This window comes from Micromonospora sp. L32 (assembly GCF_052068055.1).
GTDB lineage: Bacteria > Actinomycetota > Actinomycetes > Mycobacteriales > Micromonosporaceae > Micromonospora > Micromonospora purpureochromogenes.
In genome coordinates this window covers 111,401-225,946 of sequence record NZ_JBQHDD010000009.1, presented here as the reverse complement: position 1 = coordinate 225,946, position 114,546 = coordinate 111,401, and the positions used below count along the sequence as shown (strand labels likewise).

The 114,546-nt window shown below is 70.9% G+C and carries 100 protein-coding genes and 3 pseudogenes (1 of these 103 running past the window's edge); 48 read left to right on the top strand and 55 right to left on the bottom strand.

All coding sequences use genetic code 11. From position 1 onward, the window contains the following. The 4 genes from ACTMTB_RS24370 to ACTMTB_RS24355 form a co-directional block, all read left to right on the top strand. Nucleotides 1-1,035: the 3' portion of an ROK family transcriptional regulator gene (locus ACTMTB_RS24370; protein ID WP_441148549.1), read on the top strand. Its footprint begins 183 nt before the window's first position; only the last 1,035 of its 1,218 coding nucleotides appear in the window; the start codon falls outside the window, past its left edge; it ends in the stop codon at nt 1,033-1,035. A gap of 248 nt (nt 1,036-1,283) precedes the next feature. Continuing rightward, entirely contained in the window at nt 1,284-2,297 is a 1,014-nt protein-coding gene (locus ACTMTB_RS24365; protein WP_441148548.1) for an ATP-binding cassette domain-containing protein, read from the top strand. Beyond that, nucleotides 2,294-3,151: an ABC transporter permease gene (locus tag ACTMTB_RS24360; protein WP_154936666.1), complete on the top strand. Its 858-nt coding sequence runs from the start codon at nt 2,294-2,296 to the stop codon at nt 3,149-3,151. Before ACTMTB_RS24365 ends, ACTMTB_RS24360 begins: the two co-directional genes overlap by 4 nt. A gap of 157 nt (nt 3,152-3,308) precedes the next feature. After that, nucleotides 3,309-5,327, top strand: coding sequence for an N-acetylmuramoyl-L-alanine amidase (locus tag ACTMTB_RS24355; protein WP_441148547.1), 2,019 nt, complete (start codon nt 3,309-3,311; stop codon nt 5,325-5,327). A gap of 85 nt (nt 5,328-5,412) precedes the next feature. Here ACTMTB_RS24355 and ACTMTB_RS24350 read toward each other — a convergent pair whose 3' ends face one another. From ACTMTB_RS24350 to ACTMTB_RS24315, 8 genes are all read right to left on the bottom strand, one after another. After that, entirely contained in the window at nt 5,413-5,985 is a 573-nt protein-coding gene (locus tag ACTMTB_RS24350; protein WP_441148546.1) for a gluconokinase, read from the bottom strand. Beyond that, nucleotides 5,975-7,204: a D-mannonate dehydratase ManD gene (gene manD, locus ACTMTB_RS24345; protein WP_441148545.1), complete on the bottom strand. Its 1,230-nt coding sequence runs from the start codon at nt 7,202-7,204 to the stop codon at nt 5,975-5,977. The genes ACTMTB_RS24350 and manD overlap by 11 nt, the downstream gene beginning before the upstream one ends. A gap of 23 nt (nt 7,205-7,227) precedes the next feature. Beyond that, nucleotides 7,228-8,181, bottom strand: a complete 954-nt coding sequence (locus ACTMTB_RS24340; protein WP_441148544.1) for a sugar kinase — start codon at nt 8,179-8,181, stop codon at nt 7,228-7,230. Beyond that, nucleotides 8,178-8,816 (bottom strand): bifunctional 4-hydroxy-2-oxoglutarate aldolase/2-dehydro-3-deoxy-phosphogluconate aldolase, encoded by a 639-nt coding sequence (locus ACTMTB_RS24335; RefSeq protein WP_441148543.1) that lies wholly within the window; start codon nt 8,814-8,816, stop codon nt 8,178-8,180. The genes ACTMTB_RS24340 and ACTMTB_RS24335 overlap by 4 nt, the downstream gene beginning before the upstream one ends. A gap of 2 nt (nt 8,817-8,818) precedes the next feature. Continuing rightward, nucleotides 8,819-9,967 (bottom strand): galactonate dehydratase, encoded by a 1,149-nt coding sequence (dgoD, locus tag ACTMTB_RS24330; protein ID WP_441148542.1) that lies wholly within the window; start codon nt 9,965-9,967, stop codon nt 8,819-8,821. 7 nt (nt 9,968-9,974) lie between these two features. Beyond that, nucleotides 9,975-10,790: a carbohydrate ABC transporter permease gene (locus ACTMTB_RS24325; protein ID WP_441148541.1), complete on the bottom strand. Its 816-nt coding sequence runs from the start codon at nt 10,788-10,790 to the stop codon at nt 9,975-9,977. Beyond that, nucleotides 10,787-11,731: a carbohydrate ABC transporter permease gene (locus ACTMTB_RS24320; RefSeq protein ID WP_441148540.1), complete on the bottom strand. Its 945-nt coding sequence runs from the start codon at nt 11,729-11,731 to the stop codon at nt 10,787-10,789. The genes ACTMTB_RS24325 and ACTMTB_RS24320 overlap by 4 nt, the downstream gene beginning before the upstream one ends. Before the next feature lie 77 nt (nt 11,732-11,808). Further along, a complete protein-coding gene (locus ACTMTB_RS24315; protein ID WP_441148539.1) occupies nt 11,809-13,047 on the bottom strand; it encodes an ABC transporter substrate-binding protein in 1,239 nt (412 codons plus the stop codon). A 185-nt stretch (nt 13,048-13,232) separates the two neighbouring features. Between ACTMTB_RS24315 and ACTMTB_RS24310 the strand changes: the two genes are divergently transcribed. The 7 genes and pseudogenes from ACTMTB_RS24310 (at nt 13,233) to ACTMTB_RS24280 (ending at nt 21,123) form a co-directional block, all read left to right on the top strand. Further along, the gene (locus tag ACTMTB_RS24310; protein WP_441148538.1) at nt 13,233-13,994 is read left to right on the top strand and encodes a FadR/GntR family transcriptional regulator; all 762 of its coding nucleotides are present in this window, start codon (nt 13,233-13,235) and stop codon (nt 13,992-13,994) included. Between the two features lie 144 nt (nt 13,995-14,138). Then, nucleotides 14,139-14,933, top strand: coding sequence for a S1 family peptidase (locus ACTMTB_RS24305; RefSeq protein ID WP_441148537.1), 795 nt, complete (start codon nt 14,139-14,141; stop codon nt 14,931-14,933). Between the two features lie 254 nt (nt 14,934-15,187). Next, nucleotides 15,188-16,024: pseudogene (locus ACTMTB_RS24300) on the top strand (AfsR/SARP family transcriptional regulator); the annotation flags it as partial. 497 nt (nt 16,025-16,521) lie between these two features. Further along, the gene (locus ACTMTB_RS24295) at nt 16,522-18,798 is read left to right on the top strand and encodes an FAD-dependent oxidoreductase (RefSeq protein ID WP_441148536.1); all 2,277 of its coding nucleotides are present in this window, start codon (nt 16,522-16,524) and stop codon (nt 18,796-18,798) included. Next, nucleotides 18,795-19,115: a putative quinol monooxygenase gene (locus tag ACTMTB_RS24290; protein WP_210774658.1), complete on the top strand. Its 321-nt coding sequence runs from the start codon at nt 18,795-18,797 to the stop codon at nt 19,113-19,115. The genes ACTMTB_RS24295 and ACTMTB_RS24290 overlap by 4 nt, the downstream gene beginning before the upstream one ends. Then, nucleotides 19,112-20,449: a cytochrome P450 family protein gene (locus ACTMTB_RS24285; RefSeq protein ID WP_441148535.1), complete on the top strand. Its 1,338-nt coding sequence runs from the start codon at nt 19,112-19,114 to the stop codon at nt 20,447-20,449. The genes ACTMTB_RS24290 and ACTMTB_RS24285 overlap by 4 nt, the downstream gene beginning before the upstream one ends. Further along, on the top strand, nt 20,449-21,123 hold the full coding sequence (locus ACTMTB_RS24280; protein ID WP_441148534.1) for a TcmI family type II polyketide cyclase: 675 nt from the start codon (nt 20,449-20,451) through the stop codon (nt 21,121-21,123). Before ACTMTB_RS24285 ends, ACTMTB_RS24280 begins: the two co-directional genes overlap by 1 nt. Nucleotides 21,124-21,180: 57 nt before the next feature. Here ACTMTB_RS24280 and ACTMTB_RS24275 read toward each other — a convergent pair whose 3' ends face one another. From ACTMTB_RS24275 to ACTMTB_RS24235, 9 genes are all read right to left on the bottom strand, one after another. Beyond that, nucleotides 21,181-21,909 (bottom strand): hypothetical protein, encoded by a 729-nt coding sequence (locus tag ACTMTB_RS24275; RefSeq protein WP_441148533.1) that lies wholly within the window; start codon nt 21,907-21,909, stop codon nt 21,181-21,183. A gap of 7 nt (nt 21,910-21,916) precedes the next feature. Further along, the gene (locus ACTMTB_RS24270) at nt 21,917-22,579 is read right to left on the bottom strand and encodes a hypothetical protein (protein WP_441148532.1); all 663 of its coding nucleotides are present in this window, start codon (nt 22,577-22,579) and stop codon (nt 21,917-21,919) included. A 253-nt stretch (nt 22,580-22,832) separates the two neighbouring features. Next, the gene (locus ACTMTB_RS24265) at nt 22,833-23,162 is read right to left on the bottom strand and encodes a DUF4190 domain-containing protein (protein ID WP_441148531.1); all 330 of its coding nucleotides are present in this window, start codon (nt 23,160-23,162) and stop codon (nt 22,833-22,835) included. A gap of 116 nt (nt 23,163-23,278) precedes the next feature. Next, nucleotides 23,279-23,683 carry a hypothetical protein gene (locus ACTMTB_RS24260; protein WP_441148530.1) on the bottom strand — a complete coding sequence of 135 codons (405 nt, stop codon included), beginning with the start codon at nt 23,681-23,683 and terminating at the stop codon, nt 23,279-23,281. Next, nucleotides 23,680-26,193, bottom strand: a complete 2,514-nt coding sequence (locus ACTMTB_RS24255; RefSeq protein WP_441148529.1) for an AAA family ATPase — start codon at nt 26,191-26,193, stop codon at nt 23,680-23,682. The genes ACTMTB_RS24260 and ACTMTB_RS24255 overlap by 4 nt, the downstream gene beginning before the upstream one ends. A 212-nt stretch (nt 26,194-26,405) precedes the next feature. After that, nucleotides 26,406-27,224, bottom strand: coding sequence for a ribonuclease HI (locus ACTMTB_RS24250; RefSeq protein WP_441148528.1), 819 nt, complete (start codon nt 27,222-27,224; stop codon nt 26,406-26,408). Between the two features lie 44 nt (nt 27,225-27,268). Next, a complete protein-coding gene (locus ACTMTB_RS24245) occupies nt 27,269-27,871 on the bottom strand; it encodes a hypothetical protein (RefSeq protein WP_441148527.1) in 603 nt (200 codons plus the stop codon). A gap of 129 nt (nt 27,872-28,000) precedes the next feature. Then, a complete protein-coding gene (locus ACTMTB_RS24240; RefSeq protein ID WP_441148526.1) occupies nt 28,001-29,761 on the bottom strand; it encodes a DUF6119 family protein in 1,761 nt (586 codons plus the stop codon). A 95-nt stretch (nt 29,762-29,856) separates the two neighbouring features. Next, nucleotides 29,857-30,387 (bottom strand): DUF4352 domain-containing protein, encoded by a 531-nt coding sequence (locus ACTMTB_RS24235; RefSeq protein WP_441148525.1) that lies wholly within the window; start codon nt 30,385-30,387, stop codon nt 29,857-29,859. Between the two features lie 476 nt (nt 30,388-30,863). Here ACTMTB_RS24235 and ACTMTB_RS24230 point away from each other — a divergent pair, with 476 nt between their 5' ends. The 6 genes from ACTMTB_RS24230 (at nt 30,864) to ACTMTB_RS24205 (ending at nt 40,857) form a co-directional block, all read left to right on the top strand. After that, complete coding sequence (locus ACTMTB_RS24230) at nt 30,864-32,714, top strand: hypothetical protein (RefSeq protein WP_441148524.1); 1,851 nt, start codon at nt 30,864-30,866, stop codon at nt 32,712-32,714. 12 nt (nt 32,715-32,726) lie between these two features. Next, a complete protein-coding gene (locus ACTMTB_RS24225; protein ID WP_441148523.1) occupies nt 32,727-34,349 on the top strand; it encodes a type I restriction-modification system subunit M in 1,623 nt (540 codons plus the stop codon). After that, a complete protein-coding gene (locus ACTMTB_RS24220) occupies nt 34,342-35,472 on the top strand; it encodes a restriction endonuclease subunit S (protein ID WP_441148522.1) in 1,131 nt (376 codons plus the stop codon). The genes ACTMTB_RS24225 and ACTMTB_RS24220 overlap by 8 nt, the downstream gene beginning before the upstream one ends. 55 nt (nt 35,473-35,527) lie before the next feature. Beyond that, nucleotides 35,528-38,698 carry a type I restriction endonuclease subunit R gene (locus ACTMTB_RS24215; protein WP_441148521.1) on the top strand — a complete coding sequence of 1,057 codons (3,171 nt, stop codon included), beginning with the start codon at nt 35,528-35,530 and terminating at the stop codon, nt 38,696-38,698. A gap of 254 nt (nt 38,699-38,952) precedes the next feature. Then, complete coding sequence (locus tag ACTMTB_RS24210) at nt 38,953-40,113, top strand: hypothetical protein (protein WP_441148520.1); 1,161 nt, start codon at nt 38,953-38,955, stop codon at nt 40,111-40,113. A gap of 57 nt (nt 40,114-40,170) precedes the next feature. Next, the gene (locus ACTMTB_RS24205; RefSeq protein WP_441148519.1) at nt 40,171-40,857 is read left to right on the top strand and encodes a DUF6308 family protein; all 687 of its coding nucleotides are present in this window, start codon (nt 40,171-40,173) and stop codon (nt 40,855-40,857) included. Between the two features lie 355 nt (nt 40,858-41,212). Here the strand turns inward: ACTMTB_RS24205 and ACTMTB_RS24200 are convergent, their stop codons facing one another. From ACTMTB_RS24200 to ACTMTB_RS24175, 6 genes are all read right to left on the bottom strand, one after another. Next, nucleotides 41,213-41,437: a hypothetical protein gene (locus tag ACTMTB_RS24200; RefSeq protein ID WP_441148573.1), complete on the bottom strand. Its 225-nt coding sequence runs from the start codon at nt 41,435-41,437 to the stop codon at nt 41,213-41,215. A gap of 10 nt (nt 41,438-41,447) precedes the next feature. Beyond that, complete coding sequence (locus ACTMTB_RS24195) at nt 41,448-42,713, bottom strand: WXG100 family type VII secretion target (protein ID WP_441148518.1); 1,266 nt, start codon at nt 42,711-42,713, stop codon at nt 41,448-41,450. A 14-nt stretch (nt 42,714-42,727) separates the two neighbouring features. Beyond that, nucleotides 42,728-43,042, bottom strand: coding sequence for a type VII secretion target (locus tag ACTMTB_RS24190; RefSeq protein WP_441148517.1), 315 nt, complete (start codon nt 43,040-43,042; stop codon nt 42,728-42,730). Then, the gene (locus ACTMTB_RS24185) at nt 43,035-43,430 is read right to left on the bottom strand and encodes a YbaB/EbfC family nucleoid-associated protein (RefSeq protein WP_441148516.1); all 396 of its coding nucleotides are present in this window, start codon (nt 43,428-43,430) and stop codon (nt 43,035-43,037) included. The genes ACTMTB_RS24190 and ACTMTB_RS24185 overlap by 8 nt, the downstream gene beginning before the upstream one ends. A 121-nt stretch (nt 43,431-43,551) precedes the next feature. Continuing rightward, on the bottom strand, nt 43,552-43,773 hold the full coding sequence (locus ACTMTB_RS24180; protein ID WP_441148515.1) for a DUF397 domain-containing protein: 222 nt from the start codon (nt 43,771-43,773) through the stop codon (nt 43,552-43,554). After that, the gene (locus tag ACTMTB_RS24175) at nt 43,766-44,653 is read right to left on the bottom strand and encodes a helix-turn-helix domain-containing protein (RefSeq protein ID WP_441148514.1); all 888 of its coding nucleotides are present in this window, start codon (nt 44,651-44,653) and stop codon (nt 43,766-43,768) included. Before ACTMTB_RS24175 ends, ACTMTB_RS24180 begins: the two co-directional genes overlap by 8 nt. 264 nt (nt 44,654-44,917) lie before the next feature. On the opposite strand from ACTMTB_RS24175, the gene ACTMTB_RS24170 reads away from it, so the two are divergent. Together ACTMTB_RS24170 and ACTMTB_RS24165 are read left to right on the top strand one after the other, a co-directional pair. Continuing rightward, nucleotides 44,918-45,187 (top strand): DivIVA domain-containing protein, encoded by a 270-nt coding sequence (locus ACTMTB_RS24170; RefSeq protein WP_441148513.1) that lies wholly within the window; start codon nt 44,918-44,920, stop codon nt 45,185-45,187. After that, nucleotides 45,184-45,435: a hypothetical protein gene (locus ACTMTB_RS24165; protein WP_441148512.1), complete on the top strand. Its 252-nt coding sequence runs from the start codon at nt 45,184-45,186 to the stop codon at nt 45,433-45,435. Before ACTMTB_RS24170 ends, ACTMTB_RS24165 begins: the two co-directional genes overlap by 4 nt. A gap of 368 nt (nt 45,436-45,803) precedes the next feature. Here ACTMTB_RS24165 and ACTMTB_RS24160 read toward each other — a convergent pair whose 3' ends face one another. Next, a complete protein-coding gene (locus ACTMTB_RS24160) occupies nt 45,804-46,211 on the bottom strand; it encodes a DUF805 domain-containing protein (protein WP_441148511.1) in 408 nt (135 codons plus the stop codon). 672 nt (nt 46,212-46,883) lie between these two features. Next, complete coding sequence (locus ACTMTB_RS24155) at nt 46,884-48,347, bottom strand: PepSY-associated TM helix domain-containing protein (RefSeq protein ID WP_441148510.1); 1,464 nt, start codon at nt 48,345-48,347, stop codon at nt 46,884-46,886. A gap of 357 nt (nt 48,348-48,704) precedes the next feature. On the opposite strand from ACTMTB_RS24155, the gene ACTMTB_RS24150 reads away from it, so the two are divergent. Both ACTMTB_RS24150 and ACTMTB_RS24145 read left to right on the top strand, forming a co-directional pair. Next, nucleotides 48,705-48,917, top strand: coding sequence for a hypothetical protein (locus ACTMTB_RS24150; RefSeq protein ID WP_441148509.1), 213 nt, complete (start codon nt 48,705-48,707; stop codon nt 48,915-48,917). Nucleotides 48,918-49,125: 208 nt separating this feature from the next. Continuing rightward, nucleotides 49,126-49,433 (top strand): annotated as a pseudogene (locus ACTMTB_RS24145) (Bcr/CflA family drug resistance efflux transporter); the annotation flags it as partial. 3 nt (nt 49,434-49,436) lie between these two features. Here the strand turns inward: ACTMTB_RS24145 and ACTMTB_RS24140 are convergent. Then, the gene (locus ACTMTB_RS24140) at nt 49,437-50,612 is read right to left on the bottom strand and encodes a YVTN family beta-propeller repeat protein (RefSeq protein ID WP_441148572.1); all 1,176 of its coding nucleotides are present in this window, start codon (nt 50,610-50,612) and stop codon (nt 49,437-49,439) included. 108 nt (nt 50,613-50,720) lie between these two features. Here ACTMTB_RS24140 and ACTMTB_RS24135 point away from each other — a divergent pair, with 108 nt between their 5' ends. Beyond that, on the top strand, nt 50,721-51,122 hold the full coding sequence (locus ACTMTB_RS24135) for a nuclear transport factor 2 family protein (RefSeq protein WP_441148571.1): 402 nt from the start codon (nt 50,721-50,723) through the stop codon (nt 51,120-51,122). A gap of 221 nt (nt 51,123-51,343) precedes the next feature. Here the strand turns inward: ACTMTB_RS24135 and ACTMTB_RS24130 are convergent, their stop codons facing one another. Next, nucleotides 51,344-52,231: an RNA polymerase sigma-70 factor gene (locus ACTMTB_RS24130; RefSeq protein ID WP_441148508.1), complete on the bottom strand. Its 888-nt coding sequence runs from the start codon at nt 52,229-52,231 to the stop codon at nt 51,344-51,346. Between the two features lie 503 nt (nt 52,232-52,734). Here ACTMTB_RS24130 and aceE point away from each other — a divergent pair. From aceE to ACTMTB_RS24105, 5 genes are all read left to right on the top strand, one after another. After that, nucleotides 52,735-55,416, top strand: a complete 2,682-nt coding sequence (gene aceE, locus ACTMTB_RS24125) for a pyruvate dehydrogenase (acetyl-transferring), homodimeric type (RefSeq protein WP_441148507.1) — start codon at nt 52,735-52,737, stop codon at nt 55,414-55,416. 62 nt (nt 55,417-55,478) lie between these two features. Further along, a complete protein-coding gene (locus ACTMTB_RS24120) occupies nt 55,479-55,829 on the top strand; it encodes a hypothetical protein (protein WP_441148506.1) in 351 nt (116 codons plus the stop codon). 246 nt (nt 55,830-56,075) lie between these two features. Beyond that, the gene (locus ACTMTB_RS24115) at nt 56,076-56,498 is read left to right on the top strand and encodes a DUF2267 domain-containing protein (protein ID WP_441148505.1); all 423 of its coding nucleotides are present in this window, start codon (nt 56,076-56,078) and stop codon (nt 56,496-56,498) included. A gap of 155 nt (nt 56,499-56,653) precedes the next feature. Then, nucleotides 56,654-57,046 (top strand): DUF2267 domain-containing protein, encoded by a 393-nt coding sequence (locus ACTMTB_RS24110; RefSeq protein WP_441148504.1) that lies wholly within the window; start codon nt 56,654-56,656, stop codon nt 57,044-57,046. 40 nt (nt 57,047-57,086) lie between these two features. Then, nucleotides 57,087-57,998: a TIGR03619 family F420-dependent LLM class oxidoreductase gene (locus ACTMTB_RS24105; protein ID WP_441148503.1), complete on the top strand. Its 912-nt coding sequence runs from the start codon at nt 57,087-57,089 to the stop codon at nt 57,996-57,998. Between the two features lie 17 nt (nt 57,999-58,015). Here ACTMTB_RS24105 and ACTMTB_RS24100 read toward each other — a convergent pair whose 3' ends face one another. Beyond that, entirely contained in the window at nt 58,016-58,450 is a 435-nt protein-coding gene (locus ACTMTB_RS24100; RefSeq protein WP_441148502.1) for a TIGR03668 family PPOX class F420-dependent oxidoreductase, read from the bottom strand. Nucleotides 58,451-58,558: 108 nt separating this feature from the next. Between ACTMTB_RS24100 and ACTMTB_RS24095 the strand changes: the two genes are divergently transcribed. From ACTMTB_RS24095 to ACTMTB_RS24075, 5 genes are all read left to right on the top strand, one after another. Further along, a complete protein-coding gene (locus tag ACTMTB_RS24095; RefSeq protein ID WP_441148501.1) occupies nt 58,559-59,008 on the top strand; it encodes a VOC family protein in 450 nt (149 codons plus the stop codon). Nucleotides 59,009-59,131: 123 nt separating this feature from the next. Further along, nucleotides 59,132-61,102 (top strand): beta-propeller domain-containing protein, encoded by a 1,971-nt coding sequence (locus ACTMTB_RS24090; RefSeq protein ID WP_441148500.1) that lies wholly within the window; start codon nt 59,132-59,134, stop codon nt 61,100-61,102. Between the two features lie 133 nt (nt 61,103-61,235). Beyond that, the gene (locus ACTMTB_RS24085) at nt 61,236-62,768 is read left to right on the top strand and encodes an amino acid permease (RefSeq protein ID WP_441148499.1); all 1,533 of its coding nucleotides are present in this window, start codon (nt 61,236-61,238) and stop codon (nt 62,766-62,768) included. A gap of 446 nt (nt 62,769-63,214) precedes the next feature. After that, nucleotides 63,215-63,715, top strand: a complete 501-nt coding sequence (locus tag ACTMTB_RS24080) for a VOC family protein (RefSeq protein WP_441148498.1) — start codon at nt 63,215-63,217, stop codon at nt 63,713-63,715. 468 nt (nt 63,716-64,183) lie between these two features. Continuing rightward, nucleotides 64,184-65,653, top strand: a complete 1,470-nt coding sequence (locus ACTMTB_RS24075; protein ID WP_441148497.1) for a dihydrolipoyl dehydrogenase family protein — start codon at nt 64,184-64,186, stop codon at nt 65,651-65,653. Between the two features lie 117 nt (nt 65,654-65,770). On the opposite strand, the gene ACTMTB_RS24070 is transcribed toward ACTMTB_RS24075, so the two are convergent. The 7 genes and pseudogenes from ACTMTB_RS24070 to ACTMTB_RS24040 form a co-directional block, all read right to left on the bottom strand. Continuing rightward, on the bottom strand, nt 65,771-65,944 hold the full coding sequence (locus ACTMTB_RS24070; RefSeq protein ID WP_441148496.1) for a hypothetical protein: 174 nt from the start codon (nt 65,942-65,944) through the stop codon (nt 65,771-65,773). Next, nucleotides 65,931-66,135 (bottom strand): annotated as a pseudogene (locus tag ACTMTB_RS24065) (NF041680 family putative transposase); the annotation flags it as partial. The gene ACTMTB_RS24070 and the pseudogene ACTMTB_RS24065, both read right to left, overlap by 14 nt. Nucleotides 66,136-66,165: 30 nt before the next feature. Next, nucleotides 66,166-67,158: a TIGR03842 family LLM class F420-dependent oxidoreductase gene (locus tag ACTMTB_RS24060; protein WP_441148495.1), complete on the bottom strand. Its 993-nt coding sequence runs from the start codon at nt 67,156-67,158 to the stop codon at nt 66,166-66,168. A gap of 12 nt (nt 67,159-67,170) precedes the next feature. Then, nucleotides 67,171-68,574 carry a dihydropyrimidinase gene (gene hydA / locus ACTMTB_RS24055; protein ID WP_441148494.1) on the bottom strand — a complete coding sequence of 468 codons (1,404 nt, stop codon included), beginning with the start codon at nt 68,572-68,574 and terminating at the stop codon, nt 67,171-67,173. Beyond that, nucleotides 68,571-69,413 carry a nitrilase-related carbon-nitrogen hydrolase gene (locus tag ACTMTB_RS24050; RefSeq protein ID WP_441148493.1) on the bottom strand — a complete coding sequence of 281 codons (843 nt, stop codon included), beginning with the start codon at nt 69,411-69,413 and terminating at the stop codon, nt 68,571-68,573. The genes hydA and ACTMTB_RS24050 overlap by 4 nt, the downstream gene beginning before the upstream one ends. Beyond that, nucleotides 69,410-70,966: an NCS1 family nucleobase:cation symporter-1 gene (locus ACTMTB_RS24045; protein ID WP_441148492.1), complete on the bottom strand. Its 1,557-nt coding sequence runs from the start codon at nt 70,964-70,966 to the stop codon at nt 69,410-69,412. The genes ACTMTB_RS24050 and ACTMTB_RS24045 overlap by 4 nt, the downstream gene beginning before the upstream one ends. Before the next feature lie 239 nt (nt 70,967-71,205). Beyond that, entirely contained in the window at nt 71,206-72,810 is a 1,605-nt protein-coding gene (locus tag ACTMTB_RS24040) for a PucR family transcriptional regulator (protein ID WP_441148491.1), read from the bottom strand. 125 nt (nt 72,811-72,935) lie between these two features. On the opposite strand from ACTMTB_RS24040, the gene ACTMTB_RS24035 reads away from it, so the two are divergent. After that, nucleotides 72,936-74,225: an aspartate aminotransferase family protein gene (locus ACTMTB_RS24035; protein ID WP_441148490.1), complete on the top strand. Its 1,290-nt coding sequence runs from the start codon at nt 72,936-72,938 to the stop codon at nt 74,223-74,225. Next, nucleotides 74,222-75,712, top strand: a complete 1,491-nt coding sequence (locus ACTMTB_RS24030; RefSeq protein ID WP_441148489.1) for a CoA-acylating methylmalonate-semialdehyde dehydrogenase — start codon at nt 74,222-74,224, stop codon at nt 75,710-75,712. The genes ACTMTB_RS24035 and ACTMTB_RS24030 overlap by 4 nt, the downstream gene beginning before the upstream one ends. Before the next feature lie 25 nt (nt 75,713-75,737). Here the strand turns inward: ACTMTB_RS24030 and ACTMTB_RS24025 are convergent, their stop codons facing one another. Continuing rightward, nucleotides 75,738-76,064, bottom strand: coding sequence for a DUF4326 domain-containing protein (locus ACTMTB_RS24025; protein ID WP_210914706.1), 327 nt, complete (start codon nt 76,062-76,064; stop codon nt 75,738-75,740). 85 nt (nt 76,065-76,149) lie between these two features. Between ACTMTB_RS24025 and ACTMTB_RS24020 the strand changes: the two genes are divergently transcribed. Then, on the top strand, nt 76,150-77,340 hold the full coding sequence (locus ACTMTB_RS24020) for an MFS transporter (protein WP_441148488.1): 1,191 nt from the start codon (nt 76,150-76,152) through the stop codon (nt 77,338-77,340). Nucleotides 77,341-77,352: 12 nt separating this feature from the next. Here the strand turns inward: ACTMTB_RS24020 and ACTMTB_RS24015 are convergent, their stop codons facing one another. Both ACTMTB_RS24015 and ACTMTB_RS24010 read right to left on the bottom strand, forming a co-directional pair. Then, nucleotides 77,353-78,981 carry an isovaleryl-CoA dehydrogenase gene (locus ACTMTB_RS24015; RefSeq protein ID WP_441148487.1) on the bottom strand — a complete coding sequence of 543 codons (1,629 nt, stop codon included), beginning with the start codon at nt 78,979-78,981 and terminating at the stop codon, nt 77,353-77,355. Continuing rightward, the gene (locus ACTMTB_RS24010; RefSeq protein ID WP_441148486.1) at nt 78,978-79,577 is read right to left on the bottom strand and encodes a TetR/AcrR family transcriptional regulator; all 600 of its coding nucleotides are present in this window, start codon (nt 79,575-79,577) and stop codon (nt 78,978-78,980) included. The genes ACTMTB_RS24015 and ACTMTB_RS24010 overlap by 4 nt, the downstream gene beginning before the upstream one ends. A gap of 361 nt (nt 79,578-79,938) precedes the next feature. On the opposite strand from ACTMTB_RS24010, the gene ACTMTB_RS24005 reads away from it, so the two are divergent. Then, the gene (locus tag ACTMTB_RS24005) at nt 79,939-80,337 is read left to right on the top strand and encodes a hypothetical protein (RefSeq protein WP_441148485.1); all 399 of its coding nucleotides are present in this window, start codon (nt 79,939-79,941) and stop codon (nt 80,335-80,337) included. A 95-nt stretch (nt 80,338-80,432) separates the two neighbouring features. Here ACTMTB_RS24005 and ACTMTB_RS24000 read toward each other — a convergent pair whose 3' ends face one another. Beyond that, a complete protein-coding gene (locus tag ACTMTB_RS24000) occupies nt 80,433-81,644 on the bottom strand; it encodes a YncE family protein (RefSeq protein WP_441148484.1) in 1,212 nt (403 codons plus the stop codon). Between the two features lie 241 nt (nt 81,645-81,885). On the opposite strand from ACTMTB_RS24000, the gene ACTMTB_RS23995 reads away from it, so the two are divergent. From ACTMTB_RS23995 to ACTMTB_RS23985, 3 genes are all read left to right on the top strand, one after another. Continuing rightward, complete coding sequence (locus ACTMTB_RS23995; RefSeq protein ID WP_441148483.1) at nt 81,886-82,341, top strand: RNA polymerase sigma factor; 456 nt, start codon at nt 81,886-81,888, stop codon at nt 82,339-82,341. Further along, complete coding sequence (locus ACTMTB_RS23990) at nt 82,334-83,053, top strand: hypothetical protein (protein ID WP_441148482.1); 720 nt, start codon at nt 82,334-82,336, stop codon at nt 83,051-83,053. The genes ACTMTB_RS23995 and ACTMTB_RS23990 overlap by 8 nt, the downstream gene beginning before the upstream one ends. A 118-nt stretch (nt 83,054-83,171) precedes the next feature. Beyond that, nucleotides 83,172-83,696, top strand: a complete 525-nt coding sequence (locus tag ACTMTB_RS23985) for a hypothetical protein (RefSeq protein WP_441148481.1) — start codon at nt 83,172-83,174, stop codon at nt 83,694-83,696. Nucleotides 83,697-83,781: 85 nt separating this feature from the next. On the opposite strand, the gene ACTMTB_RS23980 is transcribed toward ACTMTB_RS23985, so the two are convergent. Further along, a complete protein-coding gene (locus ACTMTB_RS23980) occupies nt 83,782-84,201 on the bottom strand; it encodes an MmcQ/YjbR family DNA-binding protein (protein ID WP_441148480.1) in 420 nt (139 codons plus the stop codon). A 139-nt stretch (nt 84,202-84,340) separates the two neighbouring features. Between ACTMTB_RS23980 and ACTMTB_RS23975 the strand changes: the two genes are divergently transcribed. The 3 genes from ACTMTB_RS23975 (at nt 84,341) to ACTMTB_RS23965 (ending at nt 86,598) form a co-directional block, all read left to right on the top strand. After that, the gene (locus ACTMTB_RS23975; protein WP_441148479.1) at nt 84,341-85,456 is read left to right on the top strand and encodes a WD40/YVTN/BNR-like repeat-containing protein; all 1,116 of its coding nucleotides are present in this window, start codon (nt 84,341-84,343) and stop codon (nt 85,454-85,456) included. Beyond that, complete coding sequence (locus ACTMTB_RS23970) at nt 85,453-85,761, top strand: MoaD/ThiS family protein (protein WP_154936716.1); 309 nt, start codon at nt 85,453-85,455, stop codon at nt 85,759-85,761. The genes ACTMTB_RS23975 and ACTMTB_RS23970 overlap by 4 nt, the downstream gene beginning before the upstream one ends. Before the next feature lie 90 nt (nt 85,762-85,851). Next, nucleotides 85,852-86,598, top strand: a complete 747-nt coding sequence (locus ACTMTB_RS23965; RefSeq protein WP_441148478.1) for a hypothetical protein — start codon at nt 85,852-85,854, stop codon at nt 86,596-86,598. Nucleotides 86,599-86,606: 8 nt separating this feature from the next. Here the strand turns inward: ACTMTB_RS23965 and ACTMTB_RS23960 are convergent, their stop codons facing one another. Beyond that, nucleotides 86,607-87,536 carry a diacylglycerol/lipid kinase family protein gene (locus tag ACTMTB_RS23960; RefSeq protein ID WP_441148477.1) on the bottom strand — a complete coding sequence of 310 codons (930 nt, stop codon included), beginning with the start codon at nt 87,534-87,536 and terminating at the stop codon, nt 86,607-86,609. Between the two features lie 81 nt (nt 87,537-87,617). Beyond that, complete coding sequence (locus tag ACTMTB_RS23955; protein WP_441148476.1) at nt 87,618-89,969, bottom strand: transglycosylase domain-containing protein; 2,352 nt, start codon at nt 89,967-89,969, stop codon at nt 87,618-87,620. 143 nt (nt 89,970-90,112) lie between these two features. On the opposite strand from ACTMTB_RS23955, the gene ACTMTB_RS23950 reads away from it, so the two are divergent. Further along, a complete protein-coding gene (locus ACTMTB_RS23950) occupies nt 90,113-91,945 on the top strand; it encodes an AMP-dependent synthetase/ligase (RefSeq protein ID WP_441148475.1) in 1,833 nt (610 codons plus the stop codon). 31 nt (nt 91,946-91,976) lie between these two features. Here ACTMTB_RS23950 and ACTMTB_RS23945 read toward each other — a convergent pair whose 3' ends face one another. From ACTMTB_RS23945 to ACTMTB_RS23930, 4 genes are all read right to left on the bottom strand, one after another. Further along, nucleotides 91,977-92,750 (bottom strand): SIR2 family NAD-dependent protein deacylase, encoded by a 774-nt coding sequence (locus tag ACTMTB_RS23945; protein WP_441148474.1) that lies wholly within the window; start codon nt 92,748-92,750, stop codon nt 91,977-91,979. 104 nt (nt 92,751-92,854) lie between these two features. After that, nucleotides 92,855-94,066, bottom strand: a complete 1,212-nt coding sequence (locus ACTMTB_RS23940; protein ID WP_441148473.1) for a M23 family metallopeptidase — start codon at nt 94,064-94,066, stop codon at nt 92,855-92,857. Between the two features lie 36 nt (nt 94,067-94,102). Further along, on the bottom strand, nt 94,103-94,771 hold the full coding sequence (locus ACTMTB_RS23935; protein WP_441148472.1) for a hypothetical protein: 669 nt from the start codon (nt 94,769-94,771) through the stop codon (nt 94,103-94,105). Nucleotides 94,772-94,894: 123 nt separating this feature from the next. After that, entirely contained in the window at nt 94,895-96,157 is a 1,263-nt protein-coding gene (locus ACTMTB_RS23930) for a hypothetical protein (protein WP_441148471.1), read from the bottom strand. 261 nt (nt 96,158-96,418) lie between these two features. Between ACTMTB_RS23930 and ACTMTB_RS23925 the strand changes: the two genes are divergently transcribed. Continuing rightward, on the top strand, nt 96,419-98,431 hold the full coding sequence (locus ACTMTB_RS23925) for a GTP-binding protein (protein WP_441148470.1): 2,013 nt from the start codon (nt 96,419-96,421) through the stop codon (nt 98,429-98,431). 44 nt (nt 98,432-98,475) lie between these two features. On the opposite strand, the gene ACTMTB_RS23920 is transcribed toward ACTMTB_RS23925, so the two are convergent. The 9 genes from ACTMTB_RS23920 to ACTMTB_RS23880 form a co-directional block, all read right to left on the bottom strand. After that, nucleotides 98,476-101,226, bottom strand: coding sequence for a hypothetical protein (locus ACTMTB_RS23920; protein WP_441148469.1), 2,751 nt, complete (start codon nt 101,224-101,226; stop codon nt 98,476-98,478). Beyond that, entirely contained in the window at nt 101,223-102,371 is a 1,149-nt protein-coding gene (locus ACTMTB_RS23915; RefSeq protein ID WP_441148468.1) for a Gfo/Idh/MocA family protein, read from the bottom strand. Before ACTMTB_RS23915 ends, ACTMTB_RS23920 begins: the two co-directional genes overlap by 4 nt. Then, nucleotides 102,368-103,279: a sugar phosphate isomerase/epimerase family protein gene (locus tag ACTMTB_RS23910; protein ID WP_441148467.1), complete on the bottom strand. Its 912-nt coding sequence runs from the start codon at nt 103,277-103,279 to the stop codon at nt 102,368-102,370. The genes ACTMTB_RS23915 and ACTMTB_RS23910 overlap by 4 nt, the downstream gene beginning before the upstream one ends. Continuing rightward, the gene (locus tag ACTMTB_RS23905) at nt 103,270-104,478 is read right to left on the bottom strand and encodes a CehA/McbA family metallohydrolase (protein WP_441148466.1); all 1,209 of its coding nucleotides are present in this window, start codon (nt 104,476-104,478) and stop codon (nt 103,270-103,272) included. The genes ACTMTB_RS23910 and ACTMTB_RS23905 overlap by 10 nt, the downstream gene beginning before the upstream one ends. Nucleotides 104,479-104,481: 3 nt before the next feature. Further along, nucleotides 104,482-105,618 (bottom strand): ABC transporter ATP-binding protein, encoded by a 1,137-nt coding sequence (locus ACTMTB_RS23900; RefSeq protein WP_441148465.1) that lies wholly within the window; start codon nt 105,616-105,618, stop codon nt 104,482-104,484. Then, nucleotides 105,618-106,496 (bottom strand): carbohydrate ABC transporter permease, encoded by an 879-nt coding sequence (locus ACTMTB_RS23895; RefSeq protein ID WP_441148464.1) that lies wholly within the window; start codon nt 106,494-106,496, stop codon nt 105,618-105,620. Before ACTMTB_RS23895 ends, ACTMTB_RS23900 begins: the two co-directional genes overlap by 1 nt. Beyond that, complete coding sequence (locus tag ACTMTB_RS23890) at nt 106,493-107,440, bottom strand: carbohydrate ABC transporter permease (protein ID WP_441148463.1); 948 nt, start codon at nt 107,438-107,440, stop codon at nt 106,493-106,495. Before ACTMTB_RS23890 ends, ACTMTB_RS23895 begins: the two co-directional genes overlap by 4 nt. Further along, the gene (locus tag ACTMTB_RS23885; RefSeq protein ID WP_154936727.1) at nt 107,415-108,812 is read right to left on the bottom strand and encodes an extracellular solute-binding protein; all 1,398 of its coding nucleotides are present in this window, start codon (nt 108,810-108,812) and stop codon (nt 107,415-107,417) included. The genes ACTMTB_RS23890 and ACTMTB_RS23885 overlap by 26 nt, the downstream gene beginning before the upstream one ends. Nucleotides 108,813-108,962: 150 nt before the next feature. After that, on the bottom strand, nt 108,963-109,700 hold the full coding sequence (locus ACTMTB_RS23880; RefSeq protein ID WP_441148462.1) for a GntR family transcriptional regulator: 738 nt from the start codon (nt 109,698-109,700) through the stop codon (nt 108,963-108,965). Between the two features lie 184 nt (nt 109,701-109,884). Between ACTMTB_RS23880 and iolC the strand changes: the two genes are divergently transcribed. Genes iolC through iolD form a run of 4 tightly spaced genes read left to right on the top strand, consistent with a single transcriptional unit; the run spans nt 109,885 to nt 114,507 of the window. After that, a complete protein-coding gene (iolC, locus tag ACTMTB_RS23875; RefSeq protein WP_441148461.1) occupies nt 109,885-110,868 on the top strand; it encodes a 5-dehydro-2-deoxygluconokinase in 984 nt (327 codons plus the stop codon). After that, nucleotides 110,865-111,752 carry a Cgl0159 family (beta/alpha)8-fold protein gene (locus tag ACTMTB_RS23870; protein ID WP_441148460.1) on the top strand — a complete coding sequence of 296 codons (888 nt, stop codon included), beginning with the start codon at nt 110,865-110,867 and terminating at the stop codon, nt 111,750-111,752. The genes iolC and ACTMTB_RS23870 overlap by 4 nt, the downstream gene beginning before the upstream one ends. Continuing rightward, nucleotides 111,749-112,651, top strand: coding sequence for a 5-deoxy-glucuronate isomerase (gene iolB / locus ACTMTB_RS23865; RefSeq protein ID WP_441148459.1), 903 nt, complete (start codon nt 111,749-111,751; stop codon nt 112,649-112,651). The genes ACTMTB_RS23870 and iolB overlap by 4 nt, the downstream gene beginning before the upstream one ends. Further along, entirely contained in the window at nt 112,651-114,507 is a 1,857-nt protein-coding gene (iolD, locus tag ACTMTB_RS23860; protein WP_441148458.1) for a 3D-(3,5/4)-trihydroxycyclohexane-1,2-dione acylhydrolase (decyclizing), read from the top strand. The genes iolB and iolD overlap by 1 nt, the downstream gene beginning before the upstream one ends. Nucleotides 114,508-114,546: the final 39 nt, after the last annotated feature.

Genomic DNA, 114,546 nt, shown 5'->3' with positions numbered 1-114,546 from the left:
ACACCCGCGCCGGTACGGGGGCGGGGCCGGCCCACGACCGTCCTGCGACCGCATCCCGAGGGGCCGGTGGTACTCGCCGTCGACCTGCGGCAGGAGGACTGGCGACACGCCGTCGCGACCATCGACGGGCAGCTGCACGAGGTGCGGCACCGTTCCCACCGCACCCGCGAACCGGCCGCCGTGCTGGCCGCCGTACGGCACAGCGTCGAGGCGGCCCGGAAGCGGTACGGCGGGCGGCTTCGCGCGGTATCGCTGGCGGTCGCCGGCACCATCCATGACGGCCACCTCGTACAGGCCGCCACCCTCGGCTGGCGCTCGGTCGATCTCACCACCATCACCGCCGGCACGGACCTGCCGCTGCTGCTCGGCAACGACGCGACCCTCGCCGGCGTCGCCGAGGCCCGCACCGGCGCCGCCGTCGCGGCCGGCACCGCCCTGCACCTGATCGTGGGGGTCGGCATCGGCGGCACGCTCACCATCGCCGGGGTGCCGGTGACGGGCGCGCACGGCGCCGCCGGCGAGTACGGCCACCTGCCCTTCGGCGACCGGGAACAGCGCTGCCCCTGTGGCGCCCGCGGCTGCTGGGACCTCGACGTCGACGGCCGTGGCCTGGCCCGCCACCTCGGCGAATCCCCACCCGCCGACCCGCGGCGCTACGCCGGGCAGGTCCTCGACCGTTGCCCTGTGGACCCCCGCGCCCGGCGGGCGGTCCGGGCCGTCGCGACCTCCCTCGGCAGCGGCATCGCGGGTCTGGCCAACATCCACGACCCCGACCTGATCACGCTCGGCGGACTCGGCGCCGCCCTGCGGCACGCCGCCGCCGAAGCCTTCGACACCGCCTACACCGACGGTCTGATGACGCTGCACCGCGCCCGCCCACCGTCCGTCGTGGACGCCGCACACGGGGACGAGGGTTCGCTGCGCGGCGCCGCCATCGTCGGCCTCGACCACATCACCGGCCAGCGCGCCCTCGCCGAGTGGGTGCGCACCCTCGCGACACCATTTGGGGATTTGGCCCCGACGGTTTCCGGCTGATTCCCCGAGTACCACCACACTCTCCCGGCCTCGTTGAAAAGGCGATCCACCAGGCGTATGACGGAGTGGCCGGCCACGCCGGTCGATTTCGTGTCGTACGGCTGCCGTTCAATCGGCCTGCACGCGGTCGGCCGGTCTTCAGCACGGTGACGGTGCCGCACCGCGTCCCGGCGCGCGGCCCCGCTGGTCAGGTCCGCGCGGTGCGACGGGAGGCGCTGTCCGGAATGGGTGAGAGAAGGGTTGAGATCATGAGTAGACGCACCACCGGCCCAGCCGTCGAGGCCGAGGGCCTGACCAAAGCGTTCGGGGAGACCCGGGCGCTCAACGGCCTCGATCTCCAGGTCCCCGCCGGTACGGTCTACGGCCTGCTCGGCCCGAACGGTGCCGGCAAGACCACGGCGGTACGGGTGCTGGCGACGCTGCTGCGCCCCGATGGCGGCACGGCGAGAGTCTTCGGTCACGACGTGGTCGCCGACGCCGACGCGGTCCGCTCCCGGGTCAGCCTGACCGGCCAGTACGCCTCGGTGGACGAGGATCTGACCGGCACGGAGAACCTCGTGCTGCTCGGCCGCCTGCTGGGCCTGAAGAAGCCGGCGGCCCGCGAACGTGCCGAGAGCCTGCTCGCCGCGTTCGGCCTGACCGAGGCGGGCGACCGTCAGGTGAAGAAGTACTCGGGCGGCATGCGGCGGCGCATTGACATCGCGGCGAGCATCCTGAACACTCCCGACCTGCTGTTCCTGGACGAGCCGACGACCGGGCTGGACCCGCGCAGCCGCAACCAGGTCTGGGAGATCATCCGGGCCGTCGTGGCGCACGGCACGACGGTGCTGCTGACCACCCAGTACCTGGACGAGGCGGACCATCTCGCCGGCCGGATCGCGGTGATCGACCACGGCCGCGTGATCGCGGAGGGCACCCCGGGTGAGCTGAAGTCGTCGGTCGGCTCCGGCACCGTCCACCTGCGGCTGCGCGACCCGGGGCAGCGGCCCGAGGCCGAGAAGGTGCTGCAGGCGGCGCTGGGCGTTCCGGTGCAGCTCGACGCCGACCCGGTCGCGTTGACGGCCCGGGTCGGTGAGGGCGGCAGCGACCTCGACGCGAGCCGGCACGCGGCGCGCGCGCTCGGTGACCTGGCCAGCGCCGGCATCGTCGTGGACGACTTCTCCGTCGGCCAGCCGAGCCTGGACGAGGTCTTCCTGGCCCTGACCGACCATCCCGCCGCCACGGTGGACGAGCAGAACAACGAGCTGGAGGCAGCCCGATGAGCGAGACCGCCACCACCACGACCGGGCCCGCCCCGGCCGTCTACGTACCGTCCGCCGAGGCGCTGGGCACCGTGCTCGCGCCGGGCGCGCGACCGCCCCGGCCAACGGCGCTGTCGGCGTCGCTCACGTTCGGCTGGCGCGCCATGTTGAAGATCAAGCACGTGCCGGAGCAGCTGTTCGACGTGACGGCGTTCCCGATCATCATGGTGCTGATGTTCACCTACCTGTTCGGCGGCGCCCTCGCCGACAGCCCGCGGGACTACCTGCAGTTCTTCCTGCCCGGCATCATGGTGACCAGCGTCGTGATGATCACCATGTACACCGGCGTCGGTCTCAACACCGACATCGAGAAGGGGGTCTTCGACCGCTTCCGTACGCTGCCCGTCTGGCGGCCGGCCGCGCTGGTCGGCATGATCTTCGGCGACGTGCTGCGCTACGTCCTGGCGGCCCTGGTCATCCTCGGTGTGGGGCTGGCGCTGGGGTTCCGGCCCGGCGGCGGGTTGCTCGGGGTGCTGGCCGGGATCGGCCTGCTGGTGGTCTTCTCGTTCGCGTTCTCCTGGGTGTGGACGTTCTTCGGCCTGATCCTGCGCAGCGAGAAGTCCGTGATGGGAGTCAGCATGATGGTGCTGTTCCCGCTGACGTTCCTGAGCAACGTCTTCGTCGAGCCGGCCACGATGCCCGGCTGGCTTCAGGCGTTCGTCAAGGTCAACCCGGTCACGCAGCTGGTGGCATCGGTGCGTGCGGCGATGTCGGGCTCCTCCGACGCGTCGAGCATGATGTGGACGCTGCTGTGGAGCGCCGGGTTCGTCGTGGTGTTCGGCACCCTGACGATGTACCGGTACAACCGCCGCTGATCCTGACGCGACGACCGATCCCGCGCCGACCGGCCGGTGAAGGTTTTTTTCATGCATCGTGATTAACAGGAAGGCTATTGACAACGGCCGTTTCCCGGGGCGAGGGTGGGCGTGCAGTGGCCCCGCCCCACCTGGAGGTTCGATGTGCCCCATCGCCGTGCCACGCAGACGTGTCCTGCTGGCTGCCGCCGTCGCCGCAGCCACCGCCCTGCTCACCACCGGGCCGGTCACCGCCGATCCGCTCCCCGCGGGGACCTCCGCAGCCGATGACCGGCAGCAGCAGTACGCCGCCGCGGCCGCCGAGTACGGCGTGCCGGAGAGCGTGCTGCTCGCCGTGTCGTACCTGGAGTCCCGGTGGGACACCCACGCCGGGCAGCCGAGCACCAGCGGCGGCTACGGGCCGATGCACCTGACCGACGCCGCGCGGGTCGCGTCGACCCCCGCCAGCGGCCACGTCGACGAGGACGAGGACCCCCGCGGCGACGAGTCCCGCCCGCTGGCCGTCGACCCGGCGCTGGGAGCCGCGCCCAGCGGGGACAGCCTGCCGCAGGCGTCCCTGCAGACGCTCGACGCGGCGGCCGCCCTCACCGGCGTACCCGAGGAGGCGCTGCGCACCGACGCCGCCGCCAACATCCGTGGTGGCGCGGCGCTGCTGGCGTCGTACCAGCAGGAGCTCGGCGGGCCCGACGGTGCCGGCAGCGACCCGGCGGCCTGGTACGGCGCGGTGGCCCGGTACTCCGGCGCGGACACCGCGGACGCGGCGGCGGCCTTCGCCGACGAGGTGTACGACCAGCTCGGGCTCGGCGCCAGCCGGACGACCGACGACGGCCACCGGGTGACCCTCGCCGCCCGGGCGGTAACGCCGGACGAATCCGGCCTGCACCGGCTCGGGCTGCGCCGCGCCGAGCGGCCGGACGGCCTGGAGTGCCCGGTCCGCCTCGCCTGCGAGTGGCTCCCCGCCCCCTACGAGAAGTACGGCCCGAACCCGGGCGACTACGGCAACCACGACCTCGGTGACCGGCCGGCTCAACAGAAGATCGAGTACATCGTCATCCACGACACCGAGGGCTACTTCGGCCCGAGCGTGAAGCTGGTCCAGACGAAGACCTACCTGGGCTGGCACTACACGCTGCGTTCGGTGGACGGCTACGTCGCCCAGCACATCAAGGCCGAGAACGTCGGCTGGCACGCGGGCAACTGGTACGTCAACGCCAAGTCCATCGGCGTCGAGCACGAGGGCTTCGCCGGCCACGGCACCTGGTACACCGAGGCGATGTACCGGACCTCGGCCAAGCTGGTCCGGCACCTGGCGCTGCGGTTCGGCATCCCGCTGGACCGCCAGCACATCCTCGGCCACGACAACGTCCCCGGCACCACCGCCGGGAACGTGGCCGGCATGCACTGGGACCCGGGCCCCTACTGGGACTGGTCGCACTACTTCGAGCTGATGAAGGCGCCGTTCCACTCGACCGGCACCCCGCACACCGGCCTGGTCACCATCGATCCGGAATTCGCCACCAACCAGCCGGCCTTCATCGGCTGCAACCGGCAGCCGCCGGGCGTGCCGACGCCGGTGCCGCCGGCCGTGCCCTGCCCGCTGCGCGGCTCGTCCTCGGTCATCCTGCGCACCGCCCCCAGCCTCGACGCGCCGCTGGTCAATGACCGGGGGCTGCGGCCGAACGGCACGCCGGACACCATGTACATCTCCGACCACGGCGCCCGCGCCTCGGCCGGCCAGACCTACGCCCTCGCCGGCGTCCAGGGCGACTGGACCGCCATCTGGTACCTCGGCCAGAAGGCGTGGTTCCTCAACCCGCCGTCGGCCCCCACGGCGAAGTGGGCGGCGGGCTTCGTGGTGACGCCGAAGCCGGGTAAGGCCACCATCCCGGTGTACGGCCGGGCCTACCCCGAGCGGGCCGCCTACCCGGCCACCATCCCGTACCAGCCGATCTCGCCGTTGCAGTACACCTTTGCGGCGGGCCAGCGGTACGCCCTCGGCGGGGTCCTGCCGGGCGAGTACTACCGCGCCGTCTCCTTCGACGGCTCGGCGCCGGGCGACCGGACGGTGGTCCGCGGCGCGAACAGGTACGTGCAGATCCAGTTCGGCCACCGGGTGATGTACGCGAACCTGGACGATGTCCTCGTCCTGCCCGCCGCGGTGGGCGCGTCCGGGTAGCCGTTCCCGGCGCACTTCGCGATCAAGGCCGTTACCCGCGCAGACGCGGGTAACGGCCTTGATCTGGTGCGGTATCCGGACCGACCTACCCGAGCTGCGGGACAGGTGCTCCGGTGCTCGCGAGGCCGAGCCGGGCGACCGCCGCCGTGACGAGCTCGTCCGGAGGCAGCGCGACGTCGAGGACCACCCCGGACTCGTCCGGGCGCAGCGGCTCCAGGATCGCCGTCTGGGAATCCAGCAGGCTCGCCGGCATGTAGTGCCCGGCACGCCGGGACATCCGGTCCCGGATCACCTGCGCCGGCCCGTCCAGGTGGACGAAGTCCAGGTTCGGCGGCCCCTGCCGCAGCAGGTCCCGGTAGGACCGCTTCAGCGCGGAGCAGGCCAGCACCGTCGACACTCCTTCGGCGTGGCGGGCGGCCATCCACGCGGCGAGGTCGCGCAGCCAGGGCCAGCGGGCCGCGTCGTCCAGCGGTACGCCCGAGCGCATCCGCGCCACGTTGGCCTCGGAGTGGAACTCGTCCGCCTCGGCGAACGTCAGCCCGGTCAGCTCGCTGATTCCCCTGGCCACGGTCGTCTTGCCGGCACCGGACACGCCCATCACGACGACGTGCCGGGTCGGCCGCGGGTCGCCGTGGGCGCGACGCCCGTCACCAGTCATGGACGGTGCCGTCCTTGAGCCGGTTGAACGGCAGGTACGCCGCCGTGTACGGGAACCGTGCGGCGGCCTGCTCGTCGAGCTCCACGCCGAGGCCCGGCTGCTCCCCAGGGTGGAGGTAGCCGTCGGCGAAGGTGAACGACTGCCGGAACACCTCGTTGGTCAGGGGCCCGTGCTGCATGTACTCCTGGATGCCGAAGTTGTGGATGGCGAGGTCGAGGTGGAGCGCGGCCGCCATGCCGACCGGTGAGATGTCCGTCGGACCGTGGATACCGGACTTGATCTGGTACTGCGCGGCGAAGTCGAGGAGCTTGCGCATGGCCGTGATGCCCCCGGTGTGGGTGACGGCGGACCGCACGTAGTCGATGAGCTGTTCCCGGATGAGCGTCTGGTAGTCCCAGACCGTGTTGAAGACCTCGCCGATGGCCAGCGGCGTGACGGTGTGCTGGCGGACCAGCCGCAGCGCCTCCTGGTTCTCCGCCGGCGTGCAGTCCTCCAGCCAGAACAGGTCGTACGGTTCGAGGTCCTTGCCGAGCCGGGCGGCCTGGATCGGGGTCATCCGGTGATGGCCGTCGTGCAGCAGCGGCAGTTCGGGGCCGAACTCGTTGCGTACCGCCTCGAAGACGCCGGGGAGGTGGCGCAGGTAGGCCCGGGTGTCCCAGTCCTCCTCGGCCGGCAGCGGGGTGCGCTGCGCCGGTTCGTAGTCGTAGCGCTTGCCGTCGGGGCTGGGCTGCGCGGCGACCCCGTACACGGCGTTGATCCCCGGCACGGAGGTCTGCACCCGGATCGACCGGTAGCCGAGCTCGAGGTGGTTGCGGATCGAGTCGAACAGCTCGGGGATGTCCCGCCCGGAGGCGTGCCCGTACGCCATGACGCCGGTCCGCGACGCACCGCCGAGCAACTGGTAGAGGGGCATTCCGGCGGCCTTCGCCTTGATGTCCCAGAGCGCGACGTCGACGGCCGCGATCGCCGCCATGGTCACCGGTCCGCGCCGCCAGTACGCCGAGCGGTACAGGAACTGCCAGGTGTCCTCGATGCGGTGCGGGTCCCGCCCGATCAGCAGCGGGACGACGTGGTCGGCCAGGTACGAGGCGACCGCCAGTTCCCGCCCGTTGAGGGTGCCGTCGCCCAGGCCGGTGAGCCCGTCGGCTGTGGTGATCTTCAGGGTGACGAAGTTGCGGTCGGGGCTGGTGACGATGACGTCCGCTGCGACAATCTTCACGGGGTGCCTTTCTCAGGTGGTGCTCAGCGAAGGGTGTTTCCGGTCTCGTGACCGTCGAGAAGGGACAGCTCGTCGCGGCGGGGCAGCCCCTCCCAGTCGCCGTGACCGGCGACCGCGAAGGCGCCGAGGGTCACCGCGCGGCGCAGGCGGCCGGCCAGGTCGAGTCCGTCGAGGTGCCCGGAGAGGTAGCCGGCGGTGAACGCGTCGCCCGCGCCGACGGTGTCCACCGCGGTCACGCGCACCGCCGCGACCTGCCGCACGCCGTCGCGGGTGTACGCCCGGGCGCCGTCGGCGCCCAGCTTGACCAGTACGGTCTCCACTCCGCGCGCCAGCAGGCCCGCCACGATCGTGGACTCGTCCGATCCCGGTTCGCCGACGAGGTCCAGCTCGTCGGCGGAGGCGATGACGAGCGACGCGTGGGCGGCCAGCGGGGCCAGCACGGCGCGGGCGGCTTCCCGCGTCCAGAGCCGGCTGCGGTGGTTGACGTCGAGGCTGACGAGCATCCCGGACCGGGACGCCGCCTCGGCCGCCCACCGGGTGGCCTCGCGGGCGCTGTCGGACAGGGCCGGGGTGATCCCGGTCAGGTGCAGCATCCGGGCGCCGTCGGCGATCGGCTTGCGCAGGTCCGCCACGCGCAGGGCCGAGCCGGCCGAGCCCGCCCGGTGGTACCGCACCCGGGTCAGGTCGGCGGTGCGCCGTTCCAGGAACAGCAGACCGGCGGGCCGGTCGGCATCCCTGGTCACGTCGTCCACGCCGACGCCCTCGGCGCGCAACTGCCGCAGCAGGTACTCGCCCAGCTCGTCGTCGCTGACCCGGCCCACCCAGGCGACCCGGTGCCCGAGCCGGGCCAGGCCGATCGCGACGTTGGACTCCGCCCCGGCCAGGTGCATGGTCAGCGCGCCCCCGGCGGCCAGCGGGCCGGACGCCCGCAGCGACACCAGCGCCTCGCCGAAGGTGAGCAGGTCGACCGCGGTCATGAGGCCGGCGGGCGGGCTGCCGCCGCCAGGTAGGCCCGCGCCCGGTGGCGCAGCCCGTCGAGGTCACCGCCGGAGGCGGCGTCCCCGACCAGCGGGCCGCCGAGGCCGACGGCGATCGCCCCGGCGCTCAGATAGGCGGGCATCTCGGCCAGGCCCACCCCGCCGACCGCGACGAACGCAATGTCCGGGAACGGGTCGCGCAGCGCTTTCAGGTACGCCGGGCCGCCGAGGGATGCCGGGAAGAGCTTCACGGCGGACGCCCCCATCCGCACGGCCGTGTACGCCTCCGTCGGGGTGAGCGCCCCGGCGGCGACCGGGAGTCCGCGACGCACCGCCTCGGGGATGGACTCGACGACGGCCGGGGTGACGATGAACTGCGCGCCGGCGGCGAGCACGTCGGCGACGTCGCCGACGGTCAGCACCGTCCCCGCGCCGACCAGCGCTCCGGCGGGCGCGGCCGAGCGGATGGCCTCGATGGCGTGCAGTGCGCCGGGCGTCGTGAGCGCCACCTCGACGACGCGGACGCCCTCTTCCAGCAGGGCGATGCCGGTGGCGACCGCGGCGGCGGTGTCGGTGCCGCGGATGACCGCCAGGACGCGGGCCGCGGCGAGTTCGGTGGTCAGGTCGAGGGTCATGGTCACCATTCCGCGTAGGAGCCGTCGGGGTGCCGCCACATCGGGCTGCGCCAGGCGTGGCCGCGCTTGTCGGCCGCGCGTACCGCCTGCTCGTCGATCTCGATGCCCAGCCCCGGCGCGGTGAGCCGCTCGACGTGCCCGTCGACGAAGGTCAGCGGCGTCTTGTCCAGGCAGTAGTCGAGCACCTCGGCGCCGAGGTTGTAGTGGATGCCGATGCTCTGTTCCTGGATCAGGTAGTTGGGCGTGGCGAAGCCGACCTGCAGGCAGGCGGCCAGGGCGATCGGCCCGAGCGGGCAGTGCGGGGCGAGCTGCACGTCGTAGACCTCGGCGAGCGCGGCGATCTTGCGTACCTCGGTGATGCCGCCGGCGTGCGAGAGGTCCGGTTGGGCGACCGCGATGCCGGCCTGGAGGACGGGCAGGAACTCCTGCCGGCTGTAGAGCCGCTCGCCGGTCGACACCGGGGTGGTGGTGGACCGGACGAACTCGCCGATGAGGTGGGAGTTCTCCGGCACGACCGGCTCCTCGAGGAACAGCGGCCGGTACGGCTCCAGCAGCGGTGCGACGCGGCGGGCGTTGGCGAGGGTGAACCGGCCGTGGAAGTCGACGGCGACGTCACGCTCGTCGCCGAGCACCTCGCGGGCGGCGGCCACCCGCTGGACCACCGCGTCCAGTTCGGCGACCGACGCGATCGGGCTCATCCGCCCGGAGGCGTTCATCTTGACGGCGGTCAGGCCCGCCGCCACCTGCGCGGCGATGTGGTCGCGGACCTCGTTCGGCTCGTCGCCGCCGACCCAGCCGTAGACCCGGATCCGGTCGCGGACGGGCCCGCCGAGCAGTTGGTGCACCGGTGCCCCGTACCGCTTGCCGGCGATGTCCCAGAGCGCCTGGTCGAGGCCGGCCACGGCGCTGGCCAGGATCGGGCCGCCCCGGTAGAACGAGCCCTTGGTCATGACCTGCCAGTGGTCCTCGATCCGCAGCGCGTCCCGGCCGATCAGGAGTTCACCGAGCTGCTCGACGGCGGCCCGGACGGTTTCGGAGCGCCCCTCGCAGGTCGCCTCGCCCCAGCCGACGATCCCGGATTCGGTCTCGACGCGGACGAAGAGCCAGCGGGGGGCGACGAGGAACGTCTCGATGCGGGCGATTGTCGTCATGGTGTCCTCAGCCCTTCGTCGCGCCGGCGGTGAGCCCGGAGACGACGTACTTCTGCACGAACAGGGCGATCAGCATGATCGGCAGGGTGACGACGGTGGCCGCCGCCATCAGGCCGCCCCAGTCGATGCTGGCGTAGCCGACGAAGTCGAAGATCGCGACGGGCAGGGTCTTGGTGTCGGCGCCGGAGAGCACCAGGGCGAACATGAAGTTGTTCCAGGAGAAGATGAAGGACAGGATGCCGGCGGTGGCCACGCCCGGCACCGAGAGCGGCAGCGTGATCCGGCGGAACGCGCCGATGTGGGTCAGCCCGTCCACGAGCGCCGCCTCCTCGAGTTCGAGGGGGAGGCCGTCGAAGTAGCCCATCATGATGTAGACCACCAGCGGCAGCGACACGAACATGTGGCTGAGGACGAGCACGCCGAACCCGCCGACCATCTGCAGGTTGGAGAAGACGTAGTACCAGGGCACCAGGAGCGAGACGCCGGGGATGACCCGCGCCATGAGCACCACCAGCGCCGACTTGCGCATGTTGAAGCGGCTCATCGAGTAGGCCGCCGGCACGCCGAGCAGCAGGGAGAGCGCGGTGGCCGCGAAGGCCACCCAGAGGCTGTTGCCGATGAACTGGACGTAGTTCGCCTGCTTCAGGACGTTGGCGTAGTTGTCCACGGTGGGCGAGAAGACGACCGCCTTGCCCGTGTCGTAGATGTCGACGTTGGTCTTGAACGACGCGGCGATCATCCAGCACAGCGGTGCGAGCAGCGCGATCACCACGACGGCGAGCGCCACGAAGCGGAAGATCCGGTAGGCGGAGCGGGCCTTCATCGCTGCGCCTCCTTCCTGCGGGACGTCAGGGCCCACATCGACCCGATGATGATCAGGAAGAAGATGATGAGGACCGTCGATGAGATGCCGTACTCGTTGTAGTCGAAGCTCAGGCCGTAGGCGTACACGTTGAGCGTCTCGACCTCGTGGAACGAGCCGCCGCCGCGGCCCTTGGTGGCGTAGAGGATGTCGAAGGTCTTCAGCGCGTCGATGCCGCGCAGCAGGATCGCGACGATCACGGTGGGCATCACCAGCGGCAGGGTGACGTGCCGGAACCGCTGCCAGCTGCTCGCGCCGTCGATGCGCGCCGCTTCCTGGGGCTCGTCGGAGAGCGAGGTCAGGCCCGCGAGCAGGATCAGTACGACCATCGGCGTCCACTGCCACACGTCGATGAAGATCGTCGTGGGCAGCGCCGAGTGCTGGCCGGCGAGCCACGGCTGGGGTCCGATGCCGAACCAGCCGAGCAGCTGGTTGGCCATCCCGATGTTCGGGTCGAAGATGAGCCGCCACATCATGCCGACCGCGACCGGGGTGGCGACCAGCGGCATCAGGATGGCCACGCGGACCCACTTCTGGCCCCGGAACGGCCGCCACAGCAGCAGCGCGACGGCCATGCCGAGGACGACCTCGAACAGCAGCGCGACGACGGTGAACGCGGCGGTCCGCCCGACGGCGGGCCAGAACCGCTCGGTGTCCGAGAGCACCTCGACGTAGTTCTGGAAGCCCACGAACTCCGACTCGGCCCGCACCGAACCCTCGGCGTCGGTCAGGCTCAGATAGCCGGTCCAGGCCAGCGGGAAGACGATCAGCGCGGCGACGAACACCATGGCGGGCGCCGCGAAGAGCCACTTGCGATGGTCGTTGGCCCAGCGGGCCCAGCCGGGCGTGTCCGGCGTGGGGGAGGCGTCGTGGGGTCTGGTGCGGGTGGTGACTGTTGCCATGAGATCTCCGGGGTGGGCGGGCCGGACGGGGGAGTGGGGGTGGCGGAGCCGGACGGCGCCGCCACCCCCCGCTCGGCTTACTTGGCCTCGTCGTCCAGGAACTTCTGGAACGCCGTGTTGGCGGTCTCGGCCGCGGCCGCCGCGTCCTTGCCGGCGATGGCGTCGACGATCGGCTGGCCGACGATCTCCCGGGCCTGGGCGACCTTGTTGACCAACGGGCGGTCGTGACCGATGCCGTCCTTGGTGCTGGCCGCGATGGCCTCGACGAGGTCCTTCGGGTAGGACGCGGTGCCCTCCGGGTTGGCCCAGACCGAGGTACGCGCGCTCGGCACGCCGGCCTTCTGCTGCGCGAGCGTCTGCTCCTTGCCGGTCGCCCATTCGACGAACTTCCAGGCGTTGCTCTGGTTCTTCGAGCCGTCGCTGACGCCCAGCGCCCAGGAGGGGATGTTGTAGGGCTTCGAACCGGCCGGGCCGGCCGGGAACGGCGCGAAGCCGACGGTGTCGGCGACCTTCGACTTGGTCGGGTCGGTGGCGTTCTTGTAGAGCGAGTTGGCCTCGGTGTAGAAGGCGGCCTTGCCCTGGGTGAAGATGGCCATCGCCTCCGGCCAGCTCATGTCGGTGCTGACGTTCGCCGGGCCCTGGTCCTTGATGAGCCCGCCGTAGTACGCGTACGCCTGCTTGGCCTGCTCGCTGTTGACGGTGGCCTTGCCGCTGCTGTCGACGAAGTCACCGCCGAAGCTGTAGAGGAAGCTGGAGAACTGGGTGACCGCCGGCGACTTGCCGGTACGGGCGACGAAGCCGGCGACGCTCGGATCGGCCGCCTTGATCTTCGTGGCCGCCGCCTTGAGCTCGTCGAGCGTCTTCGGCGGGGCGGTCAGGCCGGCCTTGGCCAGCAGGTCCTTGCGGTAGTACAGGACCTCCTGCTCGGTGATGATCGGAACGCCGACCGGCTTGCCCTCGTACGAGGTGGCCTGCACCGGGCCGGCCTGGAAGTCGCTGAAGTCCCAGTCCTTGTTGGACTTGACCTCGTCGGACAGGTCGGCGAGGTACTTGTTCTTGGCGAACAGCTTCCCCTCCTGCAGGGGGCGGTACATCATCACGTCGATGTCGCTGGAGCCCGCGTTCAGCTTGACGTTGTACTGGTCGGAGAGCTGGTCCTCGCCGAGCTGGGTGAGCTCGACCTTGAGCCCGGTCTGCTTCTCGAACTCGGGCAGGGCCTTCTTGATGTTCTCCGTCCACACGTGGTTGGCCAGGGTCACGCGCACTGTCTTGGTGGCGCCGCTGTCCTCACCGCCGCCGCACGCGCTGAGGCCCATGGCGGCAACCACGGCCAGAGAAGTTCCGATTATCGATCGACGCCGCACGTCCATCTCTCCTTCTGTGGTGGCCGCCGCCCGGGGGAGGAGCGCCACATCGTTGTAACGTCCGCTTAACGACCGGATGTTAGGCCCAAAAAGCTGACTTATTCAAGAGGTGATCTCTAACTGATATGCTCCGAACCGTGGATCAGTCCTCCCCAGGGGTCGCACCCGTCCAGCACGCCCCTGCCGAGGCCGGGCTGCACGCCCGCGTTCTCGACCACCTCGGCACCGCCATCTGCGGCGGCGAGGTGGCCGCCGGATCCGTCCTCAACATCGACGACCTCGTCGAGCGGTACGCCGTGTCCCGCTCGGTGATCCGCGAGGTCCTGCGGGTGCTCGCGTCCATGGGATTCGTCGAGACCCGGCGCCGGGTCGGGGTCATGATCCGACCGGCCGGGGCGTGGAACGTCTTCGATCCGCAGGTGATCCGCTGGCGGCTCGCCTCGGCCGGCCGCATGGCGCAGATGCGCTCGATCACCGAACTGCGGACCGCCGTCGAGCCGCACGCCGCGTGGCTGGCCGCCGGCCGCGTCGACCACGACGAGGCGAGCGACCTGGTCGGGCTCGCCGCCAAGATGTGGGCCGCCGGGAAGGCCGGTGACGAGGAGCGCTTCCTCAGCCTGGACATCGAGTTCCACCGGCGGGTGCTGGTCGCTTCCGGCAACGAGATGTTCGTGAAACTCCAGGAACTGGTCGCCGAGGTGCTCACCGGCCGACACCACTACCACCTGATGCCGCACTACCCCGACGAGCAGGCGCTGCAACTGCACGCCGACGTCGCCCAGGCGATCCAGCGACGCGACGGCGAACGGGCCCGGGACGCCATGGTGCGGATCATGGAGCAGGCGTTCGACGAGATGAAGTCGATGTGGGAGCAGACCGGCGAGCCCGGTCAGGGCTGACTCCGCTGAGCCCTGGCGTCCATATCGCCGGGGGTATGACCCAGGGGATAGGGCAGGCTGATCGATTCATATCAATATGATGTCCGCATCCCTGAATCAGGTGCGCTCCTCACGAGGCGTGCCGGTCGGAATGCGGAGGACCACATGCTTCGTTGGCGCACCCTCACCGGCCTGCTGGCCGCCGCGTTGGCCGCGGTGACCGCGGGCAGCCTCAGCCTCGCCGCGCCCGCCGCCGCGGCCGAGCCCACGCCCACCCCGTACGTCGTCGGCGGCACCCGCGCCGCCCAGGGGGAGTTCCCGTTCATGGTGCGACTCTCGATGGGCTGCGGCGGAGCCCTGTACAGCCCGCGACTGGTGCTCACGGCCGCGCACTGCGTGGGCCGCACGGGCACCAACACCAGCATCACCGCGACGCTCGGGGTGGTCGACCTGCAGTCGTCCAGCCGGATCACCGTCCGGTCGAACTACGTCTACCGCGCGCCCGGCTACAACGGCAACGGCAAGGACTGGGCGCTGATCAGGCTGGCCACCCCGGTCACCGGGCTGAGCACCCTGCCGATCGCCAGCACCACCGCCTATGACAACGGCACGTTCACCGTCGCCGGCTGGGGCGCGGCGCGTGAGGGCGGCTCCCAGCAGCGATACCTGCTCAAGGCGACCGTGCCGTTCGTGAGCGACTCCACCTGCAACGCCAACTACGGCGGCCAGATCATCGTCGCCGAGGAGATCTGCGCCGGGTACGCCAGCGGCGGCACGGACACCTGCCAGGGCGACTCGGGCGGCCCGATGTTCCGCCGCGACGCCAGCAACGCGTGGATCCAGGTCGGCATCGTCAGCTGGGGCAACGGCTGTGCCCGGCCCAACTACCCGGGCGTCTACACCCAGGTGAGCTACTTCTCCTCGTCGATCGCCTCGGCCGCCGCCAGTCTCGGCGGCTGACCGTACGCCGCCAGTCTCGGCGGCTGACCGTACGACCCTCGCGGCCCGGCTGACGACCAGCCGGGCCGCCGGCGTGCCGGCGCAGGTGTCACCGGACTGTCACAGGAGACGCACAGATTCCGCCGCGCGGTGACGCTGGGGTGACGCGGATTTGGGCAGACTTCCAGCTGAGGCGAGCGATCCACGGGTCACCCGAGGCCCCTTTCACCGGTCCAACCGGCGGTCGGTCGGCTCCGACAAGGCCTTCGCCGCCCATGGTCCCCTGGTGCAGGGAGTCGATCGTGAACTGTGACAAGAGCACACGGTTGTCCACGGCAGGGGGCAGCACACCACAGCCGGTGTCCGACGCCGAGCCGACGGTCCGCCTCCTGCTGCTCGGCGGCTTCCGGCTGCTGCACGGCAGGCGGCCGGTGGTGGTGCCGCGCGGCCTGCAACGCACCATCGCGCTGATCGGGCTGCGCCCGGGCGCGACCCGCGCCCAACTGGCCGGCCTGCTCTGGCCGGGGGTGCCTGAGGAGCGCGCCCTGTCCTCGTTGCGGACCGCGCTGTGGCGGCTGCGCCGGGACCCGGTCTGCCAGGTGATCACCGACGGCGACACGGTCCGGTTGCACCCGACGGTCGACGTGGACGTCGACGAGCTGGCTCGGGCCGACGCCCGGGTGAGCCAGGGTGGCGATCCCCGGCCGGCGGCGGCGGTCCTCGCCGCCGGGCGCCACGACCTGCTGCCCGGCTGGTACGACGACTGGGTCCTGCTGGAGCGGGAACGGCTCAGACAGTTGCGGCTGCACCTGCTCGACGAGATGGCCGGGGCCCACCTGCGCGCCGGCGAGCACGGGGAGGCGTTGCAGGCCGCGCTCGAGGCGATGGCGGCCGAACCGTTGCGGGAGACCCCGCACCGGCTGGTGGTCCAGACGCACCTGGCGGAGGGCAACGCGTACGAGGCGCTGCACGCCTACTTCGTCTACCGCGACCTGCTGCGGCGCGAGTTGCAGCTGGAACCGTCCGCGGCGATGCGCGCGCTGATCAGCGAGGTGCTCGCGTCCCACGACCGGCCGAGGCAAGCCCCGGTCCCAGGGGCGCGCGGTGTCCCGCGACTCGTGCCCGGCCCGGCTGGCGACCGCGCCACCGTGCGCGCCCACCCCGGCCCGCCGAACCTGCTCCCCGCGCCCACGGCGGGCCACCCGCCGGCGCGGGCGCCACTGCTCCGCGGGCCCGTCCCCGCCCCGTCAACGCGGCCGGACCCGGCGCCGGTCGCCGGTGACGGCGGGGTGACGCGAGGTCCGGCAAGGTCGCAGGACGACGGCGTCGCGGTCCGGGCGCCGCTGGCCGGGACCTGTCACCCGGCGCAGCCGGGAGTGCCGCCGTTCGGTCCGGGCGACCGGTCGAGAAAGGACGCGCGCCGGCCGTCGTCCCGACCGTGAGGCCGGCGGACCGGCCGAGGAACCACCTCCGCGGGGCCCAGGAAGGAATCCGTGATGATCCGCAGAACGTTCACCGCTCGCGACTCCCGCTCGGCAACGGTCGACGCGCGCCCTCCCCGAAGGTGCCACCGCCGCACCGTCGCGCGCCGGCCGTCGAAGGAGCATCCATGATCAGAACGATGTGCCGAATACGCGCGCGGCCGGGCTGCGAGGACGCCGTGGCAGCCGCGTGGCGAGCGGTCGCCGGGCAGGTCGGCGAGCTGCCCGGCAACCTCGTGCAGGCCCTGCTCCTCGACCCCGACGACCCACGCTCGTTCGTCGTCGTCACCGAGTGGACCGACGAGTCGGCGCTGCGCGGCTACGAGAACGGCCCCGTCGCCGCGCGCTTCTCCGCCGCCGTCCGCCCGCTGCGGGAGCCGCCCTCGCCCGACAGCTACCGGGTGATGCGCGACCCCGGCGGGCCGGGGCGGAGCATCTTCGTGGACGTCGAGGTCACCGTGCCGGCCGCCCGGCTCGCCGAGTTCACCCGCGGCTACGCCGAGGTGAAGGCACGGATGGCGGAAGTGCCCGGCTACCTGCGCGAGGACCTGCTGCGCGAGCCCGACTCGGACGTCCACCACATCTTCGCCGAATGGCGCAGCGAAGCGGAGTTCTTCCGCTGGATCGGCAACCCCGCACACGCGCAGGAGGAGGCCGGGCCGATCGCGCCGTTCCTCCTCGACTTCCGGCGCCGCCTGTTCCACAGCGCGGCTCATTCCGACACCAGGCGAGAACCGAGTACGGGCAAGGAGATCGACGTGCACACGACAACGGACGTACTCATCGTCGGAGCGGGGCCCACCGGGCTGACCGCCGCCGTCGAGCTGGCCCGCCGCGGCATCGAGTGCCGGGTGGTCGAGAAGCGGGCCACCCCGCCGGGGCAGGCCGACAAGGCGATCGGCGTGCACTGCCGCACGATGGAGATCTGGGAGAGCCAGGGCATCGTGCGCGAGGCGATGGACGCCGGGATCTGGCTGACCGGCAACATGGTGTTCGTCAACGGGGTGCAGACCCACCAGATGAGCTGGGAGCTGCCCGAGTTGCCCTACGCGCACCTCGGCCTGCCCCAGTACGAGACCGAGCGCATCCTCACCGAACGGCTGGCCACCCTCGGCGTACGCCCGCAGCGCGGTGCCGAGCTGGTCGCGTTCACCCAGGACGACGAGGGCGTGCTGGCCACGCTCGCGACCGCCGCCGGCGAGGAGACGGTACGCGCCAAGTACCTCGTCGGCTGCGACGGCGCGCACAGCAAGGTCCGCGAGCTGCTCGGGTTGACGTTCTCCGGCGGGCTGGGCCGGTTCCCGCAGCTGTTCATGCTCTGCGACGTGGACGTGGACTGGGACATGCCGGAGGGCCACCTGCTCCGGTTCATGCACGAGACCGACGGCCAGATGGACGGGATGCTGGTCTGCGTGCCGCTGCGCGGCGAGTCCCGGTACCGGATCGCCACCCTCGCGCCGCCCCGGTTCTTCGCGCAGACCGGCGGGCAGGACGCCCCGCCGGGATTCAGCGAGGAACTCGCCGAACCCACCCTCGCCGACCTCCAGGTCGCGCTGGACCGGCTGGCCCCGCCCGGCACCCGCGCGTCCAACCTGCGCTGGTCGTCGGTGTTCCGGATCAGCCACGGCATCGTGGACCGCTACGGCGACGGCCGGGTGTTCGTGGCCGGCGACGCGGCCCACCTGCACCCGCCCGCCGGCGGCCAGGGCATGAACACCGGCATCCAGGACGCCTGGAACCTGGCCTGGAAACTGGCCCTGGCGGTACGCGGGATCGCCGCCCCCGGGCTGCTGGACAGCTACGAGACCGAACGGCGCCCGGAGGGCGAGGAGATCGTCGGGCGGGCGGTGCGGCTGGCCTTCACCGACGAGCTGGACCGCGACGACCTGAAGCGGCAGTTCCTCCAGGAGATGTCCATGCTGCTCAGCTACGCGGACAGCCCCCTGGTCGGCGAGTCGCTGTCCGCTCCCGACGCCCTGCGCGCCGGCCCCGGGCCCGGCGACCGTGCTCCCGACGTCGGCGGCCTGCACCGGCGGGGCGTCGGGCACCCGCTGCGCCTGCACGAGCTGACCCACGGCACCCGGCACACGCTGCTGCTCTACGCCGACAAATCCGCCGACCTGGCGGCGTCGACCGACCTGGGCAAGCTCTGCGCCGACGTCCGCCGGCAGACGTCCGGGCAGGTCGACATCTACCTGCTGCTCAGCCCGGACGCCCCGGCGCCGTCGCTGCTCGATCCGCCGGTGGTGCACGACGCCGAAGGCGGCTTCCGCGCCACCTACGGCGTCAACGGCAGCGGCCTCTACCTGATCCGCCCGGACGGGCACGTCGGGTTCCGCAGCCAGCCGATCGACGCCGACGCGCTCGGCAAGCACCTGCAACTGGTTTTCGGAGGCGCGCGATGACGACGGTACGCACCGTGCTCGCCATGCGTACCAAGGAGGGCTGCGAGGAACGGTTCGAGGCGGAGTGGCGCTCGGCGGCGGAGGAGATCCGCGCGCTGGACGGGTGCCTGAACCAGGACCTGGTCCGCGACGCCGACGATCCGCGCAGCTATCTGATCATCAGCGACTGGGCGGACCGCGAACGGCTGGACGCCTTCGGCCGCAGCGAGCACCGGGACCGGTTGCTGCAGATGATCCGCGAGCTTCGCGAGTCCGCGCAGCGGCACACCTACCAGGTTCTGCACAGCGTACGCAGCGAGCCCGAGGAGTCGCGATGACCGAGGATGCCGTACCCGCGTCGGAGCTCTACACCCCCGAGTTCGCCGCCAATCCCTATCCCGCCTTCGCCCGGCTGCGGGCGGAGAAACCGGTGTGCCCGATCAGCTCGCCGCGGTTCGACTCGTACCTGATCACCCGGTTCGACGACGCCAAGGCCGCGTTGATCGACCCCCGGCTGTCCAAGGACCTCTACGGCCCGGGCCAGGAGTACCTGCGGATCTTCGGGCCGAACTCCGAGGCGTTGAACAAGAACATGCTCAACGCGGACCCGCCGGAGCACACCAGGCTGCGCCGGATCGTGTCCCAGGCGTTCGCCCCGCGTCGGGTCGAGGCCCTACGGCCCCGGGTGGCGGAGATCGTGGACAACCTGCTCGACAAGATCATCCCGCAGGGCCAGGCCGAGCTGATGCACGACTTCGCGATCCCGCTGCCGATGATGGTGATCAGCCACCTGCTCGGCATCCCGGAGACCGACCACGAGCGGGTCCTCGACTGGACCCAGGTGATCAGGACGTCCGGGTCGTCCGGCCGTAGCCCTGCGGAGGACCGGGCGGCCGTGCAGGAGGCCCAGCTCCGGCTGCACCACTATCTCGTCGACCTGATCCAGGCCAAACGCGCGCACCCCGGCGACGACATGATCAGCGCGCTGATCGACGCCTGCGAACACGGCCGACAGCTGTCCGAACCCGAACTCGTCACCACCACGTTCCTGCTGCTGTTCGCCGGGCACCAGACCACCGCGGACTTCCTCGGCAACGCGACCGTGGCGCTGCTGACCAATCCCGACCAGCTCGACCTGCTGCGCGCCAAGCCGGAACTGCTGCCCTCGGCGATCGAGGAACTGCTGAGGTTCGACGGCCCGCTGCCGGTGGCCAGTCCCCGGATCGCCACCGAGGACGTCGAGTACCAGGGCGTCCGCATCCCGCGCGGGTCGATCGTCGGCGTGGTGATCAACGCGGCGAACCACGACCCGGCGCACTTCGCCGACCCGGACCGGCTGGACCTGCGCCGGGTGCGGGGCCCACACATCGGCTTCGGCCACGGCGTCCACTACTGCCTCGGGGTCTCGCTGGCCCGGATGGAGGCACAGATCGCCATCGAGGCGCTGCTGCACCGGCTACCGGACCTGCGGCTCGGGGTGCCGGTCTCCCAGCTGCGCCGGCTGCCGGCCGGGTCACCGTTCCGTGGCCTGCTGGAGCTTCCGGTCGAGTTCACAGCCGGGGGCGAAGGTGCGCCGTCCCCGGTCGACGGTGGCGCGGGAGCGCCGCCCCCGATCGGCAGTCAGAGATCACCGTCCACGCAAGCACCCGTCCACACACCCGAGGAGCGGTAATGGTCTTCCGAAACGTGATCGTCTGCCACATGGTTCCGGGCAGTGACGACATCGTCGGCGATGTCTTCGGCTACTACGACAAGTCGACCCGACCGCAGGACCTCGGCGTGATCGGGCGCCGGCTGCTGTCGTTCCACGACCTCTACATCCACGTGATCGAACGCAGGGAGGACCCGCGGATCTCCGGCCAGACCCGGGGACTGCCTGCGTTCCAGAAGATCGCCGAGGCCATCGCCCCGTACGTGACGCCGTACCCGAAATACTGGAAGAACCCCTCCGACTCCGTCGCCAAGGAGTTCTACAGCTGGGTTCCCGACGAGGACTCAGTGCCGGAGTCGGCCGGCCGGAACCTCACCGTCATCATCGGACGGATCAAGCCCGGCGCGGAGCCCGACGTCGCGCGCATCTTCGGCGAGTCCGACGCCGGGTCGCTGCCGGTCCAGCTCGGCGTCACCGGCCGCTGGCTGTACTCGATCGACGACGTCTACGTGCACCTGTTGGAACGCACGGACGCGGCGGCCGGCGACGCCGCCGGGCAGGACCACGACCAGCCCGTCTTCGCCAAGATCATGGCGGAGCTGAGCCCGTACATCAGCCCGTACAACCCGGAGACGTGGCGTGGGCCGGAGGACTCGGTGGCCAAGGAGTTCTACCGCTGGCAGGCCGAGGACTGACCCTTCGGTGGCGGTCGCCGTGGCGTCACGGCGACCGCCACCGGGCCTGTGGCTTGCTCAGTCCCGGGGCGGATTGACCCAACTGTCCAGGTCGTAGACGAGCGTGCAGTACTCGTCGGCGTCATCGACGACCGGCTCGAACAGTCGGCCATCGCAGCCGAGCTTCATGGCAAGCTCCTGCCCGAAGCTCGCACCGATCCCGAAGATCGGATCGCCGCCGCTCGTCCGGAGCGGGATCTCAAGCCCGTACGACGTCCTGGTGTCGGTCATCCGGACGTATATCCGGCAGCGCTGGTCGGCCCTGAGCATGAACCCGGTGAACGTGTAGACGTCCTGCACCGACATCTGCATAGGGCCGTGATGCAGCAGGTTGAAGAGACGGAACAGGTCCTGCTCGGGAAGGACCGCGGTGTACGCCTGCGCAAGCTCGGCGTCCGACAGGGCGATCAGCGCGTTCGCATGGCTGTCTCTGCGCAGGGCGGTGTCCTGTGCGGCTGGGGCAAGACGGGCTGCCATGGTGGTGCGGACGTAGGCGAGCACCGCGTCAACATCATGCAGGCTTCCGTCCCGGTACAGGTTGGGGAGCGAGAGTTCGACGGCCACACCGGTCGCCATGGACGGGTCATGCGACAGCGCTAGGCGGGAATGCTGGTCATCTACTCGGACGACTCCCCGCAGCCGTGGGCGCGGAGGAAGGCCCGAACCCGGAGGGGTCAGCACCAGAGGCAGCGCGGCGCCGAGAAGGAATCCGTGCGCGTGGTCCCAGTCCTCCAGGTTCGTTGCCATGTCGTCCTCAGCTGACCTTGACTCGGTTAACGGCGTCAGGGCACTTGTTCTTGCCCTTACAGTATCCGGTGATCACGCCGATGTACGCCCCGTCGGGGCTGGTGTACCTGCCGTCCTGGGTGCGCGTGGAGAGCTGCACTCCGAAAATGACGGTCTCGCGGACGCCAAGGTTGCGATCCACCAGCAGGGCTACGTAGTTGCCCTGGGCATTCGGCCCGTGAGAATTGAGGGCCGCCTTCCACGGCTCGAGCGAGACGAGGTTGTGCCGCACGTTGTAGTGCAGGTATCCGAGGTCGGAGTTGCCGAGCCGTAGGGGAACATAGGTGCCGTTCCGGTCCCTGCCGCTCCACACGACGCTCCACCACTTGCCGTCGTTTCCGCCGCCAGGGTCCAGGCGAGGGCGAAGGCTGGCAGGGGTGCCGTCCGGAGCGACGCCCTCCTCGGGCAGCGGCTTGCTGACCGCTCCGTTGTCGAGCTTGCCACGGTCCGGGGAGGCCCCGGTCATGGCGAGATAGTCCTCTGCGGAGACCCACTGCAGGGTCTCTTCCTGCGGCGTTGCTGGTGCGGCCATGGCGTTCGGTGCTGCCGCCAGCGTCAGCGTCAGTGCCGCGACGGTCGCGCTGACCAGTCGGCGTAAGCCCGGTACCCGCTGTCGATGCTTCATCGTCATCGAGAATGCATCCTTCCTCAATTCCAAGGCCGCCCGGTTTGGTGCCCGGATCAATGTATGAGCTGCTTTCGCCTCTCTCCAGATCGATGCGTAATGGGCAGTGTCACAAACCATTCGCGTCCCTTGATATCCCTGGTCAATCTGCCGTCGGCAGCAGGTGCCGTTCATGAAATACATGAATGCAACAGTCCTGCTGGTTGTCGTCGGGATCGTGTGTTAGGCCGCGATCGACAGAAGCTCTCGTCGGCTCAGCTCACGGGGTGGAGGTGGGGGTCGGGGTGGCCGCGCCAATCACACCGCCGAAGAAGACCATGACGGTGAGCGCGACCGCCGGGGCGACGAAGACGTAGCCGAGTACCAGCCCGGCGACGGCCATGCCGCGCCCGGACTTCCGACCGTCGCGGGTCTCGTGCAGGCCGACGTGCCCCAGGATGACGGCGAGCAGGCAGGGCAGGCCGAACACACACCATCCGCCGAGCACGCCGACGATGCCGAGCACCATCGCGGCGGTGGCGCTACCGGACGTGGGCAGCGCCGCGACCAGCAGGGGCGCCGGATACGGCACGGCCGGCGGATACTGCACGGCGGGCGGGTAGGGCCTTGCCGGCGGGTACGGGCCGGCCGGCGGATAGGGACCGGCAGGCACGGCCGAGATCGGTGGCAGGGGCCGGGTCGGCTCGTGGCCGGGCTGAGGGTAGGTCATCGTCGGGATTCCTGTCCTTGGTCGAGTCGGTGGAGCAGGGCGGCGACCTCGCTGTGCAGGCGGCGCAGCTCCGCGGCCGTCGGGGCCAGCTCGTAGCAGTGGTGGTGGGTGGCGGCCGACAGCGTCGACCAGGCGTAGGTGATCCGGCTGGCCACCTCGGCGCCCGGCCCGAGCCGACCGCGCAGCATCAGCTGCTTGGCCCGGCCCTGCCGGCACGCCGCCACGGCCGGCCGGACCCGCCGCCAGTAGTCGTCGATGCCGCCTTCGAGGGCGAGCCGGATCAGGCAGGCGCAGGCCCGTGGCCACCAGCCGGCGGTCACCGCCGACGTGCCGAGCGGGCCGGCGCCGCGCAGCAGCTGGTCGGCCGCCGCCAGGCAGCGGCGGGGCGTCGGCGCGCTCACGCCAGCACCTTCGCGAGGGCGCGGACGTCCGTGACCAGGCCGGGCAGGTCCGCCAGGTACGCCCCGTGCACGCCCTCCCGGCAGGCCCGGTACGCGCCGACCGCCCAGCCGCCGTGGCGTCCCAGCCAACCGAGCACGTCGCCACCGCGGTCCGCGTCGTCGAAGACGGCCAACGCCACGATCGTGGTGAGCCGACGGGAGGCGTCGACGATCGCCGCCTCGATGTCGTCATGCGGCACTCCACGGGTGACCCGGGTCCGCCACACCCGCAGGTGGCAGGCCGCCTCGACCGCGGACCGGCACAGCTCCGCCACCACCGGCCCACGTACGTCGGCAGGCAGCTCGTCGTTTCGGGCCAGGGCCCACGCGTCGTCCAGGTAGCGGGTGACCGGGTCGGAGCCGGGCCGCAGGGTCACCACGGACCGCTCGGCGCGCTGCACCTCCACGATCCGCGCCCGCCCCAGGTCGAGCCGACGTACCGCGTCGGGCAGCCGGGTGTCGTGGGTGAAGACCACGACCTGCCGGTCCTCGGCCAGCTCGGCGAGTACCCGGGCCAGCCCGTCCACCTTCGACGGGTCCATGCTCTGCACCGGGTCGTCGACGACGATGAACCGGAACGGGCTCTCCGGGGCGCAACTGCGCGGCAGGAACGTGGCCAGCCCGAGGGCCTGCATCTCACCCTGGCTCATCACGCCCAGCGCGGTGCCGTTGTCGGCGCCGTCCACGCTCACCGGGAAGACCACCCGCCGCCGGGTGTTCGTCCCGGCGAGGGTCATCGCGCCCAGTTCGACGTTGCTCTCCTGCCGCAGCTGCTCCCAGATCCGCTGCGAGTGCGCGGCGAACGGCGCGATCCGCTCGTCCCGAACCGCCGCGCCGGTCTCCTTCAACCAGGCGCGCGCGGCCTTCAACCGGGCCAGCGTCGCCTCCCGCGCCGCCAGCCCGCCGGCGGCGGCGACCCATTCGCGCAACTCGGCCGCCGCCGCCCGCCACCCGGTGTCGCGCTGCCGCAGGAACCCCTCGGCGTACGCACGGGCCGCGTCCGCCGCCGCCACCACCGCCGGGTACCGCGCGGCCAGGTGGTCGGCCAGGTCGGCCGGTTCCCCGGGTACGCCCCGCAGCGCGGCCACGGCCTCCCGCAGCGCCCCGAGCAGCGCCTCCGCCCCGTCGCCCTCGCGCGGCACCTCCATGCCGATGCCCCTGAGCAGCGACCCGGTCGGCGTCTGCGACCCGGGTCCGTCCGGCACGGTCAGGTCGTCGATCAGGTGGTGCGCCTGGCGCAGCAGCGCGGTGAGCCGGGTCGCCGAGGTCTGGGCGGCGACGCTGCGCTGCCGCAACTCGGTCAGGGTCACGGCGGCGGAGGCCCGCCACCCACCGTCGAGGGCACCGGTGGCGCAGACGGGACAGGGCCCGTCGCCCCGGTCCTCGTGGTGTTCGATGGCGAGGCGGAGCAGTTCCGCGCTGCGCAGCGCCGCCCGGGACCGACCGCCGTCGTACCGGAGGGTCTCGGCCGCCGCCTCCCGCAGCTGCCGTGCCAGCCGCGTCACCTCGTCCACCGGCGGCGGGTCGAGGGCGGCGAGCTCCCGGCACAGCAGCACTGCCTCGTCGGCGGTCGCCTCGTCCGGCTCGTCGAGGATCGCCGTCAACGCCGGCACGTCGACCGCGCCCCGGCCGCGCAACAGCACGGCGGCCCGCCGTGCCCGGTCGTCGGCGACCCCGGCGAGCAGGTCGGCCAGGGCGGCGCGCTGTGCGCGTACCTCCTTGACGGCCGTGTCGTGCGGCCGTGCGGCGCGCATCAGACGCTGGTCGGCGTCGGTCAGCGCGTCCAGGCCGAGGATGGCGAAGAGCGCGTCGAAGAGCTGGCTCTGCGTGCCGGCGGCGAGCCGGCCCAGCTCGGCGGCGGTGAGAAACGGCCGGTACAGCTCCAGCGGGCGGGCCAGGCCCAGCTCGGTGAGGCCGTCGCGCCGGCCCCGCGCACTGGTCACGGTCACCTCGGCGTCGGCCAGCTCGCTACCGGCGGGCCAGGCCCGCGCCACCCGGGTCGGCGTGGCCTCGCCGTCGACCCGCAGCTCCACACCGATCCGGCACGGGTCCTGGGCGTGCAGGTTGCGCCACCCGGTACGCCACACGCTGGTCTTGTCGGCCCAGCGGGCGCTGTCGCCGGTGAGGGCGAGCTCGACGGCCTCGGCGAAGCTCGACTTGCCGGAGCCGTTGCGGCCGACGACCAGGGTGAGGCCCGGCCCGGGCGCGATGTCGAGAGTGCGCTCCGGGCCGACGCCGCGGAACCCGGCGACGGTCACCGACTTCAGCCAGATCCGCTCCGACGGCTCGTCGTTCGCCGGGGAGCGCGGGTCGAGCCGGGTGGGGCTGCCGGCGAGGGCGGCGGTCAGGTCGTCGTCGCCGGTGAGGGCAGCGAGGACCAGCTCGGCGGTGTCGGTCGGTACGTCGTCGGCGGCCAGCCGGTCGAAGATCAGCTCGATCAGCGGCGCGGTGGGCTGTTCGGGGAGGGTCATGGTGGTCTCCAGGCGCGTGGTGTCCGCAGGCCGACGGGTCGTCGGCCCGCCCGGGGTGAGCGGTGGAAGTGGGGAGGCCGCTGTCGGCCCGGCTGGGGCGAGCAGTGGAGTCGGGAGGCGGTGGTGGCCGTCGGACGCTGTGGAGCTGATGTCGCAGACGAATCAGCGGCTCAACGTCGGCCGCCTCGGCGTCGGGCGCTGTGGATGAGCGGTCAGAGCGTGGCGTTCGCGTGCCAGTCGCGCAGGAACGCGTCGACGAGGGCGTGCGCCCGAGGACGCAGGTCGAAGGGCTCCTCCCGCCGGCGGCGGGCCATGTGCGACAGGCCGTCGGCGGCCTCGTTGAGGGCGTGGCCGCTGTGCCCCTTGACGTGCGCGAACGTCAGGTCGGGGCGGCGGGCCACCTGCTCGGCGAGCCGTACCAGGGTCGGCTGGTCCGACCAGCGGCGCTCCCGCAGGCTGTAGCCGGCTGGCATTGCGCTGGTCTCGCCGGCCTGCCAGCGGTGCAGGTAGCGCAGGGCGGCGAGGCAGTCGAGCAGCACCGTCATGCCCACCGGCGCCTCGTCGTACCCGGTGAGCAGGTAGTCGACCGCGCGCAGCTCGTTGATCAGCACCCGGGAGGCGCCGGTCGGGTCGAGCCGGCCGGTGCCCCGGCCGAGCAGGCCGTAGTGGCCGTCGCTGACGACGTACCCGATGCCGCCGACGCGGCCCTTCCAGCTGGCGTCGGTCGCGGCGACCAGCGGCGCGGACGTCGTGGCCCAGCGGACCACCCGGCCGCGACCGCGCAGCTGGTCGTCGCCGGACCGGCGGTGGATGCCGTGGTCGGCGGCCAGCCGCTCGGCGGTGTCGAGCAGCTCGCCGGCGGAGGTCAGCTCGTCGTAGTGGGCGGCGGTGAGGGCCAGGCGGAGGGCGTCGCCGATGCGCTGGCAGTCGTCGCAGCGGGTGGGGCGGGTGAAGGCGCGCAGGGTGAGGGCGCGGTCGTGCAGGGGAGGGGGGAGCAGGGCCAGGGTGCGGAGGAACTCATCGGGACGCACGACGCCTCCTGACGTCTCGTGATGGGGACACGCTCATTGAGTGCTCACAGCTCCGACACGTCGGTCACGACGGCGGTCAGCTTGTCGCCGGAGCGCTTGGTACTGGCCATCTCCTCCTGCTGAACAGAGGCGGAGTCTCCGGTCACCTCGAACGTGTTGATGATCGGATCCTCGGCGCCCTTGACCTGGTAGGTCACCTCGTACGTCTTGGACGGGTCGAGCCCGGTACCGGTGTAGGTGACGTTGATCCGGTAGGTGATGTTGCAGCCAGCGCTGCCGAAGCACTGCTTGCTCAGGACCTTGACCTTGAGCTTGAAGTCGTTCTTGGTCGGGGTTTCGTAGGTGGGGAGAGGCGGTTCGGTCGTGGCCGGCGCAGCGGCGGCGGTGGTCGGAGCCGAGGTGGTCGCCGACGACGTCGGCGCAGTCGAAGCAGCGGCCTTGCCCTGGTGGGCCTTGTCCCCGCTGTTCGTCGTGGCCAGCAGCGCGCCGCAGCCGCCGAAGCAGAGGAGCAGCACCAGGACCACCCCGCCGACGATCCACCCGATCAGGGCTTTCCTCTTACGAGCGACGGGCTGCGGGCTGTCGGTGTCGGGCGTGCCGGGCTGGGGCTTGGGGTCCGATTCCGGCTGGAACTCGGGCTGAGTCATCGTTCTCTCTCCTCTGTGGTGAGCGGTCAGGGGTGATCGGCCCGGCAACCAGTGGCGCAGCCGGACGGCTTGGGTTCGGACGGCTCTGAATTGGCGGGAATGGGAGGTGGAGCTGCTGTCGCAGACGGGTCAGGTGGACGGGATGCCGATGACCTCGACCTCGACGCCCTCGTTGCGGAGAGACTTCATCGCTCGGTAGAGCGCGACCTGGGCGAAGGTGAAGAGTGAGTCGACGGTGAGCGTCTTGCCGGAGCCGAGGGCAATCGCGTAGATGACCTTGCGGGGACGGAAGTCCAGGTCGATGGCGCGAGCCGACTCCTGCCGGCCGACCATCTTGACGAGGGCGGCCCTGGCGTCAGCCTCGTACCGCAGCGCGTCGACCGACACCTCGCCCTGAGCGAAGAGGTGGCTCAGCGGCGAGCTGCCCTTCGCCCTCTTCACGTGGATCAGCTCGCCGTCCGGCCCGAGTAGGTCGCAGGCCTCGATGCCGCGGTGGTGCTGGCCTGTCCGCAGCAGGCGCCGGTCCAGCAGTGTCAGACCGCAAACCGTGGCGGCGTGGGCGTTGTAGTCCGCTTCTTCCGGCAGGTCGGCGGTCCACGCCGGCAGCGCGATGCTCGCCGGCCCGGCCAGAATCTGCTCCATCTCGTCGCGGAGGAACTCCCGGTGCCTGTCGCCGATCTCGTACCAGCCGCCCTCGTGCAGCAGAAGCTGACTCGTTCCGTGCGCGAGCTGGGCGGTGATCCATCGCGACGCGGCCGTCGAGCCGATCTCCTCCGCTCCGGCCGTGTCGGTGTAGAGGGTGATCCGCCCGTTGCAGAGGGAAGCCCACCGCTCGCCGTCCGGCACGCCACTGGTCTGCGTGAGGATGTCGGCCAGCGTCAGCTCCGACAGGCGTGCCGCGGGAAGGCCGGACTTGGGCACCCGAAGCTTGTACGACTGGATCCGCTCGATTTCGTTGAGAACCCGGCCCGGCACGGCCAAACCGATCTCGTCCGGGTCGGGTACGGCGAGCAGTTGGCCCAGCTGCTCCTCCAACTCCGACAGCCGCGGGTCTCGGGCGGGCACGGGACGGATCTGGGTGATGAACTCCAGGTCCTCGAAGGGAGATTCCTGCTTGCAGACGCGGTTGATCTCCCGCAGGTCGGCGAGCAGATTCTCCGGCTCGACACCGAGGTGGATGCGCAGGGCATCGCTGCCTTCGACCGGGGTGGCCTTGCGGGTGGACCGGCAAACCGTCAGGTTGGGGTTGAACGCTCGACCGCAGACCTGCCCGACGATCTCGCCCCACTTGTCGATCCCGTACATCCGGATGTGCTGACCGCCCGGCACCAGGTTGCGATCGACCCGGCCGGTCGTGCCGAACACCCGCCGGCGTACCTGCTTGATCTCTTCCGGCGCGAGCGAACGCACCGCGAAGCCGATCCCGAAGCCGGCGTTGGCCAGGTCGAGGTCGATCATGTGGCGGCCGACGGTGCCGTAGGCGAGCGCATAGATGTGGTCGTCGACCGCAACAAGCAGGGCTGCGCCCCCACTGCTGAACCCGAGGTCGATCGTCTCCCCGGTCAGCGAAGCCAGCACGTCACACCAGTCGGCGCGCTCGCGCGGCACCGTGCCGTGCACCAGCAGGGCCGGCGCGCCGGCGACCAGACGCTCCTCGACCGTGAAGTCGTGCTTGCGCAGGTAGCGGTGGTCCAGCGCGTCGTGGAGCCCCTCGACCGTCGGCGGCATCCGCTCCAACTGGTAGAGCGAGGTCAGGTAGGTGCCGGACGGTGGCTCGGGCAGGTCCAGGTCGAAGAGGGTCGGCGGATCGTTCGGTGGCCGGGTGGCGTCCTTGCGAGCGGCACGGCGTCTGGTCGGTCTGGTCGCGGTCGGCTGGTTCGCACGGCGCATGTCGATCTCCTCGCGGCGAGAATCGGGATGGCGGTTGTGCGGGGGAGGGGTGCGCCGGGGGCGGGCTTCGCGGGACCCGCCCCTGGCGCGAGAGGTCAGCTGAGGGCGACGTCGACGCCGCCGGAGAAGGCGGAGTCGTGCAGCTCGAGCTTGGTGAGCTTGACGTTCTTCGGGATGTCGAAGACCAGGACGCCGGTCACCTGGTTGCCGGGGTTGATCTCGTTGAAGAAGGTGCTCTGCTCCTGGTTGGCATAGAGGCCCGCCTCGGTGTCGGAGGAGTATTCGGTGCCGTTCGCCGCGTAGGCCTTCTGGCTGCTGCCGTCGAGCAGCTGCGACTCCTTGCCGATGTTCTTGACGTTGACCGTGATCAGGCAGAACTGGCCCTGCGCCTTGTCGCCGAGCATCGAGCTGCCGACCTTGGCCACGCCGCACTTCGACGACTTGACCGTGAACTCGAACTTCCCGTCCCGGGCGGGCTGGCCGACCTTCGCGGTCTTGGCGGGCTTGTCGTCGCCCTTGGCGCCTTCACCGCCGCCGGAGCTGCCGGCGTTGTCGGTGCTGCCGGAGCCGCAACCCAACGCGACGAGGCCGGTGGCGAGCAGGGCGAGGGTGGTGGTCTTGCGCATTCTGGTCTCCTTGACGGGTCTGATGGCCGGGACTGGCGCTGGCGGCCGCCCCGGTGCCGCATCTCATAAGAGCGGCAGGCCGGCAGACAGGCGACAACGCGTCGTGAGAAACCCTGCTATCAAGTCCGCATCGACGAGATCAGATAACCCCCCTTATCACCAAGCCCAGGTTGCTCTAGTTCCTCATCCGTCGGTAGTGTCGCGGCGCGGACAACCGGACGGGTGGGAGGAGGTGGGGACAAATGTCGTCGACCGTCACGCTGGGGCAGATCGCCAGGTTTGCCCAGGTGCGCCGCCCAAGCGTCAGCAACTGGAGGCGCCGGCATCCTGACTTTCCTGACCCGGTAGGCGGTTCGCCTGGGCAGCCACTCTTTGATTCGGATCAAGTGGCCCGGTGGCTGGACCGTCGCCCGGTGCCGGCTCCGCGGGAGGGTGGCTCAGCGGCCAGCACCTACGGAGACAGGTTCCGGGCAAGCATGGACCGTGGTGCCAGCCTCGATGAGGCCCAGCTCGATCCCGACACATTTGCCGATGTCGCGCTCGAGTTGATCGCGCTGCGAGTGGCCCACCAACGCCCACTGCCCGCCGACCTCGCCACCCTCGCGGAGCTGTGCGTCAGCGCCGAGGTTGAGCACCCCGATCTCGTCGGCCTGCTCAGCCATGTCGGCGCTCGCGGCCAAACGGCGTTGTCGATGCTTGATGATGTCGAGCGTCTGGTGTCAGAGCTTGGTGCGGCGGGCGCGGCCGAGGAGGTGCTCTCCGCAGCTGGTCGTCGTGGCTGGTCCGGTGGCCCGGTTGAGACCCCCGCCGAGATCTGCGACCTGATCCTGCGCTTGGCGAACGAGATGCTGGGAGATCTCACCGAGCTTGCCGTAGCTGATCTCGCGGCCGGCCCAGGGAAGATGCTCACCGCCATGATGGGCGCCGCTCGCCCACGCGAGATCCGGTGCGCCGAGGCAGACCCGATGGCGGCAAGGTGGCTGCGTCTGAGGTCCTTCTGCCACGGCCACCAGATGATCACGGTCCTCACCGACGGACAGGACACGGGCAGTCTCTCGGGCTCGGACCTTGTCTTTGTCGACCCGCCATTCCAGCCCGGCGAGCAGGACCACCATGAGGAACACCCGCTGTCCTGGGCCTCTCGGGTGGTGGAGTGCCTCAGCGACGAGGCCGTTGGGTTCGCCGTCGTGCCGGAATGGACGCTGACGCGCACGGGGACGTTGCGCCGTCTTCCGGTGACGTGGGTACGCGAGCAACTCGTGCGTCGAGGTTGCGTCCGCGCGATCATCCAACTGCCCCGTCACATTCACCGCTTCATCGGCGGCACGGACCTTGTGCTGCTGGTGTTGGCACCCGACGAGGGCGACACGGCGCGAGACGTCGTTGTCTGCGACGCCGACCAGATCCGATCCCGGTATGGCGGGTCATGGATCGAACAGACAACGCGGCTTGTGTGCGGGTCGCGGGAGTCGCGCGAAGCTGAGCCATGCACGGCGATTCCCGTGTCCGAGCTGATGGGCAGGCGATCGCTCCTGCCGTCACATCTGTTGGCACCCAAGGCGGCACCTGAGGACCACGTGGTGGAGGTGGTGCGGGCACGTGAGTCCGCGGCGGCAACCTTCAAAATGGGCGCGGATGACGCGATCACCGCGCTGGAACGGATCGGGGTGACCACCCGCGCGCAGGGCATCGCATACCGCACGGTCGGCGAGCTGCTACGCGGCCGGCAGCTCATCCGTCTGCCGGGCCATCGCATACCCGATGCTGATCTGGGTCGCAGCGGACAACGGATTCTGGGTCGCGAAGAGCTGCTCGGAGAGGTGCCCGTCGGCGGGCGTCGCATCGACGTTCTGACGCTCGGGCAGTACGCCGCAGCCGCGATCACCGAACCGGGCGACGTGGTCGTCATGGCGGGCGACCAGCTTCGAGTCATGGTGGACGCTATCGGCGGCAGTGTCCTGCTCACCCCCGTACAGGGCTTGCGCATCCCCGGCTACGTCAAACACTCGTCGGTCTACCGTGACGAGCCCCAGCAGGCATGGATTGGGCCGTACGCGTTGGCGGCCCTGCTCGGCGCGGCGCGCAACGCGGCACGCACCGGTCCACGCGTGCGCAGTGTGACCCTGCACCAGCTGGAGATCCCCGTGCTGACCGCCGCCGATTACGGCCACCTCGATCAGGCGTCCATGATGCTCAACGACCTGGCAGAGCAGGCCCGCAACCAGGCCGCGGCGTTGGATCTGGTCCGTCAGCGGATCGCCGCCGGCGTCGCCGACGGGGCGATGAACCTGCGCTTCAAGCCCAAGACGTCGAACACGAATATCTGAGGAGACGAGATAGTGCCCCCACGCGCGCGCAAGCCGGTAGAGCCGCAATCGGCCGACCTGAAAGACACCCTGTGGAAGTCGGCCGACAAGCTGCGCGGCAGCATGGACGCCGCCGAGTACAAGCACTTCGTGCTCGGTCTCATCTTCCTCAAGTACACCTCGGACGCGTTCGACGAGCGGCGGGCGCAGATCGAAGCTGAGCTGGAGGCAGAGGGCATCCCCGAGGCGAACCGGCCGGCACTGCTGGAGGACCAGGACGAGTACGCCGGCCGCGGCGTCTTCTGGGTGCCGCAAGCCGCGCGCTGGGAGTCTCTCGCGCATCGCGCCAAGACCGCCGCCGGTCAGACCAGCATCGGCCAACTCCTCGACGGCGGGATGAAGGCCGTCGGCGACGCCAACCCAGACCTCAAAGGTGCCCTGCCGCAGGGACTCTACAACGGCCGAGGTGTCGACGAGCGGCGCCTCGGCGAACTCGTCGACCTGATCCACAAGCTCCGTTTCCGCGACCAGTTCGACGCTGACGGCAAGCGCCGCAGCGCCCGCGATGTCCTCGGCGAGGTCTACGAATACTGCCTGGAGAAGTTCGCGCTCGCCGAGGGCCGACGCGGCGGCGAATACTTCACCCCAAAGAGCATCGTCAAGCTCATTGTCGAGATCCTCGAACCGCAACCCGGCGAGCGCGTCTACGACCCTGCGTGCGGGTCCGGCGGCATGTTCGTCCAAGCCGAGAAGTTCATCGAAACTCACGGCGGCGGGGCGTTCGACATCTCGGTCTTCGGTCAGGAGCTCAACCAGAACACCTGGCGGCTGGCGAAGATGAACCTGGCCATCCACGGCATCGAAGCCAATCTCAGCACCAAGTGGGCCGACAGCTTCCACGAGGACCAGCACCCCGACCTGCGCGCTGACGTCGTCATGGCCAATCCACCGTTCAACATCTCGGACTGGGGCGGCGACCGGCTCGTCATGGATCCGCGTTGGGAGTACGGCATCCCCCCGGTTGGCAACGCCAACTATGCGTGGCTCCAGCACATGGCTCACAAACTTTCTCCGAAGGGGCGAGCCGGCATCGTGCTCGCCAACGGTTCGATGTCCAGCAAGCAGTCGGGCGAGGGCGACATCCGCAGAGCGATGGTCGAAGGCGATCTCGTCGCCTGCATGGTGGCGCTCCCCGGTCAACTCTTCCGCTCCACCCAGATCCCGGCGTGCCTGTGGTTCCTATCCCGAGACAAGAGCCCACAGGGCTCGAAGAGGCTCGCCAACCGCACCAACCAAGTCCTCTTTATCGACGCCCGCAATATGGGCGTCATGGTGAGCCGAACGGAGCGCGAATACACCGACGAGGACATCCGCCGCATTGCCGATATTTACCGCACTTGGCGCGGCGCCGACAAGACCATCGAGTACGCGGACGTCCCCGGCTTCTGCAAGTCAGCCACATTGGACGAGATTCGCGAGCATGACTTCATTCTCACCCCCGGCCGCTATGTCGGCGCCGCCGACGTTGACACCAGCGACGACGAGCCGACTGAGGAAAAGATCGCCCGCCTGACGAAGGAACTCTTCGCCCACTTCGTCGAGTCGGCTCGCCTCGAAGCCGTCGTTCGCGAGCAGCTCCGGAGAATCGATGTCTGAGCGGTGTACCTTCAAGATTAGTGACGTGACCGTGTGCCACGACGCCCGCCGCGTACCGGTGCGAGGCGTTGACAGGAGGCCCGGTGAGTTTCCCTACTACGGCGCTTCAGGAATCGTCGACTACATCGATTCATACCTATTTGATGGGGAATTCCTGCTCGTCTCCGAAGACGGCGAGAACCTGCGGACCCGCAAAACGCCTGTGGCCTTTATGGCGTCTGGGAAGTTCTGGGTCAACAATCATGCCCATATCCTCAAGGGGAATCACCTTTGCGACACCCGCTATCTCTGCTATGTCCTGAGTATGACTGATGTCTCCGGTTACCTAAGTGGCTCGACTCAGCCGAAACTGACTCAAGCCGCGCTGAACTCGATCCAGGTGGAGCTCCCGAAACGATCTGAACAGGAGGCGATTGTAAAGCTCCTAGCTTCAATCGACGACAAGATCGGGATCAACGAGCGGATCGCCGAGACGAGTTGCGAGCTGGCGCTTCATTTATTCTCGGAGGAGAGGTGGCCGTCTCGGTCGAGCCTCTCATCGCTGTGCACATTAAGAAAAGTGCAAGTAAGACCGTCTACGCTCGACGTCCGGGCGGTGGCGCATTACAGTCTTCCGGCGTTCGATAATGGCCAAGTGCCGGACGTCTGTTCACCGGACAAGATCTTAAGTGCCAAGTTCCTGGTTGATGAACCAGGTGTCCTGCTGTCAAAGCTCAACCCCGATATCCCGAGAGTCTGGCGGGTTGAGCCAAAGGTGGGTGTGCCGGCGCTCGCGTCAACCGAGTTCCTTGTGCTTGTGCCAAATCCGACAATCACTACTGCAGAGCTCTGGGCCGTTGCTCGCCAGGATCAATTCCTCTCCCGCCTTACCGCACGCGTGACGGGAACCTCGAAGAGTCATCAACGTGTGCGCCCGGACGAAGTGCTCGCGTCTGATGTTGTCGATCCCCGGGCGACTGATGAAGTGACCAGGCAGCAGGTTTCGTCGCTCGTTGAACGGGCGGAGCAGGCTCGTGAGGAGAGCATCGCCCTCGCCCAACTTCGAGACGTGCTGCTGCCAAAGCTCATCTCTGGAGAGCTCAGGGTCAAGGAGGCGGAGCGGCTGGTCTCCGCCGCGGTCTGACAGTCCGCTCGCACATATTTTGCACTCCACGATTCCCGCCCCAGATGGAGAAGCTATGAGTCTGTCGGATGATCCCGTCTTCCCGCACGACGAGTCCGAGGCGGAGTGGGAGCATCACGTCAAGGATCAGCTTGGCGAGTGGTGGCGGCCCATGACCGGCGCCGAACTCGCGCCGTCGCGCAAGGGCGATGGCGCGCGGAAGTCTTGGGGCGATCTCATCCTCTATGGTCGTCTCCGTGAGGCGGTCGCACGGATCAATCCGCAGTTGCCCCAGGACGCTGTGGACGAGGTGGTAGCCGAGTTCGAGAAGCGGACGTCGGCCGACGCGTTTACGGAGCGGTACCGCCTGCACACACTGCTCACGCGTGGGGTTAAGGTCGGCTACGTCGATCCGGCATCGGGGGAGAACCGCACCGACACCGCCTGGGTGATCGACTTTCTCGATCCGTACGGCAACGATCTAATCGCGGCCAACCAGGTCACGATCAAGGATGTTCGCCGCAAGCGCCGGCTGGATGTAGTGGCCTACGTAAACGGTCTGCCGCTGGCAGTGTTCGAACTCAAGAGGGCCGGCGCGACCGACGGGACCCGCGAGGCGTACGACCAGCTCATGACCTATCGGCGTGAGTTTGGTGCGACCGCCCTCGCGGTGCCGGTCTTCGCCGTCGCTAGCGACGGCATCACAGCTCGAATCGGGACGCTGTTCACACCGTGGGAGCACATGGCGCCGTGGGACATCGACGAGCGCGGCGAGGCTGTTGACGTCAGCGATGGCCGTGCACTGGAGACGCTGATCGGCGGGGCGTTCGACCCCAAGCTCTTCTCGGACCTGTTGGTCAACTTCACCGCTTTCTCGCGAGAGCGGGGTGGCGCCATCGACACAGTACGGCTGGCGAAAGCCCACCAGATGTACGCGGTCAACACCGCGGTCGACAAGACAATCACCGCGGTGGGCGGCGACGGCAAGATCGGCGTCGTCTGGCACACGCAGGGCTCAGGCAAGAGCATGGAGATGGCGTACTACACCGCGAAGGTGATGAAAGAGCCGGCGCTGCGTAACCCGACGATCGTGGTGCTCACTGACCGGATCGACCTGGACAGCCAGCTCTTCCTCACCTTCGCCGCCAGTGACCTGCTGCCTGAGACACCTGTGCAGGCGGACACGAAGGAGCAGTTGATGCGCCTGCTGGGTCGGCCATCGGGCGGGATCATCTTCACTACCCTGCAGAAGTTCAACCGCTCCAAGGCGGACAAGGAAGCGAACATCGACTTCCCACTGCTGTCCAAGCGGCGCAACGTGCTCGTGGTCGTGGACGAGGCGCACCGAAGCCACTACGACTTCCTCGACGGCTATGCCAAGAACCTGCACGACGCGCTTCCCAACGCGGCGTTCATCGCCTTCACCGGCACGCCGATCTCCAGGGCCGAGGCGAACACCCGGGCGGTCTTCGGCGACTACATCGACGTGTACGACCTGACCCGGGCCGTCCGCGACGGCGCCACGGTGAGGGTCTACTACGAGAACCGACACATCCCGGTGCACCTCCCTGAGGGCGTGAATCCGGTGGAGTTGGACGAGGAGGCCGAGGACCTGACGGTCGACCTCGACGAGGAGGAGATCAAGCGCGTCCGGCGGGCGTTCGCGCAGTATGAGGATGTCGTGGGCCACGCCGACCGGGTACGGAAGCTCGCCGTGGACATCGTCGAGCACTGGGAACAGCGCCGGACCGAGATGGTCAAGCTGACTGGCAAACCCGGCAAGGGCATGATCGTCTGTTACTCCCGGAAAGTCGCAGCTGACCTCTACAAGGAGATCACCGCGATGCGCCCGGAGTGGCACCACGAAGACGACGACGAGGGCCTGATCAAGGCCGTGTACACCGGCAGCGCCAAGGACCAGGAGCCGATCGCCGGCCACGTCCGATCGACCGGCGCGCTCAAGAAGATTCAGCGTCGAGCCACGGATGCCGACGATCCGCTGGAGCTGGTGGTCGTTCAGTCGCTGTGGCTGACCGGGTTCGACTCGCCGCCGCTGCACACGATGTACCTCGACAGGCCGATGCGCGGGGCGGCGTTGATGCAGGCGCTCGCCCGAGTCAATCGTCGATGGGGCGAGAAGCCCAGCGGTCTGGTGGTGGACTTCCTTGGCATCGCCGACGACCTCACCAAGGCTCTTGCCGAATACACCCGGACCGACATCGATGAGAAGCCGATCGGAAAGGACATCAGCGCGGCCGTCGATATGGTGGTTGAACTGCACGGCGTGATCGGCAGCCAGCTTCACGGCATCAACTGGAAGGCCAAGCGCGACTCGGGCAGACCGCGTGCCTTTTACCAAGCTGCGCTCGACGTCGTGGATTACCTCCGGCGCCCGGAACCAGATCTGGAGGAGGGCAAGCCCACCCTCGCTGATCGCTACGCCGACACCGCCCGCAAGATCGCCCGCGCCTACAGCAACTGCCCGCGTGAGGACAAGCTTCGGCCACTGCGGACGGACTTGGAGTTTTTCGAAGCCGTACGTCTGTATCTGGCCAAGCTGAGGGCCGAGGAGCGGGCGGAGCGGGGGCTCGCCACAGCGGCGGACGTGGAGCTGGCGATCCGGCAGCTAACGGCCAGCGCTATCGCGGTGGACGAGGTGGTGGACATCTACGAAGCGGCTGGCATCCAGCGTCCCGACCTGTCGCACCTGGACGAAGACTTCATGCGCCGCCTGCGCGAGAGTCAGCGCCCCAACCTGGCCATCGAGGCGCTGCGTCGGGCGATCGAGCGTGAGGTCCGATCCGCTCATCCCCACAACGTCGTCGCGCAGGAGGGGTTCACCGCCAAGCTGTTGAAGACGATGCAGCGTTACACCTCCGGCAGCCTCACCGCTGCTGAGATCATCGCGGAGTTGGTTGCCCTGGCCAAGGAGGTCTCCGCAGACCGCGGCAAGGCCGCCGAGATGGGCTTGACCGAGGACGAGTACGCCTTCTACACCGCGGTCGCGCAGAACGAGTCGGCAACGGAACTGCTCGGGGACGTCGTGCTTGGACAGATCGCCAAGGATCTCGTCCGCGAACTTCAGGACCTTCCGGTCGACTGGTGGATCCGGGAGCAGGCTCAAGCCTTGGTGCGCAGCAAGGTCAAGCGACTGCTGGCCCGGTACGGCTACCCACCGGACGCCCGTCCCGAGGCCGTCGAGCTGGTGCTCAAGCAGACCCGCACCTACGTCGAAGACCAGGGGTAGCGCCGCGACGTTTTGGGGCGCATCGGACCGCGGATGTTTTGCGGGGGAGGCAACCGAGGGGCCTCAGCTTATTGTCCACAAACGGTGCTTCAACAGATCTTTAATTAGGCCACGCGTTGTGGTTTTCTCGTCTTGTGCCAGTGGCGGAGAGGTTCCTGCCGGGCGGGCTGGGGCTGACGCGGTCCCGCCGTCGTCGGCACTATGACCTAGCGGACGGTCAGCTGAAGTGAGGCGTTGGTGAGCAGGTTGAACGGGTGATTGAACTACATGACGCAGTCAAGCAGTGCGCCGACCTGTTGGAGCGCCACCGGCGGCGTGCGCAGCGAATTGGTGAGCAGAACACCAAGGCCGGCCTGATTGAGCCCGTCATCGGCGCCTTGGGATGGGACTTGTTCGACCCCGATGAGGTGCACCGTGAGTACCGACGTCGTGGCGCCGACAACCCGGTCGACTACGCCCTCCTATTACTACGCACGCCGCGGCTGTTCATCGAGGCGAAAGGGCTTGGCGAGAACCTTGACGATCCGCGGTGGGCGAACCAGACGATCGCCTACGCCGCCGTCGCTGGCGTCGAGTGGGTCGCGCTCACGGACGGCTCGGAGTGGCGGGTCTACAACGCCCACGCGCCCGTGCCGGTTGAACAGAAGCTCTTCCGCGCCGTCCGGCTTGAGGACGACGTGGACGCGGTCGTCGAGCTGTTGAGCCTGCTCAGTAAGGACAACATGCGGGACAACCGGATCGAGGAGCTGTGGAAGGGCTTTTTCGTCGACCGGCAGGTACACGCCGAGCTCGTCGAGCTGTTCGCCGGCGGGGAGCCTGCGTCCGACCTTGTGGCGCTGCTCGACCGTCGGCTGTCCAAGCTCACTCGGGAGGACATCCGCTCCAGTCTCGTACGAGCGCGGGCGACCTTCGACTTCCCAGCGGCGGCCACGCCGCTGGCCTCCCGACCAGCTCCGGCGGCCCCCGCGCCGCTGATAGCTCAGAGGCAAGAGAGCAGCATTGAAATTCCGCGAGTCGTCCCGGTCGCGGAGGTTCAAGCAAGGTTGAGTTCCACCGCTGGCAAGCGTCGACCCGGTAAGCCGCGGGTCAGTCCAGAAGAGCGAAAACTTCATCTTCCCGACATGATCGACGTAGGTCGGCTGCGGCCGGGCTGCACGCTCGTGGCCAGTTACTTCGGCAAGCAGCACCAGGCCGAACTCTTGGTTGATGGCACTATCCGGTATCGCGGACAGGTCTACAACTCGCCGTCGGGGGCGGGGGAGGCGGTGAAGATCGTCGTGCATGGTCCGAGTGTCTCGGCCACCACCAAGGCGACCGATGGCCTGGACTTCTGGCACACCGAGGACGCACGCACCGGGGAAGTCGTGTCCCTCAAGGAGATCCGCCGCCGGGCCTTGGCGGATCTGTCCGCTTGACGTGTGCTGCCACCCAGGACGACATCTGCGTAGACGCCATAGACCAGCGAAAGGTTGATGATGAGCTGCCGAGGCCTGCACTCTCCAGCACTGCTCCGCGTTTTGGCAGATCCGCGGTCCGTGGCGGACCTACGGCGATACTTCGGCGTTGACCTGCCGAACGGCCTGCCAGCGTTCACCGGTGGCCGGTTTGAGCAGCTTGGGGGCGGCGGTGACCATCCTGCTGTCAGAGACAGGATTACCTCGGACGACTTGATCGCGGTCGAATTGCTCAGCGTGCATGTGCCTGCGCGCGTCGCCCTTGATCTGCTCGAAGGTGCTCTCGGACGGGAAGTCGCGACGGAATTGCGGCGCATCCCAACGGACGTCTCCCTTGCTGACACTGAGGCCCCGCAGTACATCACGGATGGTGGTCCCGCCGACCGAGCCTGGCGTTTGCTGAAGAACAACGGCGGCGTTGGCTGGGTAACTGCAGGGAAGTTGCTTGCACGAAAGCGACCCCGCCTCGTGCCCGTGTATGACGAGGTAGTGCGCTGCGCCTATCGCACCGGCCGCGGCTTCTGGACTTGTTTGCATGAGCGCCTGCGTGAGGACGGGGGTGTTCTTGTGGACCGCCTCACTCGGCTGCAGGCGGAGGCGGAGTTGCCGCCGGAGATCACCACGTTGCGAGTGCTCGACGTGGTGTTTTGGATGCGGCACCGCGACGGCCACACCGGATACCGGTGCCGTGGCCTGGATGGATAGCGGGAAGGAGACTACGAGCCCGACGGGCAGCATCTCCACCGCGCAGCAGGCGAGATCACCTCGGGCTCGGGTCGGCTATTGCAGGCGCTCGCCGACCTGTTCGACCTGCCTGACCTGCCACCGCAGCCCGACTGACCGGACTTTTGGCCCGCACGGCCGCACGCTTGGTCCGCCGCTATGACCGTCGAGGGGGCGGTGTACCGAAGGCCGACCGCGCTCCTGGGCTGCCGCAGGCTGCGCGAATTCGGGGTGGAAGTCGAGGTGGTCGAGGTGCCAGCGGAGATGAGGTCGCAAATCCTCGCTGCCCAGCAGCGTCAGTACCGTTGAGCTCTGGGTATCGGACTTCCTGGGCTGCCTAGCTGGCGAACAACATCCTCGCGGGGAACTCACCGCTGGACCGCCAGGAATCGACGATCTTCGCGGTGATGGCGCTGGCGGCCGAGTTGAAATCGCCGTCCTCGACACTTGCCTCGAGAGTGCTGGGATCGATCGTGAGGATCCGGTCGAACCTGTCCTCGAACCCGAATTCGTATCGGACCTCGTTCGTGGCGGCTTCGATCCGCCGTGCAACCACCATCATTCCCACGGCGTTAACCTCCGAAGTTCGAGTAGTCCTCGTATGTCGGACCGGGGATCGAGTCCTCCCAGTTGGATACGCGGTTGGCCGCGAGGTGTGCCTCCCGGTAGTCCGCCTGTGGATGCGCCCCGTAGTAGCGTGATTCCGCCAGTTCATGCTCCAGTAGCGCGTAGTCCTCAGGCAAAGGGCTGCCCCTCCGTAGACGTAGCCATGCCTCAGCCATCGGCGCGCTCGGATCGTAGCGTTGATGGATGATCCCGCCGGCGTAGTCATCCATCGGGTGTTCCTCGAAGAAGATGTGTCGACGGATCTGCTCGATCTCCGCTGGAGAGAAGCCGCTGGATCCGTCGAGACGAGGGGCATCTGCAACGTGACGGGCAATGGCATCGGTGTCGTCCTGCTGACGAATCACGTCGTATGCCTCCCTCGCCCACCGTTCTTGTCGATCGTAGTCGGCGACGTTGCGGGGGCGGGTGGTGTGCCCCCCGTGCATATCGAGAGCATCGGCTCTTGAGCCATCCGGGCGCCCATGAGTTCCTTCGCGGAGCCGCCCGAGAGCCTGCTTGAGCTTCTCGATGAGGTCGCCGAGTCGGCGGACTTCCGGGATGAGGCGGCGCAGGCTGGCCAGCAGACCGCGCAGGAGCTTCGCGATCCGCGCACCCCAGGAGGCCACCAGCGTGGTGACCTGCTCCACCACCAGCGGCGCGGCGAACCCGCCGGTGACCACGAGTTCGCCCGCGTACACGATGAGGCGGGAGACGCAGGTGGCGATGGCGTCGCGGACCAGCAGCCGGACGGCGGCCACCAGACCCGCCGCCCCCTCGGTGATCGCGGCCAGAGTGTCCGCGCCCTGGGCGAGGCCGGTGATGGCCTGCTGCTGCTCGGCTGCCCAGGCCCGGTAGGCGGGGCCGGCGCTGCCACCCCAGCCTCCGACGTCGTTGGCGATGGCGCGGGCAAGCTCGGCGGCTTCATCGCGGAGTGACCCGGCGACGTTTCGCCAGGTCTGAGCGTGGGCGGTGATCTGTGCGGGGTCGCCGGCGAGCCAGTCGAGGGCTTCGCTGAGGGGCTTGACGTGTTCGATGAGCCAGGCGATGCCGTACTGCAGGAGTGCGCCGACCGGATCGGAGACGAAGGCGAGGGCGTCGAGGCCGGCACTGACCACGCCGAGACTGCCGTCGATCCAACTGCCGGTGCGGATGCCTTGGGCGATGAGCTCGATGTCCTCGCAGATCCAGACTCCCGCCCACGGCGTGGGCGCGGTGTCGGCCGCGGTGGCCACGAGGGGATTGGCCGTCACCCCCGGCCCCCGGCTTGGCGGAGCTGGCGCTCGACGGTTTCGTCGGTGCGCCGGTAGTTGTCTGCGCTGGTGCGCAACCGGCCGGCGGTGTCCCGTATCGACCAGGCGGCGATGCCGATGCCGGCCACGAGGGTCCGCTGGAGGCCGTCGAGCAGCACCGGCACGATGACGCACAACTGCCCGTACGCGCCGTCGCTGAGCTGGATGTGCTGGCCGGCCTGCTTGGCGATGTCGAGACTGTCGGCGCTGCGGTCGAGGCGCGCCGCGTGCCGGGTCAGGTCGTCGGGGTCGACCAGGATGCCGTCAGGCATGGGCCTCGCCCGGGTCGGGCCGCAGGCGACTGCGGTACGACTCGACGATGGCCTGGCCGGTCGGGTCGTCCCGGTCGAGGGTGCCCGCGGTCGCCTCGGTGACCTGCCGGAGCAGGTCGGCCCGCGCGGCGCGGGTGACCTCCAGGATCAGCCGGGCGATGTGCGCGGCGGAGTGCTGCCGGACGCGTTCGTCGAGCCGCAGGTCCAAGAGGCCGCCGGTGGCATCGACGGTGACGGTGACGGCTCGGTCGGCGCTGGTGGCGGTGCCGGTCAGCGCCTGTACCCGCGCCGACAGGCTCTTCGCCTGCTCCGCCCGGTCGGCCAGGTCGGACTGCCACTGGTCGAGCCGGCGTTCCGCCGCGTCCAGCGCAGCTTCGTCCGTCCACATGCGAGCCTCCCGGAACTCCTACCGGCGCGAACCATCGTCACGTTATCAACCGGTGGCGCTCCGTGCGCGTCCGCCCATGCCGGCGGGAGAGGTCCTGCATTTGGCGGCGAATCAAGAGCCGTCAGGTGGTGAGCGTCATCGGCCAGTCGGCGGGATGGGTGCTGGCCGCGGCGACGAACGTTGACCAAGCCGAGGGCGTGAAGGCGAGCGTGGCACCGGCCGGGTCCTTCGAGTCGCGTACGGCAACGATGCCGGGGAGGTTGTCGGCGACCTCGACGCAGGCGCCGCCGTTGTCGCCGCTGCGGGTGCTCTTGCGCCATACGGCGCCGGTCAGATCAGTCATGCCACGTCTCCCCGGTGATCCTCTTGATCATGTCCTTCGATTCTGCCTCGCCGAGGGCGAGCGCATCCAGCCCCTTCCAGACGCGCTCGTATGCGGCTAGCTCGTCGGGCTTGTCGAGATAGAGCGCCCCGGTCAGCGACTCGGAGTAGACAACCGATGGTTCCGGTGCGGCCCGGCCCCCCTTGGTCGGCGGGAAGTCGAGAATCATGAAGGTGCCGGCGACTGCACCGGGCTGAGGCCCTGCTGCGAGCGGTAGCACTTTGACGGAGACATTCGGCAGATCGGACAGCTTGAGAAGGTGGTCGAGCTGGGCGGTCATCACCGCCGGGCTGCCGACGATGCGTCGGAGCACCGCCTCGGACAACACCGACTCCAGCCGGGGCGCTGCCGGCAGCCGTCGCATGAGCAGCGCCTGCCGCTGTAGCCGCACCTGGACAGCCCGCTCGCGTTCCTCGTCACTCAGCGTCCGGCCGAGGCGGTAGAGCGAGTGCGCGTACTCCTTGGTCTGAAGGATGCCGGGGATCAGCGACTCGTCGTAGCCGCGAAGGCGAGACGCGGCGGATTCCAGGCCGACGTACAGCTCGAACCAGCTCGGCACCGCGTCCCCGTACGCGTGCCACCACCCCTTGGACTTCGTCTCCGCCGCCAGCCCCCGCATCGCCTCGGTCATCTCCGGCGACACGTGGTACAGCTCGCACATCGCCTTCACGTCGAGCACCCGCACCGGCCCCAGCCCGCTCTCGATGCGCCAGATCTTCTGCCGGCTGTACTCAAGCGCTTCGGCGGCGGCGTCCAGAGTCACCCCGGCCTCGGTACGGAACTGGCGCAGCAGCCGCCCGAGCTGCCGCCGGGGCACGGTCGATCCGACGTCCTCTGTCACCCGAGCACTCCCTGATTCCATCCCGCAACACTGCGTAACGCGACCACGTAACTCATATCGGTTGCAGTAAAAGAAGTCAATGCTTGAGCCAAGAATTCTGCTGTGGAACGTTGCGCCTCCACTGCGCACTGTCACACGATGACTACAAGGCCCTGGTGCCGTACCGCTGATCGCAAGCTGCGGTGGCAGGGCGGGGTGGGTCCGCGCGTGCGGGGAGGACGGGTGGCCCCACCCCTTCCATCCGACACGAGAGGCAGGCAGCAGATGAGCGTCCGCAATCAACGGTCGAGCTACGGCGCTTTGCCGTACACCCCGCTGCTGCCGTGGCAGGTGCGCGAGCGCCGCTTCAAGCTGGTCGGGCTCGGACGCCGCGGCCTCGAGCCTGACCACGTGTACGCCTTCCTCGACCGGGTCGCCGTGGACCTGGCCGCCGTCTACGCGGCCCTGGCCGCGAGCCGACGGGAAGTCGCCTCCGCCACGGACGCGCTGCGTCGCCAGCAAGGCGGTCACGCCGATCGGGGCTCCGAGGCATGACCCAGCGGTACGTCATCCACCTGCCGGTGGCCGCCGCCGACCTGCCCGCCGCGCAGCGCCTGGCCCGGGTGATCGGCCGGTGGTTGCTGGTGCTGCCGCAGACCGACCCGGGGGAGACCACCGTCTCCGCCGAGGACCACCAGAACGTACGCCATCGGGTCTTCTGTGACCTGCTGATGCCCGGCGGCCGGCGCTGCCTGCTCCGCGCCGACCACGACGGCCCTTGCACCCGTCGCTTGCGCCGCTGACAACGCGAGCGTGTCGGCTATCCGTTACTTCGCTGGCCGCGTCGTGTCGGTCTGCTTCCGTAGCGCGGTGAACCTCATCGACCAGCCGAAGAACGTGGCGAAGCGCTGGTGACCGGTGCTCGGTCCGGCGTGGACGCTCAAACCCGACACTCCTGAGGACACCGGCCGCCAGCCGCTCGCCGTCGAGACTGTGATCGGCACGCAAAGGGCTTGCTGCTCTCTCGCCTCTGCTCCTGGCGTGGCCACGGTTGCTCGCGCTGCCAAAGACCGTTGAGTGGCGCCGGCGGTGACAGTCGTGCGCTGTCAACCGCCGGCATTGGCTTCCTGGGCTGGCTTAGCTCTAGCAAGCAGCCACTCAATGGGCCCTGTCAGGCCATGCTGGGGGCGGCGGCGTGCGGAGCCTCCTTCGGGTCGGCACCGTACCGGTTACTTCCTTGAGTTCCGTCCTTCACGAAGAACACGAGCAGGACGATGGCCCCCACGAGAGGCACGAGTCCGATCAACAGCCACCAGCCCGAGCGATCCGTGTCGTGAAGTCGCCGCACGGCAACGGCCAGGGTCGGCACCAGCAGGGCCAAGCTGACGATGAGACCGATGACGCCGGTAGAGCTCGGCTCCGACCCGATGTCGGTCCCCAGCGCGCCGTCCAGAATTCCGGTGACGATACCGAGGATCAGGGTGAAGAGGACAAACCACCAGTACTCGGACCGGCGAGCTCGACCGCCAAAGCCGGCATACTGGGAGAGGACGGATTTGATGGCATCAATGGGGGACATACATTCTCCAGCGCAGTGAGAGATTGAGACCTGCAAGGTCAACTGCGACGCAGCCAAGCAGACGCCCGGCGGGCGGTCAACGGCCGTTCGGCTGCCCCCCCGCCCGGTTGGAGCCTGGGACTTGAACCCTCAACCCCTCGGGCTAGCTCCTGATCAACTCAAATCGGGCGGAACGGCAGCTGACCTCGGGCGAGCTCTTCTGCTGCCTTACGGCGGTTGACAGCCCTTATCGGCGTCACCTGTGCCTGACGATCTTGCTGAGGCGACTTGAACTGGGCCAACCGACTACCGTCGGCCGTGCTCGATCCCGCAACTGTCTTCGACGCATCCGGCCCGTTGGAGGACCCCCTCACCGACGAGGCTCTGTGGATTGTGGAGGCCCAGCTTGTGCGCCAGCTGCCCGCCACGTACGTCGACCTGTCCCGTCGACACAACGGCGGCTTCCTCGCCCTGACGCCCACTCTGCACCCAGCCGAACCTCCTGGGCCGAGGACCACGTCGGTGTGTACGCACTGGCGGCGATCGGTCGAACTGCACCGCCAGCCACATTAGCGGGCGTCCGTCGTCCGGGGCCCGGTGACGACTGCCGGTCGGGCGGACCAGCGGCGACACGCTCGTGGGCGGAGCCACGTCGGCGCTGCGCGGGTCACGAGGGGCGGACACGCCCGCAGGTCATTTCGGTTCTTGCGCCGTGGCCGGGTGTGATTGTGCGTGACGTGCCAGTGCTAGGGCGGCGTCGAGGATGAGGAAGCCGAGTAGGGTCCAGCCCAGTATGGGGACGGCCCAGCCCACAGCGAGGGCGGCGAGCGCGGTGATGACGAGGGCCGGGATGGGCAGGTGTCGCCAGGTGCCTCGTGGCGGGGGTGTGCCGAGCCGGTAGCGGTGGCTGTGGCGGGTGGGGCGGCGCTGCCACCACATCCGGTAGCCCCACCCGATGGTGACGATCAGTCCGGCGGCGACGAGGGCGAGGGCGATCTGGTTGGCGAATCCGAACAGGACGCCCATGTGCGCTTGAATGCCGAAGGTGGTGAGTTTGGCCAGCGGTGGCTGGTCGGCCCAGCGGACGGTGTCGATGATCTGGCCGGTGTGCGGGTGGACGGCGATCTTGTCGCGGTGTACGGGCCAGGTGTTGTCGGTCTGTGCGACGGTCCAGGCGTGGCCGGGTTCGTCGGCGGGGGTGATGGTGACCGGGCCGCTCAGCCGGGATGTTTCGACGGAAGCGGCGATGGCGTCGAGGTCTGCCTGGGTCCTGGTGGTGCCGCCGCTGCCGTGATGCTTGCTGTCACCGGCCGATGGGCCCGTGGCGCCGAGGCCGGTGGTGAGCGGAATGTTGTCGGAGTTGAGGGTGGCGCTTAGCAGGTCGAAGTTGGCTCCGGCGTGCTGGGACCAGGTCAGTCCGGTGGCCGACAGGAACAGCAGCATGAGCGCGAGCCATATGCCGGCGGTGGCGTGGAGGCTGCGGGTGCGGCGGACCCCTTTGCCCGCGGTGGTTTCTGGCAGGAGGAGTCGGCGGGCGGTGCGTGTGCCGCGCTGCTGGCGCCACCACAGGATCAGTCCGCCGAGGACGAGTACCCACAGCCAGGAGGCGGCTAGCTCGGAGTAGAGCCGGCCGGTGTCGCCAAGGTTGAGGTTGGCGTGCATCTGGTCCAGCCAGGTGGTGATCGGGGTGGCGCCGGACCAGGTCGTCAGCAGCCCGCGGACCTGGCCGGTGTAGGGGTCGAGGTAGACGGTGCGCTGCTTGTCGCCCAGCTCGGGAAGGCTGAACTCGACCTTTGTGGTGGCGTCGGGTGCGGCGGCGGGGTGGATCGCGGCCAGGGTACCTGCGGGTACGACCTGCTGTGCGGCGGCGACCTGCTGCGATAGCGGCAGCCGGGTGGTGCCGACGGTGTTGACGTGGAGTTGGTCGTGGTAGGCGACCTGATCGATCTGCGGGGTGAACGCATACGCCAGCCCGGTGAGCGCCACCAGGATCAGGAACGGGGCGACGAGGATGCCGGCGTAGAAGTGCAGGCGACGCAGCAGCGGCCCGAACCCGCGGTACAGGCTTGCTCTCCCCGCTGATATCTCCTGCGGTACCGGCTGTGGGCCGGGCTGGTCTTCCTCCGGCTGGGTGCTTGGTGGGCTGGTGATGGACATCTTGGGCTCCTGTCAAACCGGGAAAGGTCATGGCTTCCTTTGCCGGGCCGTACCGCCGGGCGTTCCATATGGGACATATATGGCTAGTGACCGTTCGGTAACCTGGCTCCGTCAGGATGGCTGGAGCAGTGACCGATGTCAATGGACGTCAGATGTGATCACGGTTGGGCGAAAGCAACCGACGACTGCCCAGCTCGGACGTCTTGCCCCGACCAGGTGATAGACGACCCACTGGAACCGGATCGGGATGCCTGCCACAACCCAAGCCACACACGCACAAGCGGCTACGGAAGCCATCTTCGGCGAAGCCCGGTGCCACAGGGCAGGAGTGACCATGCAGGTGAACCGAGCGCCGGGGTGGCGATGGATCTGTTCGGCAACGCGCAGCCCAGCCCATCCGGCGATGAAACGGTGGACAGTGTCTACGAGCCGCTGCCGACGTCGCTGAAGGCGATCTGCTGCGACCTGATCTGGACCAGCGACCAGCGCATGAGTTCCGGCAGCGTCTACGCATACAGGCTGCACGCCGAGGTGGTCGCCGAGCGGTACGTCGGGCTGCTACTGCGCTGAGCCACGCACCATCGCCGCCGGGGTGCCGCGCATCGAATACATTCCCACCGCAGGATGCGCAGGCGAGCCGGCCGGGTGGTACGCGAAGCGGAAAGAACTTCTGGAGCGGCACCGGCCACCTCATGCAGTGCGGTGATGGTCTCGTCGGTCTGGTGGGCCCGAAGTCTCCGTCGTGTGCCGCCCATGGCGGCGACGCTCGACCCGTTTATCGACTGGAGTAGCTCGCGGGGCACTGCTCAGCAGCCTGCCGCTGGTCGCGGCGCTGTTCCTCTTCCTCGGGTCGCTCGGCATGGTCATGCCGAACGGCGAGCGCTCGCTTTGGACCGGCACTCCGCCCACGCCGGGACGGCCGCCGCGCTGCTCGCCGCCATCCAGTCCGTCGTCGGGGCCCTCGCAGCGCCGCTGGTCGGACTGGGTGGGGAGGGCAGCGCCGTCCTGATGGCGGTGGTGATCACCGGCTCGGCGGTCGCCTCCCTCGCCGTCGTCCTCACCCTGGCCGCGCGCGAACTTTGGTGAGATCTAGCGGATGTTGGCGGTGTGGCCCAGGGAGTAGCGGCCGGGCTGGGGCCAGATGGTCAATCCGTGTGGACCGGCGCCGACGGGGATGCGAGCGAGGAGTTTCCCGTCGCGGGTACGGATGACGTACACCTCGTCGTGGTAGCGGCCGGACAGCCACAGGGTGGTGCCGTCCGCGGAGAGGGCGCCCATGTCCGGGCTCCCTCCGCCCGGGATCCGCCAGGTGGTGGTCGGCTTCAGGGTGGCCAGGTCGAGCACGGCGATGCTGCCGGCGTCGCGGTTGGTGATGTAGGCGAGCTTGCTGTCGCGGCTGAAGTAGATGCCGTGCGCGCCCCTGCCGGTGGGGATGAAGCCGGTCTGGCGGGTGGCGTGAGCGTCGAAGACGTACACCCCGTGGGCGTGCATGTCGGCGACCAGGAAGTGTTGTCCGTCCGGGGTGAGTCGGGTGTCCTGGGGCATCCCGTCGGGCGTCTCGGTCAGGGTGAACTCGCGCAGCTTGTCGAGGCTGAGGGCGTCCAGCACGAGCATTCGGTTGGCGAACTCGCAGCTGAACAGCATGATCTTGCCGTCGGCGGAGTAGTCCATGTGGTTGATGCCCTCGCACTCGGGAAACCGCACCGACCGCACCCGCTGCCACGTGCCCAGGTCGTAGAAGTCCAGCCGCTGGTACGCCTCGGCCACCACGATGGCCTGCTTGCCGTCCGGCGTGAAGTAGAGGTTGTAGACGTCCTCCAGCAGCCGGAACTTGCCGGGCTTGCCGATGCGGGGGTCGATCGGGACGAGGCCTCCGTCCGGGATCTGGCTGGAGGCCACGTACAGCGTCCGCAGGTCGTACGACGGCACGACGTGCTGCGGCTCGGGTCCACCCGGGAAGGTGTCGATCACTTTGTACGTCTTCGGGTCGATCACCGACACGTCGTTGCTCTTCGTGTTCGGCACGTACACGAGGGCCCGGTCGTTGCGGACCTGCTCGGCCAGCATGTTCGGGCCCGCCGCCGCGTACACGTCTCCCGGTCGTGGATAGGTCGGCATTCCGGCGACCAGTGGGCCGAACGGCGACTCGCCTGGCGGTGGCGGCGGCGACATCGGCTGCTGCTGCTGCCGATCCCCTTCGGCGGCAGTGCATGCGGAAGCGGAAAGGAACAGCACGGCGAGAGCAATGATCCGCTGCGACATCATCACCCCGGCAGGCTACGGGTAAACCGCCCTAACGGGCATCTTTTGCGCGAATTGACTGTGGCTCATGTTGGTGATGCATCGATGTGCCCCACTAGAATGGAGAGAGTGATGTTGACCCATAGAGAGATCTTCGAGCGGTACGTGTACGCCGGCCCCATCAGCCGCAACCCGGACGCGGTCGCTGAGCTGTTCACCGAGGATGGGGTCTTCGAGGCGCCACTGGTACCTGAAGGGCATCCACTGCCACGCCGTCTGGACGGCCGCGAGGCCATCCGGGCCGGTATCGGCGCTTACCACAGGGATCCGGCCTACCAGGGCACGGTGAACACCGAGCGGTCCAGGTACGTGCTGCACGACGCGACGGATCCCGACGTGTTCATCGCCGAGATCGACACGGTTTTCGATGCACCGGAAGGAGGCAGCGCGGCGATGTCACTGGTGCAGGTGTTCCGCCTCCGTAAGGGAAAGATCACTATGCTGCGCGACTATTTTGCGGTTCCATCCACGTAGGCCGACACAGCCGGCAGGCCATGGCGGCGGAACCACCGTCCTCGTTCATCGAAGGAGGGTCTCGGGGACATCGTGCAGTCCGGCAGGTGCGGCCGGTGGGTGAGGAGGAGCGTGTCGGGTGGGCTCGGGAAGTTGATGCCTGCCTACTGGCTGGTGCCGCTGTCGCGTCAGGCTTGGCCCCAGGCGGGTCGCCCGATCAACCCGCGTGGGTCACCGCCCGATCAGCCGGTTTCCCATGGATCGAATCGGGCGAGTTTGGTCGGGTTGAGGGTGATCAGCACTCGGGTGATCCCCTCGGGAGAGGCATCGATCGCGCACAGTGCGACGACGGATCCTGCCCGGCGGACGAGGACGGCTTCCTGCCCGTTGGACTCGACGAAGTCCAGTGAGACGACCGCGCCGAACTTTCTCATGAGGCCGGCGATGTAGCGGGCGACGTCGGCCCGGCCGGTGACCGGTACCCGCGCCGCGCTGACCATGCCGCCGCTGTCGGCGTAGGAGACGACGTCGTTCGCGAGCAGTTTCTCCAGCTGACCGAGATCACCGGAGCGTGCGGCGGCGAGGAAGGCGTGGAGCAGCCGGCCGTGCTCGGCGGGGGCGACCGGCGCGTGCCGTTCTTCGGCGAGGTGCGTGCGCGCCCGGCGCCCGAGCTGCCGCGCGTTCGCCTCGGTGATGTCGAGGACCTCGGCGATCTGCCGGAAGGGGTAGTCGAAGGCCTCGTGCAGCACGTACACGGCGCGCTCGTGCGGAGTCAGTCGTTGCAGGAGGAGGAGCAACGCAAGTCCGAGAGCTTCGCCCTGCTCGGCTCGGGTTGCCGGGTCGACCGACGTCCGGACCGGCTCGGGCAGCCATGGGCCGACGTAGGTCTCTCGCCGGGCGCGTGCCGATGTCGCCGCGTTCAGGGCCAGCCTGGTCGTTGCGGTAACGAGGAATGCTGTCGGGTCCCGTACCGCGCCGCGGTGCGCGCGCTGCCACCGTAGCCACGTGTCCTGGACGATGTCCTCGGCGTCGTGAACGCTGCCCAGCATCCGGTAGGCGATGCCGAACAGCCGGGGCCGGACCGCGTCGAAGGTCCGCACGGCATCCATCGGGACCTCGCGGTGGGACATGCCGTCTCTTTCCTCCCGTTGGTAGCCGCCTGTCGCTGTGTTGCCGAGGTCCTTGTCCCCCTGGTTTCAGCTTGCCGGTTGCCGCGTCCGGTGCCGGCATACCCGTTCCGTGATTCGAATCGCTGACCGTGTCAGCGCGGGCGGCCGGTCGCGCAAGGCCCGGGCAAGGCGTTGTCACGAATCCCTGCCTCACCTGGTCCTTGGTGGTGGATCGGCGAGGCGGCTCGTCGACGAAACCGGAAGGCGCGGGACGAAGCATCGGTTCCGTGCCGATTCCTCGAGGTGTGGTGAAACGGAGGGTGTCGTGAGTTCATCGTTCAGCCGGTTCGCCGTCTCGCGGGCGCCTGACTCGCCGAGCGGGCCTCCGAGGAGATGCTGCCGGCACTGACTGCATTCGCTGGTAGCTGCGGCCGGAGCATCCCCGGCAGGCAGCTTTCCTGTCTCACCGTGTCGACCTCACGCCCTGCGGACGAGAGGTCCGGAACCGTCGGAAGGCGGCCACCATGACTGACATCGGGCGAAACAACCCAAGCGCACTCGATCATATCCCGGACCGCGACCCCGAGGAGACCGCCGAGTGGGCGGCCTCTCTCGACGCCGTCACCGCCGCGGCCGGACCGCAGCGGGCCTCGTACCTCCTGCGCCGCACTCTCGAACACGCTGAGGGCGTCGGCCTTGCGCTGCCGAAGCTGCTCGAGACCGAATACCTCAACACCATCCCGACCGCCGCCGAGCCGGAGTTCCCCGGTGACGAGGAGATGGAACGGCGCATCACCGCGTGGAACCGCTGGAACGCCGCCGCGATGGTGACCCGCGGCAGCCGCTATGGCCTGGGCGGTCACATCGCCACCTACGCCTCCGCCGCCTGGCTCTACGAGACCGGCTTCCAGCACTTTTTCCGCGGTAAGGCCGACGGCTCCGGCGACCAGCTCTACCTCCAGGGCCATGCCGCCCCCGGCATCTACGCCCGCGCCTTCCTCGACGGTCGGCTCACCGAGGGCCATCTCGATCGGTTCCGGCAGGAGGCGGGCGGCGATGGCCTTCCCTCCTACCCGCACCCGCGCCGGCTGCCGTGGCTGTGGGAATTCCCCACCGTGTCGATGGGCCTGGGCCCGCTGTCGGCGATCTACCAGGCGCGGTTCAACCGCTACCTGCAGCACCGTGGCATCAAGGACACCTCAGCCTCGCGGGTGTGGGCGTTCCTCGGCGACGGCGAGATGGACGAGCCCGAGTCGACCGCCGCGCTCGCTCTTGCCGGTCGCGAAGGCCTCGACAATCTCACCTTCGTGGTCAACTGCAACCTGCAGCGGCTCGACGGGCCGGTGCGCTCCAACTTCAAGATCGTCCAGGAGTTGGAGGCGCGGTTCCGCGCGGCGGGCTGGAACGTCGTCAAGTCGCTGTGGGGCTCGGCCTGGGACGACCTGTTCGCGCTCGACATCACGGGCGCGCTCGTCCGCCGGCTGCGCGAGGTCCCCGACGGGCAGTTCCAGACGTACGCGGCCCGGGATGTCGGCTACATCCGCGAGCACTTCTTCGGCGCCGACCCGGCGCTCGTCGAGATGGCGAAGGTGCTGACCGACGCGAAGATCGCCGAGTGCTTCCACACCTCGCGGGCGGGCCACGAACCCCGCAAGGTGTACGCCGCCTATCGGGCCGCCGTCGAGCACCGGGGCGCGCCGACCGTGATCCTCGCCCAGACGGTCAAGGGCTACACGCTCGGCCCCGCCTTCGAGTCGCGCAACGCCAACCACCAGATGAAGAAGCTGACCGGCGACGAGTTCCGCGCGCTGCGCGACCTCCTCGAACTTCCCATCCCCGACAGCAAGCTCACCGGTGAGGTGGTGCCGTACGTTCACCCCGGCGCCGATTCGCCGGAGGTCCGTTACCTCCACGAGCGCAGGGCCGCGCTGGGCGGGCCCGCCCCGGCTCGCCGTGTCCACCCGGTGGTGCTGCCCGCGCCGGCCGCCAAGCCCTTCGACACGTTGGCCAAGGGGTCCGGTAGTCAGGAGATCGCGACGACCATGGCCTTCGTCCGCCTGGTCAAGGACCTGATGCGGGACCCGGAGACCGGCCGGCGTTGGGTGCCGATCGTTCCGGACGAGGCGCGTACCTTCGGCATGGAGTCGCTCTTTCCCACCGCCGGGATCTACTCGCCGCACGGCCAGACCTACGACCCGGTCGACCGCGACACGCTCCTGTACTACAAGGAGGCCACGAGCGGCCAGATCCTCAACGAGGGCATCACCGAGGCCGGTTCGATGGCCGACTTCACGGCCGCCGCAACGTCGTACGCCACGCACGGCGAGCCGATGATCCCCTTCTACATCTTCTACTCGATGTTCGGCTGGCAGCGGACGGCCGACCAGATGTGGGCGCTCGCCGACCAGCTCGGCCGTGGCTTCCTCATCGGTGCCACCGCCGGCCGTACGACGATGACCGGCGAGGGCCTGCAACACGCGGACGGCCACTCCCACCTGATCGCCTCCACCAACCCGGCGGCGATCGCCTACGACCCGGCCTTCGCGTACGAGGTCGCCGTGATCGTCCGCGACGGGCTGCGCCGGATGTACGGCCCGGACGCCGAGGACGTCTTCTACTACCTCACGGTCTACAACGAGGCGAAGGTGCAGCCGCCCATGCCGTCCGGCGCGGACGTCGAGGAGGGCATCCGCAAGGGCCTCTACCGGTACCAGGAAGCCAATGCCACGGAGTTGGCGGCGGATGCCCCGCGCCTGCAGCTTCTCGCCTCCGGCACCGCGATTCACTGGGCCCTGGAGGCCCAGCGGCTCCTAGCCGTCGACTGGGGTGTGGCGGCCGACGTGTGGTCGGCCACCTCCTGGAGCGAGCTGCGCCGCGACGCTCTCGACTGTGACGCGGCGCGGCTCGAGGGTGAGGACCGGATCCCTTACGTGACCCGGGTGCTGAACGGCGCTCCCGGCCCGGTGCTCGCCGTCAGCGACTGGATGCGGGCGGTTCCGGACCAGATCAGCCAGTGGGTGCCGCAGGACTGGCACTCGATCGGCACGGACGGCTTCGGCCTCTCCGACACCCGTGCGGCCGTCCGTCGCCACTTCGGGGTCGACGCGCAGTCGGTCGTGGTCGCGGCGCTGGCAGCCCTGGCCCGGCGCGGCGAGGTCAAGCCCGAGACCGTTCAGGAGGCCCGCAAGCGCTACGGGATCGCCTGAAGGCACTCCTGCCTTGTCGTGATCAGGCCCATGATGATCAGGCGGCGGGTACGGTGAACGTCGTGGAGGATCTCGGCGCGAAGGTCTCGTATCTCGCGCTCCCCGTCGGCATCCGGGTCTACGACGTCGACTCGGCACCCGTCGGCGTGGTCGAGCACGTGCTGACCGACGAACCGAAGGACATCTTCCACGGCATCATCGTGGCACCGCCGGGGCCGGACCAGTCCCACCGCTTCGCCCACCGGGAGCAGATCGCCGACCTGTACGAGCGGGGGGTCGTGCTGTCGGTACCCGGTGCCGAGATGCACGAGCCGGGCGAGGACCCGCCGGCCGGAGTAGTCGAGGAAGCGGCTCACAAACCGGTGCAGGCGGACCTGCGCCGCGCCTGGCAGCGGCTGAGTCGACCCCGCTGAACCCGCCGGCAGGCCCGATGCCAGGGGGCCAGATCGGCGCTGCTCAGCGGCAGTTGATGCCGGCATCCCGTAGCGCGCCCTGGTGATTCGCCCGATGGGGATGAGGCAGGGTCACCCCCCGTCCCAGGAGGCTGTCGAGGTACCAGTTCGCTCGGCATCCGAGATGAAGTGTCCGATCGCGGCGCATTGAGGTCAGGGGCTCGTAACTGGCGGTCCGACGGCGATCGGGCCGGAGAGGAGAACCAGGTGGAATACCAGGATTTCATCAACGCAGTGGCCACGCGGGCAAAGGTGTCGACGGATCAGGCGGCGACACTCACCAGCGCGACGTTGGAGACATTGGCAGATCGGATCAGCGCCGGCCAGGCTGATGACCTTGCCTATCAGCTTCCCGAAGGGCTTGACGATCACCTGCGCAAACCCCCACCGCTTAGCGGGAGAGGGGAACATGCCAAGTCGTTCGGGCTCGAAGAGTTCGTGCGGCGGGTGGCGGACCGCCCGGCCGTCGACCGTGCGCTCGCCGGTGCCGGGGTCAGCGCGGTGCTCACCACGCTACGTGAGGCTGTTTCCCGTGACGAGTTCGACAACGCGGTGGCCCAGCTTCCGAACGAGTTCCGGCAGGTGATCGAACCGGTGGGTGCCCGTGGCGGGCACCGGCCCGGTTCGTAGCACGCACGGTTGAGGCAGGAGCAGGTGCGCCCGCAGCCGGTCGGGGCGCGCGCCGGCGCGGAACGGCGCCCGCAGGTGGAGGCACGAGAGAGAACAACTCTCGACGCCGGTCACGGACGCCGCGACGCACCCCGACTGGTTCGGAAGGAGAACGCGTGAACTACGCCGAGTTTCTCGAAGCGGTGGGGAAGCGGGCCGGAATGCCGGCGGCGGAGGCGGCGAACGTCGTCGGAGCCACCCTGACAACCTTGGCGGAGCGGGTCAGTGGCGGCGAGGCGCGGCACCTGGCCACGCGGCTCCCCGAGGAGTTGCGAGGGTACCTGCACAAGAACGTGGACTTCGCCGAACAGCTCGACCTCGTGGAGTTCCTCAACGAGGTAGGGGTTCGCGCGGGAACGGATGGCGACCGGTCCGCTGAGGTTGCCCGCGCCGTGTTGACGACTCTGCGCGAGGCGGTGAACGCCGAAGACCTCAAGGGCCTGGAATCCGAGCTGCCGAAGGACATCCGGCGGCTGCTTCATCCGTTGGACCGCGGCATCGGGGGCTGAACCGAGCCACGTCCTGGTCCGATCCGGGTACGGTGCGCGGGTGGAGGTTGGATTCGCCCCGCCCGTCTCCGGCTCGTGGGCCACACCGGAGAGCATGATCCACGTCACCCGCCGCGCCGAGCAGCTCGGATACCACTCGCTCTGGACGTTCCAGCGGCTCCTGGTCCCCGCCGACCTCGGCTGGAGCGAGACCTACCACAGCGTCCAGGACCCGGTGACCACGTTGGCGTTCCTGGCGGCCCACACCACGCGGGTCCGGCTCGGCGTGGCGGTGCTCAACATGCCGTTCATCTCTCCGGTGCTGCTGGCCAAGCAGACCGCGACTCTCGACATCCTGGCGGGCGGACGGCTCGACGTGGGACTCGGCCTCGGCTGGGCGGACGAGGAGTATCAGGCGACGGGGGTGAGCAAGCATCGGCGGGGCCACCGGGCCGAGGAGTTCCTCGCCGTTCTTCGCGCTCTCTGGCAGAACGACGTCGCCGAGCATCGCGGCGAGTTCTACCAGGTCCCGCCGACGCGCCTGGAGCCGAAGCCCGTGCAGCGGCCACACCCGCCGATTCTGCTCGGTGGCCAGGCGCCCGCCGCGCTGCGCCGGGCCGGCCGGCTCGCCGACGGCTGGGTCAGTGGCAGCCAGGCGGACCTGCCGGGCATCGGCGAGGCGGTCGCGACCGTCAAGGCCGCCGCTGCGGAGGCCGGCCGCGATCCCCGCTCACTGCGATTCGTCTGCCGCGGCGCCGTCCGCGTACGCCCGGCGGGCCCGCCCGAGCGCGAGCCGCTCACCGGCACGCTCGAGCAGATCCGGTCGGATCTCGGCAGACTCGCCGAAGCCGGCATCACCGAACTGTTCGTCGACCTCAACTTCGATCCGGAGATCGGCTCACCCCGCGCCGACGCGCAGGCGTCGCTGCGCCGGGCCGACGAGGTGCTCGACGCCCTCGCTCCGACCCGCTGACACCCCCGGACCGGCGCTCACCCGGCCGGGTTGGCTGCCGCGTCCGCCGCGGACCACGCCGACCAGCCGGTCACCGCTACCGCGATCACCGGCCCGGCCGGTGGTCGCTGGACGTACTGCGGGTACTTGTCGGCCAGCGCCGCGCGGGCCGCGGCCTCTTCCGCGCGGTCCTCCACCAGCCGGCCGTGCCCGTCCAATCGGACCCACCACAGCCGTGACCAGTCCTCGTCGTACTCGTCGACCAGCAGGCAGGCATGTCCCGTCGCCTGGATGTTCTCCAGCCGGCGCAGCCGCCGGTGACGCTTGGGCTTCTCGTCCACCGCGTGGTAGACGACATCGTCGAGCAGGACGAAGCACACGGGCACCAGGTGTGGACGCCCATCCGCGCCGACGGTGGTCAGCCGGGCCACCCGGGCCGACCCGACCCGGTGCCGGATGTCGTCGGCGGGCACACGCCCGACCGTAACAGCCGACACCTGCCGTGGTGACTCGTTGTGGCCGGCGGGTGTGCCGGCGCCGCACCCGGGTAGGCCCTCCCGATTCAACCCCGGGGAGGCGTGATGGCGAGCGAGGCGCCCGACTACTTCCAGCCCGAGGCTGGTCTGGTGCTCACGCACCTGCTGATCGTTCGGGACGTGGACCGTTCCCGGGAGTTCTACCAGCGGGTGCTGGGCGCGACGGTGGTGCGGGAACGCCAGCCGGCGATCCTGCGGTTCCACAACAGCTACATCGTGATCAACGACGAAGGTGGTCCGACCGACGACAAGCCGGGCGTGCAGGCACAGGCGCCGCCGGATCCGAACACGCTCAGCAGCGCGATGAACGTCCGGGTCACGGACGTCCGAGCCGTCTACGAGCAGTGGCGGTCACGGGGTGGGGAGTTCCTGACCGAGCCCAAGGATCATGGCGTCGAGATCCGGTGCTACCTGCGCGACCCGGACGGCTACCTGATCGAGCTCGGTCAGGGCACCGGGATCCTTGCCGAGATGGGTCGCGCCGCCTCCGACTGAGCGACCGACACCTGCGGGGAACCCAGCCCGGGGCAGCCACGTCGTAGGGGCATGACGGGTAGCAGCGCCTCCGATCCAACGGCCGCCACCGGCGTCCCCCGAGTCATGACGCCAGCTCGGGTCATGGGACTGGCCCTGGTCGCTGGCCTGGCGCTGGTCACCGGCTGTACGGCGGAGCCGGTCCCCGTGCCGCCACGTGACCGGGGAGTGCCGGCCGGCGGGTTCCGCCTCGTCTCGTTCGACTCCTGCCCGGAGGCGCTGCGGCAGCTGAAGACGGCTGCCAAGGCGTACGTCGGGCCCTGGGGGTTCGGGTCGAACGGGGACATCCGTACCTTCGGCCGCGCCGAACAGGCTGAGGCGCCCGCCGCAGCGGGGCGGGCGGACGCGGCGGCCAAGGCTGCCGCCCCCGGCTACTCGGGCACCAACACGCACGAGGCCGGCGCCGATGAACCGGACCTGGTCAAGACCGACGGCAAGCGGATCGTCACCGTGAACCGAGGCAAGCTGTACGTGGTCGACCCGGCCACCCGCCGGCTGACCGGAGAGCTGGAACTGGCACCGGGCGCCGATGGGTACGGCGGGGGCGAAGACGGCCTGCTGCTGCAGGGTGACCGGGCGCTGGTGCTGCGCCGCGACGGGTGGGCCGGGATGGCGAAACCGGCCGTCCCCGGGGGAGGCGCGCCGGCAGACGCCCCGACGCCGGACGGGATCGTCGGGCCCCAGCTGATCATGGTCGACCTGTCCGGCGCGCCGAAGATCATCGGCGAGTACCGGATCGACGGCGGTCTGGTGGACGCCCGCCAGGTGGGCACGACGGTCCGGGTCGTGGTCCGCTCCGCGCCCCGGCTGAACTTCCCGTACCGGGAACGGGCCACCGATGGGCAGCGCACCGCCGCCAACCGCGAGATCATCGACAACGCCACCGCCGACGACTGGCTGCCCCGGTACGAGGTCACCTCCGGCGGGCGAACCAGCGCCGGACGGGTCGGCTGCGAACGGGTGAGCCGGCCGGCCACCTACTCCGGCACGTCGCTGGTGACCGTGCTCAGCTTCGACCTCGGTGCGGCCACGCTCGGCGCCGGCGACCCGGTCACCGTGATCGCCGACGGCGACACCGTCTACAGCAACGGACCCCGGCTGTACGTCGCCAACGACCAGCGCTGGCGGGTGCTGCCGATGCTGACCGAGCGGAACATCGCACCCGATCCCAAAGACGAGACCACCGAGATCTACCAGTTCGACATCTCGGGCGCGGGTGCCCCGCGGTACGTCGCCGCCGCGTCCGTACCGGGCTGGCTCATCAACCAGTACGCCTTGTCCGAGTGGGACGGGCACCTGAGAGTGGCCACCACCAGTGGCCGTACCTGGGGCGACAAGCCGAACTCGACGTCCGGCGTGTACGTCCTGCGCGCCGACGGTACGGCGCTGACCCAGGTCGGCAAGGCCACCGGACTGGGCAAGGGGGAACGGATCTACGCGGTACGGTTCGTCGGCGGCACCGGGTACGTCGTCACCTTCCGGCAGACCGACCCGCTCTACACCGTCGATCTGCGTGATCCGAAGGCGCCGAAGGTGAGCGGCGAACTGAAGATCAACGGGTATTCGGCGTACCTGCACCCGGCCGGCGACGGACGGCTGCTCGGTGTCGGGCAGGAGGCGTCCGACGAGGGCCGTATCCAGGGCACCCAGCTCTCGCTCTTCGACGTCGCCGATCCGGCCGAGCCGAACCGGATCGCCCAGTATCACGTCAAGCAGGGGCACTCCGAGGCGGAGTTCGACCCGCACGCGTTCCTCTACTGGCCGGCCGAACGCCTGGTCGTGGTCCCGTTGACCGTCTATGGCACGAGCGCCGTGAGCAAGCCTGGCAGCCCGGGCCTGCCGAGCAACGTGGCGCTGGCGCTGCGAGTCGGCGACGGCGGGTTCACCGAGGCCGGCACGGTCGACCACACGCTGGGCACGCGCCGCGCCGAGGATCCGGCGCCGATCCGCCGCTCACTGGTCGTCGACGGAGTCCTCTGGACCGTTTCCGACGCCGGCCTCAAGGCGACCAGCCTCGCCACCATGAAGACCCTCGGCTGGCTGCGTACGGCGTGACCCCCATGGCGGGTCCTTTTCCCGCCCGGCCTGCGCAAGAAGGCACGGCAGGCACCACGCGCCAGGTTTGTTCGTCCTGATTCGGGTCATTCGTGGGCAACATCAGGTCGGGGAGACGGTGAGGTGACTGGTTGTGAGCCTCTTGCGCAGGAAGTCCGTCGAGCAGTCGATGCGCGACACGGAGCAGCCGGAGCACCGGCTTCGCAAGGACCTGTCCGGCCTGGATCTCACCGTGTTCGGCATCGGGGTCATCATCGGTACGGGCATCTTCGTGCTGACCGGGGTGGCCGCGAACCAGACTGCCGGGCCGGCGGTCGCGCTGTCCTTCGTCGTGGCCGGTATCGCCTGCGCGCTGGCGGCGCTGTGTTACGCGGAGTTCGCGTCCACCGTGCCGGTCGCCGGCAGCGCCTACACCTATTCGTACGCGGCGCTCGGCGAGCTGATCGCGTGGATCATCGGCTGGGACCTCATCCTGGAGTTCGTCCTCGCCGCTGCGGTGGTGGCGGTGGGCTGGTCACAGTACTTCGCGGTGCTCCTTGAGACGCTCGGGCTGACGCTGCCGTCCGCCATCACCGGGGGCGAGGGCGGCGCGTTCAACCTGCCCGCCGCGTTGATCGTGTTGATCCTCACCGCGGTCCTGGTCGCCGGCATCAAGGTCTCGTCGCGGCTGAACGCCGTGGTGGTCACCATCAAGGTGGCGGTGGTCCTCTTCGTGATCGTCGCCGGACTGTTCTTCGTCAAGCGCGACAACTACACGCCGTTCGTCCCGCCGGCCGAGCCGGCGTCGGGCGGTTCCGGCGCCGATGCGACCCTGCTGGAGGCCGTCTTCGGGCAGGCCCCCGCCAACTTCGGGATCAGCGGCATCTTCGCCGCGGGTGCGCTGGTGTTCTTCGCGTTCATCGGCTTCGACATCGTGGCCACCGCGGCCGAGGAGACCCGGGTGCCGCATCGCGACGTGCCGCGGGGGATCCTCGGTTCGCTGGCTGTCTGCACCACGCTCTACGTCGCCGTCTCACTGGTGGTGGTGGGAATGCAGAACTACGCCGAGCTGGACACGGCGGCACCGCTGGCTGCGGCGTTCCAGGCCGTCGGGCAGCCGTTCATCGCCAACCTGATCACCGTCGGCGCTCTCGCCGGGCTGACCACGGTGGTCATGATCCTGATACTGGGGCAGAGCCGGGTCGCGTTCGCCATGAGTCGTGACGGGTTGCTGCCGCGCTGGTTGGCGCGGGTGCATCCGCGCTTCGGCACCCCGCACCGCATCACCGTCATCGTGGGCGTGGTGGTGGCCGTGCTCGCCGGGTTCATCCCGCTGGAGGAACTCGCGGAACTGGTCAACATCGGCACCCTGTTCGCGTTCGTCCTCGTCGCGGCGGCGGTCATCCTGTTGCGCCGTACCCGGCCGGACCTGCCTCGCGGCTTCCGCGTCCCCTGGGGACCGGTGATTCCGACTCTCGCGATGGTGGCCTGCGCCGTGCTGATGCTGTTCCTCACCGTCGAGACCTGGCTGCGGTTCTTCGCCTGGATGGCGCTGGGGATCGTCGTCTACTTCCTCTACGGCCGTCGTCGCAGTCGCCTCGCCCACGACGGGCAGGAAGGCCCACCGATGCCTGGCCAGCCGGACCTCGACACCGGTTTCGGCTCCTCGTCGCCCCCGCCGCGCTGACCGGCTGATCGTCCCGGCCGAGGACTCCCGGCGCGTACGCCGTCGGTCAAGGTTTCCCTCGCGAGCGGCTTGAGGTCCGAGGCCATCGTCGTGCGGTCCATGGCGATCATGTCAGCGAGGCTGCCGATGTTATGTCTCCGTGAGCACCGAGCTTCTGCCGGGTGCTGAACTGCGTCGCACGAAGACCGGACGAGGCCAGCGCCTTGTCTTGGGTCGCGCCGAGGGGCCGCCTTGCGCAGCGCCAGGTTGTTGCACGGGTCGATGACTCTCGTCACCGCAGTACTCATATCGTGGCCCTCCAAGCTTCCCCAACCCGGAGTAGGAGCAACTGCTCCCATGCGTGAAGGGGGCTCAGTCCGGACCGCCTGACGATTCGCCAATAGGTGTACATCTAGGACGATATGCTTCAACTCCGCGACCGCAGAGGTGCCCTGACGGTCCGCTATGTGACCGAGGCGATGGAAGGACATCCCGTGGATCTGAAGCTCGAACTCATCATGCTGCCGGTATCCGACGTCGATCGGGCCAAGGCTTTCTACGAGGCGGCGGGATTCCGCCTGGATGTCGACAAGGCCGTCAGCGAGGAGTGGCGGGCGGTGCACTTCACGCCGCCCGGTTCCGAGGGCTCGATCATGTTCGGCACTGGGATCACTTCCGCCGCACCCGGCTCGGCCCAGGGCCTGTACCTCGTCGTCTCGGACATCGAGGAGGCCCGCGCGGAGCTCGTGGGTCGCGGCATCGAGGTGAGCGAGGTGTTCCACGATGCCGGCGGACTGATGTACCACGGCCACGACGGCGGAGACATCGTCCACCGCGCCGCCGGCCAGGCGCGGATCGCCGGCCCGCAACCCGCCCGTGCCGACTACGGCTCCTTCGCCACCTTCAGCGACCCGGACGGCAACGGCTGGGTACTCCAGGAGGTCAAGAAGCGGGCCCCCGGTCGCTGACACCACCTCAGTCGCCGAGGGCACGACGGGACGGGACCAGCCTACGTGGCGGCCGGCCCGCTCCGCCCTCGATGCGCATTGGACCTCGTCGGCCGCGTCGCCGCGCAGCTCCCCGATGAAGGACCAGTGCGTCGCAGGGCAGGGCCAGGCACCGAGAGGCGGCTGCCGCCGGGGCGCCCTCCGCGGCCTGAGCGTGACCACAGCCATACGCCGTACGGTGGCGCGGCTGGGCCGACCGGGGACCAGGGCACAACGGCGTTCAGCCGAGATGCAGGCCAGGCTCACGGCCCTCCTCGGCGACCCGAGGCGCGACCTCGGGCACCATCGCCGGCATGCAGCGGCATCAGCGGGCGCTTCGGCGGCGAGCCGGCGTACCGCAGACACGACCAGGACGCCTCGGCCCGGTAGCCCCGCTTCTGCGGAAGCCGCGAGCTTCACGGAGTTTCAGACGCAGTGATGGAGGTGGCAGTGACGAAGGAGGCACCCCGCACCTACGACGTGGTCGTCATCGGCGCTGGCCCGGTCGGTGAGAACGTGGCCGACCAGGCCAGCGCCGCCGGGCTCAGCACCGTGATCGTGGAGCGCGAACTGCTCGGCGGCGAGTGCTCGTACTGGGCCTGCGAGCCCAGCAAGGCGCTGCTGCGGCCGGTGCTGGCACGCGCCGACGCCCGCCGCGTCCCCGGGCTGCGCCAGGCGGTGGCCGGGCCGCTGGACGTCGAGGCGGTCCTCGCGCATCGTGACAAGATGTCCGCGTACTGGAACGACGAGAACCAGGTCGACTGGCTGGACGCGGTTTCCGTCGACCTGATTCGCGGCCACGGCCGGCTCGACGGCCCCCGCCAGGTGGCGGTGCAGACCCCTGACGGCGGCGCTGTCCTGCTGAAGGCACGGCACGCCGTCGCCATCTGCACCGGCACCAGCGCGGCCCTGCCCGACACACCGGGACTCGACACCGTACGCCCCTGGACCAGCCGTGAGGCCACCAGCGCCGACCACGTACCAGGCCGTCTCGCGATCGTCGGCGGCGGCGTCGTGGCCGTCGAGATGGCAACCGCCTGGCAGGCGCTCGGCGCCCAGGTGACCATGCTGGTCCGCGGCGACGCCGGACTGCTGCCGAGGATGGAGCCGTTCGCCGGCGAGCTGGTCGCGGACGGGCTTCGCGAAGCCGGCGTTGACATCCGGTTCGGGGCCTCGTTGACAGCCGTGGCGCGCGAGGACGGCGAGGTGCGGATGACGCTGGCCGACGGCGCAGAACTGGTCGCCGACGAGATCCTGTTCGCCACGGGCCGAGCCCCGCGGACGGCAGACCTCGGCCTGGAGACCGTCGGTCTCACCGCGGGCGACTGGCTGACCGTGGACGACACCGGCCGGGTGACCGCCGTCGCCGACGGCTGGCTCTACGCCGCCGGCGATGTCAACCACCGGGCACTGCTGACCCATCAGGGGAAGTACCAGGCCCGGATCGTCGGTGCCGCCATCGGCGCCCGCGCCAAGGGAGAGCCGGTCGACGACGCCAGGTGGGGCGTGCACGCCACGACCGCCGACGGCGCGGCCGTGCCGCAGGTCGTCTTCACCGATCCGGAGGTCGCGTCCGTCGGCCTGACCACGCGCGAGGCGGATCGGGCCGGACGCCGGGTCGAAGTGGTCGACTACGACATCGCACGCGTCGCGGGCGCGCACCAGTACGGCGAGGGCTATCGCGGCCAGGCCCGCATGCTGGTGGATGTGGACCGCGGCACGGTGGCGGGAGTCACCTTCGTCGGGCCCGGCGTTGGGGAACTGCTGCACTCGGCCACCGTCACGGTTGCAGGCGAAGTGCCGGTGGAACGGCTCTGGCATGCCGTGCCCGCGTTCCCGACGATCAGTGAGGTCTGGCTGAGGCTGCTGGAGACCTACCGGGGCCGGCAGCAGGATCAAATGCTGCCGGCGGAAGCCTGAGTTGTTGCCGGCTCTGTTCGACCGTGAGCATGTGTTGGATGTCGACTTGGTGGCGCCACTGTGACCAGCGCAGACGGTGAGCGAGGTCGCGGATCGGCTGGATGATGAAGGTGTTGATCAGACGGCGGACTTCGTTGACGTCAGCTTGATCAATTTGGTGTCGGTGGGATCGTCGGCTCCGTCGGTGGCGGCGTCAGCGGCGCAGATCGCCAGGACGGCGAGGGCGGCCAGGGCGAGGGTGGCGTGGCGGTGCCAGGAGTCCCAGCGGCGGACCTGGGATGTTCGAATCACCCGCCTGCCACTGGCCAGCCGATCAGCCGCCCCACGATGTCCCGCAGTGCCCGGCTGTGACTGCCGCCGCATCATCACCCGGCGCCAACCGCACAGCCTCCAAACAGCGCGGCCCACGAACCAGGGCCTGACTCCAACGCCACGACCATCGACCACGGCCAGCCAGGGACCATGACGGTCTGGTCCGTGCCGCTGACATGTGCGGCGGCACGGCCGGCGCGTCAGACCTGCGTGATCACGTTCTTGCCGTACGAGGAGAGGGTCTTCTCCTTGTCGTCGTGCATGAGGTAGAGGGCGAAGTTGTGCACCCCGATCTCCTTGAGCTCCTGCAGCCGGTCGACATGGGCTGACTCGGGGCCGACGAGGCAGAACCGGTCGACGATTGCATCGGGCACGAAGTCGGTGGACGGATTGCCGGCGCGGCCGTGGTGTGCGTAGTCGTAGCCCGCGCGGCCCTTGATGTAGTCAGTGAGCGCCTTCGGCACGACCCCGGAGTCGCCGTAGCGGGCGACCAGGTCGGCCACGTGGTTGCCGACCATGCCGCCGAACCAGCGCAGCTGATCCCGTTGGTGCGCGAGGTTCGTGCCCACGTAGGCCGGCGCGGCCACGCACATCGTGATCGAGTCGGGATCTCGACCTGCTGCGGTGGCCGCGTCGCGTACCGAGCCGATCGTCCAGCGGGCGATGTCGGGATCGGCCGTCTGCAGGATGAAGCCGTCGGCCTGCTCGCCAACCAGCCGCAGCGCCTTCGGGCCGTACGCGGCCATCCAGATCTCCAGCCGGCCGTCCCGCACCCACGGGATGCGCACCGGCGTGCCGTGGTGTGCGACCTCGTTGCCTTCGGCCAGCTCTTTGATCACGTGCATCGCTTGCTTCAGCGTGGCCAGGCTCGCCGGCGACTGACCGATGACCCGCCGGGCCGAGTCGCCGCGGCCGATCCCGCACACCGTGCGGTTGCCGAACATGTCGTTGAGCGTGGCGAAGAGCGACGCGGTGACCGACCAGTCGCGGGTGCTCGGGTTGGTCACCATCGGCCCGACGATCAGGTGCTTGGTGGCGGCGAGGACCTGCGAGTAGATGACGAACGGCTCCTGCCACAGCACGCAGGAGTCGAACGTCCACCCGTAGCGGAACCCGTTGTCCTCGGCGGCGGTGAGGCCGGCCACGACGTCGCGAGCCGGCGGGTCGGTCTGCAGTACGACACCGAAGTCCACGGCTTCTCCTTTTCAAACCAGGTACTGACTGAGATCGCGCTTCAGGAACCTGCCGTGCCCGGCCGCGCCGTGGAAGGCGTTGTCGTCGACCACGACCCGACCTCGGGACAGCACGGTGGAGACCTTTCCGGTCAGCTCCATGCCCTCGTACGCGGAATAGTCCACGTTCATGTGGTGCGTGCGGGCCGAGATGGTCTGCCGGGCCGTCGGGTCGTACACCGTGATGTCCGCGTCGGCGCCCGGCGCGATGACGCCCTTGCGCGGGTAGAGGCCGAACATCCTGGCGGGCGTGGTCGAGCTGATCTCCACCCAGCGCGCCAGGGTGATCTCACCTCGCACGACGCCCTGATAGAGCAGGTCCATCCGGTGCTCGACGCCCGGCATCCCGTTCGGGATCTTGGAGAAGTCTCCCCGGCCCAGCTCCTTCTGGTCCTTGAAGCAGAAGGGGCAGTGGTCGGTGGACACCAGCGACAGGTCGTTGGTGCGCAGCCCCCGCCACAGTTCCGCCTGGTGCTCCTTCGGGCGCAGCGGGGGAGAGGCGACGTACTTCGCGCCCTCGAAGTCGGGCCTGGCCAGATCCTCCAGCGACAGGAACAGGTACTGCGGGCAGGTCTCGGCGAACACGTTCTGCCCGGTGTCGCGCGCCTGGGTGACCGCGTCCAGGGCGTGCGCGGCGGACAGGTGCACGATGTACAGCGGCGCGCCGGTGACCTTGGCCAGCGCGATCGCCCGCGAGGTGGCCTCGCCCTCCAGCTCGGGCGGCCGGGTCACGCCGTGCTGCACCGGGTCCGTCTGACCGTTGGCCAGCGCCTGCGCGACGAGCTGGTCGATGGCGATGCCGTTCTCCGCGTGCATCATGATCATCGACCCGGTGTCCCGGGCCTTCTGCATCGCCCGCAGGATCTCCCCGTCCGTGGCGTAGAAGACCCCCGGATAGGCCATGAACATCTTGAACGTGTTGACGCCCGCGTCGATGCAGGCCTCCATCTCCTTCAGCGACGTGTCGTTGACGTCCGAGATGATCATGTGGAACCCGTAGTCGATCGCGCAGCGGCCGTCGGCCTTGCTGTGCCACTTGTCCAGCGCGGACAGCACGGACGTGCCCTTGCCCTGTACGGCGAAGTCGACGATGGTCGTCGTGCCGCCCCAGGCCGCCGCGATCGTCCCGGTCTCGAAGTTGTCCGCCGAGAACGTGCCGCCGAACGGCATCTCCATGTGGGTGTGGCCGTCGATGCCGCCGGGCACCACGTACTTCCCGGCGGCGTCGATCACGCGCTCGGCACCAGCCGCCCACTGCTCGGCCAGACCCGAGTCGGGCGCGGCGAGCGCCGCGATCCGCTCGCCCTCGACCAGCACGTCCGCCGGGTACGCCCCGGTGGCGTTGACCACTGTTCCGTTGCGGATGACGATGCTCACGGCGTCACCAGCGATTCGTACGTGTCGGGACGGCGGTCGCGGTAGAAGGCCCACAGGTCGCGGACCTCGGCCAGCTTGTCCATGTCGAGGTCGCGGACGACGACCTCCTCCTCGGTGTCCGAGGCGGCGTCGCCGACCAACTGGCCGCGCGGGTCGACGAAGTAGGACTGGCCGTAGAAGTCGTTGTCGCCCAGCGGCTCCACCCCGACCCGGTTGATGGCGCCGACGTAGTACTCGTTCGCCACCGCCGCCGCCGGCTGTTCCAGCCGCCACAGGTACTGCGACAGGCCGCGGCTGGTCGCCGACGGGTTGAAAACGATCTTCGCGCCGGCCAGGCCGAGCGCCCGCCAGCCCTCCGGGAAGTGCCGCTCGTAGCAGATGTAGACGCCGATGCGCCCCACGGCGGTGTCGAACACCGGATAGCCGAGGTTTCCCGGCCGGAAGTAGAACTTCTCCCAGAACCCCTTCACCTGCGGAATGTGGTTCTTCCGGTGTTTGCCGAGGTAGGTGCCGTCGGCGTCGATCACCGCGGCGGTGTTGTAGTAGACGCCGGGCTGTTCCTGCTCGTACATCGGCACGATCAGCACCACGCCGTGCTGCTCGGCGACCTCGCGCATCAGCGCGGTCGTCGGCCCGTCCGGGATGGCCTCGGTGTACGAGTAGTAGTCCGCGTCCTGGATCTGGCAGAAGTACGGGCCGTAGAACAACTCCTGCAGGCAGACCACCTGTGCGCCCTGCGAGGCGGCGCTGCGGATGGCCTCGACCGCGTTGGCGATCATCGACTCCTTGTCGCCGGTCCACTTCTGCTGCACCAGCCCGGCTCGGATGATGGTGCTCATTTCTCCCCCTTCGCGTGCGCGGTGTGCGGCATCGACAGCGCCAGGTAGACGAGGAACCCGGCGACCAGCCCGACCACCCAGCTGTAGTCGTAGAGCGGCTTGAGGAACGGGATGAGCCCGTCGGACGGGAACGGCCCCTTGCCGGGTGCGGAGTAGGCGCCACCCACCGCGAGGACCGCGCCGACGACGGTGGCGACGATGGCGGCCCAGTTCCACCCGCCGGAGAACCAGTACCTGCCCTCGGGGCGGTAGAGGGCCGGCAGTTGGAGGCTGGTGCGGTAGCGGACCCAGTACCCGGCGATGAGTACGCCGGCGACCGCGCCGAGCAGGCCGCCGTAGAACCCGAGCCAGACGAAGATGTAGATGTTGGGGTCCTGCACCAGGCGCCACGGCTGGATCAGGATGCCGAGCACGCCGGTGATCAGGCCCCCGGTCCGGAAGCTCACCAGTCGGGGCGCGGCGTTGGAGAAGTCGTACGCCGGGCTGACCGTGTTCGCCGCGACGTTCACCGACAGCGTGGCGACCACGACGGTGAACAGGCCGAGCGCGACGACCAGTGGGTTCTCGAACTTCGCGGCCAGTTGAATGGGGTCCCAGATGGCCTCGCCGTAGATCACGGCCGTGCCCGAGGTGATCAGGATGGACAGGATGGCGAAGAACGACATCGTGGTCGGCAGGCCGAGGATCTGGCCGTACGCCTGCTGCCGCTGACTGCCGCCGAACCGGGTGAAGTCGGGGATGTTCAGCGACAGCGTCGCCCAGAAGGCGATCATCCCCATCAGTGACGGCGCGAACAGCTTCCAGAAGTCGGCGCCCCAGCCCAGCTTCGACGGCTCGGACAGGATCGGGCCGAGCCCGCCCGCCTCGACCAGCACCCAGATCAGCAGGGCGACGGCGACCACGATGACGAACGGTGCGGCCCAGTTCTCGAAGCGCCGCAGGGTGTCCATGCCCCGCCAGATGATCGCCATCTCGATCGCCCAGAACAGGAAGAACGAGGCCCACAGCGTCCACGGGTAGTCCATCACCGTCGCCGCGTCGACCCACCAGGAGCCGAGCAGCTTGCCGGCGATCGCGTAGATCGCCTCGCCGCCGATCCAGGTCTGGATGCCGAACCAGCCGCACGCGATGAAGGCGCGGAGCAGGGCCGGGAAATTCGCGCCGCGGACTCCGTAGAACGCGCGGGCGAAGACCGGGAACGGGATCCCGTACTTCGTGCCCGCGTGGCTGTTCAACAGCATCGGGATCAGGACGAGCAGATTGCCCAGCGTGATCGTGAGAAATGCCTGCAGCCAGTTCATGCCGAGCTGGATGAGCCCGGCGGCGAGCAGATAGGTGGGGATGTTGTGCGCCATGCCGATCCACAGCGCCGCGAAGTTGTACGTGTTCCAGGTGCGCTTCTCGATGGGGACCGGGGCGAGTTCCTCGTTGAAGTAGCGGCTGTCGGCGATCGTCGAGAAGTCACGCAACTCGACTCGGCCATCCGGATGGGTGATCTGTGTGCCCGGCTCGGCCGCGGTGGTTTCGGCGGGGGGCAGGGGTTCAACGGCCATCGGTCACCTCCCTGTCACGCTGCCGCAACGGCGGCCGGCCAACCGGCGCGTGCTGCGGGTGGGGGCGGATCAGCACGATCTTTATCTCGGAATGGTGGGTGTCCCGGACCCGCCACGGGCAGCGGCAAAGTGTCCACGCTTGCCATGAACGGGGCACACTCTGTCCACGGGCATGCCCGCACGGAGCTGTCAATCGCCGCGGTGGCTGGATTCCGGCCTCCTGCCGGACCCTTGACCCGTCACGCCTCGTCGAGTTCGTGCACCAGCAGCGCCACGTACAACGACAACATCGACTCCGGGTCCTCCAGCGACACCCCGAGCACCTGCGCGATCCGCGACAGCTGCTGGTAGTACGCCGTCCGGGACAGGTGCGCGACGCCGGCCGCCGCCGACTTGTTCCCGCCCTGCTCGCAGAAGCAGCGCAGCAGCTCCACCAGCCGGCTGCCCTGGCTGTCATCGCGCGCCAACAGGGGCCCGAGCTCCCGGTGCGCGAAGGCCCGGACGCGCTCGTCCTCGCGCAGCAGGTGCAGCAGGCCGCGCAGTCGCACGTCATCCAAGCGGTGGTAGAGCTGGGTGCCGGGGGAGCGCAGCGCGGCACCGGCGACGTGCGCAGCCTCCCCCAGACTGCGCCGCACGTCCGACACCTGCGTCACCGTCGTCCCGACTGCCACCACCACGGCACTGGCGGCCGAGCGGTGCACCTCTCGGGCGAGGCGGCGCAGGACCGCGTCGACCGCCGCCTGCGCGGGCAACGACAACAACGCGCGCACGCTCGTCTCGTCCACGACGCCCACCAACGCCGGCACGCTCACCCGCCGCGCGGCCAACGCGGTGGCCTCCGCCAGGTCCCGCAACACCTCCTGCGTGGCCAGTGCGGGGGCGCGCGGGGTCATGCTCCCCGGCCGGATCGCCACCCCGACCAGTTGCCGCCGTTCCAGCGCAACGCCCAACGCGGCCGCCCGTGCCGCCAGGTCGGGCGGGGGCAATGCCTGGCCGAGCAACTGCGCGAGCAACATCCGGTGCGTCTGCCGCTCCAGGCTCTCCCGGTCCCGCGCCACGAGCCGGTGCACCGCCAGTGCCGACGCGGCCCGCTCCGCGACCACCACGTGGCGGTGCGGGGGAGGGGCCGGCGAGAGCAGCACCAGTCGTCCCCAGTCGGCGCCCTGCGCGCCGACGGCGGTGATCAGCCAGCCGGCTTCCTCGTCGTAGGCGGTCCGTTGGGACACCGCCACGGACCGGGATCGCTGCCCCCAGTCGGTCAGCAGCTCGATCGGGTCCTGCCCGGCCGCGTCGTACGCGAGCACGTCGTGCCCCAGCGTCTCCAGGACGACCGGCAGCCCGGAGATCCTCGCGACCTCGCGCAACACCTCGGCCGGCTCCGCCCCGGCGACCGTGAGCGCGGTGAACGTCTCGTGCACCTGCTCAGCCGCCCGCAGTTCGGCGAGCTGCGCGTCCACGATCAACGCCACGACCGCCTCCGTGACGGACACGAACTGCGTCTCCCGCCCCAGCGTGATCAACGGCAATCGGTGGCGTTCCGCAGCCGTCACCAGCGCGTCCGGCACGTGGTCGCTCCAGCGCCGGACCAGCTCCACCACGAGCCCCGCCGCGCCGACCGCGGCCAGGTCGTCCACGTACGTCGTCAGCGCCGCTTCCTCGTCCGGCAGCGCGATGCCGGTGGTCAGCACGAGCTCGCCGCCGCGCAGCAGATGGGCGATGTCGGCGACCTCCGCCGCATGGACCCAGCGGACGGGCCCCGGCAAGCCGGCGGACCCGGCGACGACGTGGGGCCTGGCGCGCCGGATCACGGGCAGCGCCAGGGCTTCGGCGACCGTTGGGTACATGCGGCCTCCCGTGCGAGGGATGCACACAACGTAGTGCCCTCGACGCCGACCCGTACAGGTTGTCGGTGGCGGCGAGCACCGAAGTCTCGCGACACTCGGCTCAGTCACGAGATACGGAGGACGCGATGGCGCATCGGGAGCTGCTGCATCGACACCGGTCCGTGCTGCCGAAGTGGCTGGCCCTCTACTACGAGGAGCCCATCGAGATCGCCAGCGCGCACGGCCGCCGGGTGACCGATCGCGAGGGCCGCACGTACCTCGACTTCTTCGGCGGCATACTCACCAACTCGATCGGCTACGACGTGGCCGAGATCAGCGACGCGGTCCGCGCGCAGATCGACACCGGCGTGCTGCACTCCTCGACGCTCTACCTGATCGAGTCGCAGGTCGAGCTCGCCGAGAAGATTGCGCAGCGGTCCGGGATCCCGGACGCGAAGGTGTTCTTCACGAACTCGGGTACGGAGGCCAACGAGACCGCGTTGATGCTCGCCACGCAGTACCGCCGCAGCGGGCAGGTGCTCGCGCTGCGCAACTCGTACCACGGGCGCGCGTTCGCCACCGTCGCGATCACCGGCATCCGCGGCTGGTCGGCCAGTGAGCTCAGCCCGATCAGGGTGAGCTGGGTACACGGTGGCTACCGGTACCGCAGCCCCTTCAAGGACCTGTCGGACGCCGACTACGTCAAGGCGTGCGTCGCCGACCTGCGCGAGGTGATCGAGACCGGGACCGCCGGCGACGTGGCGTGCATGATCGTCGAGCCGATCCAGGGCGTGGGCGGGTTCGCCTCCCCGCCCGACGGCCTGTTCCGCGAGTTCAAGAAGGTGCTCGACGAGTACGGCATCCTGCTCGTCTCCGACGAGGTCCAGACCGGTTGGGGCCGTACCGGCGAGCACTTCTGGGGCATCCAGGCGCACGACGTCGTGCCGGACGCGATGACCTTCGCCAAAGGACTCGGCAATGGTCTGGCGATCGGCGGTGTCGTCGCGCGCGCGGAACTCATGGACTGCCTGCGGGCCAACTCGATCTCCACCTTCGGTGGCAACCCGATCTCCACCGCGGGGGCCCTCGCCACCCTCAACTACCTCCTCGACCACGACCTGCAGGCGAACGCCGCGAAGCTGGGAAACCGTCTGATCCATGGCCTCCGCGCGGTCGCCGCGACGCATCCGGTGGTCGGCGACGTACGCGGCAAGGGTCTGATGCTCGCCCTCGAGCTCGTCGGCCCGGCCGGCGAACCCCACCCCGCGGCCGCAACCGCCCTGTTGGAGGAGGCGCGCCGTCGCGGACTGCTGGTCGGCAAGGGCGGCCTGCACGGCAACGTGATCCGGCTGGCGCCGCCGATGACGCTCACCGAGGACGAGGCCGACGAGGCGCTGGTCATCCTCGCCGAGGCGATCGAGGCGGTGTCGGCATGAGGATCACCCACTGGATCGGCGGCAAGGCATGGACCGGCATCGCCCAGCGCACGGGTGACGTGTACGACCCCGCGACGGGTCAGGTCGGCGGGCAGGTCGACTTCGCCAGCGCCTCGGACGTCGACGAGGCGGTCACCGCCGCCCGCGAAGCCTTCTCCCGGTGGCGCCACGCCTCTCTCGCCCAACGGGCGAACGTGATGTTCGCGTTCCGCGAACTGCTCAACGCCCGCAAGTCCGACCTCGCCGAGATCATCACCGCCGAGCACGGCAAGGTGCTCTCCGACGCGGCGGGCGAGATACAGCGTGCGCTGGAGGCGGTGGAGTTCGCCTGCGGCATCCCGCAGTTGCTCAAGGGCGGGTTCAGCGAGAACGCCTCGACCAAGGTGGACGTGTACTCGATCCAGCAGCCGCTCGGCGTGGTCGGGGTGATCTCCCCGTTCAACTTCCCGGCGATGGTGCCGCTGTGGTTCGTGCCCAACGCCATCGCCTGCGGCAACACCGTGGTGCTGAAGCCGAGCGAGAAGGACCCCTCCGCGGCGAACTTCCTGGCGGAGCTCTTCGCCGAGGCCGGGCTACCGGATGGCGTGTTCAACGTCGTGCACGGCGACAAGGAGGCGGTCGACCGGATCCTCGAGCATCCGGAGGTCAAGGCGGTCTCGTTCGTCGGGTCGACGCCGATCGCCCGGTACGTCTACGAGACCGGAACGCGTAACGGCAAGCGGGTGCAGGCGCTCGGCGGCGCGAAGAACCACATGGTCGTGCTGCCCGACGCCGACCTCGACCTCGCCGCGGACGCCGCCGTCTCGGCCGGTTTCGGCTCGGCCGGTGAGCGGTGCATGGCGATCTCCGTCGTCGTGGCGGTGGATCCGGTCGGCGACGAGCTGGTCGGCAAGATCAGCGAGCGGATCGCCGGACTGCATGTCGGCGACGGTCGCCGCCCGGGCTGCGAGATGGGACCGTTGGTCACCGGGGCGCACCGCGACCGGGTGCGGTCATATCTGGACGCCGGCCGGTCCGCGGGCGCGAAGCTGGTGGTCGACGGACGCGGTCATGCGATCGACGGTGACGACGCCGGCTTCTGGCTGGGGCCGACCCTCTTCGACCACGTCGACGTGGACATGTCCATCTACACGGACGAGATCTTCGGTCCGGTGCTCTCGGTGATACGGGTCCCCAGCTACGACGCGGCGGTCGACGTGGTGAACGCCAACCCGTACGGAAACGGCACCGCCATCTTCACCAACGACGGCGGCGCCGCGCGGCGGTACCAGAACGAGATCGAGGTCGGCATGGTCGGCGTCAACGTGGCGATCCCGGTTCCGGTCTCGTACTACTCGTTCGGGGGTTGGAAGGACTCCCTGTTCGGTGACTCGCACGCGTACGGGCCGCACGGCGTGCACTTCTTCACCAGGGCCAAGGTGGTCACCAGCAGGTGGCTCGATCCGTCCCACGGCGGCGTGAACCTCGGCTTCCCACAGAACACCTGATCAGCTCGACAGCCCCGCCGGGCGCCTACCGGAGGCTCGACGCCGGCGGCGAGTCGGCGAGTTCCGCGATCACCTCGGCGTGACAGCGCTCCGGCACACACCAGCAGCCGAGCCGGCGCCCGCGCAGTTCCGGGAGGAGGGCGAGGAGTTCGGGGCTGTCGAGCAGGTACGCGCGGTACTTCTCGACGACCTCGTCCCGGGTGCCGTCCGGGCCCGGGCGGTACGGGCTGGACAACGGGGAGCGGGGGAGCTGCCAGCCGCCGCGATACATGGCCCGCCCGACGTAGACCACGTCGGCGTACGCCGGGTCGTCGCGGTGGCCCTTCAGGTTGACGACTGTGGTTGCCCGCATGGCTCGGCTCCTCGGTTCTTCCCGGCGAAACGGTAGTCGCTGCGATCCGCGCCCGGCCAGCTTGCCGGTAGGCCAGACTGCACGGGTGAGAGTCACCGCGCTCACCATCAGGTGGACCCCGTGGCGGTTCGTGACCGCATTCGGTGTCGTCAGCCTGCTGTCGGACGTGGTGTACGAGGGCGCCCGGTCGGTCATCGGCCCCTATCTGGCCACCTTCGGCGCGTCCGCGACCGTCGTCGGGCTGGTCACCGGCGCCGGCGAGGCGACCGCCCTGGCCGGGCGGCTGGCCACCGGACCCCTCGCGGACCGGACCCGCGCCTACTGGCCGCTCGTCCTCGTCGGCTATGCCGTGACCATGGTCGCCGTGCCCGCTCTCGGGCTGACCACCGCGCTGTGGCTGGCTGCGGCGCTGTTCGTCGCGGAGCGCGCCGGCAAGGCGATCCGCGGCCCGGCGAGGGATGTCATGCTCTCGAACGCCGCCGCGGCGGTCGGCCGCGGCAAGGGCTTCGCCGTCCATGAGGCGCTCGACCAGGCCGGCGGCGTGGCGGGGCCGCTGCTGGTCGCCGCCGTACTGGCCGCCACCGCCCACAACTACCGGCCCGCGTTCCTCGCCCTGGCCGTACCCGCCGTGGCGGCGATGCTCCTGTTGCTGTGGCTGCGCGCCGGCGTGCCCGACCCGCGCCGCTTCGAGCCGGGCCCTCGACCCGGCGCGGCGCCCGCTCCGCCGGGCGGCCGGCTGCCCCGGGTGTTCTGGATCTATCTGGCGTTCACGGCGGCGACCACGGCCGGCTTCGCGACCTTCGGGGTGCTCAGCTTCCACCTCGCCACGCGGCACGTCGTACCGCTGGCGGTGATCCCGGTCGTGTACGCCGCCGCGATGGGCGTCGACGCGCTCGCCGCGCTGGCCTCCGGGTGGCTGTACGACCGGACCGGCGTCCGGGTACTGGCCGTCGTGCCTGTGCTGACCGCCGTGATCCCGCTGGCTGCCTTCACCACCACCCCGGCGATCGCAGTCGCCGGAGTCCTGGCCTGGGGCGCCGTGCTCGGCATCCAGGAATCCACCATGCGTGCGACCATCGCCGACATCGTCCCCGCCGCGCGGCGGGGCACCGCCTACGGCATCTTCGCCGCCGGGTTGGGCGGGGCGACGCTGGTCGGCGGGCTGCTCACCGGCGCCCTCTACGACTACTCGATCACCGCGGTGATCGTCACCGTGGCCGGCATCCAGGCCGTCGCCCTGGCCCTGTTCCTTGCCATCGTTCGACCGGCGACCTGACGCAACCTCTTGTCAGCTCACCTTCGGGGTGGCGCGGGAGATGATCGCGGCGAAGTCGACGCCGGTCGGTAGGGTGCCGTACGCTTGGCCGTGATCGCCGCCAAGCCGGGACGCGCAGAAGGCGTCGGCGACGGCGGGGTGGCCGTGCCGCACCAGCAGCGAGCCCTGCAGCACCAGGGCGAGCCGCTCGACGACGCGCCGGGCCCGCAGTTCGAGGTCGTCGACATTCGACAGGTCGGCCTGCACCTGGCGGACCGCGGCGTCGAGCCGTGCGTCGGTGCCGGCAGCGGCGCTCACCTCGGCCTGGAACGCCTCCATGACCTGCTGTTCCTTGACGAGAGCGCGCAGTACGTCCAGTGCGGCGACGTTGCCGGAGCCCTCCCAGATCGAGTTCAGCGGCGACTCGCGGAACAGCCGCGGCATGCCCGATTCCTCGACGTAGCCGTTGCCGCCCAGGCACTCGAGGGCCTCGGCGGCGTGTCCCGGCCAGCGCTTGCAGACCCAGTACTTGCCGACCGCGAGGGCGAGCCGCTTGAACGCGGTCTCGCCGGCGTCGCCGCGCGCGGATCGGTCCGTCGCTCCGGCGAGGCGCATCATGAGAACGGTGGCGGCCTCGGACTCGACCGCGAGGTCCGCCAACACGTTGCGCATCAGTGGCTGGTCGACGAGGTACCGGCCGAAGGCCTGCCGGTGGGTGACGTGATGGGCGGCGGTGATCACCCCCTGGCGCATCCCGGCCGCCGCGCCGATGACGCAGTCGAGGCGCGTCAGATTGACCATGTCGATGATCGTGCGGACGCCACGCCCCTCGTCGCCGACGCGCCAGGCGACCGCGTGCTCGTATTCGACCTCGGACGAGGCGTTGGAGCGGTTGCCGAGCTTGTCCTTCAGGCGCATCAGGCGCATCGGGTTGCGGGTGCCGTCGGGAAGGACGCGTGGGACCAGGAAGCAGGTGAGCCCGCCCGGCGCCTGGGCGAGGGTGAGGAAGACATCGCACATCGGTGCGGAGGTGAACCACTTGTGCCCGACGAGCCGGTAGGTGCCGTCCGCCGCCGGGCGGGCGGTGGTGGTGTTGGCGCGCACGTCCGAGCCGCCCTGCTTCTCCGTCATCGACATGCCTGCCAGCAGCCCTCGCTTCGTCAGCGGCGAGCGCAGCCCGAAGTCGTACGTCGTGGCGGTGAGCAGCCGCTCGTACTGCGCGGCCAGCTCCGGGTTGTGCCGCAGCGCCGGCACGGCCGCATAGGTCATCGAGATCGGGCAGCCGTGGCCGGCGTCGGGGCGCCACGTGTAGAACTTGGCGGCCCGGGCCACGTGTGCCCCCGGTCGGTCGTCCGCCCACGGCGCGGCGTGCAGGCCGTGCGTGACCGCGGTGCGCATCAGCTCGTGCCAGGCGGGGTGGAACTCGACCTCGTCGATCCGATGGCCGTTGCGGTCGTGGGTGCGCAGGGTCGGCGGATGCTCGTTGGCCAGCCGCCCGTACTCGATGGCCTGCTCGCTGCCGCCCAGCCGGCCGAGCTCGTGCAGCTCGGCGGCGGCCCAGCCGGCACCCTCCCGCTCGAGCCCGTCGAGCAGTGCCGGGTCGTCCGCCGCATCGTAGCCAGCTAGCGGTCGAACCTGGTTGAACACCTCGTGCGTCGTCACGGCGAGACTCCCAGCGAGCGGTGGATGAAGGCGATCAGGGCAGGGATGGTGTCCGGACCGGCGACCCCGGCAGCCAGCGGACCGACCATGGCTTCGGCCAGGGCACCGACCAGCGCGGTCGCGGTCAGGTCGGGGTTCTGTGGGGGCAGTTCACCGTTCGCCACACCGGCCGCGACGTGGCCGGCGATCAGTTCGGCGTACGCCCGACGGAAGACGAGCCGCTCGGCGTCGACCGCCGGGTCGACCGGCTCGGCGAGCAGGGCGTACGCCAACCGCGGGGACTGCAGCGCGCGCCCGGCGAACGTCTCCACGACGGCCGACATCTGCTCGGCGGCGGTGGCCTCCAGCGCCGCGGCGCGCGCGACCGCGTCGACCTCACGCTGCGAGGCCGTGCGGAACACCTCGGCGAACAGGTCGGCCTTGGTCGGGAAGTGGCGGTAGACGCTGCCCGTCGCCAGGCCCGCCCGCTCGGCGACGGCGGCGACGGAGCAGCCGGCATACCCGTGCTCGGCCATGATTCCCAGGGCCGCGGCGATGATCCGCTCCCGGGACGCGTTCAGCCGAGCCTTCACGCGGTCGGTGCTCCGGTAGGCCACCCAAGGATTGAACCATCATTCAATCCTTGGCGGCAAGGTGGTGTGTCTTCTACATCAAGTGACGGGTATGCATAGTCAGCCGCGAGCGGGGGTAGAAGGACGTCACCGCATTGCAGCGGGTCAGGGGCGGGCCTGCCCCGAGCGGGTTCACGCGTCGATCCGCGCCGGCTGGTACCCCGGCCCTCGGCGATGCCGCTGAGGTGCCGCCTGACCCGTCGGCGGTGCGAGATGACCCCATCATCGCGTTCCAAGGAAGGCGGCCCACCATGTCGTTCCAGAATGGATCCGTTCGTCGATCGCAGTCGCTGGCCGGTTCCCGCACGTGGCGCGGACGTGTCGTCCGCCGGGCCGGGTGATCGCCATGCCCACTGTGTCCGTGCCCCGGCCGGCGCGCACCGCCCTGTCCGTGCCTCGCGGTTACGTGGAGTACCTGCAGGCCAAGCTGCTGGAGGCCGAAGCCAGCCTGACCGCGATGAGCGAGAAGTACGACCGGACGAAGGCCCGCTTCGATCGCTGCTACGCCCGCCACGGCATCACCCCCGAGGAAGACATCGTCAACTACATCAACGCGAAGGGGATGAACCCGGAGCTGAAGTTCTGGTACGCCAAGGTCGAGCACTTCCAGCGGGAGGTGACCGCCTACGGGGCGGCGTTGACCGGACTCGACGCGGCGCGCCGGATGCTCGGCGACGACGGTTACCGCGTCCCCGAGCACGGGCGCGCGCGCAACAACAGGCGTGCCTTGAACCGCGCCGGCTGACGACCGGCGCTCCGCTCTTCGAGGGCGAATGGGCGTGCCCGCACGACGGGCGCTGAGTCGGACCGGACCGGGTGACCACACGTACATCCGCACTGTCAGGCGGGTCCGGCCAGACCGTGCACGCCGACGAGCCGGGGGACAGCGACGCGGCCCAGTTCGGCGCCGGTGCCGGGATCGTGCCAGCTCACGCCATCGTTCTGGCCCACGTAGAGGCGTCTGCCGTCGCGGCTCAGCACGAGGCCGGAAACGGGTTCGCGGACCCGCCAGTCAGCCGCGCGGCCGGGGCGCGTGAGATCCATCGTCCGTACCACCGTGCCTGCGCCGATGAAGAGGCGGTCGCTGTCGGCGGCGGCGTGTGCGGTCCCGACCCCCCTGGGCTGCGTGTCTGTCCGGCGTACGCGCAGCTCCTCGGTGTCGATCTCGGCGACGGTGCCCGACGTGACGTCGGCGACGAAGAGTCGACCGCCGTCGGGGCTGATCGTCATGGCGTGGCCGATCGCGGCCGCCGCACCGAACGGATGTGGCAGGTCGATGCAGTACGCCCATCGCTCGTGGAGGTGCAGCGTGTGGACGAACGCGTGCACGTTGCCCGGCCGCCCGCTGACGAGGTTGCGGGTGTGCTGGTGGTCGGGCTGGTGGGTGTAGAGCGTGTAGAGGGTGGTGCGATCCGGCGAGAGCACGGCCTGGCGTCCGTCGCCGCGCATCTCCTCTTCGGCGCCGGGCGGCACCGGCGCCTTGGCACGGGTGTAAAGCGGACCGGGTGTCCCGGTGGCGAGATCGACGACGCGGACCCGGTAGCGGTCCGGCGCCGTCGCCGGGAGCCACTCGAGGACGAAGAGCCCGGCAAGATCCGCGGTGAACGTCTCCGGTACGAAGTTGCCCCGCAACTCCAGCCGGCGTCGGACGCCGGTGGCGTCGGCGATCAGCACGGGGGTCACGTCCCGCCCCTCCGGGCGCCCCTTGGTGGCACTCACCTCGTTCGACGTGAGCGCCACCATGCCGTTGGCCGAGACGGCCTGCGGCACCCAGCGTCCGGGCAGCTTGACCTGAGTGGAGGTGCCGCCCGTGGCGGTGTCGACCCGCCACAGGGCGGTGTCGGCGCCCTCGGGTGCGGTCGCGTAGATCGCCCGCCCGTCGGCGGTGGCGAGAGAACGCGGGAACGTCCGCCGGTCCGCACCACGCAGTAGGCCGAGCCCGTCGTCGACCTTGACGAGCAGTGGGTCGGGAATCGTGACGGCACGGGCCTGACTCGGGTGCCGAGCTCGATCGCAGCCGACCAACGCCGCGGTGCCCGCACCGGCGAGCACGGTCAGCAGTGTGCGACGCGAGATCCTTGTCGTTGTCAGCATGCTCCGGTGACACCGCCACACCCGCCGAGGTTCCACCTCCGTCCCTGGAACCCATCCGGTGCGGGCGGTGTCATGAGTGTGATCCAACTGGAGGTTTCCACTGGACGACGAGGAGCTCGTCACCGGCGCTCGGGCAGGTGACCTGGGGGCGTACGACCTCCTGGTCGCCCGGCACACCGCGTCCGCCTACCGGACGGCGGTGCTGCTCGGCGCGGGCTCGGACGCGGAGGACGTCATCCAGGAGGCGTTCGTGAAGGCATACCGCAAGCTGTCCCGCTATCGGGGAGAGTCGTCCTTTCGCGCCTGGCTGCTCGCGATCGTCGCCAACGAGACCCGCAACCTGCACCGCTCACGCAGCCGGCGGGACGGACTCGTCCTGCGGGCCGCGGCGGCGAACCCGGAGTCGCAGATCGCCGAGGACGGCGCGGTGGGCGGCGTCCTCGCCGCCGAGCGCCGGGCCACGCTGGTGCGGGCCCTGCGGCTGCTGCCGGTGAAGGACCGTGAGGTGATCGTGTGCCGGTTCCTCCTTGATCTCAGCGAGGAGGAGACCGTGACGATGCTGGGCTGGCCCAGAGGCACGGTGAAGTCGCGGACGTCCCGAGCGCTGGCGAAGCTCCGCGCCCTGCTCGACCGCGAGGAGGTGCGTCATGGATGACCTCGAACACCAGTTGCGTGACCTCGCCGAGTGGCTGGACACACCCGCCGCGCCCGACGTGGCCGACCGCGTACGCGCCCGACTGGCCGCGCCCGCGCGGAGGCGACGCCGGTGGCGCTACTACCTCGCCGTGGCGCTCGTCGCCCTGCTCGTCGCGGTGCTGCCGCCGGGGCGGGCCGCCCTCGCCGACGCCGTGGCGGGGCTGCTGCGCTTCTCCGGAATCATCATCGACACGTCGTCGGCGCCGATCTCGCCCACCGGCAGTCCGTCGCCGCTGCCGTCGCAGCGGCCCGCCTCCCTCCACGAGGCGCAGGGGAAGCTCCGCTTCCCGATCCGCCTGCCGACGAAGCTGGGTCCGCCCGAGCGGGTGCTGGTCGCCGACGCCGACGGCACCGGCTCCTACCGGGTGGTCACCCTGCTCTACCGCGGGGGCGTGCTGCGCGTCGATGCCTTCGACGGTCGCCTCGATCCGGTCTTCCAGAAGCAGGCCGCCGGGCCGGGAGTGGACTGGGTCCAGGTCGACGGGGGCTTCGCGGTCTGGATCGGCGGCCCACACCCGCTGGCCTACGTGGATCGTGCGGGCACGGTCCGCGTGGAGAGCGCGCGGCTCGCCGCCTCGACCCTGATCTGGGAGGAGGCGGGCGTGAGCTACCGGCTCGAAGGCGACCTGACCAAGGGCGAGGCGATCGAGATCGCCAACTCGCTGAACTGAGCGAGGGGCGGCGGTGACAGTCGAGCCGGCTGATCGGGTGGGGAACCCCGAGGGCCCGAGCGGTGTCCTGAATGGTGCCAGGCACGAACGGGTCAGCGGGTACGACGGAGGGCGCGAGATGGGTTCCTGGGGCAGGGTGTTGCTGGGGTCGGCGGTCCTGCTGGCGGCCTGCACGACCACGGGGCGGTCCGCCACGCCGGTCGGCGCTCCGGCCACCACGGCCCCGGCGAATCCTCCAGCGAGCGCCGCGCCGGGCTGCGGCTCACGGGTCGAGACGGGTGTCCTGCCGGACTGGGCGGACGCCGGGTTCAGTGGGGAGGCCCGGATCCCGCACGTCTTCGGCGCGAAGGGCGAAATCGTCGCGGTGCTGTTCGGTCACCCGCTGGCGCTGGGCCGGGACGAGGGGCCCACCAACAAGATTCTCTGGGTCGCCAAGCCTGCGGCGACGTCGCCCGACCCAGCGTCGCCCGCCACCCTGGCGATCACCGCGACGCTGGACGGAACCGACACGCGGGTGACCCGGGAGGTCGCCGGCGGCCCCGGCCCGTCGATCATCGACCTGCCACGGGCCGGTTGCTGGCACCTCGACCTCCACTGGTCGGGACACACCGACACCATGGACCTCGTCTACGCCGAAGGCTAGCGTGATGCCCAGCACCGTTGTCGAGAGCCTACGGCGGTAATCGATGATGCTGGCGATTCGTGGGCCTCGGACGCCCGGAGTTCGGCTACTCGAGGTCGACCGGCCGGTCGACCAGGGCGGCCAGCCGCTTCGGCGCCAGGACGCAGTAGCTTTCCGTGAGCAGTTCGGCGACCTCGTCCCAGTCGACCCGCTCGTCGAGCACCATGCCGACGACGTCGGCGCCCCAGTCCGGCTTGAAGAACGGGTGGCCGACGGCGATCAGCCCGGCGATCTCGTCGCCGGGCGACCGGAACGTCAGCACGCAGATCGGCTGGTCGGTCGCGGCAGCTCGGGCGTAGGCCGCCTGGTGGTCGGGGTCGACCGTGAGCACATGGGCGAACGTGCGCTTGCGGATCCGCCAGCGCGTGCCCACCCACGCCGGCTCCTCGTAGGTCTCCGGCAGCCCCAGGCAGACGGGCCGGAGCCGGTCGAGGATCTCGGGTGGGACGTCCCCAGGGCCAGTCATGTGCGCGACGTTAACCGGCCCCTCCGACAGGCCGGAGACGTCGATTCGTCGTAGCCGGGGAGTACGACTGACGACAGACCGATGAGTTTCGGCTCGGTGGACGGTCTACCCAAGGGACACGAGTGGGAAGGATGAGGATATGAGCGGCGTACGGGTGCTGGTGGGCACGCGCAAGGGCGCGTTCACGTTGACGTCGGACGGCAGGCGCGGCGACTGGACGGTCGACGGACCTCATTTCGGCGGCTGGGAGATCTACCACCTGAACGGCTCGCCGGTCGACCCGAACCGGCTCTACGCGTCCCAGTCCGGCGGCTGGTTCGGGCAGCTGATCCAGCGCTCCGACGACGGCGGCAGGACCTGGAACCCGGTCGGCAACGACTTCGCCTACTCCGGCGAGGTCGGTGAGCACCTGTGGTACGACGGCACCCCGCGCCCGTGGGAGTTCAAGCGCATCTGGCACCTCGAGCCGTCCCGCCACGACCCCGACACCGTGTACGCCGGTGCGGAGGACGCCGCCCTCTACGTCTCCACCGACGGCGGTCTGAAGTGGCAGGAGCTCACCGCCCTCCGTACCCACCCGACCGGGCCGACGTGGCAGCCCGGTGCCGGCGGCATGTGCCTGCACACGATCATCCTGGACCCGGCGAAAAAGGACCGGATCTACGTCGCCATCTCGGCGGCGGGCGCGTTCCGCAGCGACGACGCCGGCGCCAGTTGGCTGCCGATCAACAAGGGTCTGCGTTCCGGGGAGATCCCCGACCAGGACGCCGAGGTCGGCCACTGCGTGCACCACATCACCCAGCACCCGACCCGGCCGGACACCCTGTTCATGCAGAAGCACTGGGACGTCATGCGCAGCGACGACGCAGGTGCGAACTGGCGCGAGGTCAGCGGAAACCTGCCGTCGGACTTCGGCTTCCCGATCGCGGTGCACGCGCACGAGCCGGAGACGATCTACGTCGTGCCGATCAAGAGCGACTCCGAGCACTTCCCGCCGGAGGGCAAGCTGCGCGTCTACCGCAGCCGCACCGGTGGCAACGACTGGGAGCCGTTGACCAGGGGACTGCCGCAGTCCGACTGCTACGTCAACGTGTACCGCGATGCGATGGCGGTCGACACGCTCGACCCGTGCGGGATCTACTTCGGCACCACCGGCGGTCAGGTCTACCACTCGGCGGACGGCGGCGACAGCTGGGCGCCGATCGTACGGGACCTGCCGGCCGTGCTCTCCGTGGAAGCCCAGGTGCTGCCGTGATAAGGGTTGTCCTCCCGGCCCACCTGAAGAACCTGGCTCACGTCACCGGCGAGGTACGTCTCGAGGTGCCCGGTCCGGGCGCCGGCCGGGTCACCCAGCGCCTGGTGTTGGACACCCTCGAGGCGCGATACCCCATGCTCCTCGGCACCATCCGCGACCGCCACAGTGGCAAGCGCCGCGCGTTCGTCCGCTTCTACGCCTGCGAGGAGGACCTCTCCAACGACTCGCCCGACGCGCCACTGCCGGAGCGGGTCGTCGCCGGCGAGGAACCGTTCATCATCCTCGGCGCGATGGCCGGGGGTTAGCCCGCACCGCGGCGACGGCGGGTTCGCGGACATCCGGCTGCCGGGCCGGCTCGCCCGTTCCTCGCCGGTGGTTTCGGGTACCCGGGGCGGATGGCGGAGCTGCTCGAGGACGGCGACATCTACTTCCTCTACCGTCCCCGGGTCGAGGAGGAGCACGTCGACTCCCTGGACGAGGTGCAGCGGCTGCTGGTGGTGATGCACCCGTGGCGGGGGCGGCACCTGCGGCTGCTGGTGGTGGGGCGTAAACGTCTGCCCGATATTGAGAAGCACGACCGCTTCTGGGCGTTCGTCGACGCGGTGGTGGACCGGCCGGAGCAGCTGCACGAGGCGCTGCAGGCGCGCACCTACCGGACGAGGACCCGTGGCGAGCGGGAGCAGCAGCCGGCCCGCCCCGTGGCGGAGGGCGCGTACGTGATCGCCCGGCACGACGACCACACCCATCTCGCGTACGAACTCGAACTTCCGCTGCGGCTCGGCGAGGCGCAGCACGAGCTGAGCATCGAGCCGGAGCCGAGCTACATCGTCACGGTGAAGAACCCGCAGGCACCCTCCCCGCCCGGGGTGGGCCTCCGCGGTTCCCGGAAGGTCACGCTGCCCGCTGCGCTGCAGAAGAAGTTCCACGGTCGCCGCTTCGCCCCGCTCGACCCGCCCGGCTTCCTCGATCACCCCGGGACCGAACTCGTGCTCATCGGCGCCGCCCACGACGCGTCCGAGGAGCTGGAGATCGACCTGGACGCGGAGGTCGAGCGCGCGGCCCGGAGCACCATCTTCGGGGATCTGCGGATCGGCCGCCGGGAGCGTCCGGTCGCTCCGCTGTTCACCGGCGAGTGGGCCTGAGCCCGACGTCAGCGGTCCGGGCTGTCCGCCGGCGCCATCACCCGCAACGCGTTCGCGTCCACCCCGACCCGGATCGGCGTCGTACCGCACAACTCGCCGTCCACCTCGACCCGCGCCGGCCGGTCGGTCTCCAGCCACAGCTCGCGCACCGCGAGGAAGGGCTCCTCGCGCAGCGTCCGCCGGTGCCCGGTGGCGGCGTTGCGGACGGTGGCGCGGATCAGCCCCCGCCGCGTCGCCCCGCCGACCGGGTACGCCACCAGCAGCCGGTCGTCGGCGTCGGCGTCCGCGGTGATCGGCCGGCCGGCGTGGAAGCCGCCGTTGGCCACGTAGAGCTGGTGGGTGACGAGTTCGTGCGTGGTGTCGCCGGCGCGGACGGTGGCGCGCAGTGGCCGGTGCCGGCCGAGCAACGCCAGAGCGGTCAGCGGGTACGCGAGCCGACCGGAGACCCGCTTCAGGCGCGGCGGCGTCCGAAGCATGATGTCGGCGGAGAGGCCCACGCCGACGTGGTTGGTGAACCGCCTTTCGCCGGCGATTCCCAGGTCGACGTCGATGACCTTGCCCTGGGTGAGGACCGCGATGGCGTCGTCCAGGTCCAGCGGAACGCTGACGGTGCGGGCGAAGTTGTTGGTGGTGCCCAGCGGTAGCAGGCCGAGCGCGATGTCCCGGTGGGCGAGCAACCGCCCGGCGGTGCTGAGCGTACCGTCGCCGCCGCCCACGACCAGGACGTCCGGCTTCAGGTCGGCGGCCGCGGCGACGCTCTCCTCCAGTTGCCCGGGCCGGTCGGTCCGGTACGTGCCGAGCAGGTCGAACCCGGCGGCGACCAACCTGGCCCGGGCCCGCTCGCATTGTTCCCGGCCGCGGCGGGAGCCCGCGTTGATGACCAGCGCCGCCCTCCGGTCCCGCCGGATGGCCGCGGTCAGCTCCTGCTTCGTCCGCATGAACCCCGACCCTATATCCCGCCGGACGGTCGTCCGCTCGCATCGGGAGGGAGGCTTCGAGGGTCGCGTCCGCTGAACCCGTCACCTCGGCGGCGGCGGGGTGAGCGACGGCTCGACGCTCCGCGACGGCTTCGGGCTCCGCGACGGGCTCGGCTTGGGCGATCCGGTGGGCGTCGGCGTCGGCTTCCTGGTCGGACTCGCGGTGACGCACGTGCCCGGGTCGCAGGTCGGCCGGGTCGCGGTCGGCGTGGGCTGCGCCGAGGTCGGCTTCGGCGTCGCCGGGGCGGTGGGCGACGGGGTGTCGTCCGGGAACGTCGGCTCCTGGAACCGGTACTTGTCCGGGTCGAGCTTCAATGCGGCCGTGGCCTGTTCCATGAACTGCCGCCAGATCGGCCCCGGGCCGGTGGACCCGTAGACCTCGTAGCTGCCGTCGGAGGTCTTCAGCGGCTTGCCGTCGACCGTGCCGAGCCAGACCGCGGCGGCGAGCGCGCCCGTGTAGCCGACCATCCAGGTGTGCACGTTCTGGGTGGTGCTCGTCCCGGCCTGCCAGGTGCCGGTCTTGCCGGCGGAGTCCCAGCCGTTGTCGAGCTTGGCCGCCTTCACCCGGCTCAGCGTCCAGTTGAGCTGGTTGACCGCCTCCCGGTCGAGCCCGATGTCGGTCTGCACCAGCTGTTCGTCGAGGATCTTCTCGTCGCCCTTGGTGACCGCGCGGACGAAGTGCGCGTCGGCCCGCTTCCCGCCGGCGGCGAAGGTCGCCATCCCGTTGGCGTGGTCCTGCACGGTGATGCCGTACTGGCCGATGCCGACCTCGGTGGAGAAATGCCGCGCCAGCTCCTCACCGGAGTGGCCGCGCAGTTCGATCCGCTTCGGCCGCGGGTTGCCCTTCTCGTTGGCCCACATCGAGTCGACCCCGGCCTTGGTGGCCATGTCGATCACCTTGGCCGTGCCCAGCTGCTCGGTGAGCGCGAAGTAGGTGACGTTGAGCGAGGCGACGGTGGCCTCCCACAGCGCGCAGTCCGGCTGGCACGGTGCCCGCTCGGCGTTGCGGATCGGACCGGCGGGGCTGCCCTTCGTCCGGCCGGAGGCGGGGAACTCCTTGGTCTCCGGCGAGTGGAAGTGCTGCTTCACCGAAATCTTCTCCTGTACGGCCGTGGCCAAGTCGTACACCTTGAACGACGACCCCGGCGGGTGCTGGCCGAAGCCGCGGGCCTCGCCGTTCTCGTCCTGGTACCAGCCGGCGTAGTCGGCGCCGGAGCCGTCGCTGCCGCCGTGGTAGCCGAGCACCCGACCGGTGCCGGGCTCCACCGCCACGAGCGCGGCCTGCCAGTTCTTCGGCTGGCCCCGGACCGCCTCGGGGGCGGTGTCGCGCCGGAGGTCGGCGGCCGCGTCGGCGGCGTCCTGGACCCGCTTGTCGATGGTGGTGACGATTTTGAAGCCGCCGTTGCGGATGTAGTCGGCGGGTTTGCCCTGGAACGGCTCGGTCTGCCGCAGCTCGCTGAGCACGTGGTTGACCACCAGGCCGGTCGGCCGGTCGAGGTTGGACCGGCCGGCGGCGGGATCGAGCGGCTTCACCGTGTCCGGGTACGCCAGGTTGGCCGCCTCGTCCGCCGACAGGTAACCCAGCTTCACCATGCCGTCGCGGATGTAGTTCCACCGGTCGATCGAGTTCTGCCGCGCCAGCGGACTGCGCCGCGGATCGTAGCCGGGGTGACCTTCGGGGTCGTCCGGGTCGGCCTCCGGCTGCTTCACCATGGCGCAGAGCACCATCGCCTCCGCCGTGGTCAGCTGGTTCGCCGCCGGCGCGTCGCGGCGCACCGTCTTGCCGAAGTACGCCTGCGCGGCCGCCTCGATGCCGTACGAGCCCCGCCCGAACGGCACGGTGTTCAGGTAGAAGCCGAGGATCTCCTCCTTGCTGTACTTGTCGTCGAGCTTCCACGCGATGACCGCCTCGCGGAGCTTGCGCGAGTAGGAGACGCCCTTGAGGTCGGCGGCCACCCGGGCGTACTGCTGGGTGATCGTCGACGCGCCCTGGCGCTGGCCGCCGGTGACGTTCGACCAGGCGGCGCGCAGCACCCCGCTGAAATCGATGCCCTCGTTGGTCCAGAACGTCCGATCCTCCGTCGCCACGATCGCCTGCTTGGCGGCGTCGTTCATCTCCCCGTAAGGCACGATCGTGCGGTTCTCCGTGCCGAGCTTCGCCATCGGCGTGCGACCGTCGGCGAAGTAGACCGTGGTCGACTCCGGCAGCTCCAGGTCGCTGGGCGTGGGCACGCTGTCGACGTAGTACGCCCCGGCGGTGAGACCGGTGCCCGCCAGCAGCGCGAGCACGGCCAGGACGATCAGCAGGCGCCGACGCCGCCGTTTCCGCGCCGGCGGAGCGGCGGTCGATCCGGATACGGTGGCGGCGCCGTCGTTGTTACCGGTAGCAGACACCCGCACTCCGTACCCCGCGGCCGGCCTGCCGAATCTTGACCGGTCCGCTGCAGCGAGTTCTCCCGTTCCGGGCCGCTTGATCCGGCGATCAGGTCATGATGACCGGGTGCCGCGCTGGCGGTGCGGTGAACGGGGGAGCGGTCGTGCAGGACGTAACGGTCGAGCCGGTGGTCACCGGCGCACCGGTGCCCAACCTGGCCGAGATGGTGTGGGACAACGCCCGACAGGTGCCCGACGTGGTGCAGTTCGTCCGTCCGGATCCGATTTCCCGGTCCTGGCCGGCGCGCCGGTCCGTGCAGGGCCGGGCGCTGCCGGTGACGTGCGAGCAGTTCCGCGACGACGTGCTCACCCTCGCGCGCGGGTTCATAGCCGCCGGTGTCGCGCACGGCGACCGGGTCGGTCTGATGAGCCGCACCCGCTACGAGTGGAGCCTTGTCGACTACGCGCTGTGGTCCGTCGGCGCGGTCACCGTTCCGATCTACGAGACCTCCAGCGCCGAGCAGTTGGGCTGGATCCTGGCGGACTCGGGTGCGGTGGGGTGTGTGGTGGAGACCGCCGCGCACGACGCGATGCTGGCCGGCCTGCGCGACGACCTGCCGGCGCTGCGCCAGACGTGGCAGATCGACGGCGGTGGGCTGATCGCCCTGGCGGGGCAGGGCCGCACCGTCGACGACGGGCAGGTCGAGGCGCGGCGGCGGGCGGTGTCGGGCTCGGACCTGGCCACGATCGTCTACACCAGCGGCACGACCGGCCGGCCGAAGGGCTGCGCGCTGACCCACCGCAACATCTACTGCGACGTCACCAGCGCGACCTCGGTGCTGCCGGAGCTGTTGCATCCGGGCGCGTCGACGGTGTTGTTCCTGCCGCTGGCGCACGTGTTCGCCCGACTGATCCAGGTGGGGGTGGTACTCACCCGCGCCACGATGGTGCACAGCGCAGACCCGGGCCGAGTCTTCGAGCAGCTGCGCAAGTGCCGCCCGACGTTCATCCTCGCGGTGCCGCGGGTGTTCGAGAAGATGTACGCCAGGGCCCGACGGCAAGCCGAGGACACCCACCGGGGACGGCTGTTCGCCGTCGCGGACGCCGTCGCCGTGCGGTACAGCCGCGCCCTGGACACCGAGCGAGGTCCGAACATCCTGCTGCGGCTGGCGCGCGCCGCGTGCGACGTGCTGGCGTACCGGCGGCTGCGCGCCGCCCTCGGCGGACGGTGCCGGCTGGCGATGTCCGGCGGTGCGCCGCTGGAGCAGCGGCTGGCGCACTTCTTCCGCGGCGCCGGCATCACCGTCCTGGAGGGGTACGGGCTGACCGAGACCTCTCCGGCGGTGACGGCGAACGTGCCCTCGGCGATGCGGATCGGCACCGTCGGCCGCCCGCTGCCCGGCGTGGAGATCCGCATCGCCGACGACGGGGAGGTGCTCGTCCGCGGCGAGATGGTCTTCTCCGGTTACTGGAACAACCCCGACGCCACCCGGGCGACCCTCACCGACGACGGCTGGCTGCGCACCGGTGACCTCGGCAGTCTCGACCCCGACGGCTACCTGCGCATCACCGGCCGCATCAAGGAGATCATCGTGACGGCGGCGGGGAAGAACCTCGCCCCCGCTCCGATCGAGGAGCAGGTCCGCGCGCACCCCCTGGTCGGCCAGTGCATGCTCGTCGGCAACGACCGCCCCTACGTGACCGCCCTGGTCACCATCGATCCACCGGCCTGGCAACGGTGGCGGGTCGCCCACGGCCACCCGGACGCGGACGTGGCCGACCTGCGGGACGACCCCGAGCTGCGCCAGGAGATCCAGGCCGCGGTCGACCACGCCAACCAGACGGTGTCCAAGGCGGAACAGGTCAAGCAGTTCCGGATCCTGCCCCGCGACCTCACCGAAGCCGACGGGGAGCTCACTCCCACCCTCAAGGTCAAACGCGAGGCGGTCCAGGCCCGCTACGCCGCCGACATCGAGGCCCTCTACCGCGGCCACTGACCCGTCCGACCGCCGGTCGCCACCCGGCCGGCTAGGACGACGTCGGTGCGCCGGACGCGGCCCGGGCGAGCGCCGCGCAGATCCGGGGGAGTGCCGTGCCGATCGGTTCGCGGATCACCTCGACGGCGAGGTCGTCGTACGGGGTCGGGTCGCGGTTGACGACGACGAGGCGGTTACCCGCGTTCACCGCCACCGCGCAGAGCGAGGCGACCGGCTCGACCTGGAGTGAGCTGCCGACCGCGAGCATGAGCTGGCTGTGCGCGGCGATCCGCTCGGCGTGGCCGATCGTCGCCGCGTCGAGGTGCTGCCCGAAGAGCACCACGGCCAGCTTGAGGATGGCGCCGCAGTCGAGGCACCGCGGATCCCCGTCGCCGGCGGCCACCCGGGCCAGGGTCTGCTCGCTGGGCGTGCGCGCGCCGCAGCCGGTGCAGACCACCTCGTGCATCGTGCCGTGCAGTTCGAGCACCTTGCGCGGGCTGGAGCCGGCCTTCTGGTGCAGTCCGTCGACGTTCTGGGTGAGGACGCGTACCGCCACCCCGGTCCGCTCCAGCTCGGCGAGCGCGCGGTGCGCCCGGTTGGGCTCGGCCTGCCACGCGGCGTGCCCGAGGTAGGTCTGCCAGAACCTCCCCCGCACGGCCGGGTCGGCCAGGAACGAGCGGTGGGTGAACGCGTCGGCCAGGGCCGGGTCGCGCGTCCAGACGCCGGACGGGCCCCGGTAGTCGGGGATGCCGGAGTCGGTCGAGATGCCCGCCCCGGTGAGCACCGCCACCCGGGTGACGCCGTCCGCCCAGCTCATGTCGTTCATGACCGCCGATGGTAGGGGCGGGGCCCGGTACCGGCGAGCGGGATTCCGAGCCGACCCGCACGGTTGCTTCTGATCGCGCCCGTCCCACCCGGGACGGGCGCGCTTCAGAGCCAGGGCAGCGGGTCGACCGGACGGCCGCCGAGACGAACCTCGAAGTGCAGGTGCGGGCCGGTGGAGGCACCGGTCGACCCGACCAGTCCGATCACCTGGCCGGCGCGGACCCGTTGGCCGGGCGACACCAGCAGCCGGGACTGGTGGCCGTAGCAGGTGGACAGTCGCTGCCCGTCCGCCCGGCCATGCGCGATGCAGGTGTAGTTGCCGTAGCCGCCGTACCAGCCGACCCGCGAGACGCGGCCGTCGGCGGCCGCCAGGATCGGGGTGCCGGTCGGGGCGGCGAGATCCACACCGGCGTGCAACTGCCAGACCTTGTAGTACGGGTCGAACCGGGTGCCGAAGCGGCTGGTGAGTCGGCCCGCCAATGGTCGGCCGAGCCGGCCGCGACCGACCGTGGCGACGGTGCGGGCCGGTGCCGCCACGGCGGGCGCGGCGCGTACCCGACGGTCGATCTCCTGCCGGAGCCGCGTCTCCTCCTGCCGGCGGCGGATGAGTTCGGCCTGGCCGGAGGTGATCGCGCCGGAGAGCGCGACGGCGCGGCCGGTGGGGGTGTCGTCGACGTCCGCGGCGTCCGCCACGGTCAAGGGCGAGGCCGCATCCGCGTCGCCGCCGGCGGTCAGGGTGGTCAGCAGGTGCAGCACCGGATCCGGTACGCGCCGCACCTTGGCGAGGTCGGCGCGGGTCCGGGCGAGGGTGTTCTCCAGGTACTGGATCCGGTGCTGGACGTCGCCGAGCGCGGCGACCTGGCGGGCCTGGGGCGTGCCGGCCGCGTCCACCGGGGGCTGGGGGTAGAGGTCGGCGCCGGGGTCGCCGGCGATGAGCGCGGGCGCCGATCCGGGGTCCACCATCGACCCGCTGCTGCCGGGGCCCGGGACGCCCACCTGTGGTGGCGTGCCGCCGGTCGGCGGGGTGGTCGCGGGCGGCGCCGTCGGCGACGCGGTGGCCGGCGGGGGGGTCGGCGGCTTGACCGGGGGCGGCTTCAGGGGCGGCAGCGTCACCTTCGGCGGTTCTATCGGCGGCGGCGACCCGGGCGGCGACGGGCTCGGCAGGGGCAGCAGGGTCGGCAGGGGCAGGGGCCCCTGCGCCGCGCTCTGCGCCCCGGCGCTCGCCGCTCCGGCATCCAGGCACAGGGCCGTCATCATCAGCGTGGCGGACCCGGCGACGGTCGCCAGCGTGGCCCGCCTCCACCAGTGTTGCTCCATGCCGTACTCCTGCCGCCGGCTCGTGTCGTCCCCTTGCTACATCGGATCGGGGTGCCCGGTTGTTACAGCCGAATCGGCCGGCGACGGACCCGGACGCCGCCGCAGCCGCCGACGGGCCAGCAGCGCCAACGCCGCGACCGCGCCGGCCACCGCCGCCGCGATGGCCGGCACCCGCATCGACCGTCCGGGCGGCGGGACCTCGCTCGCCGTGGCCGTCGATCCCAGCGGCGGATCGGTGGGCGTGGCCGTCGAGCCCGGGAGCAGGTAGGCGTTGCTGGTGGTCCGGGCGCCCGTCGCGGTGGTCTCCACCGAGGTGACACCGACCCGGTTGCGGACCACCGTGCCCGGCGGCGCGCCCGGGCGGACCCGCCCGGAGATCGTGATCCGCGGCGCCGCCCCGCGGGGGCCCAGGCGCAGGTCACCGAGGTCACAGACGACGGTACGCGGGGACGCCGTGCACCGACCCGGCTCGGCCCGGGCGGTGACACCGTCGAGATCGACCGTCGTGGTGAACGTGACCCGCGTGGTCGTGAGGGTGCCGCTGCCGGAGATCGTGACGGTGTGGGTGACCTGTTGCCCGGGCAGCGCGCCGAACGGTGTCGACGTCAACACCGGCGCGGCGTCCACCGACGGCGGCGGCGTCGGAACAGCCGCTGCCATGGCGGCCATCAGGCCCACCGCCGGCGCGGCGATCGATTCCCACATGGGCACACTGTAGGCCGACGCGACTGCGGGCGCTGAGCCGGCGATCAGGGTGGCGTCCGCGCCGGTCGCCGGTGGCGGTTGCCGGTCGACGGGCGGGGCGACGCGGACGCGGTCACCGCCCGCTCAGCGGCTGGTCGGTGGGCACAGCAGCCGCTGCACCAGTGGCAGCTTCAGGGGTTCGAGGCAGAGGTCGAGCATGGGGGCCTCGGGCGCCGGTAGCGCCGTGGTCGGGCTGGGAGCGGTGGTCGGCGGCGGCGTCGTGGTCGGGGGCGGCGTGGTGGTCGAGGGCGGCACGGTGGTCGGGGCCGGCACGGTGGTCGGGGCGGGGCCGGGAACTCGGTCCGTCGGCGCGTCCTCCGCCGCCGCGGCGGCCACGCTCGTCCGGGGCCGGCGCGGCATCGGTCCCACCACCCGAGGGGTGCCGCCGTCGGCGGGCGCCGTTGTCGCCGTGCCGGTCGGCGCGGGGGCCGGACCGCTGTCCGGGGCTTCGGGCGCGGCGGGGGTGTTCGGGGTGGTGCCGTACTCGGCGGCCGGCGCGTCGGTGCCGGCGGTGCCGCCGGCCCCGAGAGTCGCCCGGTAGGGCGGGCCGGCCTGCTCGGTCGCGGACGTGCCGGCGGAGAGCGTCGCGAACGCCAGCGTGACGACGACGGCGGCGGCGGCGACGGCCGGGCGGTCGGGGCGCACCGCGGTCAGCGGGGCCCGGGCCGGGTCGGCCGGTGCCGGTGGTGTCGGCCGCGTGTGCTGGTGCCCGGCCAGCAGGGCGTCGACCTGCGCGGCGACGGCGGCTCGCTGCCCGGTGGCGGCGGCGAAGGCGAGGGTCAGGTAGAAGCGGAAGTTCACCGTGGCGTTGGCCGGTACGCGCAGCCCGGCGAGCGGACCGCCGTCGGCGGTGTGCAGCAGGGTCAGTGGGACGTCGGGGTGGTGTGCCGGCCCCACCATGTCCGCATACGTCCACTCCCGGCAGCTCGCGTCGCCGGAGAAGACGACCCGGTGGTTGGTCACGACGGCCATCCCCGCGTCGACGACCCGCAGGCCCGTCGGCAGCCCGCGCCGGGGCGGGTGGGCGCCCGGCGCCGTGACGGTCAGCTCCGGCACGGGCAGTCCGGCGATGTGCCGCGCCCCGGCCTCGGCCAGCTCCGCGGTCGGCTGCACCCGGTAGACGACCTCGTCACGGCCCAGGTCCATCGGCAAGCTGTCCCGCGGGTGCGCGTACCCGTGGAAGCCGGCGGCCTCGATCCGCAGCCGGACCAGGTGGTCGTTGCGCCGGTGCCAGGCCGCGGTGGCGCTGTCGAACGAGCGCCGCCGGCGCTCGTTCTCGCGCTCCGCCCAGGTGACCCGCCATCGGGGCGCCCGAGCCGGCATGGTGGTGGGTGAGTGTGCCGTCACGTCGAGTACAACCACTCGCGCCGCGCCAGGACACGCGCCGGAGATCGATGCGTACCTTTCGCTCCGAAAGGAGAGATTTGGCTCGCGGTCCACCAGCGCCGGGCCGGGGTCGGGGTCGACGGCGTTATTCGGTTGCCGGCCGACGGACGCGCTGGTCGACTGGGTGGGTCACCGCAACCGACCGCGAAGGATCAAAGATGCGCGCTGCGTTCATGTCCAACCACCTGGGAATGATCATCAACCCGAAGGACATGACGCTCCGTGAAGACCTTGAACATCGGCATCCTCGCGCATGTTGACGCCGGCAAGACCAGCCTGACCGAACGCCTGCTGCACGCCGTCGGCGTCATCGACGACCTGGGCAGCGTGGACGACGGCACCACCCGGACCGACTCGATGGCCCTGGAACGGCAACGCGGCATCACCATCCGATCCGCGGTGGCCTCCTTCGTCGTCGACGGCGTCACGGTCAACCTCATCGACACCCCCGGCCACCCGGACTTCATCGCCGAGGTGGAACGGGTCCTCGACCTGCTCGACGGTGTGGTGCTCGTGGTCTCCGCCGTCGAGGGCGTGCAGGCCCAGACCCGGGTGCTGATGCGCACACTCCAGCGGCTGCGCCTGCCGACCCTGATCTTCATCAACAAGATCGACCGGGCCGGTGCCGATCCCGACCGGGTGCTGCGCGACCTCGCCGCCCGGCTCACCCCCGCCGTGGTGGCGACGGGCGCCGTCCACGGCGCCGGTACGCCGGCGGCCCGCTGCGTACCCCACCCCGACACCGACCCGGGCTTCACCAGGCGGCTGCTCGACCTGCTCACCGCGCACGACGACGCGCTGCTGACCGAGTACGTCGAGGACGAGCGGCGACTGACCGGACGGCGACTGCGCCAGGTCCTCGCGGCGCAGACCCGGCAGGCGCTGGTCCACCCGGTGTTCGCCGGCTCCGCGATCACCGGCGCGGGCGTGGCACCTCTGATCGCCGGCCTCACCGAACTGCTGCCGGTGGCCGAGGACGGCGCCGACGGCCCGACCTCCGGCACCGTCTTCAAGGTGCAGCGGGGCCCCTCGGGCGAGCGGATCGCCTACGTCCGGCTGTTCGGTGGCACCGTACGGGTGCGGGACCGGCTGCCCGTCGGTGCGGGACGGCTCGCCACGGTCACCGGGATCGAGGTCTTCGACCGCGGCTCGACCGTCCGCGACGACGCCGTCGGCGCCGGCCGGATTGCGCTGCTGCGCGGCCTCGGCGACGTCCGGATCGGCGACCCGGTCGGGGCGGCGCGGCGCACCGGAGCCACCGGCGGCCGCCACTTCGCCCTGCCCACCCTGGAGACCGTCGTCGTCCCCGAGCGGGAGGCGGATCGGGGCGCCCTGCACGCCGCGCTCAGCCAGCTCGCCGAACAGGACCCGTTGATCAACGTCCGGGTGGACGAGATCCGGCGGGAGATCACCGTCTCGCTCTACGGCGAGGTCCAGAAGGAGGTCATCCAGGCGACGCTCGCCGAGGAGTACGGCGTGGCGGTCGGTTTCCGGGAGACGACGACGGTCTTCGTGGAACGGCTGGTCGGCACCGGAGCGGCGGTCGAGCTGATCGGGGTGGCGCCCAACCCGTTCCTGGCCACCGTGGGTCTGCGGGTGGCACCCACGGCGACCGGCACCGGGTACCGCTTCCGGCTCGGCGTCGAACTCGGCTCGATGCCGCCCGCCTTCTTCACCGCGGTCGAGGAGACCGTCCGGGCGACGCTGCGCCAGGGACTGCGCGGCTGGCAGGTCCTCGACTGCGAGGTGACGATGACCCACGCCGGCTACTGGGCCCGGCAGAGCCACTCCCACGGCACCTTCGACAAGAGCATGTCCAGCACCGCCGGAGACTTCCGCAACCTCACCCCGCTGGTGCTGGTCGAGGCGCTGCGGCGCGCCGGCACCCGGGTGGAGGAGCCGATGCACCGGTTCCGGCTGGAGATCCCGGGCGACGCGCTCAGCGCCGTCCTGCCCGTGCTGGCCAGGCTGGACGCGGTGCCCCACGCGACGCTGGCGCGAGGCTCGTCGTACGTGGTGGAGGGCGACGTCCCGGCGCGGCGGGTGCACGCCGTGCAGCAGCGGCTGCCGACGCTGACCCGGGGTGAGGGGATCTTCGAGTCCACCTTCGACCACCACCGCCCGGTCCACGGCGAGCCGCCCACCCGCCCCCGCTCCGACCACGACCCGACCGACCGCAAGGAGTACCTGCTGGCCGTCGCCCGCCGGGTGACGGCGCGGCGGGGCGAGCGGTGACGGGTGCCCCCACCCCCGGGGGCACCCGTCAGTCGGCCCGCCGCTCAGGCCAGGTCGAGCTGCACCGTGGCGATCTCCCAGGCGCGCAACGGCAGCCGGACCAGACCGTCGGCGTCGACGCTCAGCCGCTCGCCCGGCCGGCCGAGCAGGTCGGCCCGCCACGCCCCCCGGACACCCCGCCCGGCCCCGATGACCGCGCCGGTGTCGGTCGGGGTCTCGGCCACCACCCGCACCTCGACCCGGCCCTGCCGGTCCCGGACGCTGGTGAGCGCGACCCCCGGGCCGGTCACGGACAGGCCGGTGGCCGGGGCCGGTAGCGGGACGGACGGCTGCGCCGTGCCGGCGAAGGCCAGCGGCTCGTGCCGGTACGCCTCGGCCGCCTCGGTCACCCCCGCGCCGTGCCACTCGCCCCGGAACGGCAGCACCGCCAGCTCGACGGTCCGCTCGCCCCGGCACTGCGCCGACGGGGTGGGCAGCTGCGGGCCGGCCGGCTCGTCCCGCAGCGCGTGCCGGTTGCGCGACAGCATCCCGATCGACCGCAGCACCGTCACGGCCAGCTCGCGCCCGGAGTCGGTCAGCTGGTATTCGGTGGGCTGGGTCAGCAGCACCGCCAGCCTGCCGTCCGCCCCGCCGGCGGCCACGAACCCGGACGCCGGGAACGTCGGCAGTGGCACCTCACCGCCGCCGCCCTCCGCGGTCAGCCCGCGCTCCACCACCGCGAACTGCCCCTCGGCGTACGACGCGCGGGCCGGGGACGGCAGCGGCAGGTGCAGCCGCACCCGGTGGTCGTCGCAGCGGTTGTCGAACTCGATCCGCAGCCGGGCGAACCGCTCGCCGGAGCGCAGCTCGACCCGGGTGGTGACCACCACGGCCTCCCGGTCCACCGCCCGGGAGCCGGCGTCCACGTCGGCCGCCACCGGCCAGCGGTACTCGCGCACCACGTCCACGACGGCCGCCAGCGGACCCGCGTGCCGCACCACCGTGCGTACCGCGCGCGGCTTGTCGACCAGCTCGTCGGCGGTTGGCGGGGCGTAGTTGTAGCTGTCGCCCACGTCGCCGCCGTCGACGATCCGGCCCACCCCGTCCACGGTGACGCCGTCCGGGGTGGACAGCCGCAGCGTGCCGTCCTCGGCAACGTCGACGCGCAGCAGTCCGTTGTCCAGGCTCCGGTCGGCGACGGTGACCGGTCCGGGAACTCCGGCGGCGCCGGCCGGCAACGGCACCGGCCGCACCGCGGCGTGGCCGAGCGCGGGCACGTCGACCAGCGCGGCCACGGTCAGCCGGGGCGCGGCGACGATGCGGACCCGCCAGTGGTCCGGCCGGCCGGCGTCGGCCAGCGCCAGGCGGACGTCCTCCACGTCGAAGGCGGGGTCGCCGTGCCGGGCCACCTCGAAGGTGAGGGTGGCGTCGGCCGGCGACACCGACCACCGGGTGACCTCCTGGCCGTAAAGCTCCCGGCCGTGCACCCGGGTGAGCACCCCGGGCAGATCGACGGCCGGCACCAGGTCGTCGGCGAGCAGCGTCCGGGCCCGGTCGAGGACCTGCGCGGCCACCGTCGTACCGTCCGCGCCGGCCAGCCCCACCGCCGCGCCGCCGGGCGCCTCGACGTCGAGGCGCACCAGCGCGGTCCGGGCGGTCGGGCCGGGGTTGAACACCAGGTACCCGTCGCGCGGCACGGCGGCGGCCAGCCGGGCACCCACCAGGTCGCAGACCGCCCGGCCGAGCTGGTCGGCCTCGGCCAGCCGGGCGGCCACCTGCTCGGCGGTCTCGTCGCAGCCGCACCCGGTCACCGAGTCGTGGCAGCTCGCGTCGATCAACCGGGTCCACGCCATGTCCAGGAAGCGCTGCACCGACGGGTCGTGCCAGAGCGCGGCGAGCGGTTCGGCGTACCGCTCCACCCGACGCTCGGCGCGGCCCATCGCCTGCTTCAGGTGGGCGCGCACGGAGATCACGCCGGGCAGGATGTTCGCCCGGGCGTGCGAGCGCAGCTCCCCGCGTACGGTGGGCAGCCCGTCCACGGTGGTCGGCTGGGCGGCGAAGTACTCGGCGAGCGTGCCGAGCCGGAACCGGATGCCGTCGACGTCGGCGGCGGCGAGCAGGTCGGGGGCGTCCGGGGCCGGCGCGGCGTGGTCGGTGCCGTACATGGCCAGGGTCGGTCCGCCCGCGCCCTCGGGTCGCCAGCCGCCGAGCCGGTCGGCCAGGTCGGTGGCCCGGCGGGTGACCAGGGCGGCGTCGTCCATCAGGCCGGCCGCGTTGCCGTACCCGCCGGGCAGGTACTCGGTGCGCACCGTGGTGCCGTCCGGCGCCTGCCAGGCGAACGCGTGGGTGCGGACCCGGTCGGGTACGCCCCGGAACACGCAGGCGTGGGCCAGCCCGGCCCCGGCCAGCAGCTGCGGCATCTGGGCGATGTGGCCGAACATGTCGGGCAGGTAGCCCACCGGCATGGCCCCGCCCAGCTCGGCGCTGCGGGTCAGCCCGCGCTCCAGATTGCGGACGATGTTCTCCCCGGAGCAGAGGAACTCGTCGAGCAGGATCTGCCACGGCCCGACCGCCAGCCGTCCGGCGCGGACCAGGGCGATCACCTGCTCGCGCCGCTCCGGGCGCACCTCCAGGTAGTCGTCGACCGCGGCGAGCTGACCGTCGAGGGTGAACCGCTGCCGCTCGTCGCGTTCCATCCGGTCGAACACGTCGTCCAGCAGCGCCACCAGCCGCAGCCGGAACCGCTGGAACGGCTCGTACCACTCCCGGTCCCAGTGGGTGTGCGGCACGACGATGATGTCGGTCGGTCGTGTCATGAGCTGGCCGCCTCTCCGCCGATCGCCGCCCCGGTCAGCTCACCGAAGCGGCGTACCACCTGTTGGCTGGTCCGTACGTCGGTCGCGCCCTCGGCGATCCCGGTCAGCGGCGGCGCGCCCGCGGTGACCATCGCGTGGAAGGCGACCAGCTCCTGCTCGAACGCCTCGGTCACCGACCGGAACGCCGCCCGCCGCTCACCGCCGCCGTGCGCCTCCACCAGGGTCAGCGTGGTGGGCGCGTTGAGCAGGTACGGCGACGGGAAGACCAGCTCCAGCGAGCCCCGGGCGTGGTGCAGGGTCACCGTCTCCCGGTAGGCCGGGTAGTCGGGCAGGTTGAGCCAGCGGATGCCGTAGCGGGCCCCGCCCGGCAGCCGCCCGCTGATCTCCACCGACGGCTCCGCCGGCCCGTCCGGCGCCAGCGGCCAGGTCGCGACATGCTCCACGGTGGCCGGCGCGCCGGTGAGGAGCCGCAGCAGGGACAGGTCGTGGGAGATGCTGTTGATCAGGATCTGGTAGAGGGTGCGCGCGCCCGGGTCACCGCCGACCGCGGCGTCGAGCAGCGCGGCGTCGGCGGCGCGCAGCCGGGCCACCTCGGCGGGCGGCACGTCGGCGGGGGCCGGCGGCAGGTTGGCGAAGGCGAGCTGTTGGTCGCCGCCGGCGTGCAGCACGCTCACCTCCACGGCGTGGACCCGCTCGGCCCCGCCCCACTCGTCGAGGAGCCGGGCGGCCTCGGCCACCGCCGGGTCGTACTGCTTCATGTAGCCGACCATCAGCGCCGGCGCGCCGCCGCTCAGCTCGGTCAGCCGGGCCGCCTCCGCCAGGGTGTAGGCCAGCGGCTTCTCGCAGAGCACCGGCAGGCCCGCGCGCAGCGCCGACGCGGCCAGTTCCCCGTGTGAGCCGGACGTCGCCAGCAGCAGTGCGTCGTACCCGCCGTCGGCCAGCATCGCGGCGGCGTCGGTGTACCGGCGGCCCGGCTCGACGCCGTACCGGCCGCCCAGCTCGGCCACCCGGGTGGGGGAGAGGTCGCCGAGCGCGACGATCTCGAACAGGTCGGCGCGGCGTTGCAGCAGCGGCAGGTGCACGGTACGGGCGATGATGCCCAGCCCGACGACGGCGATCCGGATCCGCTTGCCCGGTTCGGTCATCGCAGCGCCTCCTCGAGCCAGCGCCGGTTGGCGTGCTGGTCGGCCAGCGTCCGGTCGAGGTCCCGCCCGTGCGCCGGCGCGTCCTGTTCGATCACCAGCCAGCCGGTGTAGCCGATGGAGTCGAGGCCGGCGAGCACCCCGGCGAAGTCGACGTCGCCGGCTCCCAGGGCGCAGAAGCCACCGGCGGCGACCACGTCGGCCAGGCCACCGCCGGCCGCCCGGACCCGCTCGTGGACGGCCAGGTCGGCGTCCTTGAGGTGCACCTGCCCGATCCGGCCGGCCCACCGGCGGACCGCCGCGACCGGGTCGCCGCCGGCCAGCAGCAGGTGCCCGGTGTCCAGGCAGACCGCGATGTCGGTGAGTTCGAGCAGCCGGTCGGCCTCGGCCTCGGTCTCCACGTCGGTGCCGAGGTGGTAGTGGAACACCGGTTCCAGACCCCGATCCCGGCACCGGTCGGCGGCCTGCTGCACCCGGGCGGCGAACTCCGGCCAGGCGGTGGCCGGCAGCACCGAGGTGAGGTCGGGTGGGGTGCCGGGCCGGGCCATCCGGCCGGGGTTGCCGGGGCAGGCCAGCGTGGGCCGGGGGGCGAACCGAGGGTCGTCGGCCGGTACGGCGGTGAACGCGTCGAGCGCCGCGTCGAGCTGGACCAGGTCCGCGCCGAAGCCGTCCGGGTCGGTGTAGCGCAGGTCGACCCAGCCGCCGGCGAGCCCGATGCCGGTCGCCGCGAGCCGGCCGGCCAGCGCCTCGCCGGTGCCGAGGTAGCCGATCGGCCCGGAGTCCACCCCGTCGTACCCGTCGCGGGACAGGGCCGCCAGCAGGTCGTCCGGGTCGAGGAGCGGGTCGTCGTGCTGGTAGATGCCGTGGTTGACCGGTGCGCCGGCCACCCGGGTGCGTCCGCTCAGCTGCACAGTGCGATCACCTCCATGCGGTGCGATTCCAGGACGTGCAGGCCGTCGCCGGCCGGGAGCCGGCACCGGTCGCCGCGGACGACGCGGTGGCTGCCGTCGGGACAGCCGAGCAGCATGCCGTCCGCGTCGAGGGCGAGCAGTTCGTCGCCGAGGCGCAGCAGCAGCGGCGCGTCGGGGCCGGCGGACACGGCGGTACGACCGGCGGCCAGCGCGTCGAGCACGGCGGCCTGCGGCTCGCGGTCGTCGTCGACCAGCAGCCAGGTGGTGGGGGAGCCGGGCGGCGCGTCGTCGCCGGGGCGGTGGAAGTCGCTGCCCCCGATCGGCACCACGTCCGGGCGCCAGGCCCGCGCCCACGCCAGCGGGGCGCCCCAGGTGCGGTCCCACCAGCCGGAGTGCCACACCTCGGCCAGCCGGGTACGCGTGGCCAGCGGCTGCCGCCAGGCGCAGTCGCCGCCGAGGGGGTGGTTGACCGACATCAGCCCGCCGGCCCGCTCCGCGCCGGCCAGCCACTCGTCGGGCGGCTGCCGGAAGTCGACCCAGCCGACCGGGCCGAACACGTTGGCGTGTCCCCGGTCGGTGGTCACCTCCTGCCCCGGCAGCAGGGTGAGGCCGTACCGGGCCGAGGCGGCGGGCAGCCACGGGTGGTGGCTGACGGTGTTGTGGTCGGTGACGGCGAGGAAGTCCAGGCCCCGGGCGGCGGCGAGGGCGGCCAGCTCGTCGATGGTGGCCGCGCCGTCGCTGTGCACGGTGTGCGCGTGCAGGTCGCCGGCGATCCAGCGCCGGCCGTCCACCCCGGGCAGCGCGCGGCGGGGCGGGCGGTCCGGGCGCGGGGGCGCCGCCGGCGGCGTCGGGGCGTCCGGCCCGGAGGTGCTGGTGGTGGCGGTGACCTCGTAGCTCAGGCCCTCCGGTGGGATGCGGTGCAACCGGAGCAGCACCTGCCATTCGCCGGGTTCCAGCTCACCGGGCAGGTAGCCGGGGGTGGCCCAGTGGGCGGCCACGGTGTAGCCGTCGCGGGCACCGCCGGACCAGCCCCGGAAGCCGGCCGGCCCGAGGCAGCCCAGGTCGAGCACCCCGGCCTGCCGGGGGTAGTCGAGTCGTACGGTGAGCGCGGCGGTGCCCGGCGGCACGGTGACCGGCAGGGTCCGCAGCACGCTCTCGGCGCGGTCCGCCAGCGTCCACCTGCCCCGGTGCACCGCCATGCCTCACCGCTCCGCGCCGGTACGCGCGGCGGGCACGGCCGCCGCCGTCCCGCTCACCAGCTCGCCGTCCCGGTAGAGCAGTGACCGGCCGGGCCGGGGCACCACCCAGCCGGTGTCGCCGGGTTCGGGTTCGCGCCCCTCCGGCACGACGACCTGGACGCTGGTCCCCGCGGCCCCGGCGACGTCCCCGCCGGCCACGTCCAGGGAGACCAGCGAGAAGCTGCCCAGGTTCTCCACCACGACCACCTGCCCGCTCAGCGCCCCCGGCACCGGTTCGGCGGAGTAGTCCAGGTACTCCGGACGTACCCCGTAGACGAGCTTCTCGCCGGCGCTGACCCGGTCCCGGACGTCGTCCGGCATCGGCAGCCGGGTGCCGGCGACGGCCAGTTCGCCGTCCTGCGCCTCGGCGTCGACGAGGTTCATCGGGGTGGAGCCGATGAACCCGGCGACGAAGGTGTTGGCGGGGCGGCGGAACACCTCGGTCGGGGTGCCGACCTGCCGGATCCGGCCGCCCTCCATGACGGCGATCCGGTCGGCGAGGGCGAGCGCCTCGGCCTGGTCGTGGGTGACGAAGACGGTGGTGACGCCCAGTTCGCGTTGCAGCCGCTTGAGGAAGGTGCGCGCCTCCAGCCGCAGCCGGGCGTCGAGGTTGGACAGCGGTTCGTCGAGGAGGAACACCTGCGGGTGGCAGGCCATCGCCCGGGCCAGCGCGACCCGCTGCTGCTGCCCGCCGGAGAGCTGCCCCGGGCGGCGTTGCAGCAACGCGGACAGGCCCAGCTCGTCGGCGGTCTCCGCCGCCTTCTCCGCGCGGCCGCGACGGTCCATCTTCTTGATTCGCAGCGGGTAGGCGATGTTCTCCTGCACCGTCATGTGCGGGAAGAGCGCGTAGTCCTGGAAGACCATCGCCACGTCCCGCTTGCCGGGCGGCAGGTTGGTCACGGCGCGGTCGCCGATGTGCACGTCGCCGCCGGAGGCGACCTCCAGCCCGGCGATGGTGCGCAGCAGGGTGGTCTTGCCGCAGCCGGAAGGCCCGAGCAGGGCGAAGAACTCGCCGTCGGCGATCTCCAGGTCGAGGGCGTCCAGGGCCCGCACCCCGTTGGGGTAGACCTTGGTCAGGTCGCGCATGGTGATGGCGGACATCAGCGCTTGATCCCTCCGTGGAAGCGGAATCCGTACCGGCTGCTGACGAAGACGAACATGAGCGCCACCGGCAGCGAGTAGAGCAGCGAGAACGTGGAGAGCAACCGCAGGTCGGCCTGGCCGCCCTCGGTGTAGAGGGTGTACATGATCACCGCGGCGGGGGCCTTCTCCGGCCCGCGCAGCAGCAGGAACGGCACCAGGAAGTTGCCCCAGACGTTGGCGACCGCCCACACCCCGACGGTGGCCAGGCCGGGGCGGACCAGCGGCACCACGATGTGCCGCATGATCTGCAACGGGCTGGCGCCGAAGACCCGGGCGGACTCCTCGTAGGACGTCGGGGTGGCGTCCATGAAGTCCTTGAGGATGAAGATCGCCGCGGGCAGCAGCCCGCCGGTGAGGATCAGGATGACGCCGAGCCGGGAGTCGATCAGGTTGAGCCGGAACGCCAACTCGAACAGCGGCACCATGGTGGCCGTGCCGGTGACGATCGACGAGAGCAGCAGCAGCCCGTAGAGCAGCGCGTCGCGGCCGGGCACCCGGACCCGGCTCAGCGCGTACGCGGCCAGCGCCCCGAACGTCACCACCAGCGCCGCGGTGCCGCCGGCCAGGTAGACGGAGTTGAGCAGCGAGCTGAGCGCGTACGGGTTGTCCAGCAGAGCCCGGAAGTTGTCCAGGGTGAATCGCGGCAGCGAGGCGGTGATCGTCGGAGTGTCGTCGAACGGGGCGGTGGCCAGCCAGAGCAGCGGCAGCGCGAAGAACCCGAGGACGGCGCAGAGGAAGGTGTAGCGGGCGACCCGGCCGAGCAGGTGCCGGACGGCTTCCGTGCCGCCCTTCGGGTCGGTGGTAGGCGCGGGCGCCGTGCTGGTCGCGCTGCTCACGCCGTCTCCTTCCGCCGGCCCAGCATGCGCAGGTAGACCAGCGCGATGACCAGGTTGATCAGCAGCATGACGAACGAGATCGCGGCGCCGAAGCCGAGTTCACCGCCGGAGAGCGCCACCTTGTAGACGTAGACCGGGAGGATCTCCGAGCGCTGCTCGGGGCCGCCGGCGGTGATGAGGAACGGCGCGAAGTCGTTGAACGTCCAGAGGCTGATCAGCAGCAGATTGGTCAGCACGTGCCCGCGGATGCGGGGGAAGACCACGTCGCGCAGTTGCTGCCAGGTGGACGCGCCGGCCAGCCGGGCGGTCTCCAGGTGGGAGCGGGGCACGTTCTCCAGGGCGGCGGCGTAGAGCATCATCGAGAACGCGGTGCCGCGCCAGGTGTTGAACACGATGATCGACAGCATCGGGTGGTCGAGCAGCCAGGCCGTGCCCGGGATGCCGAGCAGCGTGTTCAGGGTGCCGCCGTCCCGGTCGAGCAGGGCGATCCAGAGGAAGGCCACCACCGAGCTGGGCAGGATCCAGGAGAGCAGGACGAACGCCTCGACCACCCGGCGCAGCGGGCCGCGCCGGTCGCGCAGCGCGAAGGCGATGGCGAAGCCGAGCCCGGCCTGGCCGATGACCGCCGAGCCGAGCACGAACTGCAGGGTCAGCACCAGTGAGGAGCGGAACCGTTCGTCGCTCAGGGCCCGGGTGTAGTTGTCCAGGCCGACGATCTGCGGGTTGGCGGCGGCCAGGCCGGTCAGCCGGTAGTTGGTGACGCCCAGGTAGATCGTCCAGGCGGCCGGCACCACGAGGAAGAGCAGGATCAGCACCATGCTGGGCACGAGGAACCCGGTGGCCCGGGCCCGGCCCAGGCCGGCGGCGTCGGGGGCCGGGGAGGCGCCCGTCTCCGGGCGCCTCCCCTCCACCACCTGGTCAGGAGGTGACGTTACCTGCGCCACCGACGATCCCTTCCAGCTTCTTCTGGTACGCCCCGGCGGCCTCGTCGGCGCTCCGGCCCGACGCGGCGGCGGCGGTCGCCTCCTGCAGCGCCACCGACACCTGCGGGTACACCGCCAGCGGCGGCCGGTACGCGGTGACCGGCAGCACCTTCTCGGTGACGAAGCTCAGCATCGGGTCGCCCGCGAGGACCTCCTTGTTGACGTCCATCCGCGCGGTGATCCGTGCCTCGCCGGCGAGTTCGGCCTTGACCGCCTCCGCCGAGTGCATGAAGGACAGCAGTTCCCAGGCCTGGGACGGGAACTTGGAGTTCGGGTTCAGCACCCGTACGCCGCCGCCGGACATGCTGACGAAGTCCTGCCCGCGGATGCCCGCGCCGGGCTGCTTGGCGGGGATCATCGCGAACCCGACGGTGGTGTTCCGGTCGGCCATCTTGGCGATGCCGGTGCTCGGGTTGATGACGCTGCGCCAGAAGTAGTCGCCCTCGGCCAGGATGCCGATCTTGCCGGCGGCGAACTCCGCGAAGGACTTGTCGCGCCCCTTCGCCTCCTGTTGCAGCTTGGGATCGCCCAGGCCGCCGCCGTAGATCTTGGTGTAGAAGTCGAGCATGTCCTTGACCGGCTGGCTGGCCCCGGCCCACTTGCCGTCCTTGTAGATCTCGCCGCCGGCGCCGACGAGCAGCGGCAGCGCGCCCTGCATGGAGGTCGCCTCGCCCATCGCGGTGCCGGCGTTGATCTGGATCGGGGTCACCCCGGGCAGTGCCTTCAGCTTGGCGCCGGCGTCGAGGATCTCCTGCCAGCTCTTCGGCTGCCAGTCGGCGGGCAGGCCGGCCTGGGCGAAGAGCTTCTTGTTGTAGTAGAGGACCCGGCCGTCGGTGCCGAGCGGGATGCCGTAGCGCTTGTCCTCGAAGCTGCCGAGGCCCTGCACGGTCTCCGGGATCTGCGACCAGCCCTCCCAGGAGTTGGCCTGGTCGCCGGCCACCTCGGACAGCGGCTTGAGGTAGCCGGCCTGGACGAACTCGCCCACCCAGATGCCGTCCACCGCGATGACGTCGGCGCCGCCCTTGGAGCGCAGGTCCAGGGCCAGCTTGGTCTTGTACTGCTCGTCGTCGACGCCGCTGGGCACGAACGTCACCTTGGCGGTGACGCCCTTGGCCTTCTGCGCCTCGACGAACCGGGGGATGACCCACTTCTCGATCCACTCCGCGCCGGCGGAGTTCTTGCCGCCCACAATGGAGTTGGCGGAGATCGTGAGGGTGATGTTCTTGGCGTCCTTGCCGGCCGGCTCGGACGAGTCGCCGCAGGCCGTGAGGCCCAGGGCAAGGGTGGTGAACGCGGCGAGCACGCCCGCTGCGCGTCTCGGCTTGGATGTCATGGGCTGCTTCCCTTCGCAAGGAGACTTCGAAGAGACTCGCGGGTCGCCCGCCGGCCGCACGTCCGCCGCCGGCGGTGTTTGCGGCCACAATGTCATGACAGCCTGACGACGTAAATACCTGTCACTGAAATGAGCCCGAAACATCCACCGTCACCGCTCGGCGACGGTCACCTCGAGGGAGTAGCGGCTGGCCCGGTAGAGGTGCGCGCCGTGTTCCACGTACCGGCCCTGGTCGTCGTAGGCGGTGCGGGTCATGGTGAGCAGGGGCGCGCCGCGCCGCTCGCCGAGCATCTGTGCCTCGGCGGCGGTCGCCGCCCGCGCGCCGATCCGCTGGTGGGCGCCGCGGATGCGCATGCCGCCGGCGCGCAGGATCGCGTACAGGCCCTTGGCCTGCAACGCGTCCATGCTCAGCCGCACCAGGTCGGGCGGCAGCCAGTTCTCCATCACCGCGAGGGGTTCGGAATCGGAGAACCGCAGCCGGCGCAGGTGCTGCACCTCGCTGCCGACCGGTACGCCGAGCGCGGCGGCGACTTCGGCCGGGCAGGCCACGGTGGCGAGTTCGAGCACCGAGGTGGACGGCTGCTGGCCGGCGCGCAGCAGGTCGTCGTGGAGGCTGGTCAGCTCCACCGCCCGGCGCACCTCGCCGCGTACCACCTGGGTGCCGACTCCGCGGCGGCGCACGATCAGTCCCTTGTCGACCAGGTGCTGGATCGCCTGTCGCACCGTCGGGCGGGACAACCCGAGCCGGTCGGCGAGCTGCAACTCGCTGTCCAGCCGGTCGCCGGGCGCGAGTTCGCCGCGCTGGATCGCCGCGGCGAACTGCTCCGCGACCTGGAAGTAGAGCGGGACCGGGCTGCTCCGGTCGACCGCGATCTCGGGGCCGGTCACGGCACCTCCTCGCTGGGCACGCGCGGGATCTCGGGGCACGATGATGGGCGCCACTGTACCGAAGCGATCACCGAACGCAGAGGGCGGATGTCATGACAACACATTGACAGAACTCGTAGAGCGCTGTTACCAATCAGGGGCAGGGCCGGCGGGCACGGCATCGCCGGCCGGGGAAGGACGCCGCATGCTCGATGTGCTCACCATCGGCCGGGTCGGGGTGGACATCTATCCGTTGCAGATCGGCACGCCGCTGGCCGAGGTCGAGACGTTCGGCAAGTTCCTCGGCGGCAGTCCCACCAATGTGGCCGTGGCGGCGAGCCGGCAGGGGCTGCGCGCCGGCGTGATCACCCGCACCGGCGCCGACGCGTTCGGCGACTACGTGCACCGGGCGCTGCGCGACTTCGGCGTCGACGACAGTCAGGTCCACCCGGTCGACGGGCTGCCCACCCCGGTGACCTTCTGCGAGATCTTCCCGCCGGACGACTTCCCGCTCTGGTTCTACCGCACCCCGACCGCCCCCGACCTGCAGATCCGCCCCGAGGAACTCGACCTCGACGCGATCGCCGCGGCCCGGGTCTTCTGGCTCACCGGCACCGGCCTGTGCCAGCAGCCGAGCCGGGACGCGCACGCGGCCGCGCTGGTCGCCCGCGACGGGCGCCCGCACACCGTGCTCGACCTGGACTACCGGCCGATGTTCTGGTCCGACCCGGCGGCGGCCACCGCCGCGGTCGCCGAGCTGCTGCCGCGGGTCACCGTGGCCGTCGGCAACCTCGACGAGGTGGAGATCGCCGTCGGCACCCGCGACCCCGAGCGGGCCGCCGGGCTGCTGCTCGACCGCGGGCCCCGGCTGGCGGTGGTGAAGCTCGGGCCGGCCGGGGTGCTGGCCCGCACCCGCACCGAGACCGTCCGGGTACCGCCGGTGCCGGTGACGGTGGTCAACGGGCTCGGCGCCGGCGACGCGTTCGGCGGCGCGCTCTGTCTGGGCCTGCTGCGCGACTGGCCGCTGGAGCGGACGCTGCGCTTCGCCAACGCCGCCGGCGCCATCGTCGCCTCCCGCCTGGCCTGCTCCGCCGCCATGCCCGATCACGCCGAGACCGCGGCGCTGGCCCGTGCCGTCCAGTCGGAACCGGCGTCGTCGACCGCCGCCGGGGGAGGAGAAGACCGGTGAGCACCGAGTACGACGCGCTGACCCTCACCCGCGCCCACCGGCCACAGGCGATCGCCGAGGCCGCCGCCCGCCGGACCCGCCGACCGTGGCCGGACCACGGCCGGCCGCTGTTCATCATCGCCGCCGACCACCCCGCCCGCGGCGCCCTCGGCGTGCGGGACCGGCCGATGGCGATGGCCGGGCGCGCCGACCTGCTCGACCGGCTGCGCCTGGCGCTGTCCCGGCCGGGCGTCGACGGCGTGCTCGGCACCCCGGACGTCCTGGAGGACCTGCTGCTGCTCGGCGCGCTGGAGGACCGCCTGGCCATCGGCTCGATGAACCGCGGCGGCCTCTCCGGCGCCACCTTCGAGCTCGACGACCGGTTCACCGCGTACGACGCCGACAGCATCGCCGCGATGCGCTACGACGGCGGCAAGATGCTCTGCCGCATCGACCCGGACGACCCGGGCACCGCCCCGACCCTGCAGGCCTGCGCCCGGGCGGTCACCGCCCTCGCGGCGCACCGGACGGTGGCCCTCGTCGAGCCGCTCTGGGTGGCGCGCACCGACGGCCGGGTGCACGCCGACCTGCGCCCCGAGGCGGTCATCAAGGGCGTCAGCGTCGGCCAGGCCCTCGGCGCCACCTCCGCGTACACCTGGTTGAAACTGCCGGCGATCGACGAGATGGAACGGGTGATCGCCGCGACCACCCTGCCGGTCCTGCTGCTCGGCGGCGACCCGGTGGAGGCGCCGGACGTCGTGTACGCGCGGTGGGCGCGGGCGTTGCGGCTGCCCGGTGTGCGCGGCCTGGTGGTCGGCCGGGCGCTGCTCTACCCGCCGGACGACGACGTGGCCGCCGCTGTGGACCTGGCCGGATCGCTGCTCTCCACCGGGCAGCAGGCGTGAGCGCCGTCGAGGCGCACCTGCCCTGGGGCGCCACCACCCGGGCGCCGTGGGCGCTGGAGGTCACCCCCGAGCGGGCCGGCTGGCGCTACGCCGGCCTGCGGGTGCTCACCCTGCCCCCCGGTGGCACGGTCACCTTCGCGACCGGCGACGAGGAGATGCTGGTCCTGCCGCTGGCCGGCGCCGCGACGGTGCACTGCGACGGGCTGAGCCTCACCCTGGCCGGCCGCGCCTCGGCCTTCGCCGCCGTCACCGACTTCGCGTACCTGCCGCGCGACGCCACGGTGACGGTGCGGGGCGAGGGCCGGTTCGCCCTGCCGTCGGCGCGCGCCACCCGCCGGCTGTCGCCCCGCTACGGCGCGGCCCGGGACGTGCCGGTCGAGCTGCGCGGCGCGGGACCGGCCAGCCGCCAGGTCAACAACTTCTGCTCTCCGGAGGCGTTCGACTGCGACCGGCTGGTGGCCGTGGAGGTGCTCACCCCGGGCGGCAACTGGTCGTCCTACCCGCCGCACAAGCACGAGGAGGACCGCACCCACGACGACGGCCGGGTCGAGGCGGAGCTGGAGGAGATCTACTACTTCGAGGTGGCCGGCGGCGTGCCCGGCGACCCCGGGGGCCCGGTCGGCTACCAGCGCGTCTACGGCACCGCCCGCCGGCCGATCGAGGTGCTGGCCGAGGTGCGTGGCGGGGACGTGGTGCTCGTCCCGTACGGCTACCACGGGCCGTCGATGGCCGCGCCCGGCTACCACCTCTACTACCTCAACGTGCTGGCCGGGCCCGGTCCGGCGCGGAGCATGGCCTGTGTGGACGACCCCCGGCACCACTGGGTCCGGGGCAGCTGGGCGGACCAGCCGGTCGACCCGCGGCTGCCGCTGACCGGCCCGACGACGCGGGAGGCGTGATGCCCAGACTGACGGTGGCGCAGGCGCTGGTGACGTTCCTGGCCCGGCAGTGGTCCGAACGCGACGGGGCGCGGCGGCGGCTGATCCCGGCCTGCTTCGGCATCTTCGGCCACGGCAACGTCGCCGGGATCGGCGAGGCGCTGGCCGGGCCGGCGGGCGCGGAGCTGCCGTACCACCTGTGCCGCACCGAGCAGGGCATGGTGCACACCGCCGCCGCGTACGCCCGGATGACCGACCGGCTCAGCACCCTGGCCTGCACCACCTCGATCGGTCCGGGCGCGACGAACCTGGTCACCGGCGCCGCCGGGGCCACCGTCAACCGGCTGCCGGTGCTGCTGCTGCCCGGCGACATATTCGCCACCCGGGTGGCCAACCCGGTGCTGCAGGAGCTGGAGGACCCACGGTCCTACGAGGTCAGCGTCACCGACGCGCTGCGGCCGGTCTCCCGCTACTGGGACCGGATCAACCGGCCGGAGCAGTTGCCGGCGGCGCTGCTGGCCGCGATGCGGGTGTTGACCGATCCGGTGGAGACCGGCGCGGTCACCCTCGCGCTGCCGCAGGACGTGCAGGCGGAGGCGTACGACTGGCCGGCGGAGCTGTTCGCCGAACGGGTCTGGCACGTGCCGCGTCCCCGCCCGGACTCCGCCGCGGTCGCCCGGGCCGCCCGGGCGGTCACCGCGGCACGCCGGCCGCTGGTGGTGGCCGGCGGCGGGGTGATCTACAGCGGGGCGTGCGCGGCGCTGCGCCGCTTCGCCGAGGAGCACGGGGTGCCGGTCGCCGAGACGCAGGCCGGCACCGGCGCCCTGCCGCACGGTCACCCGCTCGCGCTCGGCGCGGTCGGCGTCACCGGCACCACCGCCGCCAACGAGATCGCGGCGACCGCGGACCTCGTGATCGGGGTGGGCACCCGCTACAGCGACTTCACCACCGCCTCCGGCACCCTCTTCGGCGACGACGCCCGGTTCGTCAACGTCAACATCACCGGCTTCGACGCCGCGAAGCTCTCCGGCGTGCAGGTCGTCGGGGACGCCCGGGAGAGCCTGGCGGCGCTGGACGCCGCGTGCGCGGGCTGGGGCACCGAGCCGGCGTACCGGGCGTCCGTGGCGGAGCTGACCGAGCGGTGGCGGGCCGTGGCGGACCGGGCCCGGCACGCCGACCCCGAGGCACGGCCCACCCAGACCGCCGTGATCGGCGCGGTCAACGACGCCGTCGGGCCGCGCGACGTGGTGGTCTGCGCGGCCGGGTCCATGCCCGGCGACCTGCACCGGCTGTGGCGCAGCGCCGACCCGAAGAGCTACCACGTCGAGTACGGCTACTCCTGCATGGGCTACGAGATCCCCGGCGGGATCGGGGTCCGGCTGGCCGCGCCGGACCGCGAGGTCTTCGTGTTGGTCGGTGACGGCTCCTATCTCATGCTGCCCAGCGAGCTCGCCACCGCGGTGGCGGAAGGGGTGAAGCTGGTCGTCGTGCTGGTGGACAACCAGGGGTTCGCCTCGATCGGCCGGCTCTCGGAGAGCGTCGGCGCGCAGCGGCTCGGCACCGCCTACCGCGACCGGACCGGCGGCCGGCTCCCGGTCGATCTGGGCGCGAACGCGGCGAGCCTCGGCGCGGACCTGATCCGGGTGACCACCACGGCGCAGCTGCGGGCCGCGCTGGCCACCGCCCGGGCGGCGGAGCGCACCACGGTCGTCCACGTCGAGACCGACCCGTTCGAGGCCGGCCCGGACGGCGGCGCCTGGTGGGACGTGCCGGTCGCCGCCGTCTCGACCACCGCGCGGACGCGGGCCGCCCGGGCCGCGTACGAGGCCGGGTCCAAGGCCCGCCGTACCCGCCTGAGCGGTGATGCCACGGCCTGAACCGGCTCCGGCCCGCCCGCTCCGAGCGGCGACACCGCC

Excerpts from the sequence above, each read along its gene's own strand:
- ACTMTB_RS24365 (WP_441148548.1), top strand. The coding sequence starts at position 1,284 with ATGAGTAGACGCACCACCGGCCCAGCCGTCGAGGCCGAGGGCCTGACC.
- ACTMTB_RS24360 (WP_154936666.1), top strand. The coding sequence starts at position 2,294 with ATGAGCGAGACCGCCACCACCACGACCGGGCCCGCCCCGGCCGTCTAC.
- ACTMTB_RS24350 (WP_441148546.1), bottom strand. The coding sequence starts at position 5,985 with ATGACTGGTGACGGGCGTCGCGCCCACGGCGACCCGCGGCCGACCCGG.
- ACTMTB_RS24340 (WP_441148544.1), bottom strand. The coding sequence starts at position 8,181 with ATGACCGCGGTCGACCTGCTCACCTTCGGCGAGGCGCTGGTGTCGCTG.
- ACTMTB_RS24335 (WP_441148543.1), bottom strand. The coding sequence starts at position 8,816 with ATGACCCTCGACCTGACCACCGAACTCGCCGCGGCCCGCGTCCTGGCG.
- dgoD (WP_441148542.1), bottom strand. The coding sequence starts at position 9,967 with ATGACGACAATCGCCCGCATCGAGACGTTCCTCGTCGCCCCCCGCTGG.
- ACTMTB_RS24325 (WP_441148541.1), bottom strand. The coding sequence starts at position 10,790 with ATGAAGGCCCGCTCCGCCTACCGGATCTTCCGCTTCGTGGCGCTCGCC.
- ACTMTB_RS24320 (WP_441148540.1), bottom strand. The coding sequence starts at position 11,731 with ATGGCAACAGTCACCACCCGCACCAGACCCCACGACGCCTCCCCCACG.
- ACTMTB_RS24315 (WP_441148539.1), bottom strand. The coding sequence starts at position 13,047 with ATGGGCCTCAGCGCGTGCGGCGGCGGTGAGGACAGCGGCGCCACCAAG.
- ACTMTB_RS24305 (WP_441148537.1), top strand. The coding sequence starts at position 14,139 with ATGCTTCGTTGGCGCACCCTCACCGGCCTGCTGGCCGCCGCGTTGGCC.
- ACTMTB_RS24295 (WP_441148536.1), top strand. The coding sequence starts at position 16,522 with ATGATCAGAACGATGTGCCGAATACGCGCGCGGCCGGGCTGCGAGGAC.
- ACTMTB_RS24290 (WP_210774658.1), top strand. The coding sequence starts at position 18,795 with ATGACGACGGTACGCACCGTGCTCGCCATGCGTACCAAGGAGGGCTGC.
- ACTMTB_RS24285 (WP_441148535.1), top strand. The coding sequence starts at position 19,112 with ATGACCGAGGATGCCGTACCCGCGTCGGAGCTCTACACCCCCGAGTTC.
- ACTMTB_RS24280 (WP_441148534.1), top strand. The coding sequence starts at position 20,449 with ATGGTCTTCCGAAACGTGATCGTCTGCCACATGGTTCCGGGCAGTGAC.
- ACTMTB_RS24275 (WP_441148533.1), bottom strand. The coding sequence starts at position 21,909 with ATGGCAACGAACCTGGAGGACTGGGACCACGCGCACGGATTCCTTCTC.
- ACTMTB_RS24270 (WP_441148532.1), bottom strand. The coding sequence starts at position 22,579 with ATGACGATGAAGCATCGACAGCGGGTACCGGGCTTACGCCGACTGGTC.
- ACTMTB_RS24255 (WP_441148529.1), bottom strand. The coding sequence starts at position 26,193 with ATGACCCTCCCCGAACAGCCCACCGCGCCGCTGATCGAGCTGATCTTC.
- ACTMTB_RS24245 (WP_441148527.1), bottom strand. The coding sequence starts at position 27,871 with ATGACTCAGCCCGAGTTCCAGCCGGAATCGGACCCCAAGCCCCAGCCC.
- ACTMTB_RS24240 (WP_441148526.1), bottom strand. The coding sequence starts at position 29,761 with ATGCGCCGTGCGAACCAGCCGACCGCGACCAGACCGACCAGACGCCGT.
- ACTMTB_RS24235 (WP_441148525.1), bottom strand. The coding sequence starts at position 30,387 with ATGCGCAAGACCACCACCCTCGCCCTGCTCGCCACCGGCCTCGTCGCG.
- ACTMTB_RS24230 (WP_441148524.1), top strand. The coding sequence starts at position 30,864 with ATGGACCGTGGTGCCAGCCTCGATGAGGCCCAGCTCGATCCCGACACA.
- ACTMTB_RS24220 (WP_441148522.1), top strand. The coding sequence starts at position 34,342 with ATGTCTGAGCGGTGTACCTTCAAGATTAGTGACGTGACCGTGTGCCAC.
- ACTMTB_RS24215 (WP_441148521.1), top strand. The coding sequence starts at position 35,528 with ATGAGTCTGTCGGATGATCCCGTCTTCCCGCACGACGAGTCCGAGGCG.
- ACTMTB_RS24205 (WP_441148519.1), top strand. The coding sequence starts at position 40,171 with ATGATGAGCTGCCGAGGCCTGCACTCTCCAGCACTGCTCCGCGTTTTG.
- ACTMTB_RS24200 (WP_441148573.1), bottom strand. The coding sequence starts at position 41,437 with ATGATGGTGGTTGCACGGCGGATCGAAGCCGCCACGAACGAGGTCCGA.
- ACTMTB_RS24190 (WP_441148517.1), bottom strand. The coding sequence starts at position 43,042 with ATGCCTGACGGCATCCTGGTCGACCCCGACGACCTGACCCGGCACGCG.
- ACTMTB_RS24185 (WP_441148516.1), bottom strand. The coding sequence starts at position 43,430 with ATGTGGACGGACGAAGCTGCGCTGGACGCGGCGGAACGCCGGCTCGAC.
- ACTMTB_RS24180 (WP_441148515.1), bottom strand. The coding sequence starts at position 43,773 with ATGACTGATCTGACCGGCGCCGTATGGCGCAAGAGCACCCGCAGCGGC.
- ACTMTB_RS24170 (WP_441148513.1), top strand. The coding sequence starts at position 44,918 with ATGAGCGTCCGCAATCAACGGTCGAGCTACGGCGCTTTGCCGTACACC.
- ACTMTB_RS24165 (WP_441148512.1), top strand. The coding sequence starts at position 45,184 with ATGACCCAGCGGTACGTCATCCACCTGCCGGTGGCCGCCGCCGACCTG.
- ACTMTB_RS24160 (WP_441148511.1), bottom strand. The coding sequence starts at position 46,211 with ATGTCCCCCATTGATGCCATCAAATCCGTCCTCTCCCAGTATGCCGGC.
- ACTMTB_RS24155 (WP_441148510.1), bottom strand. The coding sequence starts at position 48,347 with ATGTCCATCACCAGCCCACCAAGCACCCAGCCGGAGGAAGACCAGCCC.
- ACTMTB_RS24140 (WP_441148572.1), bottom strand. The coding sequence starts at position 50,612 with ATGATGTCGCAGCGGATCATTGCTCTCGCCGTGCTGTTCCTTTCCGCT.
- ACTMTB_RS24135 (WP_441148571.1), top strand. The coding sequence starts at position 50,721 with ATGTTGACCCATAGAGAGATCTTCGAGCGGTACGTGTACGCCGGCCCC.
- ACTMTB_RS24130 (WP_441148508.1), bottom strand. The coding sequence starts at position 52,231 with ATGTCCCACCGCGAGGTCCCGATGGATGCCGTGCGGACCTTCGACGCG.
- aceE (WP_441148507.1), top strand. The coding sequence starts at position 52,735 with ATGACTGACATCGGGCGAAACAACCCAAGCGCACTCGATCATATCCCG.
- ACTMTB_RS24095 (WP_441148501.1), top strand. The coding sequence starts at position 58,559 with ATGGCGAGCGAGGCGCCCGACTACTTCCAGCCCGAGGCTGGTCTGGTG.
- ACTMTB_RS24090 (WP_441148500.1), top strand. The coding sequence starts at position 59,132 with ATGGGACTGGCCCTGGTCGCTGGCCTGGCGCTGGTCACCGGCTGTACG.
- ACTMTB_RS24050 (WP_441148493.1), bottom strand. The coding sequence starts at position 69,413 with ATGAGCACCATCATCCGAGCCGGGCTGGTGCAGCAGAAGTGGACCGGC.
- ACTMTB_RS24045 (WP_441148492.1), bottom strand. The coding sequence starts at position 70,966 with ATGGCCGTTGAACCCCTGCCCCCCGCCGAAACCACCGCGGCCGAGCCG.
- ACTMTB_RS24040 (WP_441148491.1), bottom strand. The coding sequence starts at position 72,810 with ATGTACCCAACGGTCGCCGAAGCCCTGGCGCTGCCCGTGATCCGGCGC.
- ACTMTB_RS24035 (WP_441148490.1), top strand. The coding sequence starts at position 72,936 with ATGGCGCATCGGGAGCTGCTGCATCGACACCGGTCCGTGCTGCCGAAG.
- ACTMTB_RS24030 (WP_441148489.1), top strand. The coding sequence starts at position 74,222 with ATGAGGATCACCCACTGGATCGGCGGCAAGGCATGGACCGGCATCGCC.
- ACTMTB_RS24025 (WP_210914706.1), bottom strand. The coding sequence starts at position 76,064 with ATGCGGGCAACCACAGTCGTCAACCTGAAGGGCCACCGCGACGACCCG.
- ACTMTB_RS24005 (WP_441148485.1), top strand. The coding sequence starts at position 79,939 with ATGCCCACTGTGTCCGTGCCCCGGCCGGCGCGCACCGCCCTGTCCGTG.
- ACTMTB_RS23990 (WP_441148482.1), top strand. The coding sequence starts at position 82,334 with ATGGATGACCTCGAACACCAGTTGCGTGACCTCGCCGAGTGGCTGGAC.
- ACTMTB_RS23985 (WP_441148481.1), top strand. The coding sequence starts at position 83,172 with ATGGGTTCCTGGGGCAGGGTGTTGCTGGGGTCGGCGGTCCTGCTGGCG.
- ACTMTB_RS23980 (WP_441148480.1), bottom strand. The coding sequence starts at position 84,201 with ATGACTGGCCCTGGGGACGTCCCACCCGAGATCCTCGACCGGCTCCGG.
- ACTMTB_RS23975 (WP_441148479.1), top strand. The coding sequence starts at position 84,341 with ATGAGCGGCGTACGGGTGCTGGTGGGCACGCGCAAGGGCGCGTTCACG.
- ACTMTB_RS23965 (WP_441148478.1), top strand. The coding sequence starts at position 85,852 with ATGGCGGAGCTGCTCGAGGACGGCGACATCTACTTCCTCTACCGTCCC.
- ACTMTB_RS23960 (WP_441148477.1), bottom strand. The coding sequence starts at position 87,536 with ATGCGGACGAAGCAGGAGCTGACCGCGGCCATCCGGCGGGACCGGAGG.
- ACTMTB_RS23945 (WP_441148474.1), bottom strand. The coding sequence starts at position 92,750 with ATGAACGACATGAGCTGGGCGGACGGCGTCACCCGGGTGGCGGTGCTC.
- ACTMTB_RS23940 (WP_441148473.1), bottom strand. The coding sequence starts at position 94,066 with ATGGAGCAACACTGGTGGAGGCGGGCCACGCTGGCGACCGTCGCCGGG.
- ACTMTB_RS23935 (WP_441148472.1), bottom strand. The coding sequence starts at position 94,771 with ATGTGGGAATCGATCGCCGCGCCGGCGGTGGGCCTGATGGCCGCCATG.
- ACTMTB_RS23920 (WP_441148469.1), bottom strand. The coding sequence starts at position 101,226 with ATGACACGACCGACCGACATCATCGTCGTGCCGCACACCCACTGGGAC.
- ACTMTB_RS23915 (WP_441148468.1), bottom strand. The coding sequence starts at position 102,371 with ATGACCGAACCGGGCAAGCGGATCCGGATCGCCGTCGTCGGGCTGGGC.
- ACTMTB_RS23905 (WP_441148466.1), bottom strand. The coding sequence starts at position 104,478 with ATGGCGGTGCACCGGGGCAGGTGGACGCTGGCGGACCGCGCCGAGAGC.
- ACTMTB_RS23900 (WP_441148465.1), bottom strand. The coding sequence starts at position 105,618 with ATGTCCGCCATCACCATGCGCGACCTGACCAAGGTCTACCCCAACGGG.
- ACTMTB_RS23885 (WP_154936727.1), bottom strand. The coding sequence starts at position 108,812 with ATGACATCCAAGCCGAGACGCGCAGCGGGCGTGCTCGCCGCGTTCACC.
- iolC (WP_441148461.1), top strand. The coding sequence starts at position 109,885 with ATGCTCGATGTGCTCACCATCGGCCGGGTCGGGGTGGACATCTATCCG.
- iolD (WP_441148458.1), top strand. The coding sequence starts at position 112,651 with ATGCCCAGACTGACGGTGGCGCAGGCGCTGGTGACGTTCCTGGCCCGG.